We start from the raw sequence: 115343 nt of genomic DNA, 5'->3' as shown, positions 1-115343 counted from the left end.
GCAACTGCACCGTGAGCCTGGACGGCGAGAACGTGGTCCGGCAAGGCAAGGTACTGGACGGATGGAGCAGCAAATGACGAGACATGGCGAACTCCCCACCTACGAGCGCCAGGGCTTCGGCACCCAACTGCCGCTGCAGGACCCTATAGGCTTGCTGATCGTCGACTTCGTCAACGGCTTCGCCGATCCGGCGATGTTCGGCGGCGGCAATATCGCCGAAGCCATTGCCAACACGGTGCCGCTGCTGGACAGCGCGCGGCAACAGGGCTGGGCGGTGGCGCACAGCCGCATCGTGTTTGCCGACGACGACGGCGACCACAACATCTTCACGCTGAAGGTGCCTGGTCTGCTGACACTGAAGGAGCATGGGCCGGCCAGCGCGATCGTTGCGCAGCTGGCCCCGCGCGATGGCGAGCTGGTGGTGCGCAAGACCGTGCCGTCCGCCTTCTTCGGCACGTCGCTGGCGGCGTGGCTGACGCAGCGCGGCGTGCGCACGCTGGTGGTGGCGGGCGCGGTCACCAGCGGCTGCGTGCGCGCCAGCGTGGTCGATGCCATGTCGCACGGGTTCCGCCCGCTGGTGGTGTCGGACTGCGTGGGCGACCGCGCGCTCCAGCCGCACGCGGCCAACCTGTTCGACATGGAGCAGAAGTACGCCGCCGTGATGCCGCGCGAGCAGGCGCTGGCGGCGCTGGCCCGGCTCTGAGCGGTGCCCGGTGCGCACGGTGATGCGCACCGGGCACGTGCATCGGCTGAAGCCCCAATTGACGGGCGCCGCCCGTTTCGCCAATGTGTCGATAAGCTCAGTGCACTGAATATGTGCCGCTGGACGTGCGATCAGGCAGGTGCACGGAACTTGCTTGCCGACCTGCTGGTTGCCGGGCTATCCGCCACGCACGAACCCCACGAACCCCACAAAGCAGTCACGGACGGCGGCAAGCCCGGGCTGGAGAAATGTATGGACAAAGACCACATCGAGAAGGAAGGCGGGCAGGGCGTAGGCGCGCGCGTGGCGCGCAAGGAGGACGCGCGCCACCTGCATGGCAAGGGCCGCTTCGTCGCCGACATCGCCATGCCCGGCCTGCAGGAGGTTGCGTTCCTGCGCAGCCCCATGGCGCATGCGCGGCTGCTGGCGCTGCACAAGCCGCAAGGGCTGGAGCATGCGGTGATCGGGCGGGACGATATGCATGGCGCGCTCGATATCGTGGCCGACTCGGCTTTCCCGTCATACCAGCAGTCGGCGCAGCCGCCCTTGGCCGCCGGCAAGGTCCGCTTTGTCGGCGAGCCCATCGCCATGGCCTTCGCGCCGACCCGCGCGCAGGCCGAGGACATCGCCGAGCGCATCGTCGCGGAGCTCGATGAGCTGCCGGCGCTCACCGATGTCGATGGCGCACGGCAGGCCAGCGACACCACGCGCGTGCACGAGCACTGGAAGGACAACCACTTCCTCACACTCACCGCCGACAAGAATTTCGACACGCTCAGCAAGACCGCCTGCGTGGTGGTCACCCGCAAGATCGACCTGGCGCGCCAGTGCATGGTGCCAATGGAAGGCAAGGCCGTGCTGGCCTACTGGGACCACCAGTTCGACCAGCTGATCGTCTACAGCGCCACCCAGGTGCCGCACATGATCCGCACGGTGCTCAGCCATTGCCTGGGCCTGGAGCAGGAAAAAGTCCGCGTGATCTCGCCCGACGTGGGCGGCGCCTTTGGCTACAAGTGCGTGCTGCAGCAAGAGGAGCTGTGCATCGCCTGGCTCGCCATGACGTACCGCAAACCGTTCCGCTTTATCGAAGACCGGCGCGAGCACCTGACCGCGGGCGCCAACTCGCGCGAGCACCACTACGAGGTCACGGCCTACGCCGACGCGCGCGGGCGCCTGCTGGCGCTGGACGCCAGGATCGCCATCGACGGCGGCGCCTATTCGGTGTGGCCCTTCACCATCGGCCTGGAACCCGGCCAGGCCATCGGCAACCTGCCGGGGCCGTACGCCTTCGACGGCTACCGCTGCGTCACGGAATGCGTGGCCACCAACAAGCCCGGCTTTGTCCCGTACCGGGGCGTGGCGCGCACGGGCGTGTGCTTTGCCATGGAACTGCTGATGGATGCGCTGGCGCGCGAGGTCAAGCGCGAGCCGTGGGAGATCCGCTGCGAGAACCTGGTCCAGCCGGAATCCATGCCCTACGTCAACGTCACCAACAAGCACTTCGATGGCGGCGACTACCCGGCCAGCGTGCGCAAGGCCGCGCAGATGATCGGGCTGGCGCGCATCCGTGAGCGCCAGCGTCAAAGGCTGAACGATCCTTCGGCGGGCTCGCGCTATCTCGGCGTGGGTTTTGGCACCTACACCGAGCAATCGGCGCACGGCACCTCCGTGTTCGCCGCCTGGGGCACGCCGGTGATTCCCGGCTTCGATTCCGCCACCGTGCGCATCACGCCGGACGGCGGGCTGGAAGTGCGCGTCGGCGTGCACTCGCATGGCCAGGGCATGGAGACCACCTTTGCCCAGATCGCGCACGAGATCCTCGGCATCGATGTGTCGCGCGTGAAGGTTGTGCACGGGGACACCGGCGTGACGCCGTTCTCCACCGGCACCTATGCTTCGCGCTCGCTGGTGATGTCGGGCGGCGCGGTATCGCGTGCCTGCAAGGCGCTGGTGCCGCGCCTGCTGAAGATCGGCGCGCATATGCTGCAACGTCCCGAGGACGAGGCGACGCTGGCTGGTGGTTCGGTCAAGGCGGGCGACGCCGCCGTGCCGATCAGCGAAATCGCCAACGCCTGGTATATCAACCCGCAGCGCTTGCCCGCCAATGTGGATCCCACCGGGCTGGAAACCACCATGGGCTACAAGCCCAACGTGGATACCGGCAGCTTCACGTACTCCACCCACGCCGCGCTGGTGGAGGTGGACACCGATTCCGGCCACGTCGAGATCCTCGACTACGTGGTGGTGGAAGACTGCGGGATCATGGTCAACCCCATGGTGGTGGAAGGGCAGACCTATGGCGGCGTGGCGCAAGGCATCGGCACGGCCATGTTCGAGGAGATGCGCTACGACGGCAACGGCCAGCCGCTGGCCTCCACGCTGGCCGACTACATGCTGCCTGGCCCGACCGAAATCCCCTCGATCCGCATCCACCATTTCGAGACGCCGTCGCCGCATACGGAATTCGGCGCCAAGGGCATGGGCGAGGGCGGCGCCATCGCGCCCCCCGCGGCCATTTTCAACGCGGTCAACGACGCGCTGGCGCAATTCGGCGTGGAGTTGCTGGAGACGCCGCTCACGCCGCGCAAGGTGCTTGAAGCGCTGGCCCGCGCCGAGCAAGCCCGGAAACCGCAAGCCACGCCAACCAGAGAGGCGGCCTGAACCATCATGAAAGCAGCTGCATTCACCTATCACGCGGCCCCCACGCTGGCCGCCACCTGCGCCGAGCTGGCGGACCGCACCGACAACGCCAAGGTCATGGGTGGCGGGCAGTCCATGGGCCCGATGCTTAACCTTCGCCTGACGCGCCCCGATGCCATCTACGATCTGTCGAAGCTCGCCGAGCTACGCACGGTCACCATGCAGCAGGATCGCGTGCGCATCGGCGCGGCGGTCACCCATGCGCAGATCGAGGATGGCGAATTCCCGGCACTGCGCGGCGGCATGCTGCAATCCGTGGCGCGCGGCATCGCCTACCGCGCCATCCGCAATCGCGGCACCATCGGCGGCAGCCTGGCGCATGCCGATCCCGCGGCGGACTGGGTGGTGGCGCTGACCGCCATTGGCGCGCAGATCGAGCTTGCATCGAAGGCCGGCACGCGCATCGTCCCCATGACGGAGTTCATGCTGGGTGCGTACACCACAGCGCTCACCGAAGGCGAGCTGATCTGCGCCGTCCATGTGCCGAGCCAGCCCGATACGGCACGCTGGGGCTACCACAAGCTGTGCCGCAAGACCGGTGAGTTCGCCGAGGCCAGCTGCGCCGCGTACTTCGATCCATCCACGCGCTTCGCCCGCATCGCGCTTGGCGCGCTCGACGGCGCGCCGGCGCTGCTGCGCGGCCTCGCCAACGACATTGCCGCGCAAGGCCCCGCCGCGCTCACGCCGCAGGCCGTGCTGGCCGCCGTGACGCAAGCCACGCCGGCCAAGGATGCGATCGACCGCAAGCTCTGCTGCGCAGCCGTCACTCGCTGCATCGAACAACTTTTCAACTGAGGGCCGCAGTGGAAACCATCGCACTGACGATCAATGGACGCGCCGCGTCCGGCGCCTGCGCGCACCGCACCCACCTGGGCGACTTCCTGCGCGACGCACAGGGCCTGACCGGCACCCACCTGGGCTGCGAGCACGGGGTTTGCGGCGCCTGTACCGTGCTGGTCGACGACAAGCCCGTGCGCTCGTGCATCACCTTTGCCAGCGCCTGCGCCGGCAGCAAGGTGGTGACCATCGAAGGCTATGACGACGACCCCGTCATGCGCGACCTGCGCGCCGCGTTCAACCAGCACCACGCGCTGCAATGCGGCTACTGCACGCCCGGCATGCTGGCCACCGCGCGCGACATCGTGCTGCGGCTGCCGGAGGCCGACGAGGCAACCATCCGCCATGAGCTATCGGGCAACCTCTGCCGCTGCACGGGCTATATGGGGATCGTGGCCGCGATCAGCTCCGTGCTGGCGCAGCGCAAGCCGCCTGCAACGGGCAACGCGGTGCAAGCCGTAGCAGCGACCGTGAAGCGCGAATTCGTCTGCTTCACGCCTGCGGCCGACAGTGCTGTCCAGGCCCACGCCGAGCCTGCCACCAAGGGAGAAGCCGAGCGCAGCGCCGACAAAAAGGGCTGGTCGCGCATCGACGGCAGCTTCAAGGTGCCGTTCCCGGCTGACGACGTGTGGCGCTTCATGGCGGACCTGCCGGCGGTGGCAAGCTGCCTGCCAGGCGCGGCGCTCACCGAGCAGGACGGCGATCGCGTCAAGGGGCATGTGGCGATCAAGTTCGGGCCCATGGCGGCGCGCTTCAACGGCGCGGCGCGGCTCGAGCGCGACGACGCGAACCGGCGCGGCGTGCTCAAGGGCGCGGGGCAGGATTCGCTGAGCAACTCCAAGGCCGCTGGCGACATCACCTATGTGCTGCAGGCGATATCGGCGCGCGAGACCGAAGTGCTGATCGACCTGCAGTACTCCCTGCAAGGCCCGCTCGCGCAGTTCTCCCGCTCGGGGCTGGTGCGCGATTTCGTCCGGCGCATGATGGCGGACTTCGGCAAGAACGTCGCCCGCAAGATGGACCCGTCGTTGTCGGAGAGCGAGCGCAGCCAGGCCGCGCAGATGAACCCGGTGTCGATGATGCTGGGTGTGATGTGGGAGAGGGTGAAACGGGTGTTTGGAGGTGGGCGGGATTAGGCCCCGGGGCAGGGATGGAGGGTGGCAGCCACATCCCTTTGTGGCAACCCTGCCTTTGCGCCGCCTGAGCCCGGCATTGATGATGCGTGCTTCCGGAGTGGTCCGGTCCTCGGCCGGCAATCGGCTGCGGCGCTTCTTGTGGGCAAGGAGGAGAACATCGCCCGGGAGGGGCAGCGCTTGCATATGCAGCGGTGATAGCCAGAGAGATGCGGCATGCGGCAGCGATTCGATGATATAGGCATCGGATAGCCCTGTTTTCAAACGGTGTCTGCGGTGTGTGTCAGAAGTGACTTGTTCCCGAAAATCACAAGGTGTGGTTTCTGGGCGGAGCGAGTTCGCGCAGGCCCGAATAGGCAGTGGTCTGGTCCTGAATTCGGAGTACATGGATCATCAACAGGGCGAGCAGGCCGGCCTCGACACCGAACAGCAGCCATGGGCTGTCCAACCATGTGCTGGGAGCCGGTGGTACGCCCATCGCATCGGCCATCTCCCGTGTCAGGCACCACGTGAGAGGCCAGAGGATGGCAAAGCAGGTGGCTGCAACGACGGGTCCCCTGGACGGATACTTCCTGGCCACGACGGCAGCAGACACCATCAAGCCGAGTATCAGCAGCGAGCCGGCAGCGAACGGTCCGGAGATTGCCGGCAGCGACGGCATCAGCCATCCGAGTGCGAATGCGAGGGCCAGGCCACCGCTGACCACCAGCGATTGCCGGTGAGCCGCGCACCAGGCCGCAACACCGGTCTGTCTGTCGGGGCGTGTCGTCAGCAGGATCACGCGATTGTCGGGCGACACCCGAACAGTCACGCCCTTGGCGCGGAAATCGACCAACTGGCCTCGCGAATTGATGGCATATTGCACACGCCCCCCGTCCAGGAACCGCACGTCGTGCGAGTCAATGCCCGCGATGCTGATTTGCTCTCGCCCGAGGACTTCCCACGGCTCGGCTATCTCGACCCCGGCAAAGGTTTCCAGGTTCAGTTCGACGCGCGCGTCGGGATGGACCACGCAGGATACGCCTGGGCGTAGTTCCCGTGTAAGCGCACCGTCTGCGCGTTTGACCCATGGCGCGGCTTCCTGGCTGCGGCGCAGGCCTAGCCATCTTGCCGCTCTCGCGGTCCAGAAAGTCATAGTAGCTGCGCAGCGTCGGCGCATTGATTTGCTGGCGTTGGTGCCAGCCAGCGGTAAAGGGCCGCGAGCGCACCGATACTGAGCAGGTTTGACGATACGCAGACCATGGAGTACAGCACAGCGTCAAGCAGCGTGATATTGCGGAATGCTTCGGTCGGGTTGCTCACCGGGAAAAAGTGCAGAACAACGTACACGGGAAACGTGGTCACAGTGATTGTTGCCAGGACAGACCAAACGCGCCCGCGGCTCATGTCCCATATCTGCCTAAAGGACGCATTTCGTGCATCGATGGCCAATGCGGGCAGCATCAGGGTCAGGCGGGCGTACAAGAAGCAGCAGCTGATTGCCAGAACCAGCGCGATAGCGACATCTCCCCAGGTTGGGGATCTCAGGAGTCTCGTGCCCCATAGTGCCAGGAATAGCATGGCGAGGATGTTGCCAGTACTCACGGCTACGGCGAGCAGGAAGAACTTGGTTGTCTTGCTTGACCAGCTTTTCGTTGTCTTCCCTAGTAACAGAAGACGATAGCCTCCCAACTGCAAGGGAACTGTAACAATCGTTTGTAGGCCGGAGAACAGGACCAGCAAATCCATGGTCGACATTCCGCCGTCTCTGAGGCGGGCAATCCAGCAGGAAACGGCGCTAAGGACTGCAACTGTCAAGCCCACGAGGCGTGGAAGTCCAGTCAAGACCTGGAACGCCGAGACGTAGGAATGCTGGATGGTTTTCAGCCAGTTGATTTTTGGGTTCATATCGCCTTGTGCAGGAACGGATTTGGAATGGGCGGCGTGATTCGGACACCGCTGGGAGCAACGTGTCGCGGCTTCACAGCTGGCCTGCCATGGCGTCTGAGCTGCCGATCAGCACGCAGCCGCATTCGATGCGGTCGCCCTCACAGGCCACGGGACGGGTGCCACTCATCAGGCCAGAGGTTGCAGTGATGATCTTGTTGATCCCGTGCGGTCGCCCGTCCGGGTAGCGTTCGGGGCAGTCCACGAAGTCGCCAAGGCGCGCCATGGGCTGCCCGTCGAGCAGGTCGTCCTCGGCCCCGGTAATGACCGCGCCGTCATGGCTGGTCTTGTCGCCCTTCTTGATGAGTGTTCCTGGCATTCCGACTGCTCCTGCGTTACTGAGTCACCACCACTTCCACGCGCCGGTTTGCCGCGCGGGCCGCAGGGGTCTTGTTGTCCGTCAGCGGTTCGGTGTCGCCCTTGCCGATGGCTTCAAGGCGCCCTTTGGCGACGCCCTTGCGGGCCAGGTACTCACTGACCACGGCGGCGCGCTCCTCGGACAGGGCCTGGTTCGATGCATAGCGCGCGCTCTTGATCGGCTGGTTGTCGCTGTGGCCGGTCACCTGCACCATGCCCTGCACCTGCTTGATCTCGGATGCGACCTTGTCCAGCGTTGGCATCAGCGTTTTGCTGATCTCGGCTTTTCCGGCGCCGAACATAGCGTCGCCCCGGAATATCACGGTGCTGCGGCGGTCGTCGTCCTTGACCGCTACCACGCCGCGCGCGATCTCATCTTTCAGCAACTCGGCGAGGCGCAGCGCCTTTGGTGGCGGCGGTGGCTTCATATTGCCGATCGCGACAATCTGCTGCACGAGGTCGCGCTCCCGGAGCGTCAGCTGGTACTTGTAATAGCCGGCCATGCCCGAAACAACCAGCAGGCCAAGCACCCAGGTCACCCAGATGGGGATGCCGCCCAGGTGCTGGAAGCGTCCCGGCGGTGCGGGCTGCACGTTCGGCGACAACGCCTCGGGCACCGGGTCACGGTGCTTGTTGATTGCCTCCAGCAGGCGGCTCCGGATATGGCGCAGCTGTTGTTCGCCGTTCGCCACGCCGCGATACCGCCCCTCGAACCCCAGCGACAGGATATGGTAGTAGACCTCGATGGGGCCGATGTTCTCGGCCACCGAGTCCACCAGCCGGCCCAGGATGAGAAAGACCTTGACGCCACCCTCGCAGTCCTGGTGAAAGGTTGATGCCAAGGCGCTGCCCGGCCACGCGCCGAGCGAGGCGGCGCTGCCGCCGCCCCATTCGGTATGGGCCGCGGCCTCGTCCAGCGCCGTGCACAGCGCGTAATGCACGCCGGTGGTGTGCCCGCGGTCGATGTTCAGCCGGTCGCACACAGCCTGGAAAGTGCGCAATTCCCGCTCCAGCAGGGCGCGCAGCCGCTCCACCGTAGCGCGCTCCTCCAGGTTGGGCGGCATGTCGGCCAGCGCCCGTAGCAGCCGCCGGGCGGCTCCCAGCAGGGGATTGGGCGTGCCGTCAATCTCGGCTACGCGGGCCTCGATGGTCTTGCCCGCTGGCAGGGGCGTCGGGTCGGCCTCCTGCTTCTCCTGGCCTGTCACGGCCAGCTTCACGGAGGAGCCGGGCACCTGCTGCCCCCGCTGCCCCCGCTGCGGCGCGGGGTCGTCCTTGTCCAGCCACGCGGTCATGCCTCGTCCACCTGGCCGGGGGCGGCACCGTCATTGATGATGCGGACCGCATCGGCATTGATGGACGTCGGCCTTGCTGCCTGGGTGTCGCGGGTATTCTTCTGCACGGCGATTGCGCCAAACAGGGCCAGCGCAAACGACATGGCATAAAAGCCCTTCTCGCTCAAGGCAAGCGTGGCATTGAACAGCCCGACGCACAGCAAGAGCATTGCCAGCAGCACGGACAGCCAGCTCAGCCCATAGTAAATCCCCGTGACAGGAATGCCCTCCAGCCTGTCGCGGACGGACTTCTGCACGGAGACGGCGGCGAACAGGCCATACACCAAGACGGTGAAGTAATAGCCTTTTTCATTGAGTTGCATGTCGGCATTGAACAGGCCGATCAGGAAGGCAAGAAAGCCCGTCAAAAGCGCAGCCCAGGAGGCGGCCACAAAGGCGAAGGAAGGTTGTTGAGAGTTGGTGTAGTTCATATGTGTTTCCTAGGTTGAAGCGCGGGTTGACGCGCTGGTTAAAGTGCTGCTTAAAGTGCTGGTTGATGCGTTGGCCGATGCGCTGGTTGCCGTGGCAATGCGAACGGCCTTCTGCTATGCCGCGCGCCTTTGCGCGCCCCCAGTCATGCCAAGGTGCCGGATCTTCTCGTCATCCCCGACAAAGACCGTACGTGCCCATCCATATCCGCCGGGCGCGTACTCATGGAAGTGGGGCACACGGAACCAGGCGCGGCTGTCATGGATGTAGTTGTCGAACATCTCGACGGCGGCTCTCTCGCGCAAGGCAAATTCATCCACCGCCTTGGCGGCGGTGGTTGCTCTCAGGTAGGCGACCATTTCGCGGGCGGGCTCCACCAGCACGTCGTCAACGGCGTAGTACTTCCTGAGAGCCGCCGTGGATACCATTGCATCCGGCGCTACCAGCGCCACACTGGCCGAATCCGTCATCGGGCGGTCGGCACGCGGCACGCACAGGTGCATGCCGGATTTTTCCCACGTGCCAACGATCGCGCCGCCCGGCCCGATGCCACCCTTGTGAAAGTCATCGAACGAGAACCACCGTTCGACGGATTGCGTCTTGACATTGAGACTGGCTTGCTGATCCGGGTGTAGAAAGCCCAGCAGCAACTGGAATTCCTCAGCCGCTTCGAGCAAGTCCGTGCGGTCATTGGTCACCAGTTCGTCCGCGCCTTCGCCGGGCCGGCAATCTTCCGGCTTCTTGCCGGCCACCTCGGCAAGAATGGCCACCTCGCGCGCCAGAATGGCGGCTTCGTTGGCCGCGATCCTGGCCTTGATGTCCCCCAGCTCCTTCATGTCGGCCATGATCTGCGGGATCGCCCGCCGGGAACTGGCACGCGCCTTCAACAGCTTCATCTTGCTGTCCAGTTCGGCGTTCTCCTTCTTTAACCGTTCAATTTCGGGGTCGGTCTTCCGCCTCCTGTCGGCTTCCGTCCTTAGCGCGTGAGGGGTCTTCCTGTCTTCGCGCTTGTCCGCGCAGAACCGATAGAAAGGCTGATTGGTGAGGTAATGGCCCGTGTGGTAGCGTGCCCGCAGCGCGCGCCATTGCAGGTTCTGCCGCAGCCCGAATTCCAGTGCCTGCTCCAGGCTATCCACGGCGGGCAGCTTGGCGCGCCAGTCGTTGAAGGCTTTGGCGACGGCGGGATCGATGGAGAAGTCTTGCATGACAATCTCACGCATCCGATCTTCCACGCCGTCCGCATCGAGGGCCAGGGGAACCCCCGCCTTCAGTGCTTCGATGTACATGTCATGCAGGGGAATCTTGCCCAGCCTGTGTCCCTCGCCCTTGGTGGACTTGCCCTGGTCGCCAGGCGCATAGCTGCCGCCCACGTCCGAATGAACACCGGGATAGGCCACTTCCAGCAGCCTGACGAAATTCGCCGGATAGCGCTTGCCTTGCCGGATCGAGTCCAGCGGAAAACTCATGCGCTGCTCGTGAATCGAGAAGAAATGCACGCAGCGCCGCACTTGCGGCGGGATGTTCAGCGCGCCACCACCGGACCAGCTGAAGTGCCCGTCAAATTTATCGGAATCCACTGCGGCACGGGTGGAGTCCGGCGGCCCAACCGATGCCACCGTATCGAACAGCCCCATGAAATTCACCTCATAGGGAATCTTGTCGATCAGTTTCCCGTTCTTGGCCCAGCGCTTGATCAGCCTGCTGACAAAGACCCTGGCGCCCGCCGCGCCGCGCGAGAAGCCGAAGACGTTGATGTAGGCCTTCTTGATCAGGCGGTTGCGCTGGCAACTGCGGACCACGGCCTCATGAATGCTGCCGAGGTGCTTCTCTCTTTCCGCGAGCTTGAAGGAATAGAAAGCTCTGTCGAGCGTTGCACAAATTTTGCCAGCATCATCGTCCTTAATCAGGTCGTCACCATGCATTGCCGTAATCGCCTTATAAACCGCATTTAGCACACGCGTATAGCCCCACACGCAGCGCTTGGCGAATCCCGCTGCTAGTGCCTTGCCTGCGCTGCTGTATGTCTCCTCTCCGATCTCGGGGAATGGTGTGCCCACCCCAACGATGTAGTAGCTGAATAGACCTTGTTCTGGCCTATTCTTGCTGGCTCTGAACAGCCGGACTACATTGGTGTGCGTCCCATGGACGGAATCACGCCATTTGTTATTGGGGTCATCGTTGTTGTTGGTGCCGTCGAAGAACAGGCTGATGTGGATGGTCTGCTCGCAGTCGCCCAGCGGATCGACTACACGCATTTTTCCCTTGTTGTAGGCTCTCTCTCCTTCCGGGAGACGACCCTTGTTCGTTTCCGGCATCGCGGCAGGCCAGCGCAGTACGCTCATTTGAAACGCTCCTGTAGTTCTTTCGTCAGTGCTTCGTCGAGTACCCCTTGGGCAATAAACGGGTCGTCATCGGGAGGTCTGATATTGACATCGTTGTTCCCATTGGCATTGCCGTCTCCCACCATGACTTTCACGCGATCTCCTGGTAGGAAAATGGCAAAAAACCCGGACGTCTTCGGCGCATACTGAGGCACAGTCACGGTCGCTTTCATTACCACCGCTCCAGTTCTGTTTTCATGGCTGTAGGGAAAGCGATCGCGAACCCACTCGATTTCGAGTTTGGTATCGGGCTGCCAGTGTTTCGGAATCCCGATGCAGCACATTTCCCCAGCAGTGGCTGGCCCATCCTTGTATGCCGGGCCCATGTTGGCCCCGCCGCCGTTCATGCCACGTGGCCCGGTAACGCTGAAGCCCTCGATGGCATCCGATGAGTAGTTCAGGCCGCTAACGCCTCCGCCATATCTCTCTTCCTTTTTGGTCGCGCTGGCGTGATTGGGCGGCTTGCCAATGGGCCGTTCCTCGGAGCAGGCAGACAGCGACAAGCATGCAGCCAACGGCAGCATCATCGCAAGCTGGCGCTTCATGCGCTCATGCGCCCATGTGTTAACTCGATTCACTTTGTCTCTCCAGTCTCTGAGGTGGCAGCGCACGACGTAATTCCGGGTCTGTAACTTCTCCGTTGTTGTAGGCTTTCTCTCCTTACGCTCATTTGAAGCTCTCCTGTAGTTCCTTCGTCAAGGCTTCATCGAGTACCCCTTGGGCAACAAAGGGGTCGTTGTCGGCGGGCCGTTTCCATACCGAGTTATTGCCGTTTGCGTTGCCGTCCATGACTACCACCTTGACGCGATCGCCCGGCAGGAAGATGGCCCAGAATCCATAGGTCTTCAGCCCGTACTGCGGCACAGTCACGGTGGCTTTCATCACGACCGCTCCAGTTCTGTTTTCATGGCTGTAGGGAAAGCGATCGCGCACCCACTCGATTTCGAGTTTGGTATCGGGCTGCCAGTGCTTCGGAATCCCGATGCAGCACATTTCCCCAGCAGTGGCAGGCCCATCCTTGTATGCCGGGCTCATGTTGGCACCCCCGCCGTTCATGCCACGTGGCCCGGTGACGCTGAAGCCCTCGATGGCATCCGATGAGTAGTTCAAGCCGCTAACGCCCCCGCCATATCTCTCTTCCTTTTTGGTCGCGCTGTGCTCGCCTGCACGCCATTCCTCGGAGCAAGCGAACAGTGAAACGCACGCACCCAACAGCACCATCAATGCAAGCCGACGCTTCACATGCCCATGCGCCCATGTATCAACTCGACTCACTTCGTCTCCCCAGTCTCTGACGTGGCGACCAGCTTCCTACGCAGGCTGCTCCACACGTAATCGGGGATGCGATCCATGCAGTCGCCGAACCCTTCGCCACTTTCGGCACGGGACTTCAGCGCACTGCATACTTCCGGATACAGATCGAATTCCAGTCCGTATTGATACGAGTGTTCGCAATAGCGCAAGCGGTCCGCGGGTTCGGTGAGGTGCCACCGCGTGACGCGCCGATAGCGCGCCAGAAAGTCCCGGAAGCGGGGCAGATAGGGCCCATCCGCTGGCACCGTGCCGTTTTCCACGAGCGTGCCCAGCAACTGATCCGGCTCGCAGTGCGCCATGAAGGCATCGACTTGCTGCTGGTCGAAGCGGATGGCAACCGGGGCGGTCTGCACCGTATGCCCGTTCATGGGGCCGTCCAGGCGCTGCCACTCCGGCTCGTGCCCGCGATATTTCCATTGCAGGATGGGGGCCATCAGCTTTTGCGTCGTGTCCTCGCCCCATAGCGTCATGCTGGTCTTGAGGTTGCGGGGATCGAAGTAGCGCAGCATGACGCCCATGCCGTCGCCAATATCGGCGATCAGGAATTGCTGCAGATGCGTGGCCAGTGCGTCAATCCCGGCGCGGCTCCAGATCAGCGAGATGCAGGGCGCGAGCAGGTCGAGTTCGTCCAGCTTCGCGAGCCAAGGCTCCTCGGCGTCGGCGACATGCGCGAGAAACAGGGACGCATCGCCGGCTTTCTCTTCGGGCAGGCCGGCATAGACGTTGCGATGCGCCGACGCCTGGCGGATCAGGTCGCCAACCTGAGCGTGGTGTTGCGCACCGTCGGCAAGAACATAGACAAAAATGGGGTCGGCTTGGCTCATGGCAGTCTGGTGGTTAGCGCAGCATCAGGGCGGTGTTGCGCGCGGCGGCTCGGATCAGGCATTCGATGCACACCTGTTTCGTGTTCAGCTCCATCGGCAGGCTGTTTGGCCCGGTCAGGAGCTTGCTGGCGGCGTGAACGGTGAAACTGCCGTTGGTGCCGTGCTCGATGTTGCCGTCCAGGCGCAGGTAGCTCCCACCCCCGGCCAGCAGCAGCTTTTCCTTGGCCTGGATGCGGATCTCGTCGGCCGTGAGCGTGATCTTGAGTTTTGCCAGCAGGTTGATGTTGTTCTTCAGGGCTTGCAGGTCGATGTCTCCCATGTTGGCGACCAGTTTCATGCCGGCCTCATAGGCGAACAGGCGCAGCGCCTTGCGCACGCTGGCAAAGAAGCCGCCGCCGGTGGTCACCGACAGGTGTTCCCCGGTGGTGAGCGCGGTGTCGCCGCCGCTGGCGATATGCGTGGAACCGGCAGCGGTGGAGACGATGCCGGCGGGGCTGGCCGATACCAGGTGGGGCGCGGTAAATTCCTTGAGCTCGCCTCCGCCCTTGATTTGCGCCGTTTGCGCTTCCAGCCGCTTGGCAACTTCCGGCTGCTCGCCGTCCTGGGCATGGGCTTCGGTCGCTTTCTCCCCCAGGGTGGCGGCAATGTCCTGCGCGCTTTCGAGCAACTGAACAACATCGCGTACGTTCATCGCGTTGCCTTCGGCATGCAGGCGAGAGAAGGTGGTGATGAGCATGCCGAGCGCGGCTCGCAGCGCGCCATGCGCATCGGTGCGCAGCTCGAACCCTTCGCCGCGCTTGTCCTTGCGGCCCTCGAAATCCTTCACCCGGACGTTGTGGCCGAGCGCGAGCAAGCTGCTCTGGTGGTCCGACGCCATCTGTACCTGCTGCTGGCCTTGGGTATCGTCGTAAAGCGTGTGGTTGCGGCCATCGCCGAACAGTTCCTTGCTCTGGTAGCCGGACAAGGCGAACTGGTTCGGCAAGTCCCATGGCGGCAGGTTCAGCTGGTTGTTGACGCGTCCGACGATGATCGGCCGGTCCGGGTCGCCGCCCAGGTAGTCAACAATCACTTCCTGGCCGATGCGCGGGAGGTGCGTGCTGCCGAAGCGGTTGCCCGAGGCGAAATCCGCGACGCGGACCCAGCAGGAACTGTTTTCGTCATTGTTCCCGTAGCGGTCCCACGGAAACTCGATTCTGATGCGGCCAAAGTTGTCGCACCAGATTTCCGTATTGGCCGGGCCGACAACCCTGGCGACGTGATAGCCGCCGATCCTGGGTTTCTCCACGATCTCAGGCCGGAAGATCTCGCTGGTCGGCTGCGCTTCGAATTCCACTTCGCAGCGCCATTGCTGGCCGCTGCCGGCGAACTCACCTACGTCCTCGATCAGGAGGTACGTGGCAAAGATCAGGTACTCTCGGTTCGCCTTCGTACGCAGGAAGCGCTCGAGCGTGAAGGTGTGCCCTGGCGCCATCGCGCGCACATTGCCCTTGCCGCGCACGCGGAAGGCTTGCTGCCGGATCGCTTCCATGCGGATGCGCGCCAGCATGTCGCCCTCCTGGCGGGCATCGCTGCCGGTCGCGGGCTCGGAAAAATCTCCCGGCCAGGAATAGAGCTGCTGAGTCGCGTGGCTGGTGTCGCGCGGGTCAGCGGCCGAAACGTTCAGGTTCGCGCCTGGGTGGTTGAAGTCATAGTCCCCGTGCGCCCATTCTCCTGGGATGAGCCGGTCGCGGACCTCGAATTCATAGAGGTGCTCTTCGTCCACGCGGTCCGAGGAGGGATACCAGCTGATCGTTTCGTAGGCGGGGCTGGGGATATTCAGGAAGGCGCCGTTGCCGTCGGTCAGCACCATGCGATGGTGGCCCTCGGAGAATTCCCAATGGAAATTGATCCCCCATTCCGCGAGCAGGCGGCGTACGAACTGGTAGTCCGTTTCGCCGGCCTGTAGCTGATATTCGCGCTTTGGGTACGCGATGAGTGAAAGCCGGCGCTCGACTGGGAATGTGTATTTGCTCAACACCGCTTCCACGATTTCCAGCACCGTCATGTTCTGGTATCGCTTGAAGGTGCTGGTGAGCGTGGCGAGCCACAGCCACGGGCGCAGCGTCAGGCGGTAGCGGATGCGCTCGTTTTCATGGAAGGGACCGCGCACGCCGGTGACGATGCCGGTAATTTCACGCACGCCCTTGCCGAAGCCGCCCGCCATGCCGGTGCCGGAGCCGTCCAACTCGATGCTGACGGTCAACTCCTGGCCCTGCATGGCTTCGAGGTCGAAATCGCCCGCCGGGCCGTACAGCGCATTGCGGTCGTCGGGCGTCTTCAGGTCCAGTTCGTATTCGAACAGGGAATTGATGCCCTCGGTGCCGGACAGCCTGGAAAACACCAGCAGCGGCTGTCCCAGCAGTTCCGGCAGGCCGGCACCGGAAACGGTGACGGTACGAGAGGAAAATGACAATCGACTACCCATGCAATCACGCTCCGCGAAAATAGGATTGGTTGCTACCGTAGACAACCAATGAATGGGTGTCTTGCGGGGCTATTGCTGCGCCACCTGCCAAAGGCGCAGCGACCGAAGGGGGATAGTAAATTGGGTAACGTCGCTAGGGGAATCAGACGGGTCTTAAGAATTTGCGGAAAATTCCGAATTAGAGTTATTGAATTCAGATTGAGGGCGGATTGAAATCACGCTGAGATAGCCCGTCGGATAAGACGGGCGTGTCGAATGCGGGTTTGCGGATTTTTTTCGTTTCATTACATTTCTCTCACAATGCGTGGGCAGAATACAACGCCGCCGACAGCTCGCGCAGCCAAAGCACCGGCCCGATGGGAGGTGGAGGTTGACGGCGGCGCCCCGGCGAGCGGGGCAACCGGAGGGGAAGGAGGGAACGCGCGCGGGCGCGCGGCGACGAGGCAGCCGCAAGTGTCGAACTGAAGGAGGGGGCGTTCTAGTTCATCACCACGTATGCTGGGGGTGATGTGGGAGAGGGTGAAGCGGCCGTTTGGCGTGGCCCGCTGACGCGGGGGTTGCGTTGTGGGCGGGGTTTTATTGCTTCTAGCTGCTGTCGCGGCTGTACGGTGTAGGCCTTTTTGGAACGTGTGAGATGTCACTTTTCTTTACTCGTAAAGAAAAGTAACAAAAAGAAAGCGATCCTTGCAGGAGGCTGGCTTATTGGGGTTACATAGCCCGATGGTTTCGTCGTCAGGCCCCGGGTGCTAATTGACTCGTGCCGTTACCGATTTGAATGGCCACGATCCTTTAAATGACGCTGGTTTCGTGGTGAGGCACCCGGTAGCAGCATCCCTGCCAATTCACCCATCTGCCGGCAGCGGCGCAAAGCGCCGCGATATATCACGCCGTGATGGTTTCTTGGCGGGGTGAGCGCGGTGGTGAATCCCTCAAAACTATTCCGGCGGTGCCACCGCGCCCACGACGAAAACGGGACGCCTGCAACTTCGTGGCCGCCCGCGCCGAGAGCGACAGACGGCTTGAAGCAAGTGGTGACCGCTACCGGGGGGACCACCACGAATCCCTGGGCATTGGCAGGATCGTGGTGATCTAAACTGGTAACGGCACGAGTCCATTAGCACCCGGGGCCGTACGACGAAACCATTGGGATTCCCAATGACGCCACGGCAGCCTCCTGCAAGGATCGCTTTCTTTTGGTTACTTTTCTTTACGAGTAAAGAAAAGTGACATCTCACACGTTCTAAAACGGCCAGCACCGCACAGCCGCGACAGCAGCTAGAAGCGCTAAAACACTGCCCCACTCACGCTACTCTGTATCAGCAGCTAGAAGCATCAAAACCCCACCCACAAGAGACCCCCGCGTCAGCGGGCTAGAGGCAATACACATCGCACACTCCCCCCACTGAAGCATCAAAACTCCGAACCCCCAGCTCTCCCCTACATCCTCGACGACGCCAGCCGCGCGGCCAGCCCCAGGAACACCACTCCCGCAAACCAGTTCAGCACACGCTGCGCGCGTGCCGAGCGCAGCAGCAGGGCGCCGAACATGGCCGAGCAGTAGGCGATGACGGAAAAGACCAGCAGGGTGGCGATGATGAAGACCACGCCGAGCACCATGATCTGCAGCGCGATATGGCCACGGTCCGGCGCGACGAACTGCGGCAGGAACGCGAGGAAAAAGATCACCACCTTGGGGTTGGTCAGGTTCATCACCACGCCCCGCCGGTACATATGGCCCACGCCAGCCTTGTCGCCGTTGCCCTGGCTCATCGCGCCCACCGGGGCGCGGAACGCCTGCCAGGCAAGATAGGCCAGGTATAGCGCGCCGGCGATCTTGAGCAGCATGAATGCGAGCTTGGACGCGGCGAACAGCGCGGCAAGGCCAAAGGCGACCGCGGCCGTATGCACCAGCAGCCCGGTGCACAGGCCAAGCACCACGACCATGCCCGCGCGGGGCCCTCGCATGGCGGATTGCAGCAGCACAAAGACATTGTCCGGACCCGGCGTCAGTCCAAGCACCACGGCGATGCCGAAGAATGGCAATAGTGTCTCGAGCGGGGGCATGCGCTTCACTCCTTTGCTGCCGCGGATATCGCGTTGTCGGGTGAGGCCCGGTACCGGGCAAGATGGGGCAAGATCGGGTAAGAGGCATCGCCGGAGCATCCGGCGCGCCATCCGAATATTGCCAGCCAGACAGCGTTTTGTGCCAGCCAGACGCTTTGGCCGGCTCCGGCAGGCTTTGGCAGTCCCAGTCAAGCAGTCAAGGGTGCCAGGTCGCCGGACTACCCGAGGCTGCCTCCGGCGCCGGCCGATGGCTTCCCGCAGGCTTGCTTGCTGGCGGACAACCCGCCGGTGGAACTGGCGGTGACGAAGCCGCTGACACGGTCGCTGATCCGCGGTCCTGCCCCGGCAATGCAAAAAGCCCGTGCGGCGTGAACCGTACGGGCTTTTCAGAATCTGGTTGCGGGGGCAGGACTTGAACCTGCGACCTTCGGGTTATGAGCCCGACGAGCTGCCAACTGCTCCACCCCGCGGGCCGAAATATACGCGGGTTGGCGCGTCATGGATAGTCCTGATTGGGATTATTTCCAGAAACGGTCTCGGCGCATTGCCAGAATCAATGCAGTTGCTGCAAGAATGGGCCCGGTATTCGCGCTTTGTCGGGCATCCGCCCGGTGGCCGATCACGTCGTCAAGCCACGTATTCGCCGCACACGCGGCATCAGCGGACACGATTGCCCGTGAGATCGGCGGTGCACATGCACCAGGTCCTCGCGCCGGCCTGGCAGCAACCACCTCCGCTTTTACCCTCCGGCGGCATCCTTCGGCGCTGGAGCCAGGCGGAACTGCGCGGACAAGTCGGCCTCGGCACCAAGCTGGGCGTCGGTCTGCACGACGCCTTTTGCGGCGAGCTTCGTGAGCGTGCGCGCTGCCTGGATCGGGCTGACGCCCGTGGCCTTTGCGACCTGATATGCATCCATCGGGGTGCCCGTCTTTTGCAGGGCGTCGATTACTGCCTGGCGAGTGTCGTGATTGTTGTTCATTTCCGGGCGTAGGTTGAGTCTGCTCAGACTAGACGAGGTGGACCGCCGGCGCAACCCCGCATTCTTGCTGATCCGTCCGCCCGAAAAGGTTGCGCGACGGGCTTCGCACGTCAAAATAGAGGGTCTGACTGCACGCATCGCAAGAATCGCAAGAACAATGAAGCACACCCTACTGCTTATCGACGGCCTGAACATCCTGCGCCGGGTCTACGAAGCCAACCCGGCCGAGGACATTCCGGCCAAGGTCGAAGGCGCCGTACTCTCGGCGCTAGCCTCGTTTCGCCGCGCCCTGACCGAGTGCAAGCCGACGCACGCGCTGGCGGCGTTCGACACCGGCGGCAAGACCTGGCGTCACGCGCTGTATCCCCAGTACCGCCAGCACCGCAAGCCCATGGATCCGGAGCTGGCGGAGGTCCTGCCTGACTTCCGCCTGACGCTGACGGAAGTGCTCGGGCTGCAGACAGCCATGATCGAAGGCTACGAGGCCGACGACATCATCGCCACGGCCTTCTATCGCTGGACCGCGAGCAAGGAGGGGCAGGTGATTCCGGTGAGCACGGACAAGGACGTGCTGCAGCTCATCGCCGACGGCGCCATCGTGCGCAACCACTTTGCCACCGCGAAGAACGGGGAGCCGTCCTGGTTCGATGAACGCTATGTCATGGACAAGTTCGGCGTGGGCAGCCACCAGCTTGCCGACTATCTCGCCTTGCTGGGGGATAGCACGGACGATATCCCCGGTGTCGAGAAGGTCGGGGCGAAGACCGCGGCCAAGCTCTTGCAGCGCTACGGCGACCTGGAGGGCGTGCTTGCCAACGCCGCGGAGGAAAAAGGCGTGGTCGGCAAGAACCTGGCGGAACAGGCGCATCTGGCCCGGCTCTCCCGCCAGTTGCTCTCGTTGAAGACCGATGCCCAGCTTGGCCTGACGTGGAACATGCTGCGGGTGGGAGACACGGCTGAGTAGGGGCACCGAGTAGGGGCGCTGAATAAGGGCGCTGAGTAAGGGCGCTGAGTAAGGGCGCGGCATGGCGGCCCGGGCCGCGTTCAAAAAACATTCAATATCCAGCCGGCGTTCTTCCGGTGCAGACTATGGCTTCCCGGAGGAGGCGAGATGCTACAGCTCAACACATATGAAACCCTGGTGGCGGCCTCGCTGGTCCTGCTGGCCGGCCGCAAGCTGATCGCCATCACGCCGTTCCTGAAAACCTACAGCATCCCCGAGCCAGTGGTCGGCGGCCTGGTGGTGGCGTTTGGCCTCTTTGCCGCGCGCGCGTTCGCGGGGGCGCAGGTGGGGTTCGATCTCACCATGCAGACGCCCTTGATGCTGGCGTTTTTCGCCACGCTGGGGCTCAGTGCCGATCTGGCCAGCCTGCGCCGCGGCGGCAGGAGCATTGCTGTCTTCCTGCTCGTAGTGATCGGGTTGCTCGTGATGCAGAACGCGATCGGCGTCGGCATGGCGACCGTTCTCGGGCTGAAACCGGTGGTCGGGCTGCTGGCGGGGTCGATCACGCTGTCTGGCGGCCATGGCACCGGCGTGGCCTGGGGCCACACGTTCGCCACCCAGTACGGCGTGGCCTCCGCCACGGAACTGGCCATTGCCTGCGCCACGTTCGGGCTCGTGCTCGGCGGTTTGCTGGGCGGCCCTGTCGCACGCGTGCTGCTGCGGCAAATCAAGACGCCGGGCAATGCCGCGCACGACCCCGACCTGCTCAATTTCGAGGAGCCGGCGGCAGTGCGGCTGATCACCGCGTCCGCGCTGATTGAAACGCTGGCCCTGATCCTGGTCTGCCTGACCGCCGGGCAGGCGCTGGCCGCTGCCTTTGCCGATAGCTGGCTCGCCTTGCCAAGCTTCGTCTGGGTCTTGTTCATCGGGGTCATCCTGCGCAACGGCCTGTCGGTGCTCGGCTGGTACAGCGTGTTCGACCGCTCGGTTTCCGTGCTGGGCAACGTCAGCCTGTCGATGTTCCTGGCGATGGCGCTGATGAGCCTGCGGCTGTGGGAGCTGTCCGCGCTGGCCTTGCCCTTGCTGGCGATCCTGCTGGTCCAGGCAGCGGCCATGGCGGCCTACGCCATGTTCGTGACCTTCCGCGTGATGGGACGCAACTACGATGCCGTGGTGCTCGCCGCCGGGCATTGCGGCTTTGGCCTGGGCGCTACGCCGACGGCCATCGCCAACATGCAGGCGATCACCGATCGCTTCGGGCCGTCGCACCTGGCGTTCCTGGTGGTGCCCATGGTCGGCGCGTTTTTCATCGACCTGGCCAATGCCATCGTGATCAAGGCCTACATGCTGCTGCTCGCCGCGCTTTAGCCAATGGCCTGGGTGCCCTGGGTGGCCTGGCTGCCCTGGATAGCGGGCAAGCCAGGCAGCCATATCGCTCATCGCGTTGCCGACTCGTGACCATAGACGGCGTCGCGCAAATCCGTCACGAAGCGGCCGGACATGCCTTCATACAGGGTGTTGGTGAACGCGGCCACGCTCAGGCCCCGGGCGCGGTCGACGAACCACGAGTGTCCGTAGGCGCCGCCCCAGCGCCAGGTCCCGGCCGACTCCGGCGAGCCGGCCGCAGCCGGATCGTGCAGCACCGAGAAGCCCAGGCCGAAGCCGGTGCCTGGCGCATCCGGCGGGCCCCATGCACCGGTCTGGTTGCGGCCCATTTCATCCACCCAGGCAGCGGGCATCAATGGCTCGCCGCCCTGGCGCAGGGCTTCCAGCAAGCGAAGGAAATCGCCGGCGCTGCCAATCATGCCGGCGCCGCCGGAGGGGAAGGCGCTGGTGTCCAGTGCGCGCGCCGGCGCGTAGTGGATGCCGGCCGTGCCGTCCACGACGGGGACCACATCGTGCGCGCGCATGCGGCGCGGCACCGGCGTGTCGTTGACGTAGGCGGTGGCCAGCCGCCCGGCATCGACTGCGGCAAAGCCGGTGTCGCCCATGCCCAGCGGACCCGTGACCAGCGCGTGCACCGCGTCGGCCAGCGGCGCGTCGCAAACGCGTTCGATCACGGCGCCAAGCACGTCCGTGGCCAGCGAATAGCCCCAGGCGGTGCCCGGCTTGTAGAGCAAGGGCACGCTGGCGATGCGGCGCAGGTTCTCCGCAAGGGTGATGCCCGGCTGGTCCATGCCGTCCGAGACGCCGGCGCGGGCATAGGGCCCGTGCTCGTCGGCTTCGAAGAAGCGGTAGCCCAGCCCGGCGGTATGGGTCATCAACTGCCGCACGGTGATGATGGCGGGGCTGCCGTCGGCCAGGCGGGGCGTGAAATCCGGCAGCCAGCGCGTCATGGCCTCGTCGAGCCCCAGGCGGCCCTGCGCCACCAGCACCATCGCTGCGCTCGACACGATGGGCTTGGATACCGACGCCAGGCGGAACAGCGTATCGGTGCGCATGGGCCGGCCGGCCTCGCGGTCGGCCAGGCCCGCGGCGCGGCGGTGGACGACTTCACCGTGGCGGGCAACCAGCACGACGGCACCGACCAGGCGGTGGTCGGCAAGGGCTTGTTCAATCGCCGCATCGACGCGGGCGGACAGGGAGGACTGGGTGGACAGGGGTGACAACATGCGTGTTTTCCTTCGTCGCAAGACAGGGATGGGACAAGCGAACGATAAGAAACATTCGACTCGGGAAAAAGTAGGATAGAGTTCCTGGTTATCCGGACAGATATGTCCGTAATCGAAGAGCAAGGCGCTTGGAATGGCGGGAAAGCCAATGGACAGCCTGAGTGGCTTTACGGTGTTTGTGCAGGTCGCCGAGACCCGCAGCTTCGTGGCCGCCGGCCGCCTGATGGGCGTGTCGGCGTCGGCCGTGGGCAAGAGCGTGGCAAGGCTGGAAGAAAAGCTCGGCACGCGGCTGTTTCACCGCAGCACGCGCAGCATCACGCTGACCGCGGAAGGCGCGCTGTTCCTGGAGCGCAGCCGCCGCATCCTGGCTGAGATCGAGGCGGCGGAGCAGGAGTTGTCGCGCGCCGCGCAAGCGCCGCGCGGGCGCTTGCGCGTCAGCCTGCCGCTGGTGAGTTCGCTGGTGCTGCCGGTGCTGGGCGACTTCATGCGGCAGTACCCGGAGATCGAGCTGGACCTGGATTTCACCGACCGCATGGTGGACGTGATCGAAGAGGGGTTCGATGCCGTGGTGCGCACCGGCGAGCCAAACGACTCCCGCCTATCGGCGCGGCGCCTTGGCGCGTTCCGGATCCTGCTGGTGGCGTCGCCGGCGTATCTCGCGCAGCGTGGGGTGCCCCGGCAGCCTGCGGAGCTGGCCGGGCATGCCTGCCTGCAATACCGCTTCCCTAACAGCGGCAAGCTGGAAGCCTGGCCGCTGCGCCGCGCAGCCGCCGATCCGGAATTGACCCTGCCCACCTCGATGATCTGCAACAACATCGAGACCCGCGTGAGCTTTGCGCTGCAGGGCCTCGGCATCGCCTGCCTGCCGGACTTTGCCATCCGCGAGGCGCTGGCCGACGGCCGGTTGCGCACCGTGCTGGACGACTACGTGGACCGTAGCGGCACCTTCCGCGTGCTGTGGCCAGCCAGCCGGCACCCGTCGCCCAAATTGCGCGTGTTCATCGACTTCCTGGGCGAACGGGTGTTTCCGGGCGGCGCGGATCATGCCGTTTGAGCCTCTCCGGATCGGCGCCAGATCGGTGCCGGATTGGCGCCAGTAAGCGCTCAGGCCGCAGCCTGCCGCGCGTGCCGCAGCAATGAGAGGATCAGCGGCGTGCGGGGTGACGCGCGTTGCCACAAGATGCCGAACCGGCGCGGCTCGGTCGCCTCGGGCAGCGTCAGCTTGGCGATGCGCAGGCCTGCCGTCAGCGGCGATGCGATGTCGGGCACGAGAGACACACCCAGGCCCCGGTCGACCATCATGGCGATCGCCACCAGCGAGCTGAGCTCGAACCGCTCGTGCGCGGCGATGCCGGCCTGCCGCAGGTACCGGTCGGCCTGCTTGCCGCCGCCCACGCTGCGGTCGTAGCGGATCAGCGGCTCGGTGCGCAGCAGGTCGTGCGGATCACGCCGGGCCAGCCGGGCGGGCGCCAGCACGACCAGGGGTTCCTCGCGCAGCAGTTCCCACACGATGGTCTTGGGCAGCGCGAAGGGCGGGTGCAGGCAGACGGCCGCATCCAGCTCCGCGTTTTTCACGGCGTCGTACAGCGCCGCCGATTTGTCCGACTGGATAAACACGGAGACACCCGGATGTTCCGCGGCGAACCCGGCGAGCGTTTCCGGCAGCAGGCTGTGCAGCGCGGTGTTGATCGTGCCCAGGCGCAGTTCGCGCGGTGCCTGCGCCTCATTCACCCAATCGCGCAATTGGTTGAAGTCCCGCAGCAGGGTGCGGGCGCGTTCGGCCAGCCGTGCGCCTGACTCGGTCGGCGCCACGGTGCGGCCGGCCCGGCCCAGCAGGGCGGTGCCCAGCTCCCGCTCCAGGACGTGGATCTGCTGCGCGATGGCGGCGGGCGTCACGTTGAGCCGCCGGGCGGCCTGCGCGAGGGAGCCGGTATCCACGACGACCAGGAACGCGTTGAGGTAGGCTGTCTCCATACATTTTCTATCGATTAAAGAAAGAGATACATAGTTTATCTTTGTTCTGGCGTGACCCACACTGGCGCACTCCAAAGCCATCGGTTCACGTTGCCATGAGAAGCAAACTGTTCGTCCCCGGCTCCCGTCCGGAATTGTTCGACAAGGCCTTGGCCAGTGCCGCGGACGGGCTCTCGTTCGACCTCGAGGACGCGGTGGCGCAGGAGCGCAAGCCGCAAGCGCGCGAGGCACTGCGCGCGCTGCTGCGCTCGGGCCAGGCCCGCGCCAGCGGCAAGACGCTGATCGTCCGGGTCAACGCGCTGGACACCCCTCACTTTGCGGCCGACGTGGCCGCAGTGGTGCAGCCCGGCCTGGACCTGATCAACCTGCCCAAGCCCGAGAGCGCCGACGACGTGCGCCGCGCTGCCGCCGCCATCGAGCAGGCGGAACGGGTCAACGGGTTTGCGCATGGCGTGGACAGCCCGGTCCGCCTGCTGCTCAACATTGAAACGCCCAAGGCGCTGCGCCTGGCCGGCGAACTGGCCGCGGCCCACCCGCGCGTAGCTGGCTTGCAGCTTGGCCTGGGCGACCTGTTCGAGCCGCTGGGCATCGCCAGGCGCGAAAGTGCGGCGATCCAGCAAGCCATGTACGCGGTGCGCATGGCAGCCGGCGAGGCCGGCGTGTTCGCCTACGACACGGTGTTTGCCAACATCAAGGATGAAGCCGGCTTCCGCGCCGAGGCCGAGCTGTCGCGCCGCATGGGCTTTCTTGGCAAGAGCTGCATCCATCCCAGCCAGGTCCCGCTGGCAAACCAGGCCTTCCGTCCGAGCGATGAGGAGATCGGCCATGCGGCGCGGGTACTGGAGGCCGCGCGCGATGCCGAGGCCAGGGGCGTGGGCGCCTACGTGGTGGACGGAAAGATGATCGACCCGCCGTTCGTGAAGCGGGCGCAAGCCATCGTGGCTACCGCCAGGCGCCTTGGACTGCTGCCTGCCTGACGCCACCGGAGTCCGCTGGCGGGATCAGGCTGCGTCGCATGGGGCAAACAAAAAAAACAGAAGGAGACATCTTGAAAACACCATCCGTATCCGTATCCGTATCCGTATCCGTAACCGCATTCATAGCCTTGTCCCGTAGCGTGGCCCTGGCCGCCACGGCTATTGCCGGCCTGGTATCCGGCGCGGCGTTCGCGCAGGGCGGCTATCCAGGCAAGCCCATCACCATCGTCGTGCCCTATCCGCCGGGCGGCTCCAACGACATCTTCGCGCGCATCGTCGCCAGGGAGATCGGCGAGGAGCTCAAGCAAGCCGTGGTCATCGACAACCGGCCCGGCGCCAGCGGCAATACCGGCACGGGCATCGTGGCCAAAGCCGCCCCGGACGGGTACACGCTGGTCGCGGTGTCGTCCAGCATGACGACCAATGCCGCGGTGCAGGCCAAGCTGCCGTTCGATGCGGTCAAGAGCTTCGTGCCGGTGGCGATGTTTGCGCAAGGGCCGTTCATCGTCGCGGTCAACAATGCGTTTCCCGCCAGGACGCCGCAGGAACTGATCGCGGCGATCCGCGCCAGGCCGGGCAAGTACAACTACGCCTCAAGCGGGCCGGGCAGTGTCAACCAGTTTGGCACCGAGCTGCTCAAGGCCAGGGCCGGGAACCTGTTCATCACGCATATCCCGTATCGCGGCATGGGGCCCGCCGTGACCGACCTGATCGGCGACCAGACACAACTGCTGATCTCCAGCGGCCCCTCGCTGCTGCCGATGGTGCGCGCCGGCAAGGTGCGCGCGGTTGGCATCACCAGCCTCAAGCCGAGCCCGATCGCGCCGGATCTCACGCCCATGTCCAGCGCGGTGCCAGGCTATGAGTTCGAACTCTGGTGGGGCCTGCTGGCGCCGGCCGGCACGCCGCCGGCGATCGTCAGCCAGCTCAACGCCGCCGTCAACACCATCTTGTCCAAGCCCGAGATCAAAGCGGCCTTCCTGAAGGAGGGCGCCGAAGCCAGGCCCGTCACGCCGGCCCAGTTCGCCGCCATCATCGGGCAGGACGTGGAACGGTGGAAGACGCTCGCCAAGCGCCAGAACATCGTCGTGGACTGATGCCAGCCCGCCTTGCTTCTCTTGCGTTCACTGCCACTACTGCCTCTATTGCCTGTTTCCGGAGATCTCCATGCGTTCCCCCTCTGATGACCGCGCCGCGCCGCTGAGCGAGCGCACCGGCAAGCCAGGCCCGCTGTCCGGCCTGCGCGTGCTGGACCTGAGCGCCTACATAGCTGGCCCCTATGGTTGCTCGCTGCTGGCCGACCAGGGTGCCGAGGTCATCAAGATCGAGCCGCCCGCCGGCGACAACCTGCGCAAATATCCTTCCTCGCTGGAGGCCGAGAGCCGCGCCTTCCTGGGCGTCAACCGCAGCAAGCTGGGCGTGGTGCTCGACCTCAAGCAAGCCGACGACCTGCAGCGGCTGATGGCGCTGGTGCGCACCGCCGACGTGCTGGTGCACAACTTCCGGCCCACCGTGCCGCCCAGGCTGGGCATCGCTTACGAACAGCTCAAGCTGGTCAACCCGCGCCTGATCTATTGCGCCGTGACCGGCTATGGGGAAGACGGCCCGCTCAAGGACAAGGCCGGCTACGACCAGGTCTTGCAGACCATGACCGGCATGTGCACGCTGCAGGGCAAGCAGGGCGGTGCGCCAGAGATTCTCTATGGCTCGGTCGTCGACTACTACGGCTCGGCGCTGGTTGCCGGCGGCGTCGCGTCCGCACTCTACGAGCGTGAGAAAAGCGGCGAAGGCCAGTACGTCGGCATCTCACTCTTGCGCGCGGCGCTGACCATGCAATCGGCCCGCATGGTCTGGGCGGACAACGAACCCAGGGAGGTTGGCCGCGACATGCGCTCCGGCGGCATCACCGGCATCCATCCGACCAAGGAAGGCTATCTCTACATCTCCGCCAACACGCCGCATTTCTGGGCCGCGCTTTGCGAGAAAACCGGCCTGGCGGAACTCGCCACCGAGCGCTACGACAGCGTGCGCAAGCGCGCGCAGCATCAGGATGAGATCGTCCCCATGCTGCACCGCGCGCTGGCAGACCGCACTGCGCTGGAATGGGAGGCGCACTTCGGCGAAGCGGTGCCCTGCGCTGCCGCGCGCTCCGTGGAGGACATGTTCGACTTCCCGCAGGTGCAGGCGGAAGGCATGGTGACCACGTTCGAGCATCCCACCGTGGGCCGGTATCGCGGCTTTAGCCGTGCCATCAAGTTCGGGCGCACGCCGGGGCCGGAACCGTTCGCGGCGCCGGTGCTGGACCAGCATGGGCAGAGGGTAAAGGCGGAGGCGGACCGGTTGGTGAGCGAGGGGATGTAGCCGGTCTCGCCGGGCGTCGATTCATTGGCAAGCCCGTGGCAAATGGTCGCTGCATGGATGGCGCGACCGCGCATTGCGCCCAATGCGTCGCATTGCCGCATTCCTTTGATGTCAGGCCGCTGGGTAGACTTCCGCGCCTCTAGCGCCACTCGCACGAGTGGCGCTCCGAGCCGACAACTCTCCGGACTCAGCGCGCCTCCATTCATGCTCCCCACCTCGCTTCGACATCATTGCTTTGCACTCGCCGCCGCGACCGCCGGCTTTCCCGCCTACGCTGAGGACGCTCTTCGCGAAGCGCCCGACCTTGCCCCGGTGACTGTCTCCGCCGCGCCGGAGTCCGCGTTGCGCGGGCAGGTATCCACGGGCTCCAATCTCGGACTGACGCCCATGCAGACCCCGGCCAGCGTCGACGTCATCCCGCGCGAGCAGCTGGAAGAACGCGGCGACGCATCGCTCGTGGACGCCATCACCCGGGCGCCCGGGCTGTCCGGCCTCGGCCACCCCGGCAACGGCGGCGCTGCATTGTCGGCGCGCGGCTTCACGGGCTCGACTTCGGTGATGCAGCTCTATGACGGGATTCGCCAGTATGGCGGCATCGGCATCACGTTCCCCTTCGATACCTGGTCCGTCGAGCGCATCGAGGTGCTGCGCGGCCCGGCTTCGGTGATCTACGGGGAGGGCGCCATCGGCGGCGTGGTCAACGTGGTGCCCAAGAAGCCAGCGCGCGGCCCGGTCGAGAATGAAATCCAGGCCGCGCTGGGCACGGAGAATACGCAGCGGCTGGCGTTCGGCAGCGGCGGCGCCATCAACGACAAGCTCGCCTACCGGCTTGATGTGAGCGGCAACCGGTCCGACGGATCCGTCGATCTCGGCGACTCCCGGAACCTGTCGCTGTCCGGTGCCATCCAGTGGGACGCCACGCCGGACCTGAGCCTGAAGCTCAGCTATGCCAAAGGCTGGCAGGAGCCGCAGCGCTACTTCGGCGTGCCGCTGGTCAACGGGCAGCAAGACGCCGCGCTGCGGAGCAAGAACTACAACGTTGGCGATAGCCTGCTCAAGTTCGATGACCAGTGGACGGAACTCGCCGCGCAGTGGACACCGAATGCCGATGCCACGGTGCGCTCGCGCCTTTACTACATCGACAGCAAGCGGCACTGGCGCAATGCCGAGTACTACAACTACGTGCCGGCCACGGGGCTGGTCAGCCGCTCGTCCTATACGGAGATCCTGCACGACCAGTGGCAGGTCGGCAATACCACCGATGCCACATTCCGGCACCATCTGTTTGGCATGAAGAACAGCGTGTCGGTGGGTTTCGACGTCAACCGGGCATCGTTCACGCACACCAATAATTCGCCATACTCGGGCACGTCGGCGGTGGATCCCTATGTGTTCGATCGGGGTACGTTCATCAACGTGGCGGGCACCACGCCACGCTATCGCAACGAGGCGACGCAATACGCGCTGTTTGCCGAGGATCGCCTTGAGGTGACGCCGCGCTGGTCCGTGCTGGGCGGGTTGCGCTATGACCGCGCCGACCTGTCGCGCCGTGACCTCGTGGCCGGTCAGGCCGCCTTCGACAAGACGTTTTCCAATGTTGGCTGGCGTGCCGGCACGGTCTACAACCTGACGGCGGATCTCGCCGTGTACGCGCAGTACGCGCAAGCGGCCGATCCGGTTAGCGCCTTGCTGATGCTGACGCCGGCCAACAGCAACTTCGACGTCTCCACCGGCCGCCAGGTCGAAGTCGGCGTCAAGCAGGGCTTCTGGCAGGGCAAGGGCGAGCTGACGCTGGCCGCCTATCGGATCGTCAAGAAGAACCTGGTCACGCGTGACGTTGCCAATCCTTCGGCCAGCGTGCAGGTGGGGCAGCAGTCGTCGAAGGGGCTGGAAGCCACCTTCGGGCTAGCGTTTCTCTCCGGCTGGCGCGTGGATGCCAATGCCGCGTTGCTGCAGGCGCGCTATGACGATTTCACGGAGTCCGTGGGCGGCGCGGCGGTTTCCCGTAGTGGCAATGTGCCCACGGACGTGCCCGAGCGGCTGGCCAACGTCTGGGTGACGTGGCGCTTCCTCCCGGCATGGACTGCCGGCGCCGGCCAGCGCTATGTGGGCCGGCGCTTTGCCGACCGTGCCAACACGCTCGAGATGCCGGCATATACGACCACCGACCTGTCGCTCCAATGGCGCGCGCGCCGGGACACGACGCTGGCGCTGCGCGGGTTCAATGTCTTCGACAAGCACTATGTCACCACCGCCTACTACAACGCTACGCAATGGCTGCAAGGATCTGGCCGGCGGGTCGAGCTGAGCGTCAACTACCGCTTCTGAGCGGACTGGCGGCGCCTGGCGCGGCCGGCAGCACGGCGGCCGACCGTGCGAACCAGCGATCCAGCAGCCAGACCATCACCAGCGTGGCGCCCATCATGGGGAACACCGCGCCCAGCAGACCCAGGCCGATCACCCACGCCCGCATGGGCGGGAGCGTGCGCGGGAAAGACGGCGCGGCCAGGGCGCGCGCGGGCCGGCGCTTTAGCCACATCACGAGGCCCGTCACGGCGAGCATCATCAGGCCCAGCGAGATCACCGTGCACGCAATCTGGTTGGCCAATCCGAAGTAGCGGCCCATGTGCAGGGACGTGCCGTAGGAGATGGCCTGCGCCACCGCGCCGTAGTCGCCGTAGCGAATGTCCTTGAGCACCTTGCCGGTGTACTGATCGATATGCAGCGTGCGTTCCACCTTGGGATCCGCGGGGAAATAGGAGGCGGTGAACACGCCGGTGGCGGACTTCGGCAGCACGAGCTGGTAGCCGCTCGACACACCGTTCTCGGCGACGATCGCCACCGCCCGGTCCAGGCTGATCGTGGCGGCGCCCATCGCCGGCGGCTTGCCGGACGGAACCTTGGCCATGCCGACAGCCCAGGGGACCGCCGCGAGGGGAAGCGCATCCATGCTGGCCGCGCCCGGCGTCGACCGGACCCCTGCGTCGCCCCATGCGCCGGCCGGGTTGCCCAGCCGCGCCGCGGTCGCGATCGCCTTGAATTGCTTGCCCCACGATGCGGTCCACGGCAAGCCGGACAACACGAACGCCACGGCGCCGATGGCCATCCAGGCGCCGATGACCAGGTGGACTTCCTTCCACCAGCCGCGCCCGCCGGCGGCCTTGCCGATCACGAAGGCCTTGCCGCCTTTGTCGCGCAGCCGCGGCCACCACATCGCGACGCCCGTGGCAATCATCACCAGCGACCAGCATGCCGCCAGCTCCATCAGCAGCTCCCCGGTCTTGCCCAGCAGCAGCGCGCGATGCAGCATGCGCACCTGCTTCATCAGCCGGTCCTCCACGCTCAGGCTGCCGAGAAAATTGCCGGTGTATGGGTCCAGGTACAGGCTTTCGCTCTTGCCCGACGGCAGCCGAAAGACAAACTCGGCGCTGGCGCGCGGGGACGAATCGACGGTGTACGTCGTCGCGACGGCGCCTTCCGGCGCCTGGGCCCAAGCCCGGTCCAGCAAGGACTGGGCGGGAAGCTTCGCGCCCACAGGCTCCACGCGCAGCAATTGCGGATAGAGCAGCGATTCGATCTGCGGCTGGAAGCAGTAGATCGTGCCGGTGATCGCCAGGACGACCAGGAAGGGCGCGACGAAGAGCCCGGCGTAGAAGTGCCAGCGCCAGAGCATGCGATAAGACGCCGCTGCTGCCGGCGAGGGCTGGGTGGCTTGCGCGCCCATGGGCGGCCGTTCGAGAGGCTGGGACATGGTGGGATCTGTCAAAGGGTGTATTTCAGGCTCAGATAGAACGTGCGCTGTGGGAAGGGGTGGTACAGGAAGTATTTGTGATTGTTCAGGTTGTCCACGCCCAGCGCACCGCTCCAATGCTTGTCCAGCTGGTAGTGCACGCGCGCATCCATCACGAAGAAGCTCTCGAAACCCTGGTAGGTCGCAGGGTTGGTGTCGGTGTTGTCGACCGTCGCGTATACGCGGCTGCTATAGCGCGCGGCCAGCGTGTAAGCCCATTTGTTGTCAGGCCGATAGGTTGCCGCCACCGTGCCGCGCCACGTGGGCACGTAGGGCACGCGCTTGCCGACCGCCGTCGCGCCAGGGGTGGTCGGCACGTAGCTGTCGTCCGAGAGAATCCGGGAGTTGACATAGGTGACGTTGCCCGAGAGCGTCAGGCCGTTGATCAGCACATTGTCTTGCTGGCCGGCCAGCTCGAGCCCCAGTTGCCGTGTCTTGCCCACGTTTTGCGTGAAGGAGACGGGCGTGGCGAACCCGGCAATTGTCGAGGTCTGGGAGATCAGCGCGTTCTTGACGTACTCGCTGAAGGCGGAAACGCGCAGTTTGCCCTCGCTGGTGTGGCGCTCGATGGCAAGCTCGCCCGACAGGACGCTCTCGGGTTGCAGGAACGGATTGGCCTGGGTGAACGTCGTTCCGGTCTGCACGCTCTGGTAGAGCTCGCCGACCGTCGGGAAGCGAAGCGCCTTGCCGAACGAGCCGGTCACCGACCACAGCTGGCTGGCCTCCCATGTCAGCGAGGCCTTGGGGGAGAAGCCGGATTTGTCGAGGCTGGGCTGCTGGATCGGCACCCCCACGCCGTTGCTGCCAATGGCGTAGTTGAACCCGTCATAGGCGCGCCACATTTCATAGCGGCCGCCCAGCGTTGCCTGCAGGCTCGGTGTCATGCGCCAAACGTCCTGCAGCCAGAGCGCGCCGGTCTGTGTCTTGCCCTGCGAGGTGCTGAACAGGGCGCCATTGCCGCCGGATACCCAGTTGGTGGTGCTGTAGGTCGGGCTGCTTAGCTTGAACTGGTCGTAGTGGGCGCCAAAGCTGACGATGTTCGCGCCCGCGATGCCCTGCGGCCGCCAGATGCCCTTGACGTCGAAGGTGGACCAGCCGGAGCCGCTCATGTCGGTGGTCCGGCCTGGCCCACCCGTCAGCGCCGCCGGATAGAGCCCGGTGGACAAGCGGCTCGAATCCTGCAGATAGTAGAAATTACTGACAATGGCCTCCCAGTCGAACAGCCCTTGCGTCCGGGTCCCGACTTTCAGGCTCTGCATCAGGTGTTCCTGATCGACGTTGTTGCTGGAAAACTGGCCCGCGATGGTGCTGGCGCTGTACGCGAACCCACCGATATTGACGTTGCCGCCTGGCGCGCCATAGAAGGGCGACCCGGAAGTCGTGCTCAGGTAGGTCTGCGCGCTCGCCTTCGAACTGTTCTGCCAATAGCCCAGCGTGTAGACCGCGCTCAACGTCGGCGTGAAATCGTAGCCCAGCTTGACGGTGGCGTTGTCCTGCAGCGTATGGATGAAATTACCCGCGCCGATTACCTGGATGGCGCCGCCGGTCCGGTTGCGGTCGGCGTACGCGCCGGTGATGACCGGCAGGCCGGCGCCGGCGGCGGCGGTCGACTGGCCGACGGTGGCGAAGGTGAGCGGCTGGCTGAAGCTGTTGAGGTGGTTCGCGCTGAACCACCACGAGAACTTTCCGGTGCGGTCGCCCAGCGTGGCGCTGACCTGCTGCGCCGGCTCGTTCTGGTCGGTGCCGTATTTGCTGAACTGCTGGATGGCGCCCGTGACTTCCAGGCTGCCCTCGAGCGTCTTCGGCATCCGCGTGGTGATCTCGGTCACGGCACCATAGGAGTTGCCCGGATACGCCGCGGCGAACGGGCCATACATGACGTCGACCCGGTCGATCGATTGCGGCGTCACCATGAACCACTGCGGGGAGCCGTTGCCATTGTTGTTATTGATCAGGGTCGACAGCAGGACCCCGTCGGCATAGATCAGGCTGCGCGCGCTGGCGTTGATGCCGGTGGTGCGGGTCGCCATCGGGGACTGGGTGTCGCCGATAAAGCGCTTGCGCACCAGCACGTCGGGCAGGTATTTCAGGGTATCTTCCGCGCCCATCACGTTGATGGCCTGCGCGGCTTGTTCGCCGGTGATGCTCGCGGTGGTCTGCGGCAACTGGTTCTTCTCGGCAAACGAGCGAGTCTCGGTCACCTGGACCGCCGGCAGGCTCTGTTCGTCGGCGGCCTCGGCCAGCGTGCCGATGGTGCCAAGGATGACTAGGGGCAGCAGCGTGCGCATGATTGGGTCTACCTCAAATCGTTGTCCGGCGTCCGCGCGCAGGTGCGTGCGGACGCCACGATCACGCCAAAGGGCGTGCGTTGCTTACAGACTGGATTGAGGCAGGGCCGGAGGGTCCCTGGGGCGCCCTGAAGGAAAGGCCCCGAGTGGCGTGAAGCGGGTGACCAGCACGTGCGACGTGGCGACCACCAGCAGCGGGATCGCCGACAGCGCCGCAGGCGCAAGGGTAGGCAAAGGCATATGATCCGCCAGCAGATCGCAATAGCCGCAGGCGTTCAGCGAGCTCCCCGGCATGTCATGTGGCGCATCCCCCGGGTGGGCGGCCGAGCAGATGACGGCTTCGGGATCGCTGGCTTGGGCCGCGGCCACGAACTGGCTGACTGCCGGCGCAAGCACGATGAGCCACATGGCGATCAGGCCAAGCCATGCGGTCAAGCGGATGCGGCGGATAAGCGTCATTGTTATATGCGAGCGGGCGCGGCGCAGTCTACCCCAGCCAAGGCGAGGTGCGATCAGGCAGGCTGCGCGTCATTTTGACACAGGCAAGGACAGGGATATGGGCGTCATGCTGCGAAATCGTACGGTTCCGCTCATCGAGCTGGTCCCGCTGAATGTGCCGTTTGCCAGGCGGCGAACTCGGACGGCCGCAGACCGTACCGGGCCAGCACACCCTCGTGTAGCCGCCGGAGTTCCTCCACGATCAGCGCTTGTACATTGCTGCGCTCGGCTTGCGGCACATTGGCCATGACGGCCAGGTGAATCAGCGAGAGCGCATCCTGGCCGGGATGGGTTACCACTTCGCGAACGGTCTGCTTGATCAGTCCACGCCAGGCCAGGCGTGCCGGGTCCGGTTCCGCCAGGGCTTGCTTGATGGCCAGGTACTCTTGCGTCGATCGTTCGTAGGACCAGACATAGAGATCGCGCAGCAATTCCACGCGCGTCATTTCATACAAGCCGAGGATGGCTCGGCTGTAAGCATGGTCGGGCACATCAAGGAAGGTAAGCGGACACAGGTTTGCGCGAAAGAGCGGCAAATTGGCAGCCAGCCGCGAGGTCCGCTTGTTGATGTCCGCGAACGGTTGCAGGTAAGGCAGGTGCACCATCACGAAGAAGGACTGCTCGAAAGGGTCGGTAATGCGATTCGCTTTGTCTAGCAGGTTATCCAGTGCCTCGTCGAGCTGCTGAGGCGCCGATAGCGGCCGATACACGCTTTTGCCGATGTCCACGGCATGTTGCCGGATCCGGCCTTCATCGGTCGGGTTGGGTAACAGGTTCTCCGACAAGGCGCTATGCAGGTTCATCAGCATGTAGCGATCGAATCTGGCCGTCCCGATGTTCTCCACCAACAACTCGATGGCGGTCTTGTGGTTGAGGATCATCTGGGTTTCGATGGCCGCCTTGCCTTGCGCAGCCTTGCCGTGCTCGATCAACTCAAGGGTATCGAGCCGGGAATAGGTATTCCCCTCCAGATGGCTCGACGCCCAAGACAGGTCGATCAGCAGCCGGCTCAGGATGGCCCGGCTGTATGTGCCCGCGGGCGCGTCTGCCTGTGCGGTCTTGCCCATCTTGTGCAGCTGGCGGCGCAGTGATTCCGACAGGTACCAGGTGACGTTGGGTTGGTAGGTGTCAAGAAAATCGTGCTGGTAACCCACTGGCTTGCGCGCCTGCGGCGGTTGATCGATGTATGCCAGGATGTCCCGGCTGTCCGCTGACAGCGGGATGAAGTCGGGGAAGCGATCTTGCTCGATGGCCGATGCGGCTGGCACTGCGGATCCCACCGCAAGGTAGCGGCGGGCGCGGCCTTCGCCTGCCGGACCGATGATGCCCGCAGCGACCCATTGGCTTAGCCAGCGTTGCGCGGTTCGGCGTGCCACTAAGGGGTGGGCCGCCAGTAATTCCGCCAGAGTCAGTCCGGCCGGGGTGGCTTGAATGCTCTTCAGTATTTCCTGGTCTGCGGGCATGGGAGATTGGGCGGTTGGTTCAGTCTGTGGCGCGATTGTGGCGCGATTTATCCGATCGCGCCACTTCGATGGCGCGATTGTGGCGCGATTCTGGTGTGAAGACCGAAACCGCGCCACCATGCGGATCTGGACCATTCTGGCGCTCAACGGCAAAAAAGCTGTGTCAATATGACGTGTAAATCATTTTTCTAGTGAGCCCGCGTAGCAGATATGCAGCTTTCCGAACAGCAGGTCCTGGCGCTCGCGCCAGACAGCGGTGCCGCCAGCAAGCAATTGCTGGGCCGAAGCGATCCAGAAGCAGGACGTGAGCCTGTGGGCCGCGAAACAAGGGTTAGTGACGAATCGAGCAGAGTAGGGCGCGGCCGACTTGGTGATCCGTCGGGGCGAGTCGGGTCGGCGAATCGAAGTGCGGGGAATTTCCATGTTCGGCGGTGCCGATCCCACATTCCTTGCGTGGGTCGCCCAGTAGGACGAGGGAAGGGTGCCCGGCCGGAGCTGCGTGCGCCACAAAACCTGGCTCGAAAGCGGCCAATTCCCCGTGTTGCGGTTCGAGGAACTATGCTCTTTCCTCAGCTATTGCTGGAGTGGAGGGTGTCGGCAGACGCAGTCTCGGCGGCCGCCCTGGTTTCGATCAATCCGGCGCGCATTTCTCTCAATCAAATCCTGTTCTTTCCCCTCACGGAGTCAGGCACATCCGCGCAAACTCTCTGCAATCGTCGTTCGCGGCGGGATGCCGCAGCACCGCGTCAAGCGCATCCAGGAAGGCCGCAACGGTTGGGCCGCCTTGCTCCTCGCGCTCAGCTTCATCCATGCGCATCATGCGGTCCAGGAACCCCACCACCTGCGTGCTCGGCTGCCGCTCTAGTGACTCCAGCAACTGCGCTGCATAGGTGCCGACGGGCTGGCGCTCAATCAGCGAACCGAAGGGGCCAGGACCACCATAATCCAGCTCGGGGTACTTTTCGATCAGGGCCAATATGCGTGCCAGGACTTCTTGATAGTCTTGGCTTTCTAGCGCATCCAGGTGTTCGTAGATGCGATCGATCACAATCCATTTGTCGCCCTGTGCTCGAGCCTCTGCGGCCGCCTTGTCGAGGTTGGAAAAAATCGAATCGGAATCTGGATTCATGGTCACGCTCCGGAGTAATAGTTAATGGGTAACAGGTCGGAAAGCAGGTCAGAAAAACTGATTTGAGTGAGGCCTGAGCGCTACCGCCCACCGCGGCAATCCGTCGATCCGGTTGACGGGGATGAGTGGTGCGACCCAGCACGTGGCGTGGTGGCACGCGACGGAAACTGCACTTTACCCGTGCCCTGTGTGGCTTGTCTGCAAAAAGTGGCGCTTTCTTGATGGTTCTCGGCGGGGGCAACCAGTGGCTAGCGCGCTGGCCGCGCGGCCAGTCCCAGGCGCTGCGCGACCGCCAACAGGCGCCGGTCGCGCAGCGCGCCCAGCACCAGATGATGCGAATTGACGCGCATCATGGCTTGCGGTCAGGCCTGTATCCGCTGCGAGGCGGGCGCAGTCACCTGCGCCCAAGCCAGGCCTGGACTTCAGCGTGGGTCTTGCATGACAACACTCAAGCGAGCAGATGCCCCCTTGGATGGACAGCCTCTCTTCTACCGCAGCGCTACAGCCTCGAAGCTCGCCACCACGGCATTGTCGGCGCCGAGCAGGTCGAGCTGGCGGCCCGCGATGCGATAGCGCCGTACCGTTTCCAGTGCGTGCAGGAACTGCGTTTCCTGGGCCATGCCCTGCGCGCAGGCCATCATGGTGCCTGCCAGGCCTTTGAAGCGAAGCTGGTCGCCATCGGCTTCATAGCCGCCCATCAGGCTGTTACAGCCGCCATTGCCTGACAGCCGCGCTTCGTTCGTGGCGAGGATCAGGTGCGGTTCGCGCTGGCGCTCCGCCACGCTGACCGGCGCATTGCCCAGCCGCGTGAGCTTCCAGTAGGTCCCGCGCAACGGGCTGTCAGGCACCTGTGCAGCTGGCTTTTCCGACGGCTTCTCCTTGCCCCTGGAAGCCGATACCAGCTGCAACTGCAGCGGCGCGTTGTTGCCGTCCAGCGCCGGGACATGCGTGTCAGTGGTGAACAGCAACCGGCCATGCTGCCGGATCACCGCCCGCACGGCGTAGCGATGGCCAGGCTCGATCGCCTGGTCCTGGTAGGCAACCCCGAAATGGAAGGGCGGCTGGCCCGCCGGATCCAGCGTCGACCGGCCGATAACCAGGGCTGGCGCGCCGGCGCGCGACACATCTTGCAGCGTGACTTCGAACACGGCATCGGGAGGCAGCGCGATACGCTCGCGATAGGTTGCCGTGCCCGTCACGATACCGGCCAGCGCGGGTAACGCCAGGGTGGCAGCGAATGCGGCAAGGGTTTGGCGTACGGGGTGCTTCCACATGGTCTTGTCCGTTCTCAGGTTCATTGGGTGGACTCGTGAAGTCTTCATGCCATCACGCCATCACGATCAGGCAGTTTGCAGGGTCGGGAAACAACGGCTGACTATATGCCAAGCCGCTCTTTGAGTGCATCGGTAGTCAGCGCCCCCGAGAACGTCAACATCTCGCCCCCAGGGCCCTGATAAACGGCAAATGGCACGCTGTCCAGATTCAAGCGCAGAAAGTACTCGGTGTTGGCCTTGACCTGGCTCACGGCGTTTTCCGGGGGCTGTGCGGCGGAGACCTCAAGCCCACCCTTGCGCGCATCGAGCAAGGCTTCATGATTGTCCATTTCCCTGACGGCGTTCTGGCTACCGAGCAGGTAGGCGCTCTGCAGCGCGGATTTTTCCGGGGTCAGCAGCCCGACCGGGATCCAGATGAAGTGCGCTGACGACAGCAGTGGCTTCGCCGCCTTCCAGAGCTCACCGCAATGGGGGCACTGCGGATCAAAGAAGATATAGATCTTCCTGGCGCTGAGCACATTGCCGGCATTGAAACCGTGCGTGTTACTTGCCACGGACTCGATCGACAGCGTAGCAGCAGGCTGCTGGGCGACGCTGGACGGCGCGGGATTCGCATCGACCTTGGCTTTCTCTCCGCAACCATAAATCTGGACGATGAGCGCTGCGCAGATCGGCAGCAGTAGTGTTCTTTTCATATGGAGATCGTTTTAAGGAGGATTCAGCAAGAAAGCCGTCAGCCGACAGCACCGAGCGCAATGAGCTTTGAGATCGTATTGAAATTACGCGTCGTCGCGGCCACCTTGAGCTTTCTTTCGATGAAATTATTGTTGGCCTTCAGGTCGCTGTATTTCGTGGCGCACAACACGTACGCCATGTCACCGACCACCTGTACCTGGTCTGGCGCATGTCCAAGCGCATGGAACGCTTCCAGCAACGCATCTTCAGGCCCGGCTGACAGCAGCGTGAAATAGAGCTTGGCGGGATCGGCGCCCTTGAACGGGTTGTTCTCCATCGCCTCGTTGAAGTACGGTGCCGACCTTGCCAGGACTTTGATATCGCCGCCAAACCGTTCCTTGATGACATCGTGAACCAGGTCCTCGATGGTGGACTGGTTCAGGTTCGTCGATGCAATGACGTTGCCACTCTGGATGTAGGTTCTCACGTTGGCGAGCCCCGCTTCTTCCAGCGCAGCGCGCAGCGGTGCCATGAGCACCTTGTTCTTTCCGGTCGGCGTCAGGCCGCGCAACAGAATGATTTTTGTCTTCATGGTCCTGCCGCATCGTGAAAGCAGCTTGGCTGCCAAACGCCAAGTATAGACTGCGGCGTTCCCATGCGAGCGGTATCACGCTCCCGGTGGGATTGTGAACCGTGGGCATCGTGTAGACGATGCGCACCCGGCCTGCATGTTTGCGGCAAACCGCGTCGAGCGCGTCCGGCATGATGCCGTCGATCGGAACGTCGACCAGGGGGGGATGCCCAGCAGTTTTGCGGCGCTCTTGAAACCGGGGTAGGTCAGGGATTACACCGCAACCAGATCGCGCCGCGTGACAAGGCTTGCGCGAATGACGCTCAGGGTGTGCTGGCTGCCGCCACAGACCATTGTTGTGGCGACCGTTTTGCTCGCGCTGTCGATGGTGCTGCGCTCGTCTATCGGGAGATATCGGACGATCTAGAGGTCATTTCAAAAAGATCCTGGCGTCATTGCGCGGCCTTGGCCGTACCAGTCGTACTGTCTGCGGCCGCGCGCCTGGCCAGAACCGCTTCGCTTCATCTTGAAACTGCTTCTTGGTCCGGCTTCCCAACGGCAGCCCGTTATTTCGGAATCACCTGCGCATGGTGAGAAACCAATAACCACCGGCTTCCATTTTTTTCAAAGATATTCGTAAAGAAGGTCTGGAACTTCAGCGCATCGCCGCCGGCCCTGGGTTGGAGCACGGCGCTCTCGGTGCCGATGACCCATGCCAGTTTTCCGTCGGTCTGGACTTGATCGATCGATGCAGGCGACACCGCCATCTCGGAGAAGGCATCAAAGGCGGCTGGCCAGTACCCGGATACGGCATCCGCGTATCCGACGGCTATGGTTTTGCTTCGGGGCCCGATATTGACAACATAGGGTTTGTTAGCCCACAGGGCCGCCATTGCCTTGGTGTCCCTCGCGGAGAGGGCGGCATAGAAAGCCTGGTTGGCGGCCTTGATCGCTTCGATGCCGGAGGACTGTTGTGCGCTTGCGCCCGCAGCGTGCAGACCGGCGACCGATGTTGCGGCGAGAACCAGAACGTTGCGGCGATTCATCGCGATTCCTTTACTGATCCGGGAACATGGTTCCTCGTGCGGAAATCCTCGCGGCGTCGCGCGGGGCATGAAACGTCGGGACCTAACGTTCCGGCTTCAGACGTCGGACTGTGTCCCTGAATATAGGTGAAAAAAGCGAGGGTGTCAGGATGTCTTGCCGTAGACGTGGCTTCGCAACTGAACGCGCGGGAGCGCGGAAAAAAACATTCTGATTGCGATGGCCTTGCCAACGTAGCATCGCCGTGGCGAAGGTCCAATACGCCCGAAGCCCGGCAACGTGCCGGCGGCAGCAAATTGCCCGGCGCGCAATATGCCGGTATGCCGACATCGGGCCGCACCGCTCATGCTGCGCCCCGCAAGTCGATGAACACCACCCCGAACACGGCAGCCCCGATGACCAGCCCGGCCCACGCTCGCATGGCGCTGCGCGTGCTGAACACCCAGATCGCCACCGCCGTGTAAAACGCAAAGGCGAGCAGCGTGGCCACGAGCACGCTGGCCGCGCGTGAAACGCCGGCGAAAACCGGCAGCGCCAGCGCCAGCACAGCCGCGAACAACGAGGCCAGCGCGTAGCCGCCGACCGTCGCTGCCAGCACCCGGCAGGCGACCATCCAGCGGTAGCGCGCCGATACGGCCTGGGTGGGCTTGCTGCTCATGTCTTCACCGGCCGCGAGGAAGCCGGCGTGGCCTTTGCCGGCGTTGCCCGCCCCGACCAGCCGCGCCGGACTTGCCAGGCCGCAAATGCGAGCACAAGGCCAAAGCCGATCACCGTCAGTTCCACGCCCGCACGCTCCCAGTCCTCCCGCGAGACGTAGGTCCAGGCCTGCTGCGCGGTGCTCAGCGCGTTGAGCAATGGCAAGCCGAGGCAGAGCAGCGCGCCTGCCGACAATTGCGTCAACCAAGCCCGGACTGGCGGCTGGACCATGGCGTGCAGCAGCGTTGCCAGCCAGGCGTAAAAGAAGATACGGATTTCCCACGCGGCGCGGTCTGGCAGGTCGGCGGGGATCAACCGGTTGCCGTACAGGTAGGCGATGCAGGCAATGCAGAGGCCAGCCATGGCCGCGACGTTCAATGTCTCGATGCCGCAATAGACGCGTGCGGTGAAGGCGCCGAACTCATGCTCGCTCTTCTTGCGTCTCTTGACGGTGAAGAGGAGGGTGCCAGTGGCCATCATGGCCGTACCAGACAGGCCGCTGAAGAAATACAGCCACTTCATCGTCCAGCCACCGAAGCCCACCAGGTGCAACTGCTCCATGACGCGGTGAATGTCCTTCGCCGAGTGCGCATCGGCCGGATCGGGCCGCTTTACGTCGAGCACGGCGCCGGTGACGCCATCAAAGGTGACGCTGCTGGCCTCGTTGAGAATGCGGCGGGAGGTTCCGGTGTCGGGCGTGCGCCCCAGGATCTTGATCACCATGCTCGTGTCTGCGGGGCGTTCGACCATGAGCCGGCTCGCTGGGCTGCCCGTTAGTGCCCGCGCCTGCCGCAGCAAAGGTGCCAGGTCGTGCATTGCGGCAGCCTTTCCCGTGCGGGGGCGCAGCAACGGCGTTTCGGGCGACAACTCGCCCTGGAATCGGCTGAACGCATTGTCATCCGATCCGAAGACCGCATGCAGCGGCAATGGCACGTAGCTCGTGTAGAAGATGGCGAGGCCGGTGTAGACGATCATGAACAGGAAGGGCAGCGCCAGCACGGCCGTCGCGTTGTGCGCATCGAGCCACGAGCGCTGCCCCTTGCCGGGACGGAAGGTGAAGAAGTCCTGGAAGATGCGCTTGTGCACGACAACGCCCGATACGAGCGCCACCAGCATGCCCATTGCCATCGCGCCGACCACCCAGAAGCCGGCCAGGCCGGCTTCCAGCGAATAGTGGAAGGCCATGAAATGCCGGCCGCCTTCCGTTTGCCGTCCCCAGGGCGCTGGCAGCAGCGTGCCGGTGCGCGGGTCCATCGCGGCTTGCCGAATGGCGGGCGATCTGCTCCCGGCTTGCCACAGATGGATCGCGTCGCCTTCGTGCCGGGGCATATCCATGCCCCAGAGGCTGGCATCCGGCGCGGTCGCGGCAAGGTAGCGCGCCGCGCGCTGGAGCACCTCGGCTTGCGTGAGCACGATCGCTTCCGGGCTGGCGGGCAATGCCGGCTGCGCCTGCATCCAGCGCGTAATCGGCTCGCGAAACACACTCAGCGTGCCGGTCAGGAATATGGCGCAGAGCAGCCAGCCGCAGGCCAGGCCGCACCAGGTATGAAGCCATGCCATGCGCTGGCGAAAACTGTCTTTCATGTCACGAGCATGCAGGATCGGCGGGCAAGATCAGAACGTCCCGCGCAAGGTCAGTGTCACGTTGCGCGGCTCGCCGTAGTAGTTGCCACGTCGCAGCTCGCCCAGCATGGCGTAATAGCGCTTGTCGAACAGGTTGGCCACGTTCAGCGCGGCCGTCCAGTGGCGGTTGATGCGATACGCGGCACGCAGGTCCCACACCGCGCGCGCGCCTTCGCCCATGCGCACCTCGGGGTCGTCCCCAGCGAAATACGAGTAGCCGGTCTGCGCCGATACGCCGCCGCCGATGGTCCAGGCATTCCACGCCCCCGGCAGGCGATAGGTGGTTGAGGCGCGCAGCAGATGGCGGGGAGTCTCGGCGTTGATGCTGCCGCCTTCGTCGTTGCGGCTGGTCACATAGGTGTAGCCTGCGGCCACCTGCCAGCCGGGCAGGATCTCGCCGCTGGCCTCGGCCTCGAAGCCCTTGCTGCGCAGCGTGCTGCCATTGCGGAAGCACTCTGCGTCGGCGGAGGTGCCAGGGCAGTTGCCATAGTTGCCTGCGTCGGACACGGCAATGTTGTTCTTCCTGACGCTGAACACCGCCGCCGAAACGTTGAGGCGACCGTTGTACAGTTCGCCTTTCACGCCCGCTTCGTAGTTGGCACCGATCGCCGGCTTCAACGTATCGCCGGAGACGCTGCGGTACTGGCTCTGCGGCTGGAAGGTGTCGGCATAGCTGGCGTACAGCGACCATTGCTTGTTCAGGTCATATACCACCCCCGCGTAGGGCGTGAACTGATGATCGACTTTGTCGTCGCGCAGCTGGCTGGCGCTCAGGCGCTCCGACGCGCGGTAGTCCAGCCAGCTCAGCCGTGCGCCAAGCAGCATGTGCAAGGACTCGGCCAGTTGCAGGCGCGCGCTGGCGTAGATGCCGTAGCGCCGGTCCCGGGAATCCTCCTCGCTGCTCCATGCCGGGCGCATGGGGTCCGCAATGGCGCCGTGATTCGGGTTGAACACGTTGATGGCGGTGCCGTCGTCGAGCGATGCGCTGTTGTTCTTCAAGCGCTGGCTCGATGCATTGGCGCCGACCAGGATCTGGTGCGTGCCGCCGAATGCCGCGAAGCTGCCGGTCACATTGGCGTCGACCCCATCGCTGACAACCTTCAGGTCCTTGAAGTAGAGGCTATAGAAGCGGGTTCCGGTGCCCGTGGCACGGTCCACCGCCCCGCGTGGAATCGCCACCTTCTGGTCGAGCTCGCCCTCGGTGTGGTTGTAGGAGACCTTGGCCCTCCAGTCGCCGTCAAAGCGATGCTCGACCTCGGCGAATGCTTCGTTGACCGTTGCCCTCTGACGGTTCCAGTCTTGCACCAGCGAGGTCGAGCGGGACACGTCCAGCGTGCCGCCATCGCTGTAGCGGGGCAGGCCGAACAGCCAGAATCCGTCGGCGGTCTTCTGCTGGTGGCGCACGCCCAGGGTCAGCGTGGTGTCGCGGCCCAGGTCGGCGTCGATGACGCCATAGAACAGCGGCTGGCGGGAATGCGTGACGTCGTAGAAGTACTTGCGGTCTTCATAGGCGGCGACCATGCGAGCGCGGATGGTGCCCTCGGCGTTGAGCGGGCCGCCGGTATCGATCTCGGTGCGGTAGTTGCTCCATGAGCCCACGCTGGCCGTCACGTCGAAATGCCGCTCCGTGCGCGGGCGCTTGCGCACCAGGTTCACCGCGCCGCTCGGGTCGCTGGCCCCCACGATCAGCCCGCCCGCGCCACGCAGCACCTCGACCCGGTCAAGGATGGCGGTGTCCAGGGGCAGCCAGCCGGTGGAGGAATACAGCGTGCCCGAGACGCCGTCGATCATGTAGTTGTCGTTGTCCACCGCGAAGCCCCGGATGGTGAACTTGTGGTCCCCAAAGTTCCTCTGCGAGCGGGTGACGCCAGTGGACTGCGCCAGGACCTGGTCGAGGCTGGTGAGGTTCTTGTCGTCCATCTGCTGGCGCGTCACCACGCTGACGGACTGCGGCGTTTCGCGGATTGACTGCGTCATCTTGCCGATGGTCAGCGCCGGGCTGGTGTACGAGCCAGTGAGCTCGGTCATGCCGCTGCGCTCGACCTGTGCGCTTACTGTCACGGCGGGCAGCGTGGCGTGGTCATCGGATGCGGCCTGCGCAGTCCGCTGGATCGTCACGGCCGTGCCGTCGATGTCCGCGCTCAGCCCGCTGCCAGCCAGCAGCCGCTCCAGCGCTTGCCGTGTGGTCAGCCGGCCGGTGACGGCTGGCGCGGTCTTGCCGGCCAGCAACGCTGGCGCGGCGACGAGCGTGATGCGGGCTTGCCGCGCCAGCTCGGTCAGGGCCTGCGCCAAAGGCTGCGCGGTGATGGATATCTCCACCGGCGTACCGGCGCCGCCTGTAGATTGCGCGTGCGCGGCGTACGGCGCGCCGAGCGCCAGGAAACCCGCCAAGGCCAGCGGCGCCAAGGCGAACGGGGTAGGAGACATCAGCATTCGATCCTTCTTCTGTATGGATATGGCGTCAAGAAAACGACGCCCTCTCTACAGATGACGAATCACGAACACAAACCCTGATGTCCCCCTTGAAAAAAATGCCGTTGAGAAGCGCCTTCCGTTTCCGTCAACGCGCGACGATATCCCTGGCGCCATCGTGCTGGCGCAGGCGCACGGGCAGCACCAGCGGCAAACTGCGGGTGAAGCCGTCGATATGGTCGAGATCCACGCTGGCCGTGACGGGCAGGCCGCCGATGGCGGGATCGCTCACGCGCAGGCCGGATTCGCCGTAGCGGCCTAGTTCGGCCAGCACGTTTGCCAGAGGCGTGTTGTCGAAGCTCAGGCGCCGGCCTCGCCACGGTGCCATGGCGTCGGGCGGCACCGAGTCGACACGGCCGGGCCGCCCCTGGTTGTCGACATTCACGGCTTGTCCTGGACTCAGTTCCACGGTTTGCCCGTGCCCTTCGCCACTGGCGCCGGACACGCGCACCTTGCCTTCCATCACGGCAACTTGCACGGCCTTGCTGCCGATGGAAGGGGTGTAGCGCACGGAGAACTTCGTGCCGACCACCGTAATGCGTGCCGCACCGGCAAGTACGTGGAAGGGCCGGGACTTGTCGGCCTGGACCTTGAAGACGGCTTGGCCCTCGGGCAAGCTGACCTCGCGGCGGTTGCGGTAGAGCGTCACGTCGGCCTGGGTGGCGGTGTCGAACACAAGCTGGCTGCCGTCGGGCAGCGCGGCATCCAGGCTCTGGCCCCGTTGCGTGGCGTAGTGGCGGTTGAAGATGGGCTGGTTCTGCCAGATGTCCCAGCCGAACCAGCCGCCACCCAGCAAGCCGGCCGCCAAGGTCGCGACGAGGGCATGGGGCAGTAGCCGGCGGCTGGTGCGGGCGCGTTCGGCTGCCGGTGCAGGCACCGGGGGATGCGCGTCGCCGATGGCGCCCAGCGCTGACGACTCGGAGGCTTTTTCGATGGCGACCGTGGTCCGCAGGCGAGCCGCGCCCGCCGGTGGGAGGTCGTCGATAGCGTCCCAGACGCGGGCCATGTCCTCAAAGGCCTCGCGGTGCTCGGGCTTGGCGCCGAGCCAGGCCTGGAACTCGGTGCGCGCCATGGGCGACAGTCCGTCGGCCATGCGCACGGACCAGCGCAGGGCCTCGAATGCTGGCGGGGACAGGGCGTCCAGCAGCGATTCGTCGATCGGCTCGCCGGGCGCCGGGGGCGCTGCGGCTGAGGCGGCGGATGTAGCCGGTGTAGCGGGTAAGGTGGGCGACTTCGGCGGTACAGGGCGCTGGGTCATCGCATGGCTTCTCTTGTGGTGTCTTTCATGATGACGGATCAGGCGCCAAAAACCTGATGCCGGGCAACGGGTGGCGGATAGGGGAGCGGGCGCGTGCTGAGGATAACCGCAGTCAGCCGCCTTGCGGCAAACTGACGGCCGGCTCGGATGGCTCGGCCGGCAGCCCGGTTGGCAGCCCGGATGCCGGCTGCGTTCTTGCCTTGCGCGGGTCGTCGCCCAGCGCCTTGCGGCAGGCCGCCACCGCCAGCATGATGTGCCGCTCCACGGCGTTGATGCCCACCCCCATGCGGGCGGCCACTTCGGCGTGGGAAAGGCCATCGATCTTGTGGAGCACGAAGGCTTCGCGGCAGCGTGGCGGGAGGCGTTCGATGGTGGCAACCAGCAGGCGACCGCGCTGCCGCCCGGCATAGGCCGCTTCCGGGTCGTCGCAGAGCGGGCCCGCCATGTCTTGCAGCACGGCGTCGGACTCGTGGTTGCGCACTTGCCGCGCGCGGTGACGATCGATCAGCAGGTGGCGGGCGATCTTGTAGTGCAGCGCGCGTGGGTCATCGATGCGTTCGCCGGCGCTGGCCATGGCCAGCCCGCGCTCGCAGGCTTCCTGGACCAGGTCTTGCGCCTCATCCAGGTTTTTGACTTCACGTAAGAAGAAACGCAGCAGCTCGCCGTAATACCGCACATGCACGATGCACCCCAGCCAGAAAGAGGACGAAAAACATGCCCGTCTGATGGCTGAGATGTGGCGGCGGCTAGATCTGTTGCGCTGTGTGCGACGGGAACCGGTGGATTATAAATGAGAACGTTTCGCATTGATAGGCCGCTGGTTCCCGCTTTCCGTCAGTCCAGCCTTGGCAGCATCTTGGCGGGATTGAGCAGGTTCTTCGGATCCAGCGCCCGCTTGACCTGCCACATCAGCTCCAGCTCCACCGGCGATTTGTAGCGCTTCAGGTCGTCGCGCTTGGCCACGCCAATGCCGTGCTCGGCGGAGATCGAGCCGTTCTCCGCGTGGGCCAGGGTGTCCACCGCCTCGGAGATCGGTGCGTACCACTGGCCCAGGAAGTCCGCGGCGCTGCGGTCCTTGGGGCGCAGCGGGTTGAAGTGCACGTTGCCGTCGCCCATATGCCCGTAGATCACCATGCGCGCGGCGGGCTCCAGTGCCAGCACCTTGGCCGAGGCGTCGCCGATAAACGCGGCGATGCGCGACAACGGCACCGACACGTCGCACTTGATGCTGCCGCCGGTACGGGTCTGCGCGTCCGAGATTTCCTCGCGGATGCGCCAGAAGCGCTGGGCGTCGGCCAGGCTGGCGGCCACCGCGGCATCCAGCACCAGTTCTTGCGCCAGCCCGGCTTCGAGAATCTCCATCAGCGTGGCGTTGAGGCTTTCGTCGCTGCCGCCGGAGGTCAGCTCGATCAGCACCATCCAGTCGTGCCGTTCGGGCAGCGGCGAGGCCACGTCGCCCAGGTATTCGAGCACCAGTTCCAGCGCGGGCGCCGAGATCAGCTCGAACGCGGTGACGGCCTGGCCACCATGCTGCTTGGCCACGCCGAGCAGGCGCACGGCGGCTTCGGGGCTTTGCACTGCCACGAAGGCCACGGCACTGGCGCGCGGCTGCGGCATCAGCTTGAGCACGGCCGCCGTGATGATGCCGAGCGTGCCTTCCGAGCCGACGAAGAGCTGCTTGAGGTCGTAGCCGGTGTTGTCCTTGCGCAGGCCGCGCAGCGACGAGTAGATGCGGCCATCGGGCAGCACGGCCTCGATGCCCAGCACCAGGTCGCGCATATTGCCGTAGCGCAGCACGGCGGTGCCGCCTGCGTTGGTGGCCAGGTTGCCGCCAATCTGGCAGGAGCCTTCCGAGCCGATGCGAAGCGGGAACAGGCGCTGCTCCTGCTCGGCGGCGGTGCGGGCCGCGTTGAGCGTGACGCCGGCCTGCACTGTCATGGTGTCGTTGATGGTGTCCACGGCCAGCACGCGGTTCATGCGGCCCAGGCTGAGCAGCACCGCGGTGCCGCTGTCGTCGGGCACCGCGCCGCCCATCAGCGAGGTATTGCCGCCTTGCGGCACCACCGGCACATCGTGCGCGTGGCACCAGGCCATGACCTGGCTGACCTGTTCGGTGGTGGAGGGCATGACCACTACCTGGGCTTTGCCGTGGTAGATGCGGCGGTAGTCCGTGACGTAGGACTCGGTGTCGGCGTCGCCGCTCAGGCAGGCGCCGGCGCCGACGATGGCTTGCATCGCGGCCAGGGTGGCGCTGGTGGTGCTGGTGGCGGGGGCGGTGTGGGAATCGGTCGGCATGTTGGCGTGCTTTGTCGTGTTCTGTCGTGTTCTGTGACTGCGGTGGCGGGCATCAGTATGCGGCAGATGGCCCCGCCGCGGGCGCGGCGCCGGTGCCGATGAAGTCCGCGGCCAGCCGGCGTGCCGCGCTGGCATAAAGCAGCACATCCACGCCCGTGGCCACGAAGGTGCAGCCCAGGTCCAGGTAGCGGCGTGCCAGCTTGGGGTCGGAGGTCAGCGTGCCCGCGGCCTTGCCGCTGGCGACGATGGTGCGCATGGCGCCTTCGATGGCGGCCTGCACCTCGGGGTGGCCCGGGTTGCCGCGATGGCCCATGGAGGCGGCCAGGTCGGCGGGGCCGATAAAGACGCCGTCGACGCCATCGACAGCGCAGATGGCATCCAGGTTTGCCAGGGCCTTCACGGTTTCGGCCTGCACCAGCAGGCAGATCTCATTGTCGGCCACATCCAGGTAATCGGCGCGCGCGCTCCACTGCGAGGCACGGCCCACGGCGCTGCCCACACCACGAATGCCCTGCGGCGGGTAGCGGGTGGCGCATACCAGCGCGGCGGCTTGCTCGGCGGTATCCACCATCGGCACCAGCAGGTTCTTCGCGCCGATATCCAGCAACTGCTTGATCAGCGGAACTTCGCCGGCCACGCAGCGCACCACCGGTTGCGAGCGGTACGGGGCGATCGCCTGCAGCGCATGTAGCGTGCCGCGCAGGTCGTTGGGCGCGTGCTCGCCGTCGATCAGCAGCCAGTCGAAGCCGGCCGTGGCCGAGACTTCGGCGAGATAGGGCGATGCCATCGAGAGCCACAGGCCGATCTGGGGCTGGTTGGCCGCCAGCGCGGCCTTGAATGCGTTTTGTGCGGGCATGGTGTTCCGATGAATGTCGTGGGCGTGGGTGGGATGCCGCCGGGTCTTAGCCGAGCAGGCCCTGGCAAATATATTTGGTGTGCATGTAGTCGTCCAGCCCATGGCGCGAGCCCTCGCGCCCGTAGCCGGATTCCTTGACGCCGCCGAAGGGCGCGGCCTCCGAGGCGATAGCCCCTTCATTGACGCCGACAATGCCCGTTTCCAGCGCCTGCGCCACGCGCCAGATGCGGCGCACGTCATTGGAGTAGAAGTAGGCGGCCAGGCCGAAGGGCGTGTCGTTGGCGTCGCGGATCACTTCGGCTTCATCGGTGAAGCGGAACACGGCGGCTACCGGGCCAAACGTTTCTTCGCACGACAGCGCCATTTGCGGCGTGGCGTTGGTGAGCACGGTGGGCGCGTAGTAGTGCGGGCCGTCTGCCAGGCGCACGCGTTCGCCGCCGGTCATCACCACGGCGCCCTTGGCGACGGCATCTGCCACGTGGCGGGCGATCTTTTCCACGGCGCGCGCGTTGATCATGGGGCCGATCTGCGACGCGTCATCGGTGGCAGGCCCGACCTGCAGCGCGGCCACCCGCAGCGACAGGCGCGCGACGAAATGGTCGTGCACGCCAGCCTGTACATAGACGCGGTTCGGGCAGACGCAGGTCTGGCCCCCGTTGCGGAACTTGGAGGCCATCAGGCCATCGACGGCGGCATCGATGTCCGCGTCGTCGAACACGATGAACGGCGCATTGCCACCGAGCTCCAGCGACAGCTTCTTGAGCGTGCCGGCGGATTCGCGGGCCAGGTGCTTGCCCACCGGCGTGGAGCCGGTGAAGGTGATCTTGCGCACGCGGCTGTCGGCCAGCCAGGCATCGACCACGGCGGGGGTATTGGCGCGCGAGGCGGTGACGATGTTGAGTACACCGGCGGGCAGGCCGGCTTGCTGCGCCAGGTAGACCAGCGCCAGCGCGGTCAGCGGGGTGTCTTCCGCGGGCTTGGCTACCACGGTGCAGCCGGCGGCCAGCGCGGGCGCGATCTTGCGCGCGATCATGGCGAGCGGGAAGTTCCACGGCGTGATGGCGGCTACCACGCCCACCGCTTCCTTGAGCACCAGCATCTTGCGGCCGGGGACGGACTCGGCGACGATCTCGCCGCTGATGCGGGTGGCTTCCTCGGCGAACCACTCTACGTAGGAGGCGCCGTACAGCACTTCGCCGCGGGCCTCCTTGATGGGCTTGCCTTGTTCGGCGGAGATGATCTGGGCCAGGTCTTCCTGGTGCTCGAGGATCAGGGTGTGCCAGCGCTTGATGATCTGCGCGCGGTCGCGGGCGGTGCGGCGGCTCCAGGTTGGGAAGGCTGCTGCCGCGGCATCGGCTGCCTGGATGGCGTCCTGGGCGTCGCTGTCGGGCACGCAGGCGAAGACGGTGTTGGTGGCAGGGTTGGTGACATCCAGGCGGTGGCCGGTGTTGGCGGCTGACCACGCTTGGCCGATCAGGTTGCTGGTGCGCAGCAGGGCTGGGTGGGTCAGGGGGAGTGGGGTGGATGGCATGGTTTTTGGGATATGGGGGGTGAGTGCAACCGCAACCGCAACCGCAACTGCAACTGCAACTGCAACTGCTTGAATTCAAGGACAACTGCAACTGCAGTTTCACCACCCCTGCGGGGCGGCGACCTACTTTCTTGTCTTGCCAAGAAAGTAGGCAAAGAAGGCGCGCCGGATGGGGCGACTACCCCTCGTGATCCAACGAAAAGAGCGGCCGGGACCCAAACTCGCATCGCCTTAGGGCGATACTCAGACATGGGTCCCTCTTTTCCGCTCTTTTCGTCGGCTCACGAGGCGCCCCATACGGCCTTGGCACACCTTGACGGCTCGCTTCGCATCGCGTTGGGGTGTGGCCCGCCCTTCGGGCGCTTCACACGGCTATACCAATCGGTTGATCTTGCCGCTGGTTGGCTCCCCTCTCCCACTTGTGGGAGAGGGGGCGGGGGAGAGGGCGGGCGATCGCGATTTCGTGATGGTTCCAGGCTGCGAGGCTTTCTACTTTCTAACTGACAATCCCCAAGTGCCAGGGCACGAACTCGTTGTCGCCCAGCCCGAGTGCTTCACTCTTGGTTGGTTGTCCGGAGGCCGCTTCCAGGATGTGTTCGAAAATCCGCTGGCCCATCTCGTCCACAGTCAATTCGCCGTCCAGCACCAGCCCGCAGTTGATGTCCATATCGCCTTCGAGCCGCGTGTACATCGGCGTATTGCTCGCTAGCTTGATGGTCGGTGCCGGCTTGGAGCCGAACATCGATCCGCGGCCGGTGGTGAAGCAGATCAGGTTGGCGCCGCTGGCGATCTGGCCGGTGGCGGCGACGGGGTCGTAGCCCGGGGAGTCCATGAAGACGAAGCCGGCTTGCTCGATGGGCTCGGCGTATTCATAGACGGCTTGCAGCGGCGTGGTGCCGCCTTTCATGGCGGAGCCGAGTGATTTTTCGAAGATGTTGGCGAGGCCGCCTTGCTGGTTGCCGTGGCCGACCACGCCGTTGAACTGGGCGTTCTGGCCGGCGGTGTAGCGCTCCCACCAGGCCAGGCGGTCCAGCAGTTTCTGGCCGACTTCCGGCGTGACGGCGCGGCGCGTGAGCATGTATTCCACGCCGTGGATCTCGGGGGTTTCCGACAGGATGGCGGTGCCGCCGTGGCGCACCAGGATGTCCATGGCCGCGCCGAGCGCCGGGTTGGCGCTGATGCCGGAGAAGCCATCGGAGCCACCGCATTCCAGGCCGATCTTCAGGTGGCTGGCGGGCACGGGCTGGCGCGTGGCGGTATTGGCGCCGGGCAGCATTGCCTCGATGGCGCGGATGCCGGCCTGGATGGTGGCTGCCGTGCCGCCGCTGTCCTGCATGACCATGGTGCGCACGTGGCTGCCGGGCACCAGGCCTTGCGACTCCATCAGGCCCGCTACCTGGTTGCGCTCGCAGCCCAGGCCCACGATCAGCACGCCGGCCAGGTTGGGGTGGCGCGCATAGCCCGCCAGCGTGCGCCGCAGCACGTCGAAGTGCTCGCTGGGCGAGGACATGCCGCAGCCGCTGCTTTGCGCGAAGGCGGCCACGCCGTCCACATTGGGATAGGCCGCCATGCGCTCGGGCGTGAAGTGGTCCGCGATATGCCGGATCACCGTGGCCGAGCAGTTCACCGACGACAAGATGCCGATGAAGTTGCGCGTGCCAACGCGGCCGTCGGGCCGCACGAACCCCATGAAGGTGGCGCGCTCGGCCTCGGGCACATAGTCCACCGGCCGCACGTCCTGGCAGAAACCCGGGTCACGATAGAAATCCACCAGCGCCAGGTTGTGCGAATGCACGTGATCGCCGGCCTCGATGTCGCGCTCGGCCACGCCGATCACGGTGTCGAACTTGCGGATCTGGGTGCCCTTGGCAATGGCGCAGGCGGCAATCTTGTGTCCCGCGGGCACCTGGGCGCGCACGCGCAGCCCCAGTTCAGGCAGGGTCTGGCCAAGGTTCAGGGCGTCCCGGGCGATCAGGACGTTGTCGTTCGCATGCAGACGGATCAGGGCGGCGGTGTTCACGTTGGGTCAGCCTTGTTGCAGCAGTTCTTTGAGCTTGAGGCGCTGGATCAGGTGGGTTTCCTGGTCGTACACCGTGCTGATGTAGCGCTTGTATTCCGGGCCGTCCAGGTACATCACCGGCGCATCGATGCGGGCCGCGACCTGCTGGAATTCCTTGCTGGCCACAGCCTGGCGGAAGGCGTCGCGCAGCTTCTTTTCCACTGCGGGGTCCAGGCCGATGGGCGCGCCGATGCCGTTGGGCGCTTCCACCACCACGTTGTAGCCCAGTTCCTTGAGCGTCGGCGTGTCCTTGAAGCGCGGCGTGCGCTGGTCGCCCCAGGTGGCCAGCAGGCGCAGCTTGCCGGCTTCCACGTGGGGCGCCCACGAGCTGGAATCGGCCAGCAGGTCCACTTGCCCGGCGAGTACGTCCTGCAAGGCCTGCGCGCCGCCCTTGTAGGCGATGGCATTGAAGCGCACACCGGCGGCCTGCGCGAATTCCTCCATGCCCACGTGGGTGGCGCCGCCGATGCCGGCATGCGCATAGGTGAGCTTGCCGGGATGCGCCTTGGCCTCGGCCACGACGTCCTTGAGCGACTTGAAGCGCGAGTTCGCCGGCACCGCGATGCCGAAGGTCTGGCCGGAGGTGCGCGCCAGGTAGGTCAGCTCGCTGCGCGGGTCCAGCTGCAGCATGCCCAGCTGCGAGAAGCGCGTCACCGAGATCGGCACCTGGCCGATGGTGTAGCCGTCCGGCTTGGCGCGGGCCAGTGCCTTGGTGCCGATCATGCCCGATGCGCCGGCGCGGTTCTCCACCACGATGGATTGCTTGAGTACGCCGGACGCCACCTGGCACAGCGCGCGCATGGACTGGTCGGCGGTGCCGCCGACGGGCCACGGGCAGATGAAGGTGATGGGCCGGTCCGGATAGTCGGCGGCACGCGCGAGGCCCGGCAGCAACAGGCCGGCACTACCAGCCGTCGCAGCCGTGGCGGCTGCGGCGCCGCTGATGAGCAGGCGGCGTCGCCCGTGGTTGATGCCGTGGGGTGCGGTCATGTGTCGTCCTCGCAGGGTGTCGTTATTGGAGTCATGGGCTGGTGGCAATGTCCACCGGTCAGGCCGGATTGTGGCAAAGCCATTCATAACAATCCAATCAATCATCGGAATGGCTTCATAACCCTAAAGTTAAGTAGAATCGCGCCATGCCCCAGATCGACCGCGCCCTGCGCTCCAATATCAAGCTACGCCACCTGCAACTGGTGGTGGCGCTGGACGAGTTCCGCCATCTCGGCCACACCGCCGAGTTCCTCTCCGTCAGCCAGCCAGCCGTCTCCAAGATGCTCACCGAGGTGGAGAAGACGCTGGGCCTGACGCTCTTCACGCGCTCCACGCGCGGCACAGAGCCTACGCCGGCGGGCGCGTCGCTGGTGCGTTTTGCCCGCTCGGTGCTGGCGCAATACGAGCGCACGCGCGACGAGATCGCCGCGGAAGCCAGCGGCGCCGCCGGGCGCACCCGGGTGGGATCGATGGGCGCGGCCCTGCCGGTGCTGCTGGCGCAAGCCATAGGCCTGCTCAAGCAGCGCTCGGCGCAGGCCACCGTGCTGGTGGAGGAGGGCGACCTGCCCCACCTGCTGCCCAAGCTGCGCATCAGCGAGCTGGACCTGATCGTGGGGCGGCTGGAGCCCGGCTATGCCGCCCCGGACCTCATCACCGAGCCGCTCTATAACGAGCCGATGGTGGCGGTGGTGCGCAGCGGCCACGCGCTGGCAGGCAAGCGCGCACCGGGCTGGGCGGACCTGGCCGGCATGCCTTGCGTGGTGCCGCCGCCATGGGCCTCGCTACGGGTCAAGATCGAGCAGGAGTTCTACCGCTTTGGCCTGCAGCCACCAACCGACCTGATCGAGTCGTCGTCCTACCTTGCCATCACTACCTTCGTCGCGCAGCTAGATGCCGTGGGCTTCCTGGCCAGGTCGGTGGGGCAGCAGTTCGAGCGGGAAGGCCGCTTCCATATCCTGCCCATGGACATAGCGCTGGAGCTGCCGCCGGTGGGCGTGATCACGCTGCGCGAGGGGCGGCCCACGCCCAGCAGCATCCAGCTGGTCGAATGCCTGCGCGCGGCGGCCGGGCAACTGGCCACGCCGCCGGCCGATGCCAAAAGGACGGCGCGCGCGCCGCGGCGCACGAAATAGCCACCCCGCCGCGATCAGCGCGGCCGGGACAGCAGGTACTTCGCCAGTGCGTGAAACGCCGGGATCGTCGTCGGGTCGTTGGCGGCATTTCCGGCGACCGGGTTCGATGCATAGCGCACGATCACCATCTCGGCCTTCGGGTCGATATAGATGCGCTGGCCATGCACGCCGCGAGCCATGTAGGCGCCATGCTCGTTATGGGTGACCCACCACATGTCGCGATAGCTGCCGCCCTTGAGCAGCGGGTAGTCGGCCTTGGCAAACGCGGCCTTGTCGCCGCCGCCGCGGATATCGTCGACCACCGCCTTGGGCAGGATCTGCTGCCCATCGATCTTGCCGTCGTTGCGCAGCATCTCGCCAAAGCGCGCCAGGTCGCGCAGGCCGGTGTTCAGGCCGCCGCCGGCAAAGGGCGTGCCGATGGAGTCGACGGTGAAGTACGCGTCCTGCTCCGCGCCCAGCCGGCGCCAGATGCGCTCGGACAGCAGCTCGGCCACCGAGCGCCCGGTCACGCGCGCGATGATCCAGCCCAGCGCGTCGGTGTTGACCGTCTTGTAGCCAAAGGCCGCGCCATGCTCGCCTTGCGCCTGGATGGCCTGGAGCGACTCGTAGTAATTGCGCGGGCCGGTGTAGTCCTTGGGCTTGGGCAGCGGGCTGCCCGCCTGGGCGTGCATCCAGACCTCGGCGTCGGGGTCGGCGTAATCCTCGCTGTATTTGAGTCCCGTGGTCATGTCCAGCACCTGGCGCACCGTGGCATTGCCGAACGCCGATTGCGCCAGCTCCGGCACGTAGTCCGCCACGCGCTTGCCGGCATCCAGGCGGCCTTCTGCGACCAGCATGGCGCCGAGCGTGCCGATGACCGACTTGGTGACCGACATGGCCGCATGCTGGCCGTCGTCCTTCAGCGCGCCGAGGTAGCGCTCGTAGACAATGCGCCCGCGGTGCAGCACCACGATGCCATCGGTGTAGTTGGCCGCCAGGGATTGCGCCCAGGTCATCGGCCGGGTGGCGCCGATCGGCATGAACTGCAGCGCGTCGATATCGGTGCGCAGTGCGCGCGGCAGCGGCACCGGCGCGCCAAGCCCGCGCGAGACATTGACGGTGGGCATCAGCTCGCGGAAGTGCGACACGCTCCAGCGCAGGGCGGGGAAGCGCCAATAGCTGCCGTCGTCGAAGCGCACCGTGCGCTCGGGTGGCGGTGGCGCGCCTCGCATCCAGCCAAGGCCGGCGGGATCGCTGGCGGCGGCATCGGGTACCGGTGGCGTCGGGGCGTCGGCCCATGCCAGGGGCATCAGCCCGAAACTGCAAAGGGCCAGCGCGATCGCCGCGCCGCGGGGAACGCCGGTGCTCATCATCGAGACCACCTCCAAAAGTCAATGGGCTGCGTGCAGGCCGCCCAGCGGATCATAAACCACGCGATAGCGGAGCCGGCCCATGACGCACCACATTGCGGCTTGGTCCTTCGCGTAGGCACTGTTTAGGGCTGCTCGCGCCGCCCTATGGTGCGATATGTCTATCTGTCTTACATGGCATGTCTCCTGCTTCGTTGGTCTGCAACGCCCTCATGTATACAACCTGGGATACAAGCGATGACCAGCAAGACGCCTCTGCGCCGATCCGCCGCCAGCCTTGGCAGTTGCCGAACCCTGCCTGAGTGGCAACAGCTCTACAAGACGCAAGGCGCGTCGCCCGCGGACGTGCTGGCGCCGTTCCTGGACCTGGACGCCGCGGACCCGGCCTGGATCGCGCGGCTGGATGCGGCGCGGCTGCAGTCCCAGCTGGCTGCGCTGGCGGCGCGCGTTGAAGAAGCGGGCGGCAAGCTCGATGCGTTTCCCCTCTACGGCGTGCCGTTCGTGGTGAAAGACAACATCGACGTGGCGGGGTGGCCCACCACGGCGGCGTGTCCCGCCTTTGCGTATGTTGCCAAGCGCGATGCCGGCGCGGTGGCGCGGCTGCGCGCGGCCGGGGCCATCGTGGTGGCCAAGGCTAACCTGGATCAGTTCGCCACCGGCCTGGTGGGCGTTCGTTCGCCCTACGGCGCGGTGCCCAACACCTTCGATGCGGCGTACGTCAGCGGTGGCTCCAGTTCGGGCTCGGCGTCTTCGGTGGCGCGCGGCTGGGTGCCGTTCTCACTCGGGACCGATACGGCGGGGTCGGGGCGCATTCCCGCGGCATTCAACAATATCGTGGGCCTCAAGCCGACCCGGGGCTGGCTCTCCACAGCCGGCGTGGTGCCGGCCTGCCGCACGCTGGACTGCGTCTCCGTGTTTGCGCTGACGGTTGACGATGCCGCGCTGGTGGCGGAGATCGCGGGCGGCTTTGACCACGACGATCCTTACTCGCGCACCTATCCGCAGAGCGCGCCTGCCGCGCTGGCGCCATCGCCCGTGCTGGGCATTCCCGATCAGCTGGCATTCTTTGGCGATACGCAGGCGCAGGCCAGTTTCAAGCAAGCGCTGGCGGACTTGCAGGCGATGGGCGCCAAGCTGGTGCCGATTGATTTTTCGCCATTCGCCGAGCTGGCCGCACTGCTCTACCAGGGGCCATGGGTGGCCGAACGCTTCCTGGCGGTGAGCCAGCTTCACGCCAGCCAGCCGGAAGCCATCGATCCGGTCGTTCGCGTGATCGTCGAGGAAGCGGGCCGCTATAGCGCGATGGATGCGTTCAGCGCCGAGTACCGGCGCGCGGCGCTGACCCGCGCTATCCACCTGGCGCTGGCAAAGGTCGATGCGCTGGTGGTGCCGAGCGCGCCGTCGATCTATACGCTGGCCGCCGTGCAGGACGATCCGATCCGCCTGAACGCGCGGCTTGGCACCTATACCAACTTCACCAACCTGGCCGACCTGTCGGCGCTGGCGCTGCCGGCCGGTGCGCGCGAGGACGGCCTGCCGGCGGGTATCACGCTGATCGCCCCCGCATGGTCGGACCGCGCGCTGGCCCGCTTTGGCCGGCAGTGGCAGGCGGCGCAAGCGTTGCCGCTGGGCGCCACCGCGCGGGCTTGTCCCGCCGGAGCACAGCGCGCCACGCCGGTCACGCCGGGATCGGTGCGGCTGGCCGTGGTCGGCGCCCACCTTAGTGGCATGCCGCTTAACCATCAACTGCTCACGCGCCACGCGGCCTTTGTGGAGGCTTGCCGCACGGCGCCGTGCTACCGGCTTTATGCGCTGGCGGAAACGATTCCACCCAAGCCCGGGCTGGTGCATAGCGGCACAGGGCAGGGCGCGCCGATCGAAGTCGAGCTCTGGGATGTGCCACTGGCCAGCTTTGGTGCTTTCGTCGCGGAGATTCCCGCGCCCCTTGGCATCGGCAAGCTGCTGCTGGAAGACGGCCGGCAAGTTACCGGGTTCATCTGCGAACCCCGGGGCCTGGAAGGCGCGCGCGATATCACGGCATTTGGCGGCTGGCGCGCCTATCTCGCCAGCGCAAACGCCAGCGCAGCCTGACCCGGGAGCGCCGATGTTCCACACCGTACTGATCGCCAATCGTGGCGAGATCGCCGTGCGCGCCATTCGCACCTTGCGTGCGCTAGGTATCAAGAGCGTGGCCGTGTATTCGGATGCCGATCGCAATGCCGCGCATGTCCGGCTGGCCGATGTGGCCGTGCCGCTGGGTGGCGAGCGTGCGGCGGATAGCTACCTGGTGGCCGAGCGCGTGCTGCAAGCCGCGTTGGATACCGGCGCGCAAGCCGTCTTCCCCGGCTACGGCTTTCTGTCGGAGAGCGCGGTGTTCGCCGAGGCCTGCGAAGCGGCAGGGCTGGTCTTCATTGGCCCGACGCCGCACCAGCTCCGCGAGTTTGGCCTGAAGCACCGGGCGCGCGCGTTGGCTGCCGAGGCGGGGGTACCGATGACGCCCGGCACCGGTCTGCTCTCCAGCGTGGAACAAGCCCTGCGGGAGGCCGCGCGCATCGGCTATCCCGTCATGCTCAAGAGTACGGCTGGCGGGGGCGGCATCGGCCTGTCGCGCTGCGCCGATGACGCTGAACTGAGCGCGGCCTTTGACAGCGTGCAGCGGCTGGGCGAGCAATTCTTCAAGCATGGTGGCGCCTTTATCGAGCGCTGCCTGGACCGCGCGCGGCATATCGAGGTGCAGATCTTTGGCGACGGCGCGGGCCGCGTGGTGGCGCTGGGCGAGCGGGATTGCTCCACGCAGCGCCGCAACCAGAAGGTGGTGGAGGAAACCCCGGCACCGCACTTGAGCGAGGCCACGCGCCACGCGCTGCATCGGGCCGCGATCCGGCTGGGCGAATCGGTGCGCTACCGGTCTGCCGGCACGGTGGAGTTCATCTACGACGTGGAGCGGAAGGACTTCTACTTCCTGGAGGTCAATACCCGGCTGCAGGTGGAGCATCCCGTGACCGAACTGGTCACCGGGCTGGACCTGGTCGCCTGCATGCTGAAGGTGGCCGCGGGCGATGCGCTGGACTGGGATGCCATCTCCCGCCCGCCGCAGGGTGCAGCCATGGAGGTGCGGCTCTATGCGGAGGATCCGCTCAAGCAGTTCCAGCCCTCGCCGGGCACGTTGACCGAGGTGGCTTTTCCGGACGGCGTGCGCGTCGACGGCTGGGTCGAGACCGGCACGGAGGTATCCGCCTTTTACGATCCGCTGCTGGCCAAGCTGATTGTCCACGGCCCCACCCGCGAAGCCGCGCGCGCAAGGCTCGCGGCGGCGCTGGCCGCCACGCGCCTGTGCGGCATCGCTACCAACCTGGACTACCTGCGCCAGATTGTCGACTCGCCCGAGTTCACCGCGGGCCGCGCCTTCACGCGCATGCTTGACCGCTTTCCCTACGCGCCGGCAGTCATCGAGGTGCTGGAGCCAGGCACCTACACCAGCATCCAGGACGTGCCGGGCCGCACGGGCTACTGGCATATCGGCGTGCCGCCGTCCGGCCCGATGGACGACTACGCCTTCCGGCTGGCCAACCGCATCGTTGGCAATCATCCGGGCGCTGCCGGGCTGGAATGCACGCTGGCAGGGCCACGCCTGCGCTTTCATGGCGCGGCCGTGGTGGCGCTGGCCGGCGCGCCTTGCACGGCAACACTCGACGGGATGAACGTCCCGTTCTGGGCGCCAATCAGCGTGGCCCCGGGCCAGGTCCTGGCGCTTGGCAAGGCCACGCAAGGCTGCCGCACCTACCTTGCCGTGCGCAATGGCTTCGATGTGCCGCGCTATCTGGGCAGCCGGTCCACTTTCGCGCTCGGGCAGTTCGGCGGGCATGCCGGGCGCACGCTGCGGCCGGGCGACATGCTCCCGCTCGGCCAGCCGCATCTGGCCGCCAGCGGCGTCGAGGCCCCGGTGACGGCGCCACAGGCCGCGCCCGCCGCACTGGTGCCGGCCTACGGCCAACATTGGGAGATCGCGGTCCTGCACGGCCCGCATGGCGCTCCCGACTTCTTTACGCCGGCATCCATGGAGACTTTTTTCGCCACGGACTGGGAGGTGCACTACAACTCCAACCGCCTTGGCGTGCGCCTGGTCGGGCCCCGGCCCGAATGGGCACGGCGCGACGGCGGCGAGGCGGGGCTGCACCCATCCAACGTGCACGACTGCGAATACGCAATCGGCGCCATCAACTTCACTGGCGACTTCCCGGTGATCCTCACCAATGATGGCCCGAGCCTCGGCGGCTTTGTGTGTCCCGTCACGGTCGCCAAGGCCGAGCTGTGGAAGGTTGGCCAGGTCAAGCCGGGCGACCGGATCCGCTTCCGGCCTATCAGCTTCGATGCCGCGCGTGCCTTGCAGGCGGCGCAGGACCAGGACATTGCCGGGCTGGGGCAAGTCACGCGCGCGCCGCCGCTGCCGGCGCCGGCGCATTCCACCGCCATCCTTGCCGCGCGCGCGGCCAGCGGGCATCACCCGGCCATCGCCTACCGGCAGGCGGGCGACGGCTACCTGCTGCTGGAGTACGGCGAGAACGTGCTCGACATCGGCCTGCGGCTGCGGGTGTACCTGATGATGGAGGCGCTCAAGGCGCAGCCGATGGACGGCGTGCTGGAGCTATCGCCCGGCGTGCGCTCGCTGCAGGTGCGCTACGACGGCCAGCGCATCCATCAGGCGGCGTTGATCGAGGCGCTGCTCGCCATCGAGGCCGGCCTGCCGGACGTGGCCACGCTGACGATCCCCACCCGCGTGGTGCACCTGCCGATGGCCTTCGAGGATGGCGCCACGCTGGATGCCGTGCAGCGCTACCGCGAGACGGTCTGCGCCGACGCGCCGTGGCTGCCGAACAATGTCGACTTCATCCAGCGCATCAACGGCCTGGCGCATCGCGACGAGGTACGGGACATTGCGTTCTTGGCGCGCTATCTGGTGCTGGGGCTGGGCGATGTCTACCTTGGCGCGCCTTGCGCCGTGCCGCTTGACCCGCGCCACCGGCTGCTCACCTCCAAGTACAGCCCCGCGCGCACCTTCACCGCGGAAGGCACGGTTGGCATCGGCGGGGTCTATATGTGCATCTATGGCATGGACTCCCCGGGCGGCTACCAGTTGATCGGGCGGACGCTGCCGATCTGGAACAAGTTCCTCAAAAACCCGGGTTTTGAGCCGGGTGCGCCGTGGCTGCTGCGCTTCTTTGACCAGGTGCAGTTCTACCCGGTTGCGCAGGCGGATCTGGACCGGCTGCGCGAGGATTTCCGCGAAGGACGCGCCACGGTGCGCATCGAGCACGATGTATTCGACTATGCCGCGTACCGCCAGTCGCTCGTGGACAGCGCGCACAGCATTGCCGCCTTCCAGGCGCGGCAGCAGGCCGCCTTCAGCGCGGAGGTGGCTCGCTGGAAAGTCCATGAGGCCAACGCGGCGCCCATCCAGGTGCCGGCCGCCTTGCTCCATGACGAGCACGACGGCCATGCCGTGACGGCGGAGATGAGCGGCAGTGTGTGGAAGGTGCTGGTGCAGCCCGGCGAGCAGGTGCGGGCCGGGCAGCCGCTGCTGGTGGTCGAGGCCATGAAGATGGAACTGACCGTGCTGGCCCCGGTGGCGGGCACGCTGTTGGCCATGCGCTGCCGCGCGGGCTCGGCGATCAAGGTGGGCGACCGCCTGGCGTCGATCGCCTGACAAGCGTGGAGCGTGCCTCAGCGCGGCTTGATGAACTTCAGCGTCATGCGGTCCGATTCGCCGATGGCCATGAAGCTCGCACGGTCGCGCTCGCCGCCGCGCAACGTCGGCGGCAACGACCACACGCCATCGGGATGGTCGTGATTGTCGCGGGGGTTGGCATTGATCTCGCTGCGCCCGGCAAGCGCGAAGCCGGCCGCGCGGGCGTGGTCGATGACGTAGTCTTCGGTGACGTAGCCGGTGGCGATCATCTGCTCCAGCGAGGTGCCGGGCGTGGCCCGATGCTCCTCCACGCCCAGCACGCCGCCGGGTTTGAGCACGGCGTAGAAGGCGCGCAGGCTATCGTCCAGGTGGCCGTCCTTGATCCAGTTGTGGATGTTGCGAAAGGTCAGCACCAGGTCGGCGCCGCCCGGCGGGGCGATATCGGTAAAGGCGCGCACCGGCAGCGTGCCGACCGCGACCTTGCCGTAGTTGCCCGGATCCTGCGCCAGTTTCTTCTCGAAGTTCGCCCTTGAGCGCTTGCCTTGCTCGCTGGCATCCGCGGCGCTCACATCGTAGTGCGCGGCGTATAGCTTGCCGTGGTCGCGCAGCACCGGCGCCAGGATCTCCGTGTACCAGCCGCCGCCCGGCGCAATTTCGATCACTCCCTGGTCCGGCTGCAAGCCGAAGAACTGTAGCGTTTGCAGTGGATGGCGGTACACGTCGCGGGCCTTGTTGGCGGCACTGCGCTGCGGACCGGCGATGGCGGCGGCGAGTGCTTCGTCTGCCGCGGCCAGCGCGGCGCTGGCCGCGCTGGCCAACATGCCGGCGCCGGCCAGCAGCAGGGCGTGCCGCACGAAACGGCGCCGGGCAGGGGAGGGAGTCATGGCATTCCTTGCTGAAGGTAAGTGGTGAGCGGTGAAGGGGGAGCGGTGGCTATCCATAGCCGCCCCTGAATCTGGACGCAGCCTGGCCGCTTTGTCAAGCCGGCTCATGCAGTTCCCGCGTTGGCCCGTGCCGCCCTCGAGGAAGCGTCTTAGGAAATGCGTTTTTATTCGTTCTCAATCCAGCAGCGTCATTTCATAGTTGAGCCGTGATGGCTATAGGCGGTTGCCGTCAACGACAAAGCGTGCATCGGGCAGGCCCGGCTTAGCCCGCACGCGGACAACATGCTGCAAGGAGAGCGTTTCATGACAGTCGCATCGGAAGACAAGATCAAGCATCCCGTGCTGGAAGCCGCTCGCGGCGTGGCACGTTCCTCCGGCCTGCCCTATGCCGGCCGCGTCACGCCGCAGCAGGCCTGGGCGCTGTTCAGCGCCGGCGATGCGGTGCTGGTCGACGTACGCACGGCGGAAGAGCGCAAGTTCGTCGGCTATGTGCCCGATACCCTGCACGTGCCCTGGGCCACCGGCACCAGCCTGACCCGCAACCCGCGCTTTGCGCGCGAGCTCGAAGCCAAGACCGGCAAGGACGCCGTGGTGCTGCTGCTGTGCCGCAGCGGCAACCGCTCCGCGCTGGCTGCCGAAGCTGCCACCAAGGCGGGGATCGTGCATGTGTTCAACGTGCTCGAGGGCTTCGAAGGCGAGATCGACGAGCTGCAACGGCGCGGCAAGAGCGGCGGCTGGCGCTTTCACGATCTGCCGTGGATCCAGGACTGAGCCTCGGCTGGCGCAAGCCATCGATCCATAGAGATCAACAAGCATAGCGCTCAACAAGCCGCGCGAGCCATCGCGCGGACAACGCAGAACGGGGAGTACCACAGTGGCTGACTTCGAGATCGGCGAGATCGTGCTCGCCCTGCAGCAGGTGCGCCAGCAATGGAGAGAAGGCCAGCAACGCTTGCTGGAGCCGGGCGGGCGCGACCTGCCTTCGCGCGATGCGCTGGCGCAGGTGATCGCCACGCTCAAGGGGGTGCTGTTTCCCATGCGGCTGGGGCCGCCCGATTTGCGCCAGGAGAGCGAGAATCTCTATATCGCCCATTCGCTGGACGCGGCGCTGCATGGGCTGCTGGCCCAGGCAAGGTTGGAGTTCCACTACGCCGCGCGCCATGCCGAACGTGATGAAGCTGCGCTAAGAGCGCGCGCGCTGACGGCCGTGCATGCGTTCGCCGCCGAGCTGCCACGCATCCGCGGCCTGCTCGACAGCGACGTGCTCGCCGCCTTCCATGGCGACCCCGCGGCCGGCAGCGTGGATGAGGTCCTGCTCTGCTATCCCGGCATCCTGGCGATGATCCATCACCGCGTCGCCCACGCGCTCTATGGCCTCGGGCTGCCGCTGCTGGCACGTATCGTGGCGGAGCTGGCGCATGCGGAGACCGGCATCGACATCCATCCCGGCGCGCAGATCGGCGGCGGCTTCTTTATCGACCACGGCACGGGCGTGGTGATTGGCGAGACCACCATCATCGGCGAACGCGTGCGGCTGTACCAGGCGGTGACGCTCGGCGCCAAGCGCTTTCCGCGCGATGCCACGGGCAAGCTGGAGAAGGGCCTGCTGCGGCACCCCATCGTCGAGGACGATGTGGTGATCTACGCCGGCGCCACCATCCTTGGCCGCGTCACGCTGGGCCGCGGCGCGGTGATCGGCGGCAATGTGTGGGTCACGCAGGATGTCGCTGCCGGCGCCCATGTGACGCAGGCCGTATCGCGCAACGAGACCGCCAGGGTGCCGGGCGCAAGCGAGCTGCCGCGCGTGATCGAGGCGAGCTTGCCATGACTGACCTGGTGCGGACTTTGGGCGCCACCGTGCGCCAGTTGCGCGAGGCGCATGCGTGGTCGCAGGAAGAGCTTGCCGAGCATGCGGGCATGAACCGCTCGTATATCGGCGAGATCGAGCGCGGCAGCGCGATTGCCTCGATCGTCACGGTGGAAAAGCTGGCCGTGGCGCTGGGCGTGCCGATCTCCTGGCTGCTCGGATCGGGCGCCGCACACGTCTCGCTGCGTGATGCGCAGGTGGTTGGCACACGGTCCTAGCTATCGCCGCCGATACCCACGAACCACGCGCAAATCCACGCGCAAATCCATGCGCATTGCCGTCTATAGCATGTTGAACGGGCCGGGCCGTCTCCCGATAATCGCTGCGGTAATAACGATTCTTGTTTTTCTCATATAGCAACCAGCCATCAGCTCACAGCTAACAGCTAAACGGAGTAGCACATGTCGGTAAACGGGAGCGGCCAGACGGCGCTCGGCGATAACGCAGCACGGCAACTAGCCAATGCCACCAAGACGATCCCCCAGCTCGCGACCATCACGCCGCGCTGGCTGACGCATTTCCTGCAGTGGGTGCCGGTGGAAGCCGGCATCTACCGCCTCAACAAGGTGCAGGACCCCGAGTCCGTCAAGGTCGCCTGCACCCAGCGCGACGACGAAGGCAAGCTGCCGCGCACCTTCGTCAACTACGAAGAGCAGCCACGTGAGTATTTCCTGAACGCGGTCAGCACGGTGCTGGACGTGCATACCCGCGTCTCGGACCTGTACAGCAGCCCGCACGACCAGATCAAGGAACAGCTGCGTCTCACCATCGAGACCATCAAGGAGCATCAGGAAGGCGAGCTGATCAACAACCCGGACTACGGCCTGCTGGCCAACGTGGCCGAAGAGCAGCGTGTCTTCCCGCTGACCGGCGCGCCCACGCCGGACGACATGGACGAGTTGCTCAGCAAGGTGTGGAAGGAGCCCGCGTTCTTCCTGACCCACCCGCTGGCGATTGCCGCTTTTGGCCGCGAATGCACGCGCCGTGGCGTGCCGCCGCCCACCGTCAGCCTGTTCGGCTCGCAGTTCATCACCTGGCGCGGCATTCCGCTGATCCCGTCGGACAAGGTGCCGGTGGCTGACGGCAAGAGCAAGATCCTGCTGCTGCGCGTGGGCGACAAGCGCCAGGGCGTGGTCGGCCTGTTCCAGCCGGGCGTGGCGGGCGAGCAGGGCCCGGGCCTGTCGGTGCGCTTCATGGGCATCAACGACCAGGCTATCGCTTCGTACCTGATCTCGCTGTACTGCTCGCTGGCCGTGCACGCGCCGGATGCGCTGGCGGTTCTCGATGACGTGGAGATCGGCAAGTACCATGACTATCCTGACACCTACAAGTAATCCGGTGAATCCGCCGAATCCGCCGGCCAGCCCGTCGGCGGCGCTGCCGGGCGCGCCTTCGGTGCCGCCCGGCTTGCCGGATCCGGCGGTGCTGGCGCGCCTGGCGGGGGCGTTTTTCTCGGCCCTGCCGGGGACATCGCCCGCCGCCGCGCAGTCGCTGCCCGTGGTGAACAACCCGGCGCCGCCTGGCTCGCCCGTGGCGGGTCCAGGCGGCACGGGCACCGGCGTGCCGGGTGCGGCGATCCCGCAGGGCCACGTGCCCGGCGCCAACCTGTTGCCGGCCGCGCCAACCCATGTGCTGTCGCTGGCTAACCGCGCGCCGGCCTTGCGGCCAACCTCGGTGGCGCAGAATGGCCTGCCCGACACGGTAGCCACGGTGGCGCCCGCGGTGGAAAGCCGCTTCGGCGGCCAGGCGCTGGGCGTGCCGCATGCGCCGTCGCCGTCGCCGCAGTCCTCGGCCGCGCCTGCCTACTACTTCCTGGAGGGCGCGGGCCGCGACCTGCATGGCGGCGCATCGAGCCTGCGCGAGATCGCCACGTTCGGCGATCCGCTCTCGCTGCATCTGCCGCAGCAAGGGCAGGGCGCTTGCGGCTCTGGGCGCGAGCAAGAGCAGACGCTGCCGTGGGCATCGTCTTCGGCGCGCGTGCCGTTCGACGTCAACGCCATCCGGCGCGATTTCCCGATCTTGCAGGAACGCGTCAACGGCCGCCAGCTGGTGTGGTTCGACAACGCCGCCACCACGCACAAGCCGCAGTCGGTGATCGACCGCATCGCGTACTTCTACGCGCACGAGAACTCCAACATCCACCGCGCTGCCCATGCACTGGCCGGGCGCGCCACGGATGCCTACGAGGCCGCGCGCAGCAAGGTGCGGCGTTTTATCGGCGCATCCTCGCCCGACGAGATCATCTTCGTGCGCGGCACCACCGAGGCCATCAACCTGATCGCCAAGACCTGGGGCGTGCAGAACGTGGGCGAGGGCGACGAGATCATCGTCTCGCACCTGGAGCATCACGCCAATATCGTGCCGTGGCAGCAGCTTGCCGCGCAGACCGGGGCCAGGCTGCGGGTGATTCCGGTGGACGATTCCGGGCAGGTGCTGCTGGATGAATACCGGCGGCTGCTCAATGACCGCACCAGGATCGTGTCCGTGACCCAGGTCTCGAATGCGCTGGGCACCGTGGTGCCGGTCAAGGAGATCGTCGACCTGGCCCACCGCGCCGGCGCCCGCGCGCTGGTCGACGGCGCGCAGTCGGTCTCGCACATGCGGGTGGACGTGCAGGCCATCGATGCGGATTTCTTCGTGTTCTCGGGCCACAAGGTGTTCGGGCCCACCGGCATCGGCGTGGTCTATGGCAAGCGCGAGCTGCTGGAGGCCATGCCGCCCTGGCAAGGCGGCGGCAACATGATTGCCGACGTGACCTTCGAGCGCACCGTGTTCCAGCCGCCGCCCAACCGCTTCGAGGCCGGCACCGGCAACATCGCCGATGCGGTCGGGCTGGGCGCTGCGCTGGATTACGTGGAGCGGGTCGGCATCGAGAACATCGCCCGCTACGAGCACGAGCTGCTGGAGTACGCCACCCACCTGCTGCAGCCCATCCCGGGCGTGCGGCTGGTAGGCACGGCGCGCGACAAGGCCAGCGTGCTGTCCTTCGTGCTCAAGGGCTATGAAACCGAGGAAGTGGGCCGCGCGCTCAACGAGGAAGGCATCGCCGTGCGCTCCGGGCATCACTGCGCCCAGCCTATCCTGCGCCGCTTTGGCGTGGAGGCCACGGTGCGGCCGTCGCTGGCCTTCTACAACACCACGGACGAGGTGGACCGGCTGATTTCGGTGGTCAGGCGGCTTTCGGGGCGCCGTTGAGCCGGAAAACGCGGGGCGTGGGGCTTATAACCCCCCTGAATATGCATGAATCGGGACGCGCCCTGCGTTTTCTTCTAAAATCCGCTATCTTCTCACCTTGATCGGCGCGCCTTCCAGCCTTCGGACCGGAGCCCGCCTTGTTGAACGCAACCGGCAAGCTACCGCCAAGCCTTTGGTATCAGGCCACAACAGGCCATCGACGCCGGCGCCATCCAGCGCATACAGCGCCTTATTCATGAGCAATCTCAACCAGCAAGCCATCCTCTCCGTCCACCACTGGACCGACACGCTCTTCAGCTTCACCTGCACCCGCGACCCCGGCTTCCGCTTTGAAAACGGCCAGTTCGCCATGGTCGGCCTGGAAGTGAACGGTCGTCCGCTTCTGCGTGCCTACAGCATCGCCAGTGCCAACTACGAGGAAACGCTGGAGTTCTTCAGCATCAAGGTGCCGGACGGCCCCCTGACGTCGCGCCTGCAGCACCTGAAGGAAGGCGACCAGATCTTCGTCGGCAAGAAGCCCACCGGCACGCTGCTGGTCGACAACCTGCTGCCGGGCAAGACCCTGTGGCTGCTGGCCACCGGCACTGGCCTGGCCCCGTTCCTGTCGATCATCCGCGACCCGGAAGTGTACGAGCGCTACGACAAGGTGGTGCTGACCCACACCTGCCGCTTCGTCGAGGAACTGGCCTACCGCGAACTGATCCAGGAACACCTGCCGCAGCACGAACACCTGGGCGAGCTGATCCGCGAAAAGCTGGTCTATTTCCCCACCGTGACGCGCGAAGAGTTCGACAATCAGGGCCGCATCACCGACCTGATCGCCAACGGCGAGCTGTTCGAGCGCCTGGGCGTGGAGCCGTTCTCGCTGGAGAACGACCGCATCATGCTGTGCGGCAGCCCGGACATGCTCAAGGACATCCGCGCGATGCTGACCGAGCAGCACTTCACGGAAGGCAATATGAGCGAGCCGGGCCACTTTGTGCTTGAAAAGGCATTTGTTGGCTAAGCGTTCGGCCCGCTGAAGGCCATTGCGCCATGACGATCGCCGGGGTTCCCCGGTGATCGCTCAATCCCGCTGGCGGGACATCATTGCTGGCGGGACATCACCCAGAAGTGAATCCCCAGGGTGGTCAGGAAGACACCCCCGAGCTGTATCCACGCCAGTTCCGTCCCCAGCGACAGATATAGCCCCGCAGCGCCGGCGGCCGTGCCCGCACGCCCGTGCCATATGCGCGTCCTGCCATGGTTCTCTTGCATCATGCTTGCGTTCCCTCGCTGACGAGCGCCACTCACCAGGCGCGCCATCACTAAGCCACTGCCACCACCGGCAACCCTCGTACCCGGCCATCAGCGTGCGCGTGTAAGCCGCGCGGGGGCGGTCGAGGATGTCGCGTAGCGCCCCGGTCTCCAGCACGCGGTCGGCAGCCTCGGCGATCACGCCGGCCAGAGCGCCATCGGGCAGCGTGGAGAAGCTTTGAGGCATGGAGCAGGTAGCGGCAGGCTTGCCATGAACAAGGACTTGCTAGACTACCGGCCGGTGCGCATCGGCACAAAGAAGCATATTGCGCTTCCATATGCGCTTGTTGAGGGGGCAGTGCCTGCTTGCCTTCCCAGCCTGAAACCACTCAGAAGAGAACGCGCGTTGTGAATGTGAAAATCAGGAATTGCTCGTCGCTGATCGCCTTGTTGGCGCTATTTGTCCCTGCCGCACAGGCAGCGCAGGCCGGCATGCAATGCGGCCTCGCGGCGAGCAGCACGGAGATCGCGATCTGCGCCAATGCGGATCTGCGCAAGCTCGATAGCAAGCTCTCGGCCGTGTATGGCAAGCTCGCCAGCGCCCAGGCCCGGCAGCGTGCCGCGCTACGGCAAGCCCAGCTTGCGTGGCTGAAGACCCGGGATCAGTGTGGCGCGGACAAGAGCTGTATCACCGCACAGTATGAGGAGCGGCTTGCGGCATTGCAGGCGCAGCTGCGCGAAGCCGCGGCCTACAAGCCGGACAGCGTGGACCGGCAGGCGCTGGAGGACCTGCGCCAGGCGGTGGAAGCCATGCGCAAGACCGAGCCGGTGTTCCCGCTTGAGAAGGCCCTTGATGCGATCCGCATCAAGACGGGCGTGACGACGTTCGCCAACGTGAAAGACGGCAAGCAGACGGGCGACGACGCGCATTTCCCGGCGACGCGCCCCCCGGGCGTCACCAGCGACGAATGGCGCGCTTTGCTGGCCTCCGGCATCGAAGGCGGCGGGGAGAACGGCAACGCCTCCTACACGCTGATGGATATCGACGGCGACGGGCAGCGCGATCTCATCATCGATACCTATTCCGGTGGGACCGGGCTGTTTTCCTTCGTGAGCGCGCTGCGGCGGGAGGGCGGAAAATTCGCAGGCGCCGATGGCTCGACGGGCCGGGCCGACGCGTTGGAGGAAGGAGGCTACCTTTACTCGGTCAACGGACGCGGCGCCAACCAGGCGGCGGACTGGGTCCGCCTGCGCGGACGCGTCTATGTAGCGTACTGGAACAGCTACTACGGGGTGGACAACGTTCACCTGCTGAGGCCGCTGACGGTGGTTGGCGAGGTGCCAAGGCTTGCCGTGCACTACCGCTACCAGCTCTCCATCCCCAAGGTCCAGAAGGACGAAGAGAAGGGCACGGTCGCGACGCTGGACAGCACCCTGCATGCAGCCCTGACACGCGCGCTTGCGCAGGCAAGCAGCGAGGTGGCACGCGATGTCGGCACCATGGACAAGCCCCTTTGCCCGGTTCCGGACACGGTCAAGGGCGATGACCGTGGTGTCTACTACAGCTACGGCACGGGCCACTACACCTTTGAAATCGTGGCAGACATGCCCGTCTGGGTGGGGCGCCAGTGCTACATCGGACGACTGGTCGACTGGTTTGGCGGCTATTCACCCAAGGACGGGCTGTTCGCGCAGCTGTGGATGCGCAAGCCGGAGGACCAAGAGCAGGCGCAAACGTATTCCGTCAAGGGCTTGCGCACCGCTGTCGGGATCAAGGCCTCGATCGGCAAGATGGAGGGCGACAACGGTATGTAATCCACCGCTTGCCGCCGCCCGCCGCCCCGTAGCCGGATCATTCGCTGATCTCGACCTCCATGTTGGTGATGGTCGGGAAGTGCTTGTCTTGCTTCAGGTTGATGGTAAAGGCCACCCCCTTGCGCTTGCCCGCCATGAAGCCGGTGTTGCGATCCAGGTCGGACACAGCATCCTGCAGCGGCGGCGTCAGTTGCTTGTAGAAGGCCAGCACCCGCTCGATGCTGTCGGTGGTCTGCAGCCGGAGCACACGGTTGGCCTTGGCGTTGCTCAGCGCATCCTGCGCGGTGCGGTGAACGATGGCCCGCGGGTACAGCGGCACTTGCGACGAAAATCCCTTGGGGAGCTTGATCGGCTTGGCCGTGGTGTTGGCGGCATCCAGCGTGATGGTCTCCACCTTGGTGATCTTCTCGCCGGAGTCGGTCTGCAGGTCTTCGGGCACGTCCTGGCTCCACGCAACCAGCGGTTGCGCCTTGGCGCGATCGAAGCCGGGCCGCAGGAAGACGGACAGCCGGCCGTGCTGGTCGTCCTGGCAGCCATTCTTGCCGCATTCGCGGTGCACCAGCGCCGCAGCCAGCACGTCACCGCGCTCGTCTACCAGCACGGCCGCACGCTCGGCGCCATGCGATAGCTGGCGGCGCGACGACAGCACGCGCTGGCCATCGGGCAGTTCCTGCTGGGCCCGGTTGGCGCGCGACTGCAGCCCCGACAGGATCTGCTCGGCCAGCAGGCCGTCCTCCCAATAGTAAGTACCGGACGCATTGCCGGCAAACCGGGTGATGGCGAGATCCAGCGCGGGGGCTTCCCGGGTTTCCTGCTGGCGGCTGGTGTCCAGGACCAGGACGGCATCCGCGGCCAGGGCAAGGGGCGCGGCGCCGAGGGTGGAAAGCAGCAATGCCAGCGCTGCACAGGAGGCGGGACGAAATTGAAGAGCCATACGGAAAGGAAAAAGGAGAGGAAAAATGATAGGGATTGTCAGTCCGGTAAACAAGAAAACGGGCCCGGGAGGGTCCGTTTTTGACGAGAGGCTGCGAAGCCTGATGTGACCGTAAGTGTACTTGGTAATGCCGGGCGATCGGCCTGAAACGGCGCCGATGTCGTCCTCGCCGCGCTCAGTCGGCGATCTCCACCTCCACGTTGGTGAGGCTGGGGAAGTGTTCATTGCGCTGCGCCTCGACGGAAAACGCCACGCCCTTGCGCTTGCCGCTCACGTAGCCGCTGTTGTCATTCTTGCCGGTCTCCATCTGCCCCATCGGCGGCGACAACCGCTTGTAGAAGGCCAGCACCTGCTCGATGCTGTCGGTGGTCTGCAGCCGCACCACGCGCCTGGCCTTGGCGTCGCTCAGTGCATTCTGCCCGGTGCGATAGAGGATCGCCCTCGGGTACAACGGCACCTGCGGCGAGAATCCCGTGGGGCGCTGGACCGGGCTGGCGCCCGTGCGGCTTGCATCCAGCGTGATGGTCTCTACCGTGGCGATCGCCTCGCCCTTGCCCAGCTGCAGGCCCTTGGGCACATCCTGGCTCCACGCGACCAGCGGCTGCGCCTGGGCGCGGCCGAAGCCGGGCCGCAGGAAAACCGACAGCACGGCGTGCTGGCTGTCCTGGCAGACGGATTCCTTGCCGCACTGCCGGTGCACCAGCGCCGCGGCCAGCACGTCGCCGCGCGCGTCGACCAGCACGGCCGCGCGCTCGGCGCCGTCGGAAAACTCCCGGCGCGACGCTAGCAGGCGCTGGCCACCGGGCAGCGCCTGCTCGAGCCTGTCCGGGCGCGATGCCAGCCCGGTCAGCAGCTGCTCGGCCAGCAGCCCGTCCTCCCAATAGTAGGAGCCGGAAGCCAGGCCGGCGAATCGGACCACGGCTGGTTCCAGCGCCGAAACCTCCCTGGTCTCCTGTTCGCTGCCGGTGATCGGGACCAGGACGTATTCGTTGGCCAGGGCATGGGGCGAGGCGACGACGGCGGAAAGAAGCAAGGCCGATAAAGCGCAGGGGACGGGACGAAATCGAAGAGCCATGCAGAGTGAGAGGAAAAAGGTAGGGATTGTCAGTCCGATCAACAAGAAAGCGGGCCCTGAAGGGTCCGCTTCGACGGCAGGCCATGAAACCCGATGTGACTGCCAGTATACTTGGCAAATCCGGCTAATTGAAGCCGGGCACCAATGATGGGAAACACAGAGAACCATGAACAAGACGATGTCAGCAATGCTGATGGCGGCAAGCACGATGGTGCTTGCCGCTCCGGCGCATGCGCAAGCAGACCCGGCCGTGCTCAAGGGCATGTATGACATGTCCCGCAACGTTGCTGGCCTCACCAGCTACTGTGTCGGAAAGGGCTACCTGAAAGCAGACAGTGTCAAGAACGCCAGGAAGATGGTCGGTCTGATCGCGGGCATCCCCGGGGTAGATACAAGTGGTGGCGAGGCCAGCGAGGCCGCGGGGCTGCGCGGCAACGTGCTGATGCCGGACGGCAAGGAACAAGGGATTGAAAGCAGCCCGCTCGGCGCTAAGCAGTGGTGCAAGGACTCGGCACAAGGCGTGTCGGACGGTTTGAAGAGCGCGGCCGCCAGCTAATCACGCAGCGCCGAAAAAAATCCCATTCGGCTGCCCGAACCAGCGCTATCGGACGATGGCGCTGGTTCGGCGCCAGCCAGGCAAGGGCTGCCCCTCATCGTGCAAAACCGCATATCTTCCCTCGTTCTTATTCCTTAAAGATTGCCTATCCACGGCGTATGTTCATGTTTTGGCGATACGGTGCGCAACTCCCGCGCAGCCGCTTCAAATCATCGCAAACCAGGAACAGGAGCCTACGATGAGCGTGGAAATCATTGGCATGATCCAGAGCCAGAAGCAGTCGGAGATCCATCCGGCCAGCGGCCCGGTGGTGGATCGCGACTATGTGCGGGCATTTGCGCAAGCGCATGAGAACGCTGGCTTCGACCGCGTGCTGGTGCCGCATCACTCCACCGGCCCGTCCGCCACGCTCACCATTGCCTACGCGGCTGCCGTGACCGAGCGCGTGCATTTCATGCTGGCGCACCGGCCGGGTTTTACCGCGCCCACGCTGGCGGCCCGGCAGATCGCCTCGCTCGACCAGTTCAGCGGTGGCCGGCTTGGCGTGCACTTCATCTCCGGCGGCTCCGATTCCGAGCAGCAGCGCGACGGCGATTTCCTCAGCCACGACGAGCGCTATGCGCGCACCGACGAGTACCTCGGCATCCTGCGGCGGATCTGGACACAGGACAAGCCGTTCGACCACGAAGGCAAGTATTACCGCTTCACCCAGGGCTTCTCCGAAGTGAAGCCGGCCCAGCAGCCACACGTGCCGATCTTCTTCGGTGGGGCTTCGGACGCGGCGATTGAAGTCGCCGGACGTCATGCCGATGTCTACGCCCTGTGGGGCGAATCGCTCGACCAGGTCCGCGATATCACCACGCGGGTGCGCGCCGAGGCGGCCAGGCATGGGCGGCAGGTGCGCTTCTCGGTCTCGTTCCGGCCGATCCTGGCGCAAACCGAGACGGCGGCATGGGCACGCGCCAATGCCATCCTCGAACAAACGCGCCGCCTGCGCGAGGCGGCCGGCCTGGGGCAGGGCGGCCCGCAGCAAAGCGAAGGCGCGCGCCGCCTGCTGGCCGCCGCCGACAAGGGCCCGCGCGTGGACAAGCGCCTGTGGACGGAGATCGCCAAGCTCACCGGCGCGCGCTCCAATTCCACCGCGCTGGTCGGCACGCCGGAGCAAGTCGCCGACGCGCTGCTGGACTACTACGACCTTGGCGTGACCACTTTCCTGATCCGTGGCTTCGATCCGCTCGAAGATGCCGTGGACTACGGCCGCGAGCTGATTCCCCGCGTACGCGCGCTGGTGGCGCAGCGCGAGGCCGCGGCCGGCGCTGGTTCCGGTGCTGGCCGCAAGGCAGCCTGAAGGGGATGGCGAGCGGCATCATGACGGCATCCCGAAGACAATTCCTGCGCTACGGCGCGTTGGCGGCGGCCAGCGGCGCCTTGCCGTTTTCCGTGTCGGCCCAGGGCCGGCCCGTGCTCAAGGCCGGCGACCAGAAGGGTGGCCTGCGCGCCTTGCTGGAGAGCGCAGGCGAGCTCAAGGGCCTGGCCTACGACATCCAGTGGACGGAGTTTCCCGCCGCCGCGCCGCTGGCCGAGGCGCTGAATGCCGGCGCGGTGGATTCCGGCCCGATCGGCGACGCGCCCGCCATCTTCGCGCTGGCCGCCGGCACGCCGATCAAGATCATCGGCGCCAACCGCTCGGACCCGTTCGGCACCGCTGTGCTGGTACGCGCCAATTCGCCGTTGAAGACGGCGGCGGACCTGCGCGGCAAGAACATCGGCACCAACCGTGGCTCCATCGGTCACTTCGTTGCTTTGAAGGCGCTCGAATCGGCCGGCTTGAAGCCCGAGGACGCCAGCCTGCGCTTTCTGCCGCCGGCGGACGCCAAGCTGGCGCTGGTCAACGGCTCGATCGATGCGTGGGCCACATGGGAGCCATACACCGCGCTGGCCGAGACCAGCGGACACGCTCGCGTGCTGGTGAGCGGGCGCGGGCTGTGGTCCGGCCTGAGCTATCTCGCGGCGACGGACAGCGCGCTGGCCGCCAAGCGCGAGGTGCTGCGCGATTTCCTGCAGCGCGTGGTGCGCGCGCAGGTGTGGTCGTACCAGCATGTGGACGGCTTTTCCGCTGCGCTGGCACGCATCATCGGCATCCCGCCGGAAGCCGCGCGGCTGCAGTTCGAGCGGCGTCGTACGCAGTGGCGCAACATTGATGCGGCAGTGATTGCCGAGCAGCAGCGCACGGCGGATTTCTACCTGAAGGCCGGGCTGCTCAAGCAGCGGCTGGATGTGCGGACCACGTTCGATACCGGTTTTCCGCTGGCGGTGCAGGTCAACCCGGTGAGCTGACGGGCCGTGAGGGGCCGCAGGTGGCGCCGAGCGCGCCGCGGCATGCCGTGGTTTGTCGTTTTGCGTGAACCTGACCGGCGCGGCGCCTCAATGCAACGGCACCACCAGCTCGCTCTCCTGCAGACTGACAACCCGGTTACGCCCGCTTCGCTTGGCCTGATATAACGCCTCGTCAGCGCGCGCATAGGCCTGCTCGAAGCTCGTCCCGGGGGGGCTCCAGCTCACGCCGAAGCTAGCCGTCACCTGCAGCCCGGCCTTGACCGGAAACACATGCTGCTCGATCTGCTGCCGCATGCGCTCCGCCAGTTCGACAGCGGCGTCCAGCGCGCGCGCTGGCAGCAGCGCAGCGAACTCCTCGCCGCCCACCCGGCCGATGACGCCCGCGCCTTGCACCGACCGCTCCAGGCAGTCGACGACGCCGCGGATCACGGTGTCGCCTACAGGATGGCCCATCGAGTCGTTGACCCGCTTGAAGTGATCGATGTCGAGCACGATCAACGACAGGCTGTCCTCGGCCAGCACCGCGCCGGCCCGCTCGATGATGGCGCCGCGGTTCAGCGCGCCGGTGAGCGTGTCGCGCGTGGCGCGGAATTCCAGCTCGCGGGCCAGGTCCTGCAGGCGATGGTTGAGCCGGTTCATTTCCAGCTCTTCGCGGTCGCTGCGCCGTATCAGGCGCCGGGTTTCGCGCATCAGCCGCTCGTAGTAGCCGATCAGCTCGCCCAGCGTGTCGCGGTATGCCTGGGCACCGGCATCGGGATTGCCGAATACCGCCCTGGCGCCCGCCAGGACGCCGTTTTCCGACTCGAAGAGATCTGGCTCGGACATGCGCTGCTCAGCTCGCCGTGGTGGCGTGGTCGAGGAAATCGATGGCGGGGAAGTCGGCGTGCAGGTCCTGGCCGAATTCCAGGATGGTGTCGTCGTCCACGTCGTGATACCAGTGCACGATGACCCGGTTGCCCTTGTCGGCCGCATCGTTCATGGCGTCGAACATGCTGAACAGTACCTTGGTGCTGGAGCTGTTGAAGTACGTCAGCGCCACGTGCACGGTGACTTCGGTGTCCTCGCAGGCCGCCAGGTATTTACGCAGGCGCAGGATCACGTCGCCGTAGAACAGGGCGGCGTTTTCCGGATAGGACTCGCCTTTGAGGGAGAGCGTGTGCTGCTTGAAATCAAAGCTCACCTCGGGTGAGGTCGGTGTGGCGGCAATGAACAGGTTTTCCATCAGGTTCCCTTTTGATCCCGTTCAGTCATTCAGATGGTTGCGGTAAGGAAGAACATCGTCGATACCGGGTCCGCGTCGATGGGCTGGAAGCTGTACTCCAGCGGTGCACTGGCGTCGCGGGCTACCGTCAGGAATCCCAGGCCGGCGCCCTTGCTGCCTTCCGGCGCTTCGGCGCGCATGGTTTCCTTGTAGGCCTGCTTGATCTGGTCCAGCGTCATGGTGCGCAATGGCTCCAGCGCGGCGCGCAGTTGCCCCACGCGGGTGATCGCCACCGGGTTGGAGCACATCAGCCGGTAGCGGTCTTCCACCATGCAGATGCACACCGAGCCATGGCGCAGCTGGTTGGTGTCCTGGGTGGGCGGCGTGAGCGCGTCTGACGAATAGTGGACGATGTTCTGCGCCATCTCCACGAACGAGGAGAACAGCTTGCGCCGGGTCGAGCCATCGACGCCGCTCACCGTCAGTTGCAGCCGGACCGCATCGGACATTGCCGCGATGATGTTCTGGGAAAAGTAGCCGACGTAGTAGAAGATCACGTTGCGTTCCCGGGCCATTTCAAAGAATGGCTCATATTCATGGTCAATCGAATTACCGTTCATCTCAGTGCTATAGCAGGCCATTGCAGGACTATTGAACGCGAAAGCAGAAAAAAGTGAGGTCGTCGCGGCGGCGGTGATGGCCTTGCCACGCGCGATACTGGTCCAGCACGGCGTCGTTGATCTGCGCCGCCGAGGCATGCCGGCTGCCGCGGATCGCTTCGCGGATGCGGCGCTTGCCAAAGGCGATTTCCTTAGGGCCGCCGATCTGGTCGATCAGGCCGTCGGTGGTGACAAACACCACGCTGTCCGGCTGGGTCTGGATAAGGCGGTTCTGCCAGGCAAAGTCCAGGTCGGTGTCCACATAGCCGACGCCCATGCGCTCGCCGTCCACGATCTCGCCTTCCTCCTCGCCGGGATGGAGCACGAACAAGGCGCTCTTGGCGCCGGCGAACACGAGCCGGCGGCTGGCGTTGTCAAACCAGAAGAACGCCGCATCCATGCCGTCATTCGAGCCAGGCGTTTCATCGTCGCCGTCGAGCTGCCCGAGCATCTGCTTGATGCCGCGGTTTACCGCCATCAGGAGCGCGCCGGGGTCGCGCGGGCCGCGCTGCTCGATGGCCTGGATCAGGATGGACGAGGAGATCAGGGTCAGGAACGCACCCGGTACGCCGTGGCCCGTGCAATCGGCCAGCGCGGCAAACCAGCCGTCCTCGAACGCGGCAAAGTGATAGAAATCACCGCCAACCACATCGCGCGGCTCCCAGACCAGGCCAGCGTCGCCGAGCGTCCTGGCCAGCGCCTCGCGCGAGGGGCGCAGCATCGAGCGCTGGATGGTGCTGGCGTAGTCGATGCTGTGCATGATCTGGCGGTTCTTCTCGGCCTGCATGTCCGCCACCACGCGCATCAGCTGCAAGCCATGCCCGATGCCAAGGAAGCGGCCGTCGCGCGCGATGATGAAGCCGTCGGCAAGTGCTTTCTCGCCGTACTCCACCGCCTTGAAGGTCAGGGCCTCGATGCTCATCGCGGCATCGACCACCAGCGGCTCCTTGTCCATGAAGGCGATGCAGCTCTTGCGGTTGTACAGCTCGCGGTGATAGGGCTTGCTCATCTGCGACATGAAGATCGCGCGATTGATCAGGCCGATCGGCGTGTCGTTCTCGGTCACCGGCAAGCTGGCCAGGTCCCGGTGCTTGCCGAACACATCGAGGACTTCCTGATTGTTCTGTTCCGTGGTCACCGATGGCGTGGTGACGCAGAGATCCTCGGCACAGGGCTGCCGGAAGCGGGAACGAGCCAAGTGTGAGTCAACCGGAACGTCAGGCATCGCCAAGGCATTCGGACTATTGGGAAGTCGCCGATTGTATGGCGCGCGTATGACGGTTACGTGACATATGGCGCATGAGGCCCGTCCGGGGGCATCTCGCGGGCGCCGTCGCCAGGGCTCAGAATCCCCGGAAATCCCTTGGGGACACGCCGTAGGCCCTGCGGAAGGCGCGGGTAAAGTCAGAGGCACTGTTGAAGCCGGCGCCATAGGCGATCTCGCCGATGCCGATATGCGCAAGACGCAGGAGATCGTCGGCCGCCGCCCGCAACCTGCAGTTGCGGATATACGCGCCGAGGCCACCTTCGTGCTCGAACATCCGGTACAGGGTAGGGCGCGGCAGGCCGAACGCTTTCAGGATGCGCTCGGGCGAGAGGTCCTCCTGGTGCAGATTGGCCTGCACGTAGCGCTGCACCTGCTCCAGCATGGCGGCGCGGGCCGCCGCGCGCGCGTTGCCGGCAAGGCGCGCCTGCTTGCCGAATGCGGCAACGATCAAGTGCGCGCAGCCCCGGATGGTTTTTTCCGCATCGGCCTCGGACCGTGCCGGGAGGCTGCGGCAGAGCGCCATCACGTGGTCGAAGATCAGACGCGTCAGCGGCGAGGTATAGGCCACCACGCGGCCATGGATGGACTCGGCATCGGGGATGGCCGCCTCCACCGTGGCGCGCGGCACGAAGAAGGCCAGCACCCGGGCGCGCGTGGGGCGGTGCATGTGCATCGGCTGGTTCATGTCGAGCGCCAGGATGCCCGGCACGAACTGGGCGGATTTGCGCTGCCGGGTGAAGTCCGTCACCGTTTCGGTGATCCCGTCCACGGCCACATGGAAGACGTAGTCGCGCACGCTGTCGGTGGAGATGCGCGCCGTGGTGCGAATCTGGCCCACCGGATCGGTGCGGCTGTCCAGGTAGGTCAGGTCCTTGAGCGCATAGGTATCGATCTCGCCCCGGAAGCCGCCGGCAACCTGCGCGCGCGAAACCGGGACATCGAGTATGCGGCCGACATAGTCGCGCCAGGCCGGCAACTGCAGCGTCACCGCCTCGTGCGCGACGGTGAAATGCTGGTGCACGATCAGCGGCGGGGTGGCGGCAGCGCTGGCGGACGCAGCCGGCTGCGCATGCCTTTGCAGATGGGAAGCAAGGATCCGGCTGACGGTTTCTGAATAAGCCTGGGTCATGATGGCGTCGGGGTCAGGAAATAGCTCGCGTCCCAAGTCCGAGCCATTGTACCGGCGACGCTCAGCGGCTAGTCGGTTGCCGGTGCGCTCGCCTCCTTCAGTGCGGCCGCGTCATACTCGCGCGCCGCATCGGCGGCGCGGCCGTTTTCCAGCACGCGGAAGGTGGCCGGGTCGGCGCCGTCGATTGCCACCAGGTTCACATAGCCGATGATATAGGCGTGCTTGCGGTCGCGCGCAAAGTCCGCGTCGAGGAACTCCAGTGTGGGCAGGTGCACGCGCTTGGCCGAGACCGGCCGGCGCCCGAAGAACAACTGGTCGCCGGCCAGCAGGAAGCCAGGGTGCGGTACCTGCAGCGTGTCGTGCGGCACGGCTACCTTGAGCGGCTTGTCGTCGCAGAACAATTGCGCCTCGTCCCATGCGTAGCAGCCTGCGATGCGCAAGGCATCCGGGTTCACGCCCTTCTTGGCCTTGCCGCGATAGAAGGCACGGCTGGCATCGCGGGCCCACGAGCCCTGCAGCACGGTAAACCCGGCGGGATCGACCTTGCGCAGGGCTTGCGGCGTTTGGTAATGGTTCGGCGCGTAGAACACGGTGACGCCGTCACTGAGATAGCCATCCCCCAGCGCTTCCAGGCTGGATATCGGCCGCGAGGAAAGCAAGGTCAGCTCGCACGGGCCGTCGGCGTACCAGTGCAGCCAGTGGATGCCATGCGCATCGCCACAGAACACGCCTGTCAGGCCGTGGCCAACGGGCATTTCCCTCGCGGCAAAGGTGGCCGGATCGAGCCCGGTGAGGCGATGGCCGTCGTATTCCACTTCTTGCGCTGGCGTGGCTGGCGTGGCTTGCGCGGCGGGCGCCTGCAGGCGGTGCCACCAGTAGTCCTGCAGCGCGGGCAGGGCAGTGAAGAAGTCCCGCCATTGCTCCACCTGGCGGTGGTCGAGCGCGGTCATGCGCTGGCCGACGTCGATGGGGCCGAGCTTGTCGGTCATGCGCAGCGGGCCGTCGCCACTGGGCGCTACCACCAGGCTGGCGCGGTCGGCTTCGATGCGCTGGCCGAAGTAGTACACATGCCCGGCGTCGGCAATGTAGTTGCCCGGCAAGCCCACCACGGTGGCGCCATCCGCGCCGGTTACGCGCTTGCCGTTGAAGTAGGCCGACTCGGCGTCCACGGCGTAGTAGTCATGCATGCAGGTCACCGGCTCCAGCGGGCCATTCTCCGGCCAGCGCCAGTCCTGGTAGACCAGCGGCCGGAAAGCCTGCGGGCTGCGGGTGCGGATGGTCTTGCCGGTAATGAAGTAAGCCTGGCGGGCGTCGCGGGCGTAGCGCTCGTTGAGGACTTCGAAGGTGGCGATGTCGGCGTTTTCGATCCGGTAGAAGTAGTACCAGGCCGCGGCACTGCCTTGCTGGGCCTGCACGATGACGTGCTCGCCGTCGGTGAACCAGCGCCCGTCGATGCAGCGGAACGCCTGCGGACGGGCAATGGGCAGCGGGCTGCCGTCCTTGGCCCAGAGCGGCCGGTCGCTGTGCGACCAGATCACGGTGTCGCCCTCGATGAAGTACGAGGGATGGTTGGTTGGCTGGCGCGATGCGGTCATGGGAAGGCGTGGGTGCCGGGTGGAGCAAGGCCGACATATTAAACTGTCCGCCCGGATCGGCAATGGTTGGCGAATGCTCGGTCACTGCAATTAACGGCCAAACATTTCTGCCATCCATCAGTGGCGCGCCGGCCGCTTGCGGCCGGCGGCCGAGGCGTGCAGGATGTGGGCGGTAAGCCATACCCGAAAATGCGCGAAACAAAGTGGAGACCCTATGTCGTACATGCTGCTGATTGTCGAACCCGTTGGCCAGCGCGCCGAGCGTTCCCCGGAAGAAGGGCGCCAGGCTTACGCCAGCATGCAGCGTTTTGCCGAAGGCCTGAATGAGCGCGGGCTGCTGCTGGGTGTCAACTCGCTCATGTCGCAGGCCAATGGGGTGCGCGTGCAGGTGCGCGAAGGCCGCCGCGACCTGCTCGACGGCCCCTTTGCCGAGGCCAAGGAAATGATCGGCGGCTACTTTCTGCTCGACTGTGCCACGCAGGACGAGGCCATCGCTATCGCCGCCGAGTGTCCTGCCGCGGCATGGTGCACCGTGGAGGTCCGCGAGGTCGGGCCTTGCTTCCTGTAAAGCCGCAAGCGGATGGGGTGCGCGGCTTCATCTAGGTAGTTACCCTTGGTTTGCAGGGATCTTTGCACAGGATGTCGATCTGGCGGCGCGCGGTTCGTCGTACCGGTAAGAGTCAACGAGATGGCAGCGGCGTGCCACCGCCATGGCTCACCACCGACAACCAGCAACCTCAAGCTAAGGAGAACCGCGATGCGATTCATGATCCTGGTGAAAGCCACGCAAGACAGTGAAGCCGGCGCGATGCCGGACGAAAGCCGCTTTGCCGCGATGGCGGCGTATCACGAGCAACTGGCCAAGGCGGGCGTGCTGCTCGACGCTGCCGGGCTCAAGCCCACTTCCGCCGGCTGGCGCATCCGCTATGCCGGCGGCCAGCGCACCGTTATCGACGGGCCGTTTGCGCAAAGCAAGGAAATAGTGGCGGGCTACACCCAGATCCAGGTGCGCAGCCGCGAGGAAGCGATGGAATGGGCGCGGCGCTTTCCGTCGCCGCATGGCGATATGGCCGATGGCGAGATCGAGGTACGGCAGCTGTTCGAGCTGGAGGACTTCGCGCCGAGTCCTGCGCTGGAGCGCTTTCGCGACCTGGATGTCGGCCAGCACTGAGCCAACGATCCCACGATCTCACTCGAGCCCAACCCACCCTTTGCCGGACCCCGACACCATGCTCAAGCCCATCCTGCTCGCCGCTTTCGCCGCTATTGCCCTGCTGCTGATCTACGCCGCCACGCGGCCCGATACCTTCCGGGTTGAGCGCAGCGCCAGCGTCAAGGCGCCACCGGAGCGCGTGTTCGCGCTCATCAACGACCTCCACCACTTCAACCAGTGGAACCCCTACGAAAAGAAGGACCCGTCCCTGAAGGGCACCTACGGCGCCACGCGCAGCGGGCAGGGCGCCGCCTACGCGTGGGAGAGCGACAAGGTAGGCGTAGGCAGCATGGAAATCGTCCAAACCGTGCCAGCTGCCAAGGTCACGATGCGGCTGGATTTCATCAAGCCGTTCGAGGCGCACAACACCGTCGAATTCACGCTCAGGCCGCAGGCCGATGCCACCAACGTGACCTGGTCGATGGAAGGCGGCGTGCCGTACTTTGCAAAGCTGATGCACCTGGTCTTCAATATGGACAAGATGGTGGGCAAGGATTTCGAGCAAGGGCTGGTCAACCTGAAGACGCTAGCCGAGGCCCCGGCGGCCCTGGCCCGTTAAGCGGGCCAACCCGCCGAGCCTCCCCTCCAATCACGCGAAACCGAATCCAAGGACGAATCATGCATAAGCAAATCTACCTGAACCTTCCCGTGGCCGACCTGCAGCGCTCGCAGGATTTCTTCAAGGGACTGGGGTTCACCTTCAACCCGCAGTTCACCAACGACAACGCCGCCTGCATGATCATCGGCGAGAACATCCACGCGATGCTGCTCAAGCATGAGTTCTTCAAGACCTTCACCACCCGCAAGCTGTGCGATACCTCCGAGAGCACCGAAGTGCTGATCTGCATCTCCTGCGAGAGCCGCGCCGAGGTGGACGCCCTGGTCGCCAAAGCCTTGGCCGCCGGCGCTACGGCGCCGCGCGCGCCGCAGGACCACGGCTTCATGTACGGGCACGGGTTCGATGATCTTGACGGGCATATCTGGGAGTTGGTGTACATGGAGCCCTCGGCACCCGGCGCGACCAGCGCGGCCTGAAACACATGGTGACGACGACACCGGCGCAGCGGGCGATCGAAGCCGTCTGGCGCATCGAATCCGCCAAGGTCATCGCCCACGTTGCGCGCGTGGTGCGCGACGTGGGCCTGGCCGAAGAACTGGCGCAGGATGCGCTCGTTGCCGCGCTGGAGCGCTGGGGCGAGACCGGCGTGCCGGACAATCCCGGCGCCTGGCTGATGACCACGGCAAAGAACCGCGCGCTCGACCATCTGCGCCAGCAGGCACTGCACGCCCGCAAGCACGAGCAGATCGGCCACGATCTCGAAGCGATGGAGGCTCACGTGGTGCCGGATTTTGTCGATGCGCTGGACGCCGCGCGCGCGGACGATATCGGCGACGACCTGCTGCGGCTGGTCTTCACCGCCTGCCACCCGGTGCTCTCCACCGATGCGCGGGTCGCCATGACGCTGCGCCTGCTGGGCGGGCTGACCACCGAGGAAATCGCGCGCGCCTTTCTCACGCCGGAGGCCACCATCGCCCAGCGCATCGTGCGTGCCAAGCGCACCCTCGGTGCGGCCCGCGTGCCTTTCGAAGTGCCCGGCCCGCAGGCACGGGCGCCGCGCCTGGCGTCGGTGCTGGAGGTGATCTACCTGATTTTCAACGAAGGTTATTCCGCTACGGCCGGCGACGACTGGATGCGCCCCGCGCTATGCGAGGAAGCGCTGCGCCTGGGCCGCACGCTGGCCGGCCTGGCGCCGCAGGAAAGCGAGGTGCACGGCCTGGTGGCGCTGATGGAGATCCAGGCCTCGCGCACGCATGCACGGATCGATGCGCAAGGCCGCCCGGTGCTATTGCTGGAACAGGACCGCAGCCGCTGGGACCGCCTGCTGATCCGGCGCGGGCTGGCGGCGCTGGCGCGCGCGCAAGAGCTGGGCGGGGCGCTCGGCCCCTACGCCCTGCAGGCGGCGCTGGCCGCCTGTCACGCCCGCGCCACCGCCGCGGCCGATACCGACTGGGCGCAGATCGCCGCCATCTACGACGCGCTGTCGGAGGTGGCGCCGTCACCCGTGGTGGAGCTGAACCGCGCGGTGGCGGTCGGCATGGCCTTCGGCCCCGAGGCCGGCCTGGAACTGGTGAATGCGCTCCTCACCGAGTCCTCGCTGGCGAAGTACCACTTGCTGCCCAGCGTGCGCGGCGACTTGTTGTACAAGCTCGGCCGCTTCGCCGAGGCGCGCGCCGAGTTCGAGCGCGCCGCCGGCATGACCCGCAACACCCGCGAGCGCGAGTTTTTGCTGGGGCGGGCGCGGGATGCGGGGGCTCCCCGGCCGTGACGCGCCAGCGCGCATTGCTGCGCGTCACCACCGCCTGATTGGCAAATCGCTAATATCAGATACCGAAATAACTAAATTCCCCAATGCCGGAAAGCCGACGATGATCTTAGCCGCGGGCCCGGGGGATCGATTGCTCCCGATCTTTGCACAAGCCATCCGGTCGCCGACGACCGCGGGACCGGCCGGCGATACCATCGAAGTGTTCCAGGAGATTCCAATGATTCAACGGCTACTGTCGACTGCCAGCCTGGCGCTGGTCGCATTCTGCGCCTCTGCCACTGTCGGCGCGCAACAACCTGCGCCACAACCCGCCCCCCAGGCCGCGCCGCAAGCGCCCATGAATCCAAAGGAAGCCAAGGCGAAATTCGCAGAGAAGTTCGCTGCCGCCGACACCAACCACGATGGCAAGCTGAGCCGCGAGGAAGCAGAGGCCGGCATGCCGGAGGTCTACAAGAACTTCGACAAGATCGATACGAAGAAGAAGGGCGAGATTACGCAGAAGCAGATTGGCGCGTACTTTGCGGCCAAGGCCAAGCAGAAAGCCGCGGCGCAGAATCCGGGAAGCCTGAACTGACCTGGCGGTGCCGGCAGGGCGCTTGCGAGATGAAATGCGCCCAGTTCCGCCGGCAGCGGACGGCGGGACAGCATCGAAAATGCGGGTCCCTGACGACAGAGATCCCCGGAAAACTGGCCGGATCAAAGCCAGTGCCGGGGAGCTTTAATGATGCCTTGATTCTCTCTATACCTTGATACCTGACAACGATGGAGGATCTCAGTTGTCCTTTGAGTCAGGTCAGGAGATTGAAGGCGAACCCTAGCGCAATCGCGCCGCCGAGCGCCTCCACTGCTGCCAGCGCGAGAAGGTTCTTCAAAATGAAGCTTTCGTCCTGCTTGGTCACCATGGTGTTGTCTCCTGGGGTCGGAATCCCACGGCTGGCATGTAGTAGCAAGCTAAGCAGTGCCAATCCACGCTCCAGCCACGTCTTGATTCGCTTCCAGTAGACCGCAACCCGGAGCCGGAGAGAAGCTGGCATAAACCCCTATTCAGGCAGCCGGAGGTGCGCTGCCGCTAGCTTGGCCAGTTCGCACGTTTGGCGCACGTGCGCGGGGGCTGTCAGCAATTGGTGTTCGAGCGTTGTCCACGCGCGACCAGGTCTTCGTTCCACAGGACGAGGAATACCTGGCCAGCCTTCCCCTGATCACCCTTGTGGATATTCAGCACCTCGATGCGTCCCTGCTCGACCCTGGCCGTCAGTACCGCTACCGGCTTGGCCCGGGTTGCGTACCAGCCTGTGCCAACGAGGCCTGCGCGTATCGCCGCGACAATCGCGATGCGCCTGACGAGGCGGCTGCGCATTGGCGTTGCACCGTGTCGTTACCAGCATAATCTCGTTCCCGCGGCGTGCCGAGCTGGCGGGAGCGTTTCGAAATACGGCGCTATGGTGCAAAGCGCATGACCATGCCCCGCGTGCTTTCCCGAAAGCCGGACTGGGCTATGCCTGCCGTGCAGGCGCTGTCCACGCCCCGGCTCGCGTTACGCGAGGAATGCGTAGTTTGGTCAGGCACATATTCGGAATTTTCCATCGAAGAATGAGAAATTTCCGAATATTCATAACAGCAATTACCCGGTAGCATGCCTGCCGCACCTGAGCGGATCGAGAAATCTCCCGGAATTTTGTATTCTGATTTTCGAATAGCCACTGGTATTTCGTCATCGCCCCACGGGCCGCCGTAGGCCGGCAGATTCCACTGCTTCGGAATCTCTGGCCGCGAGAACGCCACCAGAAAAATGGCTCAAGAAGGCCCTGCCATGCCGAGAAAGCCGGCCTGCAGCCCAACCCTCCATCGTTGGCATTGCAACTAAACGGCGGTCCGTAACATCAAATTTTTTTAAATTTCTTCAGAAAATAGGACACGTCCGATTGATCCTATCCGCACTCAGCCAGTAGCATGTTTTCCGAATCGGGACTGAGCGCAAAGCTCATAGCGTTTCGCAGCCCCGGACTTCGAATAGACGTGGTTGCATGGTGCGCCGCGATGCCAGGCATCAAGTCACTTGTCGTTCCTGGCGTGCGCAACCAATCCGCCACGAAGCTTGCCGCGAAGCGGCAGGCGTGACAACGGAGAAGACATGGGCGTTATCGACGAATTCGAGGCCTACGGCGCAAGGATGCCCGGGCGCCAGGCTTACCATCTGGACGTTCCTCGCGCGGCCAGCGCGGCGGAACTGTCGGTGGTGTCGTTCGAGGCAGTGGAGCGATTGGGAGAGCTCTATACCGTCACGATCCGGCTGACCCACCCGCTGGAACTCGACCGGGCTGAATACCTCAATCGTGACGCGACCTTTGTGATCGACCCCGGCGACGGCAGCGAACCGCGCCGGTTCGCGGGGTGGATATCGGCGTTCTCACGCACGAAACGCACGCGCGATTTCTTCGCCTACGACATCGTGCTCCGGCCACTGGCCGCGCGGCTCGAACTTGTCCGGACCACGCGCATCTACCAGAACAAGACGGCCCCCGAGATCATCGAGGCTATCCTGCGCCGGCACGAGCTCCGGGGCCACCAGCTTTCCCTCAAGGTGCGCCGCAAGTACACCCAGCACAAACTCCGCTTCCAGTACCAGCTATCCGACTGGGAATATGTCCAGTTGCTGATGCGCCAGGAAGGGCTGTATTGCTACTTCATCCCGGGAAAGTTCGGCGAGATGATCGTCTTCGGCGACGACATCGACCACTACGTCTATCAGCCCGAGCTGCGCGTGCCCTATCGCGAGACCGCCGGCCTGGAAGCCGGCATTGAGGCGGTATCCGACATCCAGGTGCACGCCAGGACCGTGCCCGAATCGGTCCTTGTCGCTGACTACAACCCGGATCAGGCATGGGAACCCATCAAGGGCGAGGCCAACGTCGCGCGCAAGGACAAGACAACTTACGGCCAGCAGTATATCTACGGCACGCATCATCTGGACATAGCCGAGGCGAAGTGGGAGGCGCAGCTGCGCCACGAGGCCCTGCTGGCCGGCCAGCTTGTCTATGCGGGCGAGAGCAACGTGCTCAGACTGCACTCCGGCTGCATCCTGCGCATGGATGAGCCATTGGCCGAAGCCCCCAACGGGCAGGTCATCACCGAAGTCATCCATACCGGGGGGCGTGATGCCGCTTACCGCAACACGTACAAGGCCATCCCGTCGGACCGGCGCTTTCGCCTGCCGCTGGACGAGGAAAACTGGCCGAAAATCCAGGGCACGCTGAGCGCGCGCATCACCTCGCCCGGCCAATACAAATACGCGTACCTGACAAACGCGGGCCACTACATTGTCCGCTTCGATTTCGATTTTGAGCCATGGCCGAAGGGCATGGAAAGCGCGGCCATACCCCTGGCAAAACCGTATGCCGGCGGTCTGCATACCGGGTTCCACTTCCCGCTCATCGACGGCACCGAAGTCGCGATAGCCTTTCGCGATGGCAACCCGAACAAGCCCTATATCGCGCACGCGCTGCATAACAGCCGGCAGGAGGACCTGATCACCACCCGGGACCGGTGGCTGTCGCGCAACCTGATCAAGACGCAGAGCAACAACAAGCTGCGCATGGAGGACTGGAAGGGAGAGGAGAGCATCAAGCTTTCCACTGAGTATGGTGGCAAGACCCAGCTCAACCTTGGCTACCTCGTTGATCGCACGAAGAAAAAGCGGGGGGAGGGCTTTGAGCTGCGCACAGACGCCTGGGGAGCGATCCGGGGTGGTAAGGGGCTGTTTATTTCGGCGGACGGGCAGCCGAAAGCCGAGGGGCAGCAGCTCGATATGCAGGCGGCGGTTGCACAACTCGAGAGCGCGCTACAGATAGCGCGTGCCTTGGCAAGCGCGGCCACGTCAGCGAATGCGGAGGCAGCCGATACGGACTCGCAGAAGCAAGTCGCAACAGCGTTGAACCGCCTGGCCGAGCCTTCAATTCTGGCTAGTGCCCCCGCCTCCGTCGGGATCGTTGCGGGGCGCGGGGCGCAAATCTCGGCCCGTGACAATGTTGCGGTTGTTGCTGAGAGGAACGTGGATATCAGCGCGGTAAAGAAGTTCACCGTTGCGGCAGGCGAGGTTGTTTCCATGTTTGCGCAGAAGTTTGGCATCAAACTGTTTGCAGGTAAGGGAAAAGTGGAAATCCAGGCGCAGAGCGATGCAATGTCCCTGGCAGCGGATAAGGACGTCACCGTATCGAGCGTGAATGGAGCCGTCCGTATCGCCGCAAAGCGGGAATTGATTCTCGAATGTGGTGGCGCCTTCGTGCGCCTTGCTGATGGAAATGTGACCATCGGTGGGCCAGGTGATCTCATCTTGAAGGTCATCACGATGCAAAAACAGGGAGTGGCCAGCCTGAACGATGCCATGCAACCCCTTCCCAAGCCCCCCGGACTGTATGACGAGCAGTTCACGCTGAGGGATGAGCACACGGGCGAGATATTGCCGCACCTGCCATATCGGATAGAAACCGCAGCCGGTGAGGTGATTGAGGGTGTTACCGATGCGGCGGGCAGGACGATCCGCGTCTATGCGGATAAGGCGCAGGACATCAAGATACACAAGGGATAAGACATGGCCAATAACGAACTTGGCAAAGGAGCCCTCAATGCGCGGGGTGGCAGCAATGTCGACGCCAAGATGCCGGCAGAACCTCTGGCCTTCCTGCGTCCGGAAACCGGGGAGGTCATCATCGTGCCGGCAGAGGACGCGAATCAGCTACGTAGCCACTACAACGGACTCAGTGACATGGTGGCCGAACTGCACTCAGCCAACAAGGCGGTGCAGCTGAGCGAGGAGCATCTCCAGGAACTCAAGGCCGGGAAGGCATCTGACACGGACAAGGCGCTGGCGCATAGTGTGCTTGGGTTCGCTCTCGATTGGCAGCAGGAGGCACACGAAAAGCTGCATGCCGTGTATGAAAAGCTCGATCCGTTACCTGAAAGCGAAGAAGAGGCGAATGCCGGTAAGTCATCGGGTTCGGCAGCGCCTGCGAAGCCGAAGAAGGACAAACATACTACGGCAGGCGCTGGCAAGAGGTTGGTCGAACTCATTTCGCTCAGCAACGACAGCCCGGAGGAACGCAAGAAGAAAGCGGCGAAGGACAAGGAGGCAGAGGTCGATATCCGAGGGTTCAAGCAGAAGATCAAGTCGTTCAAGACAGCTGCGGAGCTGAAGAGATTTGGAAAATGGCCAAAGAAAATGCCAGAAAAGCTCGTCTACGTTGACTCGGGCAAGCTGAAACAGAAATGGCCAAAGTTCAAGGATGCCGAGAAGACGAAATGGTCCGAGGTGTACAAGAAGGGCGGAGATGGCAAGCGCAGCCTCGACAAGGAAAAGCTCCACGCTTACGTGAAGGAGCAAGTCCGAAAAGAGACGACGATCTCGCTAAAGAGCATATTCGGCGAGGATCTGAGCGGTGGGGCGAGCATCACGCTGGGCCAGTGGGCCGACAACTGGAACAAAGCACACAAGCTAGAACGCCATGGGTCTCTTTCGCATGACGGGACGCAGATTGCCGACATCGAGCTCAGCGCAGCCGCGCAGCTGATGCGCTTCACCTACGGGGGAAGCCTCAATGGCGATCTGTCGGTGATGGATCGCCGCCTCAGTGTCAAGGTTGAGGGGCATGCCGCTGTCGACTTCGCCAAGGCTGAGGCCAATCTTGACCTCTTCTTTCCACGCAAGGATGGCTGGCTATGGACGGTGCAGGACGATAAGGGCAAGTCCTTCAACCTGATCGCTGGACGCTGCCGAATGACCGTCGAGGTGTCGGGGGTGGTCGGCGCCAGCATTGCGGGTGAGTTGGCAATGAAGGTGGAAGTGTCGGCATTGGATAACGGCATACCCAAAGTATCGGGAAAACCTGGCCGAAAGGGAAAGAAAGCGCGCAGGAAGCAGACCGTTTCGATCAACACCAACGATGAGGCCGACGTTGGCACGCTGGATGCTTCGGTGAGCGCATTTGCGGGAGCGCGGGCTGATGCATCGCTAACAGGTGTGCTTGAGTGGCGTGATCCGGATCATCCCGAAAGAGAATTCGCGAGCATCGCCAGTATCGCCCCAACCATAGGCGGACTGGCCGGCATCGGCCTGGAGGCAAAGTTCAAGATCGAATACACAAACGGCATATTCCGCTTCACGGCGCACGCGAGCCTGTGCTTGGGAGTGGGAGCGGAGGGTGCCATCCAATTCGTGGTTGGCGTCAATCAGATCGCACTTTTCTTCCGCTGCTTGTTCTATAACATCGCGTATTGGCAGTTCAAGAACCTGGAGATTATCGGCGACAATGCCTTTGCCGCGCTGAAAGAAATTCAATTTCTGGTGGTGCAGTCTGGCGAAGCGATCGAGAGTTTCTATGGAAAATCACTGCAGGCTATTGATAGCTTGCTAGAAGATGCTAAGGTCGAGTTAGAAAAAATACAGTCTCGATTGCAGTTGGCAAGCCGCATTCTGGCGAACCCCGCAGCGCTCGACTACGTGATCCCCGAAGCCAAGGGCATGTTGATTGCCCAGTTAATGCAGCATATGCAGCAGAGCTATGCGGGGAGGGCCGTTCTCGAGGCGATCCTGACGGTGATCGGTAGTGCGAAATGCACGCCTGAGTCCGCCAATATCTGCCAGCATATTGATGAGAACGGGCTGAAGGGGGATCTCCAGGCCAACTTGTCGCGGCTCGCTGCCTTCTTCAAGGCTGAAGCGGTTCCGGGAGTTGACGCGAAGCAGTATGCGTCATCGCTCTCCGCACCATACAGCGACGCCTGGGAACAGGTCGCGCTCAACGGAGACTTCGGGACTTGGTACCAAGCCTTCCAGGGCCACTTGATGGACGAGGTGCCCCACGGCCACGTGTTGGTGGCGGCGACTTCGCCGGCCTATGAAATCCTGCGAGAGATGGATGACGATCCGCTTTTTGCATCCAGCGGCTGGAACGCATACTACACCGGCGAGGCTTGATTGAAATCCCCGATCATCGCGCGCGCGGCCGTCGCGCTACTTTCGTTTGTCGTCATCGGCACCCAGTTGCGGGCCAGTGAACTGCCTGGCGTTCTGCCGCCAAGGCAACCCCATCTTTTTAAGGTCAAGGAGGCTGACCATATCAAAGGGCCGCCGCCTCTGAGTCAACCACAGGCATTGCGGGACGAACTGACCGCATTAGCCGAGGGCAGTATTGACGACCGCGTGGCCAAGCTCAAACGCAAGGTGCTGAAGGACCTGGTTTTCGTCGAGGGTGGCACCTTCATGATGGGCGACTTCGGTCCGTGGTGGTCGCCAGAGAAGCTGTACTACACGTCCGGATTTGATAACAAGCCACCCTACAGAGTCACGTTGACGGGATACAACATTGCCCGGTACAAGGCGACCTATGCGGAGTTCGACGTGTTCGCGGATGCGACGGGACAACCGCGGGCGGGAATGGAATGGCGTGAGGGTAGGTACCGGCATCCCCTAGTACCTGTTGGCGCCCATTGGCAGCGCGCTAAGGACTACTGCGTGTGGCTCGCAAGGGAAACCGGCGTGCCGTTCGATCTGCCGACCGAGGCGCAATGGGAATATGCGGCCCGTAGTCGGGGACAAAATTTTCTCTGGGCGACGGATAACGGGAATATTGAAATTGGCCGAAATGTTCCGTCGTATGCGCAGCAGCACTACTTTTTGAGGCCGGTCATCCATACCGCCCCGAACGGCCGCAACGTTCTACGTGCGGCGGGGGAACCCGTGGGCATCTTTCCGCCCAATCCGCTGGGCTTGTATGACATGAACGCCAACGGCTGGGAGTGGATGCAGGACTGGTATGACGCGAACTGGTATCGTGCCAGCCCAGGGCGCGATCCGAAGGGCCCGCCGACCGGCACCTTGCGCTCATTGCGAGGCTATGCGGAGGGTGACTATATCTCTGGCTTGAATGTGCTTCGCTACAGTGCGGACCCCATGCTTGTCAATAACCGGATGACCGGAGAGGGCGGTCCTGGACTCGCCGCGGCGCATTCCGTACGCTGCGTGGCGAACCAGGATCACCCAGTCGAAGTGGAGAGGTGATGACGTTCGCAAAGATCCGGATGCCCGGGAGAAAGCTTGGCCGGATCGTTCTCCTGCTTGCTGCGGTGCTGTGTACCGGCTCCCGGTTGCAGGCCGGCGAACTGCCCGACGTCCAGCCACCGCGGCAGCCCTTCATGTCGAAGGACCCGGGCGAGAACGCTCCGCAGCTGAAACAGCCCCCAGCCCTGGAGGCCGAATTGATGGCCTTGACCGAGGGCAGCATGGAGGAGCGCGTGGCCAAGCTCAAGCGCAAGGTGCTCAAGGACCTGGTGTGGGTCGAGGGCGGCAGCTTCATGATGGGCGACTTTGGGCCGTGGTGGTCGCCCGAGAAGATGTACTACACGACCGGGCTCGATAACAAGCCGCCGCACAAGGTAACGCTGACGGGATACAGCATGGCCCGCTACAAGACGACGTATGCGGAGTTCGACGTGTTCGCGGATGCGACTGGACAGGAACGAGCTGGGATGGAGTTGAAACCTGGCTACGAGTCGCTGCAAGGGATCTACCGACATCCGCGAATACCAGTCGGCGTGTACTGGCACCGGGCAAGGGACTATTGCCATTGGCTTGGCAATCAAACGGGGGTGCCGTTCAGTTTGCCGACGGAGGCGCAATGGGAGTATGCCGCACGCAGCCGTGGGCAGAACTTCATCTGGGCCACGGACAACGGGCACATGGACAAGGGGCGCAATATGGCTTCGGATGAACAGAAGGAGAGGCTCAGGCCGGTCGTTCGGACAGATCCCCATGCGCCAGCCTCAGTCACGCGAGCCATGCTGTTTCCGGTTGGCATCTTCCCGCCCAATCCGTTGGGGCTGTACGACATGAACGCCAATGGATGGGAGTGGATGCAGGACTGGTATGACGCGAAGTGGTATCGCGTCAGCCCGGAGCGTGATCCGATGGGGCCGCCGGCCGGTACCTTGCGCTCATTGCGAGGGTATGCGGACGGTGACTATGTCTCTGGCCTTAACGTCATACGATACGCGCGCGATCCCATGATCATCGAAAAGGACTTTTTCACGGGAGTTCTCGGCCCTGGAACAAACACAACACATTCCGTACGCTGCGTGGCGAACCAGGATCACCCAGTCGAAGTGGAGAGGTGATGACGTTCGCAAAGATCCGGATGCCTGGGAGAAGGCTTGGCCGGGTCGTTCTCCTGCTTGCTGCGGTGCTGTGTACCGTCTGAAAAATGGCCGACTGGTGGGCGACTGGTGGTCCAGCATGCCCGCTGGCGAAGAATGAGCGCCAACACGTGATGTGTGCATCGCACGCAGTGAACGAATTAACCGAATTACAGAGTTTCCATTTCCAATGAGCGCGATTGCATTCGAAGGTGATCCGACGGATCACGACGGCTATGTCATGACAGCCACCTCTACGATCATCGAGAACGGCAAGCGCGCGGCGTTGCTGGGAGATCTTGTCTACTGTCCAAGGGCAGGTCACGGCGTCAATCCCATCGTCGAGGGCGATACGACAATGATGTCGGATGGCCGGCCACTGGTGACGCATCTTTGCAAGGCGGCGTGCGGATGCGTGATCCTTGCCGTCCACTCCACACTGTCGGTTCGTTGACCCATGCCTTGGCCAATTCCAGACGTGGCGACAATCGCGCGCCCCCAACCGATCGGGATCGGTAGCTGGCTGCTTGTCTTCGTTGCCGTGATAGGCCTTGGTGCCGGCGCCACACTACTGCTGTGGCCGCAAGGCAGGCCGACCAATGAAGTGGGATTCTGGCTTTTTCTGATTGGCCTCCCAGTCGCTGTCTTTGCATTGGTGTTCGGCCTGAGGCTGACGAAATGGGAGCGGGGACAACTGCTTGCCGAGGAGAGCGAGCAAGAGTGCCGACGCCTTGATTTGCTGTGGCGGAACTGGGCTCGCCGCGATCTTTCGGTCGTCCGGGCACAAGCATTCTTGCCTATTGGCCCGGCGCCAGGCGAACTTGCCGCCGCAGGCGCGAATCTACCTGTGAATGCGTTACGGTCCGTTGGTTTTCCCTGGGCGGGTGAGGCCAAGGCGGTCAGTCGCTACACGACAGTGCTCAACCTTATCGCGGACCGGTTCGCGGACGTTCTGGCAGAACTGCAATCTGTCGAAGTGAGGCTTGTGCTTGACGATGTCTCGCTGGCACAAGAGGCGCAAGAGGCAAAAGAGGCGCGATGGAGCACGAAGACGAAGCACCTGCTGGAGGCATCCGCGCCGGGCGTGTCGGTGGATGTCCATGTCGCTGGCGCTCATCCCACGGATTGCCTCGCATGGATGGACGAGGGATTCGACGTAGACGAAATGCCCGCCCGATTGGTCATTGCTGCGCAGATCTGGCCGGATACAGGCGAACGTGTATTCAGTGAAGGTGCCGCCGCGCTGCTGTTGAAACCTCGCACGGCAAGCCGGCGGGATCGGGCCGCGCATCGGTGCATCGCACCGGCACATCTCTTGCGGCCGATGGCGTCGTCGTCCGGGACCATCGCTGCCGATGTGCGCCAGTTGCTGGATATGCAGGGAAGGCCGGGCGTCTCGCCACGCGCCTGGCTTAGTGGTTGTACGCAGCAAGATCGAGCAGCGTTCCTGACAGTGCTGTGTTCGTTGGGCGAGGATAAGCCAGCGGTTCTTCCACTGGACGACGTCATGGGCTTTCCGGGACCGGTCAGCGGCTGGGTTGCCCTTGCTATCGCTTTGGAAACGGCGGGCCAGGATTCACAGGATCAGTTGGTTGCGTGGCATACGCCTGGCAGCGACCGAACACATCTGTGTGTGGCCGTGCCGTCGATACCTGGGGGTAATTGAGTTGAAGAATCATGCTTGGGGCCGGTGGCTGATCCTGGCGAGCGTACTGGCAGTAGCCTCGTCCTATATCGCCATGACGGTCGATACGGAACTGCTGCGTGCTTGGCTCGGTCGGCATAGCCGGGATGTTGCGGGCATCGCAGTGGCGGCGTTGGCCGCGTTTGCCTTTGCGTTTTCCAGGCGCAAGGAGATCCGGCATGCGATGCAACGAGCGTCGAAAGAACAAGGACTCGAGCCGCCCGCGATCCTGGACACAGCCGAAACAGAAGCAAAGGCCGGTGCGGCTTCGGCACAGACTCGCTCGGTGGCATTGCGTTTCGTGCTTCGATCCACCCACGGCCTGCGCTGGCGCTACCGCCAGCCCTGGCTGCTGCTCACCGGCGACGACGCCGCCATCGCCCGCCTCCTGCCCGAACTGGCAGAACAAGGCTGGCTGATCACCCCCGACGCGGTGTTGCTATGGAGCAAGGCCAACAAGGAGGGCTGGCCGGACGCCGACTGGCTCAAGGCACTCTACCGACTACGCCGCCGCCGTCCGGTGGACGCGGTGATTCTCACAACGGACAGCGCAGCGGATCTGCAGGCGCAGCGCCGCGGCGCCCATCCCGACGGAATGCGCCTGGCGCGCATCGCCGAATTGCTGCGCTGGTCCGCCCCGGTCTACCTGCTGGATGTGGCGGAGGCGAGAACGGTGGGCCACGGCGTCATGCCGGTCATCAGTTGCGAACTGCCGCGCCAGGCGGACGCGGACGCCATCGATGGCGCGCTGCGCACGCTGCGCGACCAACTGGCGCAGCGCGTCGTCGCGCAGCTGATGGCGGGCAACCGCGACCGCTATATGGGAGAGCTTTCCCAGCGGCTCGACACCCGCGGCAAAGCGCTCGCCGACTGGATCGCCGGATTGGGGGGCCGGCAGCGCCGGCGCATCCCCGTGGAGGGTATCGTCTTTGCGCCGTATCCACGGCCTATTGCCGGCGATGCGAACGTGCAGAGCAGCATCGACCTTCCGCTCTGGCATTTCCTGGGCGAAGCCGCCCGCCGGCATCCGGGACAGCGCGTTGGCTGGCACCCGGTCACGGTGGCTTCCATCGTGGGCCTGACGGCCATCGGCTTGTGGAGCGCGGGCATGCTGGTGTCCGGCGTGCTGAACGGGCGGGACATCCACGCCGCCCGGCAATCCGTGAATGACTTTCAGTCGGCCCCCAACCCGGCTGCGCGCCTGCGCGCGCTTCTTGCCTTGCAGCAGCAGATCGAGCGCTACGAGTACCGTACCCAGCATCACGCGCCGCTCGCGACCCGCTTTGGCCTGAATCGCGATCCGGCGGTTCTCGCCGCGCTGTGGAAGCCATACGCACAGGCCAGTCGCGAGCTGCTGGTTGCGCCCGTGCAGAGGGATCTGGAGGCGTCGCTGGTGGATCTTGCGCAACTGCGCACCACGGTGCTGGATGCGGCAACCAACCGGGTGGCGCTGAGCGGCCATCAGGCGCTCAAGACCTATTTGATGCTGGCCAACCCGGAGCGTGCCGAACCCTCGTTCCTGGCCCCGCAACTGGTGCAGCATTGGTCGACCGACGCCCGGATGACCCCGGGCGAGCGGCAGGACGTCGCCGAGCGCTTGCTCAAGTTTTATGCGGAGCATTTGCAGTCCAATCCGGCAGGGCGCATCGAGCCGCGGCCCGAACTGGTCGCCGGCGCCCGCCAGACGCTGCTGGCCGTGATCGGCGAGCGCAATGCCGAGGACACCGTCTATCGGGGCGTGATCCAGGCCTTTGGCGAGCACGCTGGCAGCAAGTATCCGGACCAGACCCTGGCGGCGCTGACCGCCGGCACCGACCCCAGGGGGCTGGTACGAGCCACCGCCATCGTGCCCGGGGTCTTCACCCGCCAGGCCTATGAGGGCTATGTGGCCTCGGCGATCGAACAGGCCGCCAGGCGCACGGAGATCGCCAATGACTGGGTGCTGACCGACGGCAAGCCGCCGTTGCAGACTGAGAGCCGTTCGGCCGAAACACTGCAGACGGCCCTGACCGAGCAGTACTTCGCCGATTACGCGGAGCATTGGCAGGGCTTCATGAACAGCTTGCAATGGGAGGCCGCGCCGACCCTGCCGGCCGCGATCGGGCAGCTCAAGCTGATGGCCGACGCGCGCCAGTCGCCCGTCATTGCGCTGATGAGGTCGCTCGAATACCAGGGCGGTGCCGGTGCCCGCAAGGATTCGCTGTCCGATACGCTGGTGGCCAAGACGCAGGACCTGCTGGGCAAGAAGCCGGCGGGGCCCGAGGTGGCGAAGCCGGACGCGGCGGGGCCGCTGGGCGCGGCCTTTGGTCCGGTATTGCGGCTGGTGGCGCAGGGCCAGCCCGGCAGCACCCATGCCGGCACCAACGCTGGCACCAGCGGTGACCTGAGCCTGCAACGGTTCCTCGACCGCGCAACGGCACTGCGCCTGCGCTTGCAGCAGGTCGGCAACAGCGCCGATGCCGATGCGCAGGCCCGCCAGATGGCGCAGGCGCTGTTCCAGGGCAAGGGCTCGGAACTGGCCGATACCCAGGCCTATGCCCAACTGATGGCGGCCAGCCTCGGCAGCCAGTGGGCGGGCATGGGCGAGACGCTGTTTGTGCGGCCCATCGCGCAGGCGACGCAGACGGTGCTGCAACCGGCGCAGGCGAGCCTGAACGACGCGTGGCGGCAAAGCATCGCGATGACATGGAGCCGCTCGTTCGCCGGACGCTATCCCTTTGCGGATACCGCCAACGATGCCTCGCTGGCCGAGCTGGCGCGCTTCCTGCGCCCGCACAGCGGCTTGATCGGGTCCTTCCTCGGCACGCAGCTGGCGGGCGTGCTCGAGCTGCAGGGGGATCAGTGGCTGCCGGCGGCCACCGGCGGGCAGGCGCAGTCCTTCGATCCGGCCTTCCTCAACGCGATCAATACCTTGCAGCGCATGGCGGCGCACCTGCTGGCGCAGGGCGAGCCGCAGTACCGCTTCGAGTTCAAGCCGATCCCCACCCCGGGCCTGACCGACACGCTGCTGACGCTCGATGGGCAGACGCTGCACTACTACAACCAGCGCGAGACGTGGCAGGCGCTGACGTGGCCGGGCAAAAACCTGCAGGACCCGGGCACCCGGCTGCAATGGCAGACCGAGCGCGCCGGCACCAGCAAGAGCTACGAGTTCGGTGGCCGCTGGGGCCTGGTGCGGATGCTGGAGCGGGCGCACATCGAACCGGTGGATAGCGCGAACTACCAGTTGACGTGGCACGCGAAGCCGGACGCGCTGGATGCGTCGGAAGCGCTGGAAGGGCCAGGCGCGCCGAAGGCCACTGCCGAGAGCCAGGCCGATGCGCACGGCCGGACCTTCGCCGAAGATCCCGACAGCCTGACCGCGCGCAGCGCCCAGGCGCCCGTTGCGGCGGACGTGACCTATCCGGTGCGTTACCTGATGCGAACCGAGGTCGGGCAGGGGCCGCTGGAGATGCTGGCGCTGCGGGGCTTTGTGCTGCCAACGCGGATCTTCGTGGGCCGGGAGCCGCAGGCGGCGGCCCGCGCTACACCCGCCCTGCGCAAGTAGAGATAGACAGGGACAAACGCAGACAAACAGGGACAAACGACAAACCATGTTCAACAAGCTTCTCAACGCGCTCTTCGGCGCGCGTGCCCCTGCGGATCTCGCGCGCTCCACACAGGCGCGCTGGGACCCATGGCTGCAACCCATCCGTCCCGACGCCCCGGCCGGCGACGATCCGGGCTACGACGACGACTTCCTTGCCATCAAGGAGGAGGTGGCCAAGCTGTCCGGCGTGAACGACACGCTGATCGTCGAGTCCGCCGAGCGGCTGCTCAAGCTGACCGCCAAGGATTTGCGCCTGGCTGTGTACTACGTCTACGGGCGCATGCGGCGCGATGGCGCGGAAGGGGTCGCCGCTGGCTTCGAGCTGCTGTCGGCACTGGTCGACCGTTTTGGTGCCCGGCTGCTGCCCGCCCGGGCCGAGAGCCGCAAGGCGGCGCTCGAATGGCTGGCCGGCGCGACGTTCACGGACCGGCTCGACCGGGTGCCGGGCCTGGCCGGTGCGCAGCTGGAACGTACCTTGTCGGCGCTGGCGCTGATTCTCGAGCGCACGGCGCAGTGGCCGGAACCGGCTCGCCCGGCGCTGGATGGGCTCATCCGCCGCTTCGAGGGCCGGGTCGAGTCACCGTCGGCCACCGGCAACCCTGGTGGGGATGCGCCATCCGGGCCCGCGGCCGCCTCGGTCCTGCCAGCCTTGGGCGAGGTGGCCTCGACGCGCGATCTGCTGGATCGGGCGCGCCAGATGGCGCTGTACCTGCGCCAGCAACCGCAGGGCTACCTCGCGGCCTACCGCCTGATGCGCTGCGTACGGTGGGATACGTTGACCGAGATCCCGCCGCACGAGCACAGCGGCAAGACGCGCCTGGTGGCGCCGCGCGCCGAACTGCGCGCCCAACTCAAGCGCCTGGTGCTGCAAAAGCAGTGGCCGGAACTGCTCGACCGCGTCGAGCAGGCCTTCGCCGAAGGCGCCAATCATTTCTGGCTGGACCTGCCGTACTACGCTTTCACGGCCCAGGATCAGGCCGGCGGCGAGTATGCCCGCGCGCGTGACCTGCTTGCCACCGACTGCGCTCTCATGCTCGAACGCCTGCCCGGCCTCGATCAACTGGCCTTCACCGACGGCACACCGTTTGCGGATGACACCACATTGGCGTGGATTGCGCGCCATGCCACCGTACGCGATGTCGAGCGCGGCGAGCCCATGGCGCCGGTATCGGTCGCGTCCGCCAGCACCGACTGGGCGGAGACGGAAGCCCAGGCGGCGGACCTCGCCGCCCAACAGAGCCTTGATGCCGCGTTCGCCTGGCTGCAGGGCCTGCCGGCGCCGGACGGCGAGCGCGACCGCTTCGTGCGGCAACTGGTGATGGCGCGCGTGGCCGAACGGGCGGGCCGAGCGGACACGGCGTGGCACTTGCTGGGCGCCCTCGAGGTGAACGCGCAACGCTTTGGGCTGGCCACCTGGGAGCCCTCGCTCGCGTTCGAGGCCAAGCAACAGCTGCTGCGGTTGCTCAAGGCCCGCATGACGCGCAAGGACGCGGACAAGGGCGCGCTTGCCCAGCGTATCGAAGCCCTGCTCGGCGATCTGACCGCCATCGACCCGGCCCGTGCCGTGGCCATCGCCTGACCGGCGAGTTAACTGACAGCCTCATGACCGATCCCACCCAAGACAACGAAATCCTGCGCTACTACGAAGCGGAAATGCGCTACCTGCGCGAAGCCGGCAAGGAGTTCGCCCAGGCGTTTCCCGACCGTGCGCGGATGCTCAATATTGACGGCATCGGCGAGCGCGATCCCCATGTCGAGCGGCTGTTCGAGGGTTTCGCCTTCCTGATGGGGCGGCTGCGCCATAAGCTGGACGACGAGCTGCCCGAGCTGACCGAAGGGCTGGTCAGCATGCTGTGGCCGCACTACCTGCGCATGATCCCGTCGCTGTCGATCCTCGAGTTGTCCCCGAACCTTGACACGTTGCAGCGCCACGAAACCGTGCCGGCCGGACTGGAGGTGCTGTCCGACCCTGTGCCGCTTGGCACGCAGGCAGCCGGTGGCCATGATGCCGTGCAATGCGTCTACCGGACCACGCAAGCGGTCGACTTGTACCCGCTGCGCCTGACCGAGGCCAATGCCTACGCGCGCGAGGATGGCCGCTCGGTGATCCGGCTCAGGCTCGAACTACAGGCGCAGGCACTGCGCAAGCAATTGGCGGTGCCGCGCCTGCGGCTCTACCTGCATGCCGACCGGCCAATGGCGCTGGCGCTGTATGCCGCGCTGACCGCCCGGCCGCTGGCCATGCAGGTGCGCATCCCCGGCTACCCGGCTGACCACCCGGGCGTGCCACAGGCAATGCCCGGCCTGGCGCTGGAAGCGGCCGGCTTCGACGCGCAGGCGCGCCTGTGGCCCAAGCCGGACAATGCCTTTGGCGGCTACCAACTACTGCTGGAGTACTTCACCTTTCCCGAGAAGTTCATGTTCGTTGACCTGGTGGGGCTGGACATGGCCGCCATTCCCCCGGGCGCTGGGCACTTCGACGTGGAGGTGGTGCTGGCCAGGCCGTTCCCCGACGACATGCGCTTCTCGGCGGAGAACGTGCGGCTCTTCTGCACGCCCATCATCAACCTGTTCGAACTGGAAGCCGACCCGATCACGGTCACGCACACGGAGACCGAGTACCGGGTGCGGGCCATGGAGCAACACGGGCAGCATGTCGAAGCGTACTCGGTCGATACCGTGCGGGGCTTCGAGGCAGCGAGCGGCGCGCGCTTCGAGTACGCGCCGTTCGCCGCCTTTCGCCACCGGGGTGGCATGCTGCGCCATGAGATGCCCGAGCGCTACTTCCACACCCGGGTGCGCCGCGGTCCCTCGGGCAGGTTCGACACCTGGGTGGTGCTCGGCGGACATGCCTGGGAGCAGCAACAGACCCTGCCCCAGGAGACGCTATCGCTGTCGGTCACGGGCACCAACGGCATGCTGCCCCGCAAAGGCCTGCGCGAGGCCGGCATCACGCGTATGCGGGGCGGGTTCGCCAATATCGGCGCGGTGCGCAACCTGACGGCGCCGACCCTGCCGGTGTACCCGCCCACCGCCGACCGCTTCCACTGGCGCGTGCTGTCGCACCTGGCGCCAAACTACCTGTCGCTGCTCGATGCCGAGGTCTTGCGCGGCAGTCTTGCCCTTTACGACTGGACGGAAGGCGAGATGAACCGCAGGCGCATCGACGCCATCACGGACGTGCGGCACCGGCCCCTGCAAAAGCTCGTTAAAGGCGGCCTGCTGCGCGGCGTCGAGATCGAGGTATTACTGGACAGCACCCGCTTTGCCGGCGAGGGCGACGTCGAGCTCTTCGGCGAGATGCTCAACCGGTTCCTGTCGCTCTATGCCACGCTGAACCTGTACACCCGGCTGGTGATCGTGTCGCAGCCAGGCGGCAAGCGGCTCGCATGGCCCGACAGCAAGGCCGAGGGGGCACCGTTTTGAGCCTGCCGAAACTGACAGCAACGCAGGCGCAGGAGCGCGCCTTGCTGCCGGCGCTGCTCGCCCGTGCGCCGCAGATGAACTTCTTCCGGCTCTGCGAGCTGATCGAACTGGCCGCGCCGCAGCAACCGCCGTTGGGCACCACCGATTCCCCGGCCAACGAGCCCGTGCGGTTTCGCTCGCACGGACGGCTAGGCTTTCCGGGGCGGGAGATCGACGCGGTGGAGTGCGACAGCGACCACCCCGAGCGGCCACCGGTGGTGCGGACCACCTTCCTGGGCCTTTACGGCGTGGATGCGCGCATGCCGTCCTACTTCGTGGACGAGATTGCCCAGCGTCGCGACGGGGCAGAGCCGCTGGCGGCCTTGCTGGACCTGTTTCACCACCGGATCGTCACGCAGTTCTATCGCGTCGCGCGCAAGTACCGCTATCCGGTGGGCTTCCGGCGCGGCGGACAAGACGAAGTGTCGTGTTACCTGCTGAGCTTGCTCGGGCTGGGCCTCGGCAGGCCGGGTGCCGAAGAGACCGTCCCCACACGCAAGCTGTTGTCGATGCTGGGGCTGGCCAGCCAGCGCACACGCACCGCCGAGGGCCTTGCCGGCGTGCTGCAGCATGCCGTGCCGGACGCGCGCATCACGGTGGAGGAGTTCTACCCCGTGTGGGTGCGCCTCGACGCCACCGAGCGGATGCCGCTGGGGGAGAACTGTGTGCTCGGGCGCGGCTTTTATGACCGCGCAAACACCGTACGCGTGGTGATCGCGCCGCAGGAGCGCGACTCGGTGCTGGGGCTGATGCCGGGCCGTGCCATGCACCGGGAGGTGACGGCGCTGTTGCGCTTCTACCTGGGCTATGCAGCGCACGCGCATCTGGAGATGCATGTGAGGCCGGCGCTGATGCCGGCGCCGGCCTTGAATTCGGACCAGGTGAGCCTGGGCTACACCACGCAGCTCAGGCAGCCCGACGAAGCCGAAGCCACGGGCGCCAGCGACGCCGTCACCCGTGTGCAGCTCGGCAACTGGCGCGGGCACAGCTCGGCGCAGCCAACGCAACGCTGAACCCGCACTGTCAATGAAACGCAGCAATACGCTACAGCTACACAAAGAGGATCAACACGATGAGGCGACAGCTTCGAAACGGCGCCCTACTGCTGGTTGCCACCCATATAGCCGGTTGCGGCGTGGGCCAGGCCGTAAAGGACAGCACGGTGGAGGCAGCGAAATGGGCCTTCACGACGCAGGTCAAGACCATGAGCCTCGATCTGACCAGCCGGTCGTCGTTAAATACAAACGGCGCCGGGCAATCGTTGTCGACGGTGGTGCGGATCTACCAGTTGAAGACGCCGCAGGCCTTTGAGCAATTGAGCTATGCGCGACTGCAGGCCAATGATCTCGAATTACTCAAGCCCGATCTGCTGGCGACCAAGGACGTCATCCTGCTCCCCGACGCGAGCGTGAGCCTGAGCGAGCCGATGCATGCCGAGGCGGAGTATGTCGGGGTCATCGCGCTCTTCCGCAGCCCCGGCAAGGAGACGGTCTGGAAGCTGGTGGTGCCGAAGAAACAGTGGAAGAAGACCGATCCGGTGAGGATCGAGGTGCGCGGCAGCACGCTGGAGCTGGTGGGAGCCAGCTTTGACGGTCCCGGCGCCGTGGATGGCGCTGTCATTGTGCGTTTCGCCAGCACGCTCCGCGATAGTGAGTACATTGCACCACATGTAAGTTAAGCTGCGGCTTGCATTCCTGCAATTTCCTGACATATCGCCGTGCTACTCCCCATTCGCAATAAAGCCACTTCTGCTGCCTCCGCCGCTCTGGCTCTTGCTATCGCGTGCATGAATTCGGCTTTCGCGACTGACTTCCTGGCGCCAGGCATTTATCGTGTCGAGCCAGACTCCCATTTGAGCCCGGCCAACAGAGTGCCGGAAACCGAGACAAGCCGCTTCAAGGAGCGCTTCGAGCACGCCCTGCCCAAGTCGGCGGATATCACCTATGCCGTGGTGTCGCACGAACCCGGTTCGGGCGGCAACAGGGTGCACTTTCTTGTAGACAAGGACTACAAGACCGACGTGAACTCCGCGAACAAGCTATGCGTGGCCTATGCCTTTCCGGGCTGGAACGACTACTCGGCACCCCAGCCGTTCTGCCGAACCAACATCAGTAACGAGTCTGAGGCACTGCTGAAACAGCGGACGGCGGCGGCGTTCACCGTGACCTGGCAGCCCAGGAAGACGTACCTGAGCACCGAGACCATTCGGCCACAACGCAAGCCAACGGCCGACGAGGTCGGCGCTTGCGCGCTTGGCGTATGCAGCCCCGAGGCGTATGGCAAGGGGGTCAACCATTATGAGATGGCTTACTACGCGGATAGCTTTGCCCTCGACAGGGTCCGGCCTTACCAGACGATCTTGTATCTCACCAAGGCGGTGCCACTGTTTGCCCGAGCCGAACGTGACACGATCCTGACCCGTCTCGACGCGGGGACTTATGTCCCCGTCCTCTCCACGGATGCGCAATGGTACGAAATCGAGCGCGTCGGGCGGGACGGCTCGATCACCCACGGCTGGGTCGACCGTGACGATGCGGTCGCTGTGAATTGGGTTGCGCAACGTGCCAGAACGCGCGATTTCCTGTTTCGCGTCGCATTTGTCGAAGGCGAGCTCACATCCGACTCTCCGCACGCGGTCGCCATTGAGATCATCGATCGGAAATCCGGCGTTCGCACTCAGGTCATTCGTGACTTCGATTCCGATCCCGGCTTTGCGGCGCCCGCGGACGCCTTGCGCGTGGTCGACGCCAATTTCGACGGCTATCCGGACATTTCGATTTTTGGCATGTCGGGAGGCGCCGGGCCGAACAGCACCGAGAACTTCTTCTTGTTCGACGCCGCCCGGCGACGGTTCGTTTTTGATGAGGCCTTGTCGGGACTGTCGCAGATCGCCATCGACTCCCGCACGCGCTCCATTTCCTCGGCGCAGCGCAATAGCTGCTGCAGCCACTCGGCGCAAACTTACCGTTACGCCGGCAGAACGCTGACGCTGGTTTCGACCTGGGACGAAAGCCTGACGGCCGACGGGAAAGGGCTGGAGACAAACATAGGCCGCGCGCGCGATGGCAAGCTGCATTACCAGACACGACGAACAAAGCCGGAGCGGTGATACCGGTGATACAACAGGGGCGGCGTGGCGCATCCCGCCTGCGGTTTTCGGGATGGCCAGTTGAACAAGCAATCCTCAAGCGGTCCTTGACCCCATCATTGCCGACGGCAACCGCTTGCCCACCCAATCCCGCTCTTCTTCATAGGCCCGCGCCAGGCGCAACACCGACAAATCGTCCCGCGGCCGCCCAATCAACTGCATCCCCATTGGCAACCCCTGCGGCCCAAATCCCACCGGCACGCTGATTGCCGGACATCCGGACAGCGTCCAGGGAAATACCACTTCCATCCAGCGGTGATAGGTATCCATCTCGCGGCCGGCGATCTGCTTCGGCCAGGGCTGGTTCACATCGAATGGGAAGACTTGCGCCGTTGGCACCGCGATGTAGTCGAACTGCTTGAACACGCCTAGCAGCGCTTGATACCAGGCGCTGCGCTCCATGCTGGCGGCATAGACGTCGCTTGCGCTGAGCTTGAGCATGCCTTCGATCTCCCAAATCGCCGAGTCCTTGAGCAGCGCGCGCTTGGCCGGGTCCTGGTAGAAGGGCAGCATGCCGTTGCCGACCAGGAAATGACGGTGCACCAGCCAGGTCTTCCAGAGCCGTTCCGGCGAGAACGGAGGCTTGATGGCTTCCACCTGCACGCCAAAGGCCGGGAAGGCGTTGAGGGCATCCTCGCACAGCGGCAGGATGCCAGCTTCCATGGGCAGGTAGCCGTTCCAGTCGCCCAGCCATGCCACGCGCTTGCCCTTGAGGTTGGTCTTCAGCACGTCGGCCACATTGGCCGGGGTGAGCGTGGCCAGCACCGGGTCCTGCGCGAGTGCCTGCGGCGTGCGCGCATCGGGGCCGGCCTGCGTGGCCAGCAGCAGGGCCACGTCGGCGACGGTGCGTGCCATGGGCCCTTCGTAGCCGAGTTGCTGGATAAAGACTTCCGGGGCCGGGCCGTAGGGCACGCGGCCGGCGCTGGGGCGCATGCCATAGACGTTGCAGAAGCCGGCCGGGTTGCGCAGCGACCCGCCGAAGTCGCTGCCATCCGCTATCGGCAGCATGCGCAGCGCCAGCGCGGCGGCCGCGCCGCCGCTGCTGCCGCCGACGGTGCGGCTGGCGTCATAGGGATTGCGGGTGGCGCCGTAGACAGGGTTGAAGGTTTGCGAGCCCAGGCCGAACTCCGGCGTGTTGGTCTTGCCGATCAGCACGGCGCCGGCGGCGCGTGCGCGCTCCACGATGATGGCGTCCGCCGTAGGCACGTTGTCCCGAAAGATGGGTGAGCCGAAGGTGGTGCGGATGCCGCGCGTGAGCGCCAGGTCCTTGGGGGCTTGCGGCATGCCGTGCATCCAGCCGGCGGAGCCGCCGGCTGCGAGGGCCTGGTCGCAGGCGGTGGCTTCCTGCAGCAGCACTTCGGGCTCACGCAGCGCGACGATGGCGTTGGCGCCGGGATTCACCCGTGCGATGTGGTCCAGGTAGGCCGCCATGACTTCGCGGGCCGACAGCTTGCGGGCATGGATCTCGCGCGAGAGTTGCCAGGCCGGCATCATGACGATGGGATTCGGGCCGCTGGCCGTGGTGGCGGGGCCGGATGCGTCAGGTGCCCCATTCTTGCCGGCGGGAGGCGCCGCGCTGGTGCTGCTGGCAGCGACGCCAGCGGCGATGCCGGCTAGCGTGGCGCCTGCCAGGTGGCCCAGCAAATGGCGCCGCGAAGGTTGTCCGGGGGCGGGGCCATTGACGGCGTTGCGCGCATTGCCGCTATCGCGGTCTGTGTTGCCTGTGGGGGTCATCGTGTCGTTCCTCGTTCCGGTTTTTTGTCTCGCGTATTTGTTTGCGTGAGTTTGTCACATTGGCCCGGGGCTCGCGCGGGCGGCCTTGTCCGGCGTCGGCGTTGCGCCACTGCCCAGGATCGCCGCGCGGTGCGCGCTCACGTCGTCGAGCGGCTGGCGGCGATAGCGGCCCACCTCCTCGGTGCTGAACGCCTGCACGTCGTGGCGGCCGGTGAGCACGGGCATCAGCCAGTTCATCAGCCCTGCGATCTCTGCGTCGCTCAGGGCGGAGGCGGAGGTGCCTGGCACCTGGATCAGGAACGCGCGCCCGGCCGGCGTGGCAAGCAGCAAGGGCACGGTCTCGCGCATGTCGGGGATGCCGGCCGAGGGCTTGCCGCGCGCATCGGGCTGGTGGCAGCCGGAGCAGTGCAGCAGGTAGTTGTCGCGCGCGTGGCGCAGCTCGGCCTGTGCGCTCGCGGTCGTGGCCAGCATGGCCAGCGTCAGCAGGCACAGCCCGCGCCGCGCGGCCGAGCGCAAGGTGCGTGCTCTGCGCGACGCCATGCTATTGCCCTGCCTCGCGCAGCTTGCGCACGGCGCCCGGGGTCTTGCGCTCGGCGCGAGCGCGGGCCAGCGTATCGGTGGTCACGGCCTGTTCGGGCGCGCCGTTGCTCACCGCCAGCCACGACAGCACGGCGGCCAGCGATGCATCCGGCAGTGTGGCGAAGCTGGGCATGACGCCATTGAACGACTGGCCCTGCGACTGGATCGGGCCGGCGAGGCCGTGGGTCAGCACATTGGCCAGGTAGGCCTGGCCCGCCGGTGTGGCGAGCCGCTCGCGCAGGGCGCCCGCCAGCGGCGGCGCCACGCCGGCAATGCCGGAGGCATCGGCATTGTGGCAAGCGGCGCAATGCGTGCCGAACAGGGCCTTGCCCTGGTCAGCCAGCGACTCGGCAAGCGCGATGCTCGGGGGCGCCACGCATGCCAGGCATAGCGCGAGGTGAGAGAGAGACCGCTTCATTCCTGGACTCCGAGAATGATCGAGGTGGTGCAATGGAACATGGTGCTGTCGTTGCTCATGCACCAGTTCACATCGTTGTGCACGCCCAGCCGGTAGCCCGGCCGTTCGCGCTCGTTGGTGTTGCACTCGCAGCGCCCGCAGGTGGTCTTGCCGCAGCAATCGTTGTAGCTGACCATGTAGTTCCTGCCGTCGGCCGGGTTGTGGCAGGTGCCGACCCACGACACGCGCGAAGGCTCGGTGCCGGGCGGGCAGGAGGTGGAGGTGCCGCCGCAGCATGCGCACAGAAAGCCATCCACCGCGCAGTACTTCCAGTAATCGCAGGCGGTTTCGTCCTGCGCCTGCGGGCCGGCGGCCTTGCTGCCGTGTGCTCCCGCCGCGTGCGCGCTGCGGTCGAAGGGCAGCACCGGCAGCGCCATCGTTCCCACCATGACCTTGCCGAGCGTGGCCAGCACGCTGCGCCGGCCCGTGCGTTGCGCCGCGCGCCGGGTCTGGTGTTCGAAAAATCGGTCAATCCACATGGGTTTTCTCTCCCTGCCTTCAGGCACGCGTTTCGAGGAACTGCTGCACCGAGCCCACGTTAAGGTCCATCGCGGTGAACAGGCTCTCCAGCTGCTCGCGCGAGTTCACCAGGCCCTTGGCGCGCAGCGTGCCGCGCTCGTCCATCAGCACGCCGTACGGCAGCTTGCCGATCTGCAGGTGCATGCCGAGCTCGGGCGATAGCACATAGGCGAAGGCTTCCAGCCCTGCCTGGCGCAGGAAGGCCAGGTGCTCGGGCTGTTCGCCATCGGAGGCGAGCACCACGCGCAGCCAGCCAGCCTCGCTGGCCTGCATCGACTTAAGTACCGGCAGCAGCTTCTTGCAGACCGGGCAGGTCGGCGAGAGAAAGAACAGCAGCGTGCTGCGGGGCTGCGCGCCGCCCACTGCTACCGGGGCGCCGCGCACATCCTGCAAGGCAAAGGGTGGCAGCGAGTCGCCCACGCGCGGGCCGGCGTCGATCACCAGCGCGCCCATCGGCGCGACGCGCTCGAACAGGATGCCGACCTGGCGGGCCAGGGCATAGAAACCGAAGAGCAGCGCCAGCACGGCGATCCACAGCACGATATTGGCAATCACAAGGGCAGTCATGGGAGTCTCACGAGAGGGTGGAATGCGTAGAGTGGCTGAAGTGGCTGAAGTGGCTGGAAGCCAGGTGGCCGGTGCGGCGGGCAGCGCGGTCGGCATTGACCAGCAACTGCGTGGCGCCGAGCCAGAGCAGCAACAGCGCGAGTGCGCAGAAGCCGGCGGCCAGGGTGTCGAGCAGTGTGAACGCCCGGGGTGCCGCGACGGCCGCCAGTCCGGCAGCAGCGATCGCGGCCAGCACCAGCACCGCGAGCAAGCCAAGGTTGCGCAGCAGCAGGCCGTTGGATAGCCGCAAGTTGTCGGCGTGGCTGCCGCAGCCGCAGCGGATGTCGCGCCGCCCGCGCAGCAGGTTGATGCCCACCGCGCCGCTGGCTACCGCCACCACGCATGCCGTCAGCAGCGCCGCGCCCGGGTGCAGCGGTGCGGCAACCAGCGCCGCCAGGCTGGCCGTCTCGGCGCCCAGGTAGGCAAGCGCTACCGGGCGCGACCATGCGTCGGGCACCAGCCGGTAGGCGCTGACGGCGCCCCAGAAGCCGGAGAAGTCGCGCAGCTTGGGCCACAGGGAGTGCGCCAGCACCAGTGCGGCAGCGGCGGAACATGCCGCTGCCACGACCGGATCGCGCAGCACGTCGGAGACCACGGCGGCGGCGCTCATTGATGCAGCTCCAGCTGCACCGCGTTCTCCGCCACCTGGTCCAGGCGCGCCACGGGCTTGAGGCCCCGGGCCGGGTCCAGCGACACCACGCCGGCCTTGGCGGCGTCCAGCACATACAGCGTCGGCCGCGGCCCTTGCGTGATGGTGAGCGCCAGCGCGTTCTGCCCCGGCGCGCGGGCGATGCGCTTGTGCTGCGCCAGGTCGATGGTCCAGATTTCGGCGGCGGGGGTCTTGTGCGATCCCTCCTTGCTGCGCGGATGCATGCCCAGGTACAGGCGACCGGTGGCCGCGTGCAGCGCGAACAACTGGTAGCCGCCCGGCTTCCAGCCCGCCTTGCGGTCCGCCGCGTCCACCACGGGCCAGGGCTGCGCGAAGACCGGCGTCTCACCCGAGAGATCCGCGCTGTAGACGTTGCCGTTGAAGGACACGAAGGTCAGCGTGTTGCCCACGCGCTCGCTGTGCAGGAAGACCGGGTCGGCATCGGGATCGAACATGCGCGCGCTGCGCTTTTGCCCGCTGGGCTGGCCGGCGGCGTCATGCGTCACCGTCAGCATCGTGCCGTCGCTGCACAGGGTGCGAAAACGCTGGCTGGACGCCTCGGTGGCAAATATGCCCCAGCAGCCCGGAGTTTGTGCCTCCGCCACGAACTTGCCAGCCTGCAGGTCGACGATGCTGACCGAGGTGGCGGGCGTGGCATTCTGCACATAGAGAAAATGCCCGTCGGCGGATACCGCGGCGATGCCCCGGTAGTTCAGGGACTGTGCGTGCTTGGGCGGGATCACGATCTCGCTGCGGTAGGCCAGCGTGGCGGTGTCGTACAGGCTCACCACATCGGCCCGCTCGCCGCGCGCGAGCCGCGTGTAGAACGTGGAGATCACATACAGTGTGCGCTTGTCCGGGGACAGCACGCTCTGGCCGCCGAACGCGGTGGGCACCAGCCCGAGGTAGCGCATGCGCTTGCCGTCCACCACGTGCAGGCGCCCGTCTACCATGTGCTTGAACGCCACATCGGAGATATAGAGCCGGCCATCGTCGGCAGGCGCGAGCGGTTGCACGGAGAGGGTTTCCGGCTGCAGTTCGGCGGCATTGGCCGCATCGCTGGCATTGGGGGCGGCGGCGGCTGGCAAGGCTAGCACGCCCAACATTGCCGCTGCGGCTACTCTGCGTACCACGCCGGGCCGTCGGGTGATGGCCCTGATGCTTACCTCGTTCACTGGATGGCTCCTTGGGATGCGCTTTGCAATGGGGCCAGTCTACGAACGGGGGCGGCGCGGGCGTTATCCGAAATCGGCAACGGCGGCACGGGGATATTCACCAATGCGGGCCGGGCTGCGCGGCACGCCGGTGTGTGCCGTCATGGCGGCTTGCGGTGCATGGCGCCCAAATGCCACGGCGGGTGCGGCTGCCGGCGGTGCGCGCCATCCGGCATCAGGGCAAACCTGCACTGCGGCTGTGCACGCAGCGCCATGCGGGGGGGCAAATGCCAAGGCGCAGGCTTATCCGTTTTCGGAAACGGAGCAGAATGGACGGTAGGGATGAAGAGGGCTGAAGAGAGCGAAGGCGGTGCAGCCAGGGCGGCAAAAGCGGCTGCGCAGCGGCGCCAGAACGGGCCGAGGCTGCCACCATGCTACGATCCGCGCCTAATACGGAGAAAGAAGATGTTTTATACCTGCCAGAACCAGTCGTGCCAGACGCGTTGGGACCCCAAGGACGTCACGGTCAAGGACGAAGGCCAGGGCCCGCTGTTTCGCTGCCCGGTGTGCAACTCCCGCAACCCGGTCGTGCCCCAGCGCAAGTCCGACGGCACCATCGTCTACAAGCAGCGCACCCGCTAATAGGCTGGCTAAGGGGCTGATCAAGGCCGGCCTGTTGATGCAGCGCCCAGGGGCGCTCAGCCGCCGGCCCGCTTGACGGTCATCCCGCGCTGCTTGAGCTTTTCCACTACCGTGTCGCAGTGGTCGCCCTGGATTTCGATCACACCGTCCTTGACGGTGCCGCCCGAGCCGCAGGCGGCCTTCAGTTCCTTGCCCAACTGCGCCAGCGACAGCGCGTCCAGCGCCACGCCGCGCACCAGCGTCACTCCCTTGCCCTTGCGGCCCTTGGTCTCCCGCGACACCCGCACGATGCCGTCCCCTTGCGCGACCGGCCGCGCCTTGCCGCATGTGCAGGCCGCCAGCGCATTGCCGCAGCCGGGGCACATGCGGCCGTGTTCGGTGGAGTAGACCAGCGAGCTGGCGGGTTTCGGGTGAGACATGACAGGCGTTCCGGATGACGGGCTGGCTGGCGCAGCCCGGGGCAGGCAGCGTACGACAAGCGCGCGGCGCCTGCAAGAGGGCAATGGTGGGGCGATGGCGCATTTCAGGTGCCGCTTGCTGCCCTCGCCAACGGCCATGGCTCACTCGCCGTAGCTCTGACCCTGCGCGATCAGCTCCGGCGTACCGATGACGCCGTTCAGCCCGTCGAAATCCAGCATGGCATCGCGCATCGGCGCGGTGGTGCCATGTTCTAGCAGGCTGCCGTAGTAGCGCTGCATCTGCGCGCCGATGAAGCGCACCACGCCACCCGGGAAGATCACGATGCGAAAGCCCCGGCCGGCGAGTTCGGCGGCGCTCTGCACTGGCGTCTTGCCGCCTTCCACCATATTGGCCAGCAAGGGAACGCGCCCGGCAAAGTGCGTACAGACGCGAGCCATGTCCTGCTCGGTGCGCAAGGCTTCGATAAACAGCGCGTCGACCCCGCATGCCACATAGGCCTCGGCGCGTTCGATCGCCGCGTCCAGTCCCTCGATGGCCACCGCGTCGGTGCGGGCCAGGATCAGGGTCCGCGACGAAGCGCGCGCGTCCAGCGCGGCCTTGAGCTTGCCGCACATCTCGGCTGCCGCGACAACGCGCTTGTTGTCCAGATGACCGCAGCGCTTGGGAAAGGTCTGGTCCTCGAGCTGGATCATGGCCGCGCCGGCGCGCTCCAGCGTGCGCACGGTCCGGATCACGTTGAGCGCGTTGCCGTAGCCGGTATCGGCATCGACGATCAGCGGCAGGTCGACGCGGTCGGTGATCCTGCCGACGATATCCACCGTCTCGGTGGCGGTGGTCAGGCCCACGTCCGAGCGCCCGAGCTGCGTGTAGGCCACGGCGGCGCCAGACAGGTAGAGCGCTTCAAATCCCGCTTGCGCGGCGACCAGCGCCGAGAACGCGTCGTAGACGCCGGGCACCAGCAGCACGCGCGGTTGGCGCAGGCGGTCGGCGAGGGATGGAGTTGTCATTGTTTTTTGCGGTGTGGCCGCCCACGGCCGGCGTGGAAAACGCCGGCATGGCGCTTGCCCTTCAAGGGGGGGAGGTGCGAAATGATAGCGAATAACGAGCGAGCGCTCGGCCACTGGCGCGAGGCGCGCCATGTCCATACATTAGGGGCGAAAGTGTCAGAGCGAAAGAAGCCCGGGCCTTCGTTGAAGGCGCTCGCAAGGCACGCGATGTCTGCATCGGGCCCCGGG

99 protein-coding genes and 1 tRNA gene (1 of these 100 running past the window's edge) are annotated in these 115343 nt (G+C 65.4%); 44 read left to right on the top strand and 56 right to left on the bottom strand.

Annotated features, from left to right (window positions below):
• From A9975_RS12650 to A9975_RS12630, 5 genes are all read left to right on the top strand, one after another.
• Positions 1-77, top strand: partial view of a 2,5-dihydroxypyridine 5,6-dioxygenase gene (locus A9975_RS12650; RefSeq protein ID WP_183032978.1) — the 3' end only. Its footprint begins 970 nt before the window's first position; 77 of the gene's 1047 nt are visible here — the last part of the coding sequence; the start codon falls outside the window, past its left edge; the stop codon is at positions 75-77.
• Positions 74-703, top strand: a complete 630-nt coding sequence (locus A9975_RS12645) for an N-carbamoylsarcosine amidohydrolase (RefSeq protein WP_183032976.1) — start codon at positions 74-76, stop codon at positions 701-703. The genes A9975_RS12650 and A9975_RS12645 overlap by 4 nt, the downstream gene beginning before the upstream one ends.
• 252 nt (positions 704-955) lie before the next feature.
• Positions 956-3364: a xanthine dehydrogenase family protein molybdopterin-binding subunit gene (locus tag A9975_RS12640; RefSeq protein WP_183032974.1), complete on the top strand. Its 2409-nt coding sequence runs from the start codon at positions 956-958 to the stop codon at positions 3362-3364.
• Positions 3365-3370: 6 nt separating this feature from the next.
• A complete protein-coding gene (locus A9975_RS12635; protein ID WP_183032972.1) occupies positions 3371-4198 on the top strand; it encodes a xanthine dehydrogenase family protein subunit M in 828 nt (275 codons plus the stop codon).
• A gap of 8 nt (positions 4199-4206) precedes the next feature.
• Entirely contained in the window at positions 4207-5376 is a 1170-nt protein-coding gene (locus tag A9975_RS12630) for a 2Fe-2S iron-sulfur cluster-binding protein (protein WP_183032969.1), read from the top strand.
• 304 nt (positions 5377-5680) lie between these two features.
• On the opposite strand, the gene A9975_RS12625 is transcribed toward A9975_RS12630, so the two are convergent.
• The 13 genes from A9975_RS12625 to A9975_RS12565 all read right to left on the bottom strand — a co-directional run bounded on the left by A9975_RS12625 (position 5681) and on the right by A9975_RS12565 (position 19442).
• Positions 5681-6385: a hypothetical protein gene (locus tag A9975_RS12625; protein WP_183032967.1), complete on the bottom strand. Its 705-nt coding sequence runs from the start codon at positions 6383-6385 to the stop codon at positions 5681-5683.
• A 119-nt stretch (positions 6386-6504) separates the two neighbouring features.
• On the bottom strand, positions 6505-7260 hold the full coding sequence (locus A9975_RS12620; RefSeq protein WP_183032965.1) for a hypothetical protein: 756 nt from the start codon (positions 7258-7260) through the stop codon (positions 6505-6507).
• Positions 7261-7333: 73 nt separating this feature from the next.
• A complete protein-coding gene (locus A9975_RS12615; protein WP_183032964.1) occupies positions 7334-7618 on the bottom strand; it encodes a PAAR domain-containing protein in 285 nt (94 codons plus the stop codon).
• A gap of 16 nt (positions 7619-7634) precedes the next feature.
• Positions 7635-8948 carry a type VI secretion system protein TssL, long form gene (gene tssL, locus A9975_RS12610; protein ID WP_183032963.1) on the bottom strand — a complete coding sequence of 438 codons (1314 nt, stop codon included), beginning with the start codon at positions 8946-8948 and terminating at the stop codon, positions 7635-7637.
• Positions 8945-9418, bottom strand: a complete 474-nt coding sequence (gene yiaA, locus A9975_RS12605; protein WP_183032962.1) for an inner membrane protein YiaA — start codon at positions 9416-9418, stop codon at positions 8945-8947. Before yiaA ends, tssL begins: the two co-directional genes overlap by 4 nt.
• A gap of 114 nt (positions 9419-9532) precedes the next feature.
• Positions 9533-11758 (bottom strand): DUF2235 domain-containing protein, encoded by a 2226-nt coding sequence (locus tag A9975_RS12600; RefSeq protein WP_183032961.1) that lies wholly within the window; start codon positions 11756-11758, stop codon positions 9533-9535.
• Positions 11755-12342 carry a DUF3304 domain-containing protein gene (locus A9975_RS12595; protein ID WP_183032960.1) on the bottom strand — a complete coding sequence of 196 codons (588 nt, stop codon included), beginning with the start codon at positions 12340-12342 and terminating at the stop codon, positions 11755-11757. Before A9975_RS12595 ends, A9975_RS12600 begins: the two co-directional genes overlap by 4 nt.
• Before the next feature lie 121 nt (positions 12343-12463).
• Entirely contained in the window at positions 12464-13072 is a 609-nt protein-coding gene (locus A9975_RS12590) for a DUF3304 domain-containing protein (RefSeq protein ID WP_370564478.1), read from the bottom strand.
• Positions 13069-13935 (bottom strand): DUF4123 domain-containing protein, encoded by an 867-nt coding sequence (locus A9975_RS12585; protein WP_183032959.1) that lies wholly within the window; start codon positions 13933-13935, stop codon positions 13069-13071. The genes A9975_RS12590 and A9975_RS12585 overlap by 4 nt, the downstream gene beginning before the upstream one ends.
• A gap of 13 nt (positions 13936-13948) precedes the next feature.
• A complete protein-coding gene (locus A9975_RS12580) occupies positions 13949-16399 on the bottom strand; it encodes a type VI secretion system Vgr family protein (protein ID WP_183032958.1) in 2451 nt (816 codons plus the stop codon).
• A gap of 1437 nt (positions 16400-17836) precedes the next feature.
• On the bottom strand, positions 17837-18463 hold the full coding sequence (locus tag A9975_RS12575) for a LysE family translocator (RefSeq protein WP_183032957.1): 627 nt from the start codon (positions 18461-18463) through the stop codon (positions 17837-17839).
• Between the two features lie 394 nt (positions 18464-18857).
• A tRNA-Met gene (locus A9975_RS12570) sits at positions 18858-18933 on the bottom strand.
• Positions 18934-19202: 269 nt separating this feature from the next.
• Positions 19203-19442, bottom strand: coding sequence for a hypothetical protein (locus tag A9975_RS12565; protein ID WP_150986120.1), 240 nt, complete (start codon positions 19440-19442; stop codon positions 19203-19205).
• Positions 19443-19599: 157 nt separating this feature from the next.
• Between A9975_RS12565 and A9975_RS12560 the strand changes: the two genes are divergently transcribed.
• Positions 19600-20406 (top strand): 5'-3' exonuclease H3TH domain-containing protein, encoded by an 807-nt coding sequence (locus tag A9975_RS12560; protein WP_043354389.1) that lies wholly within the window; start codon positions 19600-19602, stop codon positions 20404-20406.
• A gap of 147 nt (positions 20407-20553) precedes the next feature.
• Complete coding sequence (gene gltS / locus A9975_RS12555) at positions 20554-21753, top strand: sodium/glutamate symporter (protein ID WP_183032956.1); 1200 nt, start codon at positions 20554-20556, stop codon at positions 21751-21753.
• Positions 21754-21821: 68 nt separating this feature from the next.
• Here gltS and A9975_RS12550 read toward each other — a convergent pair whose 3' ends face one another.
• A complete protein-coding gene (locus tag A9975_RS12550; RefSeq protein ID WP_183032955.1) occupies positions 21822-22997 on the bottom strand; it encodes a serine hydrolase in 1176 nt (391 codons plus the stop codon).
• A 148-nt stretch (positions 22998-23145) separates the two neighbouring features.
• Between A9975_RS12550 and A9975_RS12545 the strand changes: the two genes are divergently transcribed.
• The gene (locus A9975_RS12545) at positions 23146-24051 is read left to right on the top strand and encodes a LysR family transcriptional regulator (protein WP_183032954.1); all 906 of its coding nucleotides are present in this window, start codon (positions 23146-23148) and stop codon (positions 24049-24051) included.
• A gap of 50 nt (positions 24052-24101) precedes the next feature.
• Here A9975_RS12545 and A9975_RS12540 read toward each other — a convergent pair whose 3' ends face one another.
• Positions 24102-24971, bottom strand: a complete 870-nt coding sequence (locus tag A9975_RS12540; RefSeq protein WP_183032953.1) for a LysR substrate-binding domain-containing protein — start codon at positions 24969-24971, stop codon at positions 24102-24104.
• Between the two features lie 95 nt (positions 24972-25066).
• Between A9975_RS12540 and A9975_RS12535 the strand changes: the two genes are divergently transcribed.
• The 4 genes from A9975_RS12535 (at position 25067) to A9975_RS12520 (ending at position 30637) form a co-directional block, all read left to right on the top strand.
• On the top strand, positions 25067-25948 hold the full coding sequence (locus A9975_RS12535; RefSeq protein ID WP_183032952.1) for a CoA ester lyase: 882 nt from the start codon (positions 25067-25069) through the stop codon (positions 25946-25948).
• Positions 25949-26088: 140 nt separating this feature from the next.
• Complete coding sequence (locus tag A9975_RS12530; RefSeq protein WP_183033152.1) at positions 26089-27045, top strand: tripartite tricarboxylate transporter substrate binding protein; 957 nt, start codon at positions 26089-26091, stop codon at positions 27043-27045.
• A gap of 70 nt (positions 27046-27115) precedes the next feature.
• The gene (locus A9975_RS12525) at positions 27116-28309 is read left to right on the top strand and encodes a CaiB/BaiF CoA-transferase family protein (RefSeq protein WP_183032951.1); all 1194 of its coding nucleotides are present in this window, start codon (positions 27116-27118) and stop codon (positions 28307-28309) included.
• A 204-nt stretch (positions 28310-28513) separates the two neighbouring features.
• Entirely contained in the window at positions 28514-30637 is a 2124-nt protein-coding gene (locus A9975_RS12520; RefSeq protein ID WP_183032950.1) for a TonB-dependent siderophore receptor, read from the top strand.
• Here A9975_RS12520 and A9975_RS12515 read toward each other — a convergent pair.
• From A9975_RS12515 to A9975_RS12425, 20 genes are all read right to left on the bottom strand, one after another.
• Positions 30621-32060, bottom strand: coding sequence for a PepSY domain-containing protein (locus tag A9975_RS12515; protein WP_255503177.1), 1440 nt, complete (start codon positions 32058-32060; stop codon positions 30621-30623). The two genes, A9975_RS12520 and A9975_RS12515, sit on opposite strands and share 17 nt — an antisense overlap.
• A gap of 11 nt (positions 32061-32071) precedes the next feature.
• Positions 32072-34387 carry a TonB-dependent receptor gene (locus A9975_RS12510; RefSeq protein ID WP_183032949.1) on the bottom strand — a complete coding sequence of 772 codons (2316 nt, stop codon included), beginning with the start codon at positions 34385-34387 and terminating at the stop codon, positions 32072-32074.
• A gap of 84 nt (positions 34388-34471) precedes the next feature.
• The gene (locus A9975_RS12505; RefSeq protein ID WP_183032948.1) at positions 34472-34846 is read right to left on the bottom strand and encodes a DUF2946 domain-containing protein; all 375 of its coding nucleotides are present in this window, start codon (positions 34844-34846) and stop codon (positions 34472-34474) included.
• 131 nt (positions 34847-34977) lie between these two features.
• A complete protein-coding gene (locus tag A9975_RS12500; RefSeq protein WP_183032947.1) occupies positions 34978-36348 on the bottom strand; it encodes a Fic family protein in 1371 nt (456 codons plus the stop codon).
• Positions 36349-36528: 180 nt separating this feature from the next.
• Entirely contained in the window at positions 36529-36771 is a 243-nt protein-coding gene (locus tag A9975_RS12495) for a hypothetical protein (protein ID WP_183032946.1), read from the bottom strand.
• Positions 36772-37024: 253 nt separating this feature from the next.
• A complete protein-coding gene (locus tag A9975_RS12490) occupies positions 37025-37477 on the bottom strand; it encodes a hypothetical protein (RefSeq protein ID WP_183032945.1) in 453 nt (150 codons plus the stop codon).
• A 488-nt stretch (positions 37478-37965) separates the two neighbouring features.
• Positions 37966-38775, bottom strand: coding sequence for a YbaY family lipoprotein (locus A9975_RS12485; protein WP_183032944.1), 810 nt, complete (start codon positions 38773-38775; stop codon positions 37966-37968).
• Positions 38776-38852: 77 nt separating this feature from the next.
• The gene (locus A9975_RS12480) at positions 38853-39446 is read right to left on the bottom strand and encodes a DsbC family protein (protein ID WP_183032943.1); all 594 of its coding nucleotides are present in this window, start codon (positions 39444-39446) and stop codon (positions 38853-38855) included.
• Positions 39447-39484: 38 nt separating this feature from the next.
• Positions 39485-40018 carry a DUF1697 domain-containing protein gene (locus A9975_RS12475; RefSeq protein ID WP_183032942.1) on the bottom strand — a complete coding sequence of 178 codons (534 nt, stop codon included), beginning with the start codon at positions 40016-40018 and terminating at the stop codon, positions 39485-39487.
• Positions 40019-40563: 545 nt separating this feature from the next.
• The gene (locus tag A9975_RS12470; RefSeq protein WP_183032941.1) at positions 40564-41043 is read right to left on the bottom strand and encodes a nuclear transport factor 2 family protein; all 480 of its coding nucleotides are present in this window, start codon (positions 41041-41043) and stop codon (positions 40564-40566) included.
• A gap of 341 nt (positions 41044-41384) precedes the next feature.
• Entirely contained in the window at positions 41385-41699 is a 315-nt protein-coding gene (locus A9975_RS37780) for a DUF3649 domain-containing protein (protein ID WP_220810715.1), read from the bottom strand.
• Positions 41696-43321 (bottom strand): PepSY domain-containing protein, encoded by a 1626-nt coding sequence (locus A9975_RS12465; RefSeq protein WP_220810714.1) that lies wholly within the window; start codon positions 43319-43321, stop codon positions 41696-41698. The genes A9975_RS37780 and A9975_RS12465 overlap by 4 nt, the downstream gene beginning before the upstream one ends.
• A gap of 30 nt (positions 43322-43351) precedes the next feature.
• On the bottom strand, positions 43352-45787 hold the full coding sequence (locus A9975_RS12460; RefSeq protein WP_255503176.1) for a TonB-dependent receptor: 2436 nt from the start codon (positions 45785-45787) through the stop codon (positions 43352-43354).
• Between the two features lie 133 nt (positions 45788-45920).
• Positions 45921-47090: a FecR domain-containing protein gene (locus A9975_RS12455; protein ID WP_183032939.1), complete on the bottom strand. Its 1170-nt coding sequence runs from the start codon at positions 47088-47090 to the stop codon at positions 45921-45923.
• Positions 47091-47202: 112 nt separating this feature from the next.
• Entirely contained in the window at positions 47203-47772 is a 570-nt protein-coding gene (locus A9975_RS12450; protein WP_183032938.1) for an RNA polymerase sigma factor, read from the bottom strand.
• A 152-nt stretch (positions 47773-47924) separates the two neighbouring features.
• On the bottom strand, positions 47925-49325 hold the full coding sequence (locus A9975_RS12445; RefSeq protein ID WP_183033150.1) for an FAD-binding oxidoreductase: 1401 nt from the start codon (positions 49323-49325) through the stop codon (positions 47925-47927).
• 112 nt (positions 49326-49437) lie between these two features.
• Positions 49438-50241 carry a 4-hydroxy-2-oxoheptanedioate aldolase gene (hpaI, locus tag A9975_RS12440; protein WP_183032937.1) on the bottom strand — a complete coding sequence of 268 codons (804 nt, stop codon included), beginning with the start codon at positions 50239-50241 and terminating at the stop codon, positions 49438-49440.
• Positions 50242-50287: 46 nt separating this feature from the next.
• The gene (locus tag A9975_RS12435; RefSeq protein WP_183032936.1) at positions 50288-51772 is read right to left on the bottom strand and encodes an NAD-dependent succinate-semialdehyde dehydrogenase; all 1485 of its coding nucleotides are present in this window, start codon (positions 51770-51772) and stop codon (positions 50288-50290) included.
• Positions 51773-52268: 496 nt separating this feature from the next.
• Positions 52269-53792 (bottom strand): altronate dehydratase family protein, encoded by a 1524-nt coding sequence (locus A9975_RS12430; RefSeq protein WP_183032935.1) that lies wholly within the window; start codon positions 53790-53792, stop codon positions 52269-52271.
• Positions 53793-53798: 6 nt separating this feature from the next.
• Entirely contained in the window at positions 53799-54821 is a 1023-nt protein-coding gene (locus tag A9975_RS12425; RefSeq protein WP_183032934.1) for a tripartite tricarboxylate transporter substrate binding protein, read from the bottom strand.
• Between the two features lie 146 nt (positions 54822-54967).
• Between A9975_RS12425 and A9975_RS12420 the strand changes: the two genes are divergently transcribed.
• A complete protein-coding gene (locus tag A9975_RS12420) occupies positions 54968-55954 on the top strand; it encodes a LysR substrate-binding domain-containing protein (protein WP_183032933.1) in 987 nt (328 codons plus the stop codon).
• Between the two features lie 14 nt (positions 55955-55968).
• Here the strand turns inward: A9975_RS12420 and A9975_RS12415 are convergent, their stop codons facing one another.
• Entirely contained in the window at positions 55969-57243 is a 1275-nt protein-coding gene (locus tag A9975_RS12415; protein ID WP_255503186.1) for a serine hydrolase, read from the bottom strand.
• A gap of 297 nt (positions 57244-57540) precedes the next feature.
• Between A9975_RS12415 and atzF the strand changes: the two genes are divergently transcribed.
• Together atzF and uca are read left to right on the top strand one after the other, a co-directional pair.
• The gene (atzF, locus tag A9975_RS12410) at positions 57541-59394 is read left to right on the top strand and encodes an allophanate hydrolase (RefSeq protein ID WP_183032932.1); all 1854 of its coding nucleotides are present in this window, start codon (positions 57541-57543) and stop codon (positions 59392-59394) included.
• 13 nt (positions 59395-59407) lie between these two features.
• On the top strand, positions 59408-63007 hold the full coding sequence (gene uca, locus A9975_RS12405; RefSeq protein WP_183032931.1) for an urea carboxylase: 3600 nt from the start codon (positions 59408-59410) through the stop codon (positions 63005-63007).
• A gap of 17 nt (positions 63008-63024) precedes the next feature.
• Here the strand turns inward: uca and A9975_RS12400 are convergent, their stop codons facing one another.
• A complete protein-coding gene (locus A9975_RS12400) occupies positions 63025-63873 on the bottom strand; it encodes a class I SAM-dependent methyltransferase (protein WP_183032930.1) in 849 nt (282 codons plus the stop codon).
• Between the two features lie 303 nt (positions 63874-64176).
• Here A9975_RS12400 and A9975_RS12395 point away from each other — a divergent pair, with 303 nt between their 5' ends.
• From A9975_RS12395 to A9975_RS12370, 6 genes are all read left to right on the top strand, one after another.
• Positions 64177-64644, top strand: coding sequence for a rhodanese-like domain-containing protein (locus A9975_RS12395; protein WP_183032929.1), 468 nt, complete (start codon positions 64177-64179; stop codon positions 64642-64644).
• Between the two features lie 103 nt (positions 64645-64747).
• On the top strand, positions 64748-65701 hold the full coding sequence (epsC, locus tag A9975_RS12390) for a serine O-acetyltransferase EpsC (RefSeq protein WP_183032928.1): 954 nt from the start codon (positions 64748-64750) through the stop codon (positions 65699-65701).
• Positions 65698-65958, top strand: a complete 261-nt coding sequence (locus A9975_RS12385) for a helix-turn-helix domain-containing protein (RefSeq protein ID WP_150986150.1) — start codon at positions 65698-65700, stop codon at positions 65956-65958. Before epsC ends, A9975_RS12385 begins: the two co-directional genes overlap by 4 nt.
• Positions 65959-66141: 183 nt before the next feature.
• A complete protein-coding gene (locus tag A9975_RS12380) occupies positions 66142-67074 on the top strand; it encodes a family 2A encapsulin nanocompartment shell protein (protein WP_174427666.1) in 933 nt (310 codons plus the stop codon).
• The gene (locus A9975_RS12375) at positions 67049-68935 is read left to right on the top strand and encodes a family 2A encapsulin nanocompartment cargo protein cysteine desulfurase (protein WP_183032927.1); all 1887 of its coding nucleotides are present in this window, start codon (positions 67049-67051) and stop codon (positions 68933-68935) included. The genes A9975_RS12380 and A9975_RS12375 overlap by 26 nt, the downstream gene beginning before the upstream one ends.
• 235 nt (positions 68936-69170) lie before the next feature.
• Complete coding sequence (locus A9975_RS12370; protein ID WP_174427668.1) at positions 69171-69941, top strand: ferredoxin--NADP reductase; 771 nt, start codon at positions 69171-69173, stop codon at positions 69939-69941.
• A gap of 80 nt (positions 69942-70021) precedes the next feature.
• On the opposite strand, the gene A9975_RS12365 is transcribed toward A9975_RS12370, so the two are convergent.
• A complete protein-coding gene (locus A9975_RS12365; protein ID WP_183032926.1) occupies positions 70022-70195 on the bottom strand; it encodes a hypothetical protein in 174 nt (57 codons plus the stop codon).
• A 384-nt stretch (positions 70196-70579) separates the two neighbouring features.
• On the opposite strand from A9975_RS12365, the gene A9975_RS12360 reads away from it, so the two are divergent.
• Positions 70580-71986 carry a lysozyme inhibitor LprI family protein gene (locus tag A9975_RS12360; RefSeq protein WP_370564461.1) on the top strand — a complete coding sequence of 469 codons (1407 nt, stop codon included), beginning with the start codon at positions 70580-70582 and terminating at the stop codon, positions 71984-71986.
• 37 nt (positions 71987-72023) lie between these two features.
• Here A9975_RS12360 and A9975_RS12355 read toward each other — a convergent pair whose 3' ends face one another.
• Both A9975_RS12355 and A9975_RS12350 read right to left on the bottom strand, forming a co-directional pair.
• Complete coding sequence (locus A9975_RS12355) at positions 72024-72878, bottom strand: hypothetical protein (RefSeq protein WP_183032925.1); 855 nt, start codon at positions 72876-72878, stop codon at positions 72024-72026.
• Between the two features lie 217 nt (positions 72879-73095).
• Positions 73096-73953, bottom strand: coding sequence for a hypothetical protein (locus A9975_RS12350; protein ID WP_183032924.1), 858 nt, complete (start codon positions 73951-73953; stop codon positions 73096-73098).
• Positions 73954-74161: 208 nt separating this feature from the next.
• Here A9975_RS12350 and A9975_RS12345 point away from each other — a divergent pair, with 208 nt between their 5' ends.
• From A9975_RS12345 to A9975_RS12335, 3 genes are all read left to right on the top strand, one after another.
• A complete protein-coding gene (locus A9975_RS12345; RefSeq protein ID WP_220810713.1) occupies positions 74162-74551 on the top strand; it encodes a hypothetical protein in 390 nt (129 codons plus the stop codon).
• 238 nt (positions 74552-74789) lie between these two features.
• A complete protein-coding gene (locus A9975_RS12340; protein WP_183032923.1) occupies positions 74790-75899 on the top strand; it encodes an LLM class flavin-dependent oxidoreductase in 1110 nt (369 codons plus the stop codon).
• A 20-nt stretch (positions 75900-75919) separates the two neighbouring features.
• The gene (locus tag A9975_RS12335; RefSeq protein WP_174427009.1) at positions 75920-76888 is read left to right on the top strand and encodes an ABC transporter substrate-binding protein; all 969 of its coding nucleotides are present in this window, start codon (positions 75920-75922) and stop codon (positions 76886-76888) included.
• An 87-nt stretch (positions 76889-76975) separates the two neighbouring features.
• Here A9975_RS12335 and A9975_RS12330 read toward each other — a convergent pair whose 3' ends face one another.
• The 6 genes from A9975_RS12330 to A9975_RS12305 form a co-directional block, all read right to left on the bottom strand.
• Positions 76976-77713, bottom strand: a complete 738-nt coding sequence (locus A9975_RS12330; RefSeq protein ID WP_183032922.1) for a GGDEF domain-containing protein — start codon at positions 77711-77713, stop codon at positions 76976-76978.
• Positions 77714-77720: 7 nt separating this feature from the next.
• Complete coding sequence (locus A9975_RS12325; protein WP_150986162.1) at positions 77721-78110, bottom strand: DUF1987 domain-containing protein; 390 nt, start codon at positions 78108-78110, stop codon at positions 77721-77723.
• A gap of 29 nt (positions 78111-78139) precedes the next feature.
• The gene (locus tag A9975_RS12320; protein WP_183032921.1) at positions 78140-78709 is read right to left on the bottom strand and encodes a SiaB family protein kinase; all 570 of its coding nucleotides are present in this window, start codon (positions 78707-78709) and stop codon (positions 78140-78142) included.
• 28 nt (positions 78710-78737) lie between these two features.
• Positions 78738-79973, bottom strand: coding sequence for a SpoIIE family protein phosphatase (locus A9975_RS12315; protein ID WP_183032920.1), 1236 nt, complete (start codon positions 79971-79973; stop codon positions 78738-78740).
• A gap of 118 nt (positions 79974-80091) precedes the next feature.
• Positions 80092-81144, bottom strand: a complete 1053-nt coding sequence (locus A9975_RS12310; protein WP_183032919.1) for a helix-turn-helix domain-containing protein — start codon at positions 81142-81144, stop codon at positions 80092-80094.
• A 68-nt stretch (positions 81145-81212) separates the two neighbouring features.
• On the bottom strand, positions 81213-82739 hold the full coding sequence (locus A9975_RS12305) for a DKNYY domain-containing protein (protein ID WP_183032918.1): 1527 nt from the start codon (positions 82737-82739) through the stop codon (positions 81213-81215).
• 214 nt (positions 82740-82953) lie between these two features.
• Between A9975_RS12305 and A9975_RS12300 the strand changes: the two genes are divergently transcribed.
• The 6 genes from A9975_RS12300 to A9975_RS12275 all read left to right on the top strand — a co-directional run bounded on the left by A9975_RS12300 (position 82954) and on the right by A9975_RS12275 (position 86853).
• Positions 82954-83307: a YciI family protein gene (locus A9975_RS12300; protein WP_183032917.1), complete on the top strand. Its 354-nt coding sequence runs from the start codon at positions 82954-82956 to the stop codon at positions 83305-83307.
• 189 nt (positions 83308-83496) lie between these two features.
• Positions 83497-83910, top strand: a complete 414-nt coding sequence (locus A9975_RS12295) for a YciI family protein (RefSeq protein ID WP_183032916.1) — start codon at positions 83497-83499, stop codon at positions 83908-83910.
• A gap of 58 nt (positions 83911-83968) precedes the next feature.
• Complete coding sequence (locus tag A9975_RS12290; protein WP_183032915.1) at positions 83969-84511, top strand: SRPBCC family protein; 543 nt, start codon at positions 83969-83971, stop codon at positions 84509-84511.
• A 59-nt stretch (positions 84512-84570) separates the two neighbouring features.
• A complete protein-coding gene (locus A9975_RS12285; protein ID WP_183032914.1) occupies positions 84571-84987 on the top strand; it encodes a VOC family protein in 417 nt (138 codons plus the stop codon).
• A gap of 5 nt (positions 84988-84992) precedes the next feature.
• The gene (locus A9975_RS12280) at positions 84993-86279 is read left to right on the top strand and encodes an RNA polymerase sigma factor (protein WP_183032913.1); all 1287 of its coding nucleotides are present in this window, start codon (positions 84993-84995) and stop codon (positions 86277-86279) included.
• A gap of 217 nt (positions 86280-86496) precedes the next feature.
• Positions 86497-86853, top strand: coding sequence for a calcium-binding protein (locus A9975_RS12275; protein WP_183032912.1), 357 nt, complete (start codon positions 86497-86499; stop codon positions 86851-86853).
• Between the two features lie 540 nt (positions 86854-87393).
• Here A9975_RS12275 and A9975_RS12270 read toward each other — a convergent pair.
• Entirely contained in the window at positions 87394-87636 is a 243-nt protein-coding gene (locus A9975_RS12270; RefSeq protein WP_183032911.1) for a hypothetical protein, read from the bottom strand.
• Positions 87637-88410: 774 nt separating this feature from the next.
• Here A9975_RS12270 and A9975_RS12265 point away from each other — a divergent pair.
• From A9975_RS12265 to A9975_RS12210, 12 genes are all read left to right on the top strand, one after another.
• Positions 88411-90864: a type VI secretion system Vgr family protein gene (locus A9975_RS12265; protein ID WP_183032910.1), complete on the top strand. Its 2454-nt coding sequence runs from the start codon at positions 88411-88413 to the stop codon at positions 90862-90864.
• Positions 90865-90867: 3 nt separating this feature from the next.
• Positions 90868-93249 (top strand): hypothetical protein, encoded by a 2382-nt coding sequence (locus A9975_RS12260; protein WP_183032909.1) that lies wholly within the window; start codon positions 90868-90870, stop codon positions 93247-93249.
• Positions 93250-94332 carry an SUMF1/EgtB/PvdO family nonheme iron enzyme gene (locus A9975_RS12255; protein ID WP_183032908.1) on the top strand — a complete coding sequence of 361 codons (1083 nt, stop codon included), beginning with the start codon at positions 93250-93252 and terminating at the stop codon, positions 94330-94332.
• Positions 94332-95444, top strand: coding sequence for an SUMF1/EgtB/PvdO family nonheme iron enzyme (locus A9975_RS12250; RefSeq protein ID WP_183032907.1), 1113 nt, complete (start codon positions 94332-94334; stop codon positions 95442-95444). Before A9975_RS12255 ends, A9975_RS12250 begins: the two co-directional genes overlap by 1 nt.
• 208 nt (positions 95445-95652) lie before the next feature.
• Positions 95653-95916, top strand: coding sequence for a PAAR domain-containing protein (locus A9975_RS12245; RefSeq protein WP_183032906.1), 264 nt, complete (start codon positions 95653-95655; stop codon positions 95914-95916).
• Positions 95917-95940: 24 nt separating this feature from the next.
• Positions 95941-97128, top strand: coding sequence for a hypothetical protein (locus A9975_RS12240; RefSeq protein WP_183032905.1), 1188 nt, complete (start codon positions 95941-95943; stop codon positions 97126-97128).
• A 1-nt stretch (position 97129) separates the two neighbouring features.
• Positions 97130-100693: an ImcF-related family protein gene (locus A9975_RS38450; protein ID WP_304523868.1), complete on the top strand. Its 3564-nt coding sequence runs from the start codon at positions 97130-97132 to the stop codon at positions 100691-100693.
• 46 nt (positions 100694-100739) lie between these two features.
• The gene (tssA, locus tag A9975_RS12230) at positions 100740-102314 is read left to right on the top strand and encodes a type VI secretion system protein TssA (protein WP_183032904.1); all 1575 of its coding nucleotides are present in this window, start codon (positions 100740-100742) and stop codon (positions 102312-102314) included.
• Positions 102315-102337: 23 nt separating this feature from the next.
• Positions 102338-104161, top strand: coding sequence for a type VI secretion system baseplate subunit TssF (gene tssF, locus A9975_RS12225; RefSeq protein ID WP_183032903.1), 1824 nt, complete (start codon positions 102338-102340; stop codon positions 104159-104161).
• Between the two features lie 74 nt (positions 104162-104235).
• Positions 104236-105213, top strand: coding sequence for a type VI secretion system baseplate subunit TssG (gene tssG, locus A9975_RS12220; RefSeq protein WP_183033145.1), 978 nt, complete (start codon positions 104236-104238; stop codon positions 105211-105213).
• Between the two features lie 59 nt (positions 105214-105272).
• Entirely contained in the window at positions 105273-105878 is a 606-nt protein-coding gene (tssJ, locus tag A9975_RS12215; protein WP_183032902.1) for a type VI secretion system lipoprotein TssJ, read from the top strand.
• A gap of 192 nt (positions 105879-106070) precedes the next feature.
• A complete protein-coding gene (locus tag A9975_RS12210; RefSeq protein ID WP_183032901.1) occupies positions 106071-107309 on the top strand; it encodes a hypothetical protein in 1239 nt (412 codons plus the stop codon).
• Positions 107310-107384: 75 nt separating this feature from the next.
• Here A9975_RS12210 and A9975_RS12205 read toward each other — a convergent pair whose 3' ends face one another.
• The 7 genes from A9975_RS12205 to A9975_RS12175 are packed head-to-tail and all read right to left on the bottom strand — an operon-like array spanning position 107385 to position 113067.
• Positions 107385-109082: an amidase gene (locus tag A9975_RS12205; protein WP_255503174.1), complete on the bottom strand. Its 1698-nt coding sequence runs from the start codon at positions 109080-109082 to the stop codon at positions 107385-107387.
• Between the two features lie 54 nt (positions 109083-109136).
• Positions 109137-109622 carry a cytochrome C gene (locus tag A9975_RS12200; RefSeq protein ID WP_183032900.1) on the bottom strand — a complete coding sequence of 162 codons (486 nt, stop codon included), beginning with the start codon at positions 109620-109622 and terminating at the stop codon, positions 109137-109139.
• Position 109623: 1 nt separating this feature from the next.
• Entirely contained in the window at positions 109624-110079 is a 456-nt protein-coding gene (locus A9975_RS12195) for a cytochrome c (protein WP_183032899.1), read from the bottom strand.
• A complete protein-coding gene (locus A9975_RS12190; protein WP_183032898.1) occupies positions 110076-110597 on the bottom strand; it encodes a methylamine dehydrogenase light chain in 522 nt (173 codons plus the stop codon). Before A9975_RS12190 ends, A9975_RS12195 begins: the two co-directional genes overlap by 4 nt.
• A gap of 19 nt (positions 110598-110616) precedes the next feature.
• The gene (gene mauD, locus A9975_RS12185) at positions 110617-111204 is read right to left on the bottom strand and encodes a methylamine dehydrogenase accessory protein MauD (protein WP_183032897.1); all 588 of its coding nucleotides are present in this window, start codon (positions 111202-111204) and stop codon (positions 110617-110619) included.
• Between the two features lie 7 nt (positions 111205-111211).
• The gene (locus A9975_RS12180) at positions 111212-111853 is read right to left on the bottom strand and encodes a MauE/DoxX family redox-associated membrane protein (protein ID WP_183032896.1); all 642 of its coding nucleotides are present in this window, start codon (positions 111851-111853) and stop codon (positions 111212-111214) included.
• A complete protein-coding gene (locus A9975_RS12175) occupies positions 111850-113067 on the bottom strand; it encodes an amine dehydrogenase large subunit (RefSeq protein WP_370564448.1) in 1218 nt (405 codons plus the stop codon). The genes A9975_RS12180 and A9975_RS12175 overlap by 4 nt, the downstream gene beginning before the upstream one ends.
• 444 nt (positions 113068-113511) lie before the next feature.
• Here A9975_RS12175 and A9975_RS12170 point away from each other — a divergent pair, with 444 nt between their 5' ends.
• The gene (locus A9975_RS12170) at positions 113512-113688 is read left to right on the top strand and encodes a hypothetical protein (protein ID WP_170301757.1); all 177 of its coding nucleotides are present in this window, start codon (positions 113512-113514) and stop codon (positions 113686-113688) included.
• Between the two features lie 56 nt (positions 113689-113744).
• Here the strand turns inward: A9975_RS12170 and A9975_RS12165 are convergent, their stop codons facing one another.
• Together A9975_RS12165 and A9975_RS12160 are read right to left on the bottom strand one after the other, a co-directional pair.
• Entirely contained in the window at positions 113745-114107 is a 363-nt protein-coding gene (locus A9975_RS12165) for a translation initiation factor Sui1 (protein WP_043353062.1), read from the bottom strand.
• Positions 114108-114248: 141 nt separating this feature from the next.
• On the bottom strand, positions 114249-115115 hold the full coding sequence (locus tag A9975_RS12160; protein ID WP_183032895.1) for an oxaloacetate decarboxylase: 867 nt from the start codon (positions 115113-115115) through the stop codon (positions 114249-114251).
• Positions 115116-115343 lie beyond the last annotated feature (228 nt).

This window comes from Cupriavidus sp. UME77 (assembly GCF_014170355.1).
Classification (GTDB): Bacteria; Pseudomonadota; Gammaproteobacteria; order Burkholderiales; family Burkholderiaceae; genus Cupriavidus; species Cupriavidus basilensis.
This window is presented reverse-complemented; position numbering and strand designations above follow the sequence as displayed.

Excerpts from the sequence above, each read along its gene's own strand:
- A9975_RS12645 (WP_183032976.1), top strand. The coding sequence starts at position 74 with ATGACGAGACATGGCGAACTCCCCACCTACGAGCGCCAGGGCTTCGGC.
- A9975_RS12640 (WP_183032974.1), top strand. The coding sequence starts at position 956 with ATGGACAAAGACCACATCGAGAAGGAAGGCGGGCAGGGCGTAGGCGCG.
- A9975_RS12635 (WP_183032972.1), top strand. The coding sequence starts at position 3,371 with ATGAAAGCAGCTGCATTCACCTATCACGCGGCCCCCACGCTGGCCGCC.
- A9975_RS12620 (WP_183032965.1), bottom strand. The coding sequence starts at position 7,260 with ATGAACCCAAAAATCAACTGGCTGAAAACCATCCAGCATTCCTACGTC.
- A9975_RS12615 (WP_183032964.1), bottom strand. The coding sequence starts at position 7,618 with ATGCCAGGAACACTCATCAAGAAGGGCGACAAGACCAGCCATGACGGC.
- tssL (WP_183032963.1), bottom strand. The coding sequence starts at position 8,948 with ATGACCGCGTGGCTGGACAAGGACGACCCCGCGCCGCAGCGGGGGCAG.
- yiaA (WP_183032962.1), bottom strand. The coding sequence starts at position 9,418 with ATGAACTACACCAACTCTCAACAACCTTCCTTCGCCTTTGTGGCCGCC.
- A9975_RS12600 (WP_183032961.1), bottom strand. The coding sequence starts at position 11,758 with ATGAGCGTACTGCGCTGGCCTGCCGCGATGCCGGAAACGAACAAGGGT.
- A9975_RS12595 (WP_183032960.1), bottom strand. The coding sequence starts at position 12,342 with ATGAAGCGCCAGCTTGCGATGATGCTGCCGTTGGCTGCATGCTTGTCG.
- A9975_RS12585 (WP_183032959.1), bottom strand. The coding sequence starts at position 13,935 with ATGAGCCAAGCCGACCCCATTTTTGTCTATGTTCTTGCCGACGGTGCG.
- A9975_RS12580 (WP_183032958.1), bottom strand. The coding sequence starts at position 16,399 with ATGGGTAGTCGATTGTCATTTTCCTCTCGTACCGTCACCGTTTCCGGT.
- A9975_RS12575 (WP_183032957.1), bottom strand. The coding sequence starts at position 18,463 with ATGCCCCCGCTCGAGACACTATTGCCATTCTTCGGCATCGCCGTGGTG.
- A9975_RS12565 (WP_150986120.1), bottom strand. The coding sequence starts at position 19,442 with ATGAACAACAATCACGACACTCGCCAGGCAGTAATCGACGCCCTGCAA.
- A9975_RS12560 (WP_043354389.1), top strand. The coding sequence starts at position 19,600 with ATGAAGCACACCCTACTGCTTATCGACGGCCTGAACATCCTGCGCCGG.
- gltS (WP_183032956.1), top strand. The coding sequence starts at position 20,554 with ATGCTACAGCTCAACACATATGAAACCCTGGTGGCGGCCTCGCTGGTC.
- A9975_RS12550 (WP_183032955.1), bottom strand. The coding sequence starts at position 22,997 with ATGTTGTCACCCCTGTCCACCCAGTCCTCCCTGTCCGCCCGCGTCGAT.
- A9975_RS12545 (WP_183032954.1), top strand. The coding sequence starts at position 23,146 with ATGGACAGCCTGAGTGGCTTTACGGTGTTTGTGCAGGTCGCCGAGACC.
- A9975_RS12540 (WP_183032953.1), bottom strand. The coding sequence starts at position 24,971 with ATGGAGACAGCCTACCTCAACGCGTTCCTGGTCGTCGTGGATACCGGC.
- A9975_RS12535 (WP_183032952.1), top strand. The coding sequence starts at position 25,067 with ATGAGAAGCAAACTGTTCGTCCCCGGCTCCCGTCCGGAATTGTTCGAC.
- A9975_RS12525 (WP_183032951.1), top strand. The coding sequence starts at position 27,116 with ATGCGTTCCCCCTCTGATGACCGCGCCGCGCCGCTGAGCGAGCGCACC.
- A9975_RS12520 (WP_183032950.1), top strand. The coding sequence starts at position 28,514 with ATGCTCCCCACCTCGCTTCGACATCATTGCTTTGCACTCGCCGCCGCG.
- A9975_RS12515 (WP_255503177.1), bottom strand. The coding sequence starts at position 32,060 with ATGTCCCAGCCTCTCGAACGGCCGCCCATGGGCGCGCAAGCCACCCAG.
- A9975_RS12510 (WP_183032949.1), bottom strand. The coding sequence starts at position 34,387 with ATGCGCACGCTGCTGCCCCTAGTCATCCTTGGCACCATCGGCACGCTG.
- A9975_RS12505 (WP_183032948.1), bottom strand. The coding sequence starts at position 34,846 with ATGACGCTTATCCGCCGCATCCGCTTGACCGCATGGCTTGGCCTGATC.
- A9975_RS12500 (WP_183032947.1), bottom strand. The coding sequence starts at position 36,348 with ATGCCCGCAGACCAGGAAATACTGAAGAGCATTCAAGCCACCCCGGCC.
- A9975_RS12495 (WP_183032946.1), bottom strand. The coding sequence starts at position 36,771 with ATGGAAATTCCCCGCACTTCGATTCGCCGACCCGACTCGCCCCGACGG.
- A9975_RS12490 (WP_183032945.1), bottom strand. The coding sequence starts at position 37,477 with ATGAATCCAGATTCCGATTCGATTTTTTCCAACCTCGACAAGGCGGCC.
- A9975_RS12485 (WP_183032944.1), bottom strand. The coding sequence starts at position 38,775 with ATGAACCTGAGAACGGACAAGACCATGTGGAAGCACCCCGTACGCCAA.
- A9975_RS12480 (WP_183032943.1), bottom strand. The coding sequence starts at position 39,446 with ATGAAAAGAACACTACTGCTGCCGATCTGCGCAGCGCTCATCGTCCAG.
- A9975_RS12475 (WP_183032942.1), bottom strand. The coding sequence starts at position 40,018 with ATGAAGACAAAAATCATTCTGTTGCGCGGCCTGACGCCGACCGGAAAG.
- A9975_RS12470 (WP_183032941.1), bottom strand. The coding sequence starts at position 41,043 with ATGAATCGCCGCAACGTTCTGGTTCTCGCCGCAACATCGGTCGCCGGT.
- A9975_RS37780 (WP_220810715.1), bottom strand. The coding sequence starts at position 41,699 with ATGAGCAGCAAGCCCACCCAGGCCGTATCGGCGCGCTACCGCTGGATG.
- A9975_RS12465 (WP_220810714.1), bottom strand. The coding sequence starts at position 43,321 with ATGAAAGACAGTTTTCGCCAGCGCATGGCATGGCTTCATACCTGGTGC.
- A9975_RS12460 (WP_255503176.1), bottom strand. The coding sequence starts at position 45,787 with ATGTCTCCTACCCCGTTCGCCTTGGCGCCGCTGGCCTTGGCGGGTTTC.
- A9975_RS12455 (WP_183032939.1), bottom strand. The coding sequence starts at position 47,090 with ATGACCCAGCGCCCTGTACCGCCGAAGTCGCCCACCTTACCCGCTACA.
- A9975_RS12445 (WP_183033150.1), bottom strand. The coding sequence starts at position 49,325 with ATGCAAGCCATCGTCGGCGCCGGCGCCTGCCTGAGCGGCGACGCCGAC.
- hpaI (WP_183032937.1), bottom strand. The coding sequence starts at position 50,241 with ATGCCCGCACAAAACGCATTCAAGGCCGCGCTGGCGGCCAACCAGCCC.
- A9975_RS12435 (WP_183032936.1), bottom strand. The coding sequence starts at position 51,772 with ATGCCATCCACCCCACTCCCCCTGACCCACCCAGCCCTGCTGCGCACC.
- A9975_RS12425 (WP_183032934.1), bottom strand. The coding sequence starts at position 54,821 with ATGACCGCACCCCACGGCATCAACCACGGGCGACGCCGCCTGCTCATC.
- A9975_RS12420 (WP_183032933.1), top strand. The coding sequence starts at position 54,968 with ATGCCCCAGATCGACCGCGCCCTGCGCTCCAATATCAAGCTACGCCAC.
- A9975_RS12415 (WP_255503186.1), bottom strand. The coding sequence starts at position 57,243 with ATGCCCCTGGCATGGGCCGACGCCCCGACGCCACCGGTACCCGATGCC.
- atzF (WP_183032932.1), top strand. The coding sequence starts at position 57,541 with ATGACCAGCAAGACGCCTCTGCGCCGATCCGCCGCCAGCCTTGGCAGT.
- uca (WP_183032931.1), top strand. The coding sequence starts at position 59,408 with ATGTTCCACACCGTACTGATCGCCAATCGTGGCGAGATCGCCGTGCGC.
- A9975_RS12400 (WP_183032930.1), bottom strand. The coding sequence starts at position 63,873 with ATGACTCCCTCCCCTGCCCGGCGCCGTTTCGTGCGGCACGCCCTGCTG.
- A9975_RS12395 (WP_183032929.1), top strand. The coding sequence starts at position 64,177 with ATGACAGTCGCATCGGAAGACAAGATCAAGCATCCCGTGCTGGAAGCC.
- A9975_RS12385 (WP_150986150.1), top strand. The coding sequence starts at position 65,698 with ATGACTGACCTGGTGCGGACTTTGGGCGCCACCGTGCGCCAGTTGCGC.
- A9975_RS12380 (WP_174427666.1), top strand. The coding sequence starts at position 66,142 with ATGTCGGTAAACGGGAGCGGCCAGACGGCGCTCGGCGATAACGCAGCA.
- A9975_RS12375 (WP_183032927.1), top strand. The coding sequence starts at position 67,049 with ATGACTATCCTGACACCTACAAGTAATCCGGTGAATCCGCCGAATCCG.
- A9975_RS12370 (WP_174427668.1), top strand. The coding sequence starts at position 69,171 with ATGAGCAATCTCAACCAGCAAGCCATCCTCTCCGTCCACCACTGGACC.
- A9975_RS12365 (WP_183032926.1), bottom strand. The coding sequence starts at position 70,195 with ATGATGCAAGAGAACCATGGCAGGACGCGCATATGGCACGGGCGTGCG.
- A9975_RS12345 (WP_220810713.1), top strand. The coding sequence starts at position 74,162 with ATGAACAAGACGATGTCAGCAATGCTGATGGCGGCAAGCACGATGGTG.
- A9975_RS12340 (WP_183032923.1), top strand. The coding sequence starts at position 74,790 with ATGAGCGTGGAAATCATTGGCATGATCCAGAGCCAGAAGCAGTCGGAG.
- A9975_RS12335 (WP_174427009.1), top strand. The coding sequence starts at position 75,920 with ATGACGGCATCCCGAAGACAATTCCTGCGCTACGGCGCGTTGGCGGCG.
- A9975_RS12330 (WP_183032922.1), bottom strand. The coding sequence starts at position 77,713 with ATGTCCGAGCCAGATCTCTTCGAGTCGGAAAACGGCGTCCTGGCGGGC.
- A9975_RS12325 (WP_150986162.1), bottom strand. The coding sequence starts at position 78,110 with ATGGAAAACCTGTTCATTGCCGCCACACCGACCTCACCCGAGGTGAGC.
- A9975_RS12320 (WP_183032921.1), bottom strand. The coding sequence starts at position 78,709 with ATGAACGGTAATTCGATTGACCATGAATATGAGCCATTCTTTGAAATG.
- A9975_RS12315 (WP_183032920.1), bottom strand. The coding sequence starts at position 79,973 with ATGCCTGACGTTCCGGTTGACTCACACTTGGCTCGTTCCCGCTTCCGG.
- A9975_RS12310 (WP_183032919.1), bottom strand. The coding sequence starts at position 81,144 with ATGACCCAGGCTTATTCAGAAACCGTCAGCCGGATCCTTGCTTCCCAT.
- A9975_RS12305 (WP_183032918.1), bottom strand. The coding sequence starts at position 82,739 with ATGACCGCATCGCGCCAGCCAACCAACCATCCCTCGTACTTCATCGAG.
- A9975_RS12300 (WP_183032917.1), top strand. The coding sequence starts at position 82,954 with ATGTCGTACATGCTGCTGATTGTCGAACCCGTTGGCCAGCGCGCCGAG.
- A9975_RS12295 (WP_183032916.1), top strand. The coding sequence starts at position 83,497 with ATGCGATTCATGATCCTGGTGAAAGCCACGCAAGACAGTGAAGCCGGC.
- A9975_RS12290 (WP_183032915.1), top strand. The coding sequence starts at position 83,969 with ATGCTCAAGCCCATCCTGCTCGCCGCTTTCGCCGCTATTGCCCTGCTG.
- A9975_RS12285 (WP_183032914.1), top strand. The coding sequence starts at position 84,571 with ATGCATAAGCAAATCTACCTGAACCTTCCCGTGGCCGACCTGCAGCGC.
- A9975_RS12280 (WP_183032913.1), top strand. The coding sequence starts at position 84,993 with ATGGTGACGACGACACCGGCGCAGCGGGCGATCGAAGCCGTCTGGCGC.
- A9975_RS12275 (WP_183032912.1), top strand. The coding sequence starts at position 86,497 with ATGATTCAACGGCTACTGTCGACTGCCAGCCTGGCGCTGGTCGCATTC.
- A9975_RS12270 (WP_183032911.1), bottom strand. The coding sequence starts at position 87,636 with ATGCGCAGCCGCCTCGTCAGGCGCATCGCGATTGTCGCGGCGATACGC.
- A9975_RS12265 (WP_183032910.1), top strand. The coding sequence starts at position 88,411 with ATGGGCGTTATCGACGAATTCGAGGCCTACGGCGCAAGGATGCCCGGG.
- A9975_RS12260 (WP_183032909.1), top strand. The coding sequence starts at position 90,868 with ATGGCCAATAACGAACTTGGCAAAGGAGCCCTCAATGCGCGGGGTGGC.
- A9975_RS12250 (WP_183032907.1), top strand. The coding sequence starts at position 94,332 with ATGACGTTCGCAAAGATCCGGATGCCCGGGAGAAAGCTTGGCCGGATC.
- A9975_RS12245 (WP_183032906.1), top strand. The coding sequence starts at position 95,653 with ATGAGCGCGATTGCATTCGAAGGTGATCCGACGGATCACGACGGCTAT.
- tssA (WP_183032904.1), top strand. The coding sequence starts at position 100,740 with ATGTTCAACAAGCTTCTCAACGCGCTCTTCGGCGCGCGTGCCCCTGCG.
- tssF (WP_183032903.1), top strand. The coding sequence starts at position 102,338 with ATGACCGATCCCACCCAAGACAACGAAATCCTGCGCTACTACGAAGCG.
- tssG (WP_183033145.1), top strand. The coding sequence starts at position 104,236 with ATGAACTTCTTCCGGCTCTGCGAGCTGATCGAACTGGCCGCGCCGCAG.
- tssJ (WP_183032902.1), top strand. The coding sequence starts at position 105,273 with ATGAGGCGACAGCTTCGAAACGGCGCCCTACTGCTGGTTGCCACCCAT.
- A9975_RS12205 (WP_255503174.1), bottom strand. The coding sequence starts at position 109,082 with ATGACCCCCACAGGCAACACAGACCGCGATAGCGGCAATGCGCGCAAC.
- A9975_RS12200 (WP_183032900.1), bottom strand. The coding sequence starts at position 109,622 with ATGGCGTCGCGCAGAGCACGCACCTTGCGCTCGGCCGCGCGGCGCGGG.
- A9975_RS12195 (WP_183032899.1), bottom strand. The coding sequence starts at position 110,079 with ATGAAGCGGTCTCTCTCTCACCTCGCGCTATGCCTGGCATGCGTGGCG.
- A9975_RS12190 (WP_183032898.1), bottom strand. The coding sequence starts at position 110,597 with ATGTGGATTGACCGATTTTTCGAACACCAGACCCGGCGCGCGGCGCAA.
- mauD (WP_183032897.1), bottom strand. The coding sequence starts at position 111,204 with ATGACTGCCCTTGTGATTGCCAATATCGTGCTGTGGATCGCCGTGCTG.
- A9975_RS12180 (WP_183032896.1), bottom strand. The coding sequence starts at position 111,853 with ATGAGCGCCGCCGCCGTGGTCTCCGACGTGCTGCGCGATCCGGTCGTG.
- A9975_RS12170 (WP_170301757.1), top strand. The coding sequence starts at position 113,512 with ATGTTTTATACCTGCCAGAACCAGTCGTGCCAGACGCGTTGGGACCCC.
- A9975_RS12165 (WP_043353062.1), bottom strand. The coding sequence starts at position 114,107 with ATGTCTCACCCGAAACCCGCCAGCTCGCTGGTCTACTCCACCGAACAC.
- A9975_RS12160 (WP_183032895.1), bottom strand. The coding sequence starts at position 115,115 with ATGACAACTCCATCCCTCGCCGACCGCCTGCGCCAACCGCGCGTGCTG.